The following is a 115,343-nucleotide window of genomic DNA, read 5'->3' as shown; positions in this document are numbered from 1 at the left end:
AGACCTACGCGATGACCGGCTGGCGTGCGGGCTTCGCGCTTGCGCCGAAGCCGATTATCGCGGCCATGGCCAAGCTGCAGAGCCAGACGACTTCCTCCGCCACGCACTTTATCCAGAAGGCGTCGATTGCCGCGCTCAGCGGTCCGCAGCAGTGCGTGGCGGAGATGCGCGCCGATTACCTGAAGCTGCGCGACGAGGTGCTGGCCGGGCTTCGCGGGATTCCGGGGATCACCTGTACCGTGCCCGAAGGCGCGTTTTATGTGTATCCGAATGTGAAGGCCTATCTCGGCCTGCCCGGTGCGGAGACGGCGATGGAACTCGCATCGCGGCTGTTGAGAGAAGGCCATGTGGTTACGGTGCCGGGCGAGGCCTTCGGCACCAGGGAGCATTTACGGCTCTCCTATGCGACCTCGCATGAGACGGTGGCGGAGGGCGTGGCGAGGATGAAGGCGTTTTTTGAGGGGTTGAGACGTAAAGGGTAGTGGCTAACCCACCCATGACCGACTGCGTGTCATGGGTGGGGCACCCGGAATACGGTTGTGGCGGATATGTATCCGTCACCGTGACAGATTGGAATTACCTGAAGTACCAGGAGGAGTAACGATGTCGTTGGAGCTGCTGCAGAAGGAATACGAGGCGCTTCGCGCCAAGGCAATCAAGCTGGACCTGACGCGCGGTAAGCCGGCGCCGGAGCAGCTGGAGCTTTCGAACGAGTTGCTGGCGCTGCCGGGCACGGGCGATTTCACTGCCGAAGGCGCGACCGATGTTCGCAACTACGGCGGACTGCAGGGCCTTGCCGAGGCGCGGAAGCTGCTCAGCTCGCTGCTGGGCGCGCCTGCCGAGCAGGTAGTGCTTGCGAATAACGCCAGCCTCTCGCTGATGCACGACACGATTATCTTCTCGCTGGTCAAGGGCAACGCCGACAGCGCGAAGCCCTGGGGCAAGGAAGAGGAGATCTCGCTCCTGTGCCCGGTTCCGGGCTATGACCGCCATTTCCGCATCTGCGAGGACTACGGCATCGAGATGATTCCGGTGGCGATGAACGCCGACGGTCCGGATATGGACGAAGTGGAGCGTCTTGTCGCTGCCGACGCGTCGATCCGCGGCATCTGGTGCGTGCCGAAGTACAGCAATCCGACCGGCGCTGTGTACTCGGATGCAGTGATCGAGCGCCTGGCCTCGATGAAGACCGCGGCGAAGGACTTCCGCATTTTCTGGGATAACGCCTACGGCGTGCATCACCTCACGGACGAGAAGATCGAGATTGCGAACATCCTCGAGCGTGCTGCTGCTCATGGCAACGCGAATCGCCCGTTTGTCTTCGCTTCGACCTCGAAGATCACCTTCTCGGGCGCGGGTATCGGCGGCTTTGCGGCGTCGAAGGAGAACGTGGCCTGGCTGCTGGCCCGGCTCACTCCGCGCACGATCGGTCCGGACAAGGTGAACCAGCTCCGTCATGTCCGCTTCCTCAAGGATGCGGCCGGCATCGCTGCGCTGATGGAGAAGCATCGCGCGCTGCTGGCTCCGAAGTTCGCGGCGGTCGAGGAGATTTTCGCGGCCGGCCTTACCGGCCTCAAGGACGTGAGCTGGACCAAGCCGAAGGGCGGTTATTTCACCAGCCTCGATGTGCCTGCGGGCTGCGCCAAGCGCGTGGTGAGCCTGGCCAAGGACGCAGGCGTGGTGCTGACGCCTGCCGGCGCAACGCATCCTTATGGCAAGGATGAGGCTGACCGCACTATCCGCATTGCGCCGTCGTTCCCCAAGCCCGAGGACGTGCGTGCTGCCGCAGAAGCCGTGGTGCTGTGCGTCAAGCTGGCGTGCGCGGAGAAGGAAGCCGGCGTGCTCGAGCCTGTGGGCGCCAAGGCGTAGTTTCTTCCGATCAAAACAGGAAGGGCCGGCAGCGATGCCGGCCTTTTCTCGTTTGTCCGGTGCCAGCGGAAGCGTGGGGATGGTAGAGTGGTGGGCGAATTTCGATCGCTCTTCTTACGGGATGGGAAGATGGCTTCTTCGTTGCGGAAGTTGGCGGGTGTGTTGCTGGCCAGCATGGTGGTGATGGGCTCGGCGGTGCTGGTGACCGGCTGTGAGACGGGCCGGACCAATAAGCGGACCTTTGGTGAGGTCAAGGACACAACAACCACCGGGAAGCAGGATCCCGCGTTGACGGCCAGCGGCGATGGACAGCCTCCGGTGCCGGGCTCGCCGACTGCAGCCGGACCTGACGGCAAGCAACCCTATGACGATGCCGACGCACGGGCCGGTATGGGCTCCGAAGAAGGCAAAGCAGCACCTCCCGCAGCGCAGAAGAAAGACACCTTCCAGCGCCAATAGGGACTGGCCGTCCAGGCATCCGCTCGCTTTGCTCGCCTTTGTCGCTGGCGCGGGCCTTGACGGTCCTCCCGTTGGTCGGGATCGATCGTCAAAGCCGGGTGCCCACGTCTCGATTCCGAGGCATAGGTGGACACAGATAGAGCAAGTTTTTGTTTTTGCAGCTAGAGCTGCAGGCTGCGATCCTGCACGTGTTCACGAATAAAGCTGACGATCGCATCGAGCGGAGTGCCGGGGCCGAAGATGCCGGCGACGCCCTGGGCTCGCAGCGACTCCGTATCCTGCGCCGGGATAGTTCCGCCAAGCAGGACGAGGATGTCTTCCGCGTGAGCCTCGCGCAGCAGCGCCATGATGCGCGGCACGATGACATTGTGCGCTCCGGAGAGGATGCTCAGGCCGATGCAGTCCACGTCTTCTTCGACGGCTGCGCGCACGATGTTCTCCGGTGTTTGCCGCAGTCCGGTATAGATCACCTCCATGCCGGCGTCGCGCAGCGCATGGGCGATAATCTTCGCGCCCCGGTCATGGCCATCGAGCCCTGGTTTGGCGACAAGCACGCGGATAGGTGTGGTGCGGAGTATCATAAGCGCGACCGGCGAGCATAGCACAACGGGATAAGGGAGCTGAAGACTGCGTATGGAGGCCCGAAAAGATCATGGTGCTTATCAGCGTGACGCGGCTGCGGATTCGGTCTCCGCGGTTTCTTCCTTCTTTCGCCGTGTACACGCTGCGTTCGCTGCTGCAGGCGCGCAAGGCCGGCGGGTTTGTAGCGGGAGCGCTGCTGCCGGATCGCGAGCGGACCTTCTGGACGATGACGCTGTGGCAGAGCGAAGAGGCGATGCGCACGTTTATGAGCTCCGGCGCGCATCGGCAGGCGATGCCAAAGCTCATGCACTGGTGCGATGAGGCCGCTGTCGTACGCTGGCAGCAGGCAGAGGCCGCGCTGCCGGGCTGGGGTGAGGCAGATCGCCGCCTGCGCGCGGAGGGACGGGCGTCCAAGGTGCTGCACCCGAGCGCGGATCATGAGGATTTGAGCTACCGCGCTCCGAGTGCGAGAGGCGTTGTGCGAATCCGGCCCGCATAAGGCAGCAGATTCGCGGAGGCTGTTCCTCGGTTGTATCCACATATAGCTGGTCTGAAACTAAAGAACTTATCCATATCGTTGTCATCCCGACCAGAGCGCAGCGAAGTGGAGGGACCTGCGGTTTGCGCCTGTCCGGGCAGAAACCCGCAGGTTTCTCCACTCCGCAGGACCACAAAACGGTCCTGCTCCGGTCGAAATGACAGCCTTTTACTATCGCTCTATGTGGATACGGCCTAGCGCAGAGATTTGAGTTTGTCTTCGAGCTTCGGCAGCCAATCCTGCTGGCCTTCCGGCTCCATGGTGTGAGCGATGGTGATGGCTTTGCCGTAGGCAGCACGGGCTGCCGCGGTATTGCCGGCGGCTGCTTCGGCATCGCCCAGAGCGAGATTCGGGGTAAAGTCATCCGGCGCGAGCTGGACAGCGGTCTGTGCTTCGGTGACGGCCTCGTCCGAGTGCTTCGCGGCGAGCGCGTCCTGCGACTTCTGCACGTGCTCGGTCGCCGCGGCGAGAGGCACGGCATAGGTGCCGTTGTAGACGAGGACGCCGTCCTGGATGAGGGCATCGGGCTGAATGGCCTCAAACGACCGGTAGGGGCTGAGGACCTTCGTGCCGAATTCGAAGCCGGTCCAGTCTCCGGCGCTGATAAAGACAGGGCCGTGGATCACCGGTGGAACGGTGTACTGTACGGGCACGCTGAGGGAGTCGAAGGTGGGCAGCGGACGGCAGGGGATGCCGTAGGATCGGAAATCGACGAAGGGCTGAACGAAGTAGGCGAACCAGCAGTCGGTGATGTGGTGCTGGTCGGTGTATTGCTTTACGGCCAGGAGCTGCTGGCCCCAGTCGGTGTTGGAATCGTTGAGGTAGAGGTGCGTCTTCGCTGGTCCGCCCCAGAACTCGTTGGCGTAGGCGATGTCATCGGGGTAGGCGCGCAGGGATGAGGCGATATGGAGCGCGGCGAGCGCGAGGATCACGCCGGTCCAGATGCGGCTCTGGCGGGTGAGCGTCAGTGTGGCTCCGGCGAGGAAGATGGAGAGGAAGACCCAGACGGGCAGGATGTGTCTTGCCCCGATGTTGAGGCTCGATGTCATGGCGATGAGGAAATAAAAGGCTGGAGGCAGCAGCAGGAAGAGCGTTTCGAGCGGCCGGCGCAGGCGGCCGCTGCACCAGGCGTACAGCGCGAGGATGAAAAGCCCGAGGAAGCCGAGCGTGGACTTGATGACGAAGACAGCCGGGAAATAGAACCAGACGCCGTGTTCATAAACCTTGCCGAAGACGAAGCTTTGCATGCCGTTGGCCATGGCGCGCACGTCGGTGAGGCCGTAGAGCCAGGACTCAGGCAGCAGATGCAGGCGGGCGAAGAGCAGGATGCCGTGGGCTTCGAGCGGGTGGAGCGGGTGTGTGTAGTCGGCGAGCGACGGTGAGAGCGCCAGTGGAGCGGGCCGGGCAGCATAGCGGAATCCATAGAAGGCCCAGAGCACGGTGCAGGCGAGCACGGTGATGACGGCCAGCGCGAGAGCAAGCTGTGTGGGGCCGGGCAGCGTTGCTTCTTCTGTCGCAGTACGGCGGGTGCGTCGCAGGATGAGCACTCCAACAAGCAGCAGCACGAGGATGGGGGCGAGCAGCACGGCGGAGTGCTTGCTGGCGAGAGCAAGGCCGGCGGCAAGAGCCGTAACGGCAAGCCGCGCCGCGGTGGGCCGTTTTACATAGCGATAGAGCGCATAAACGGTGGCCAGGAAGAAGCAGGAGACAGCGGTGTCGGTGGTGACGTAGGCGCCATGCGCGACGATGCTGGGCTCGAAGACGAGCAGCGTAAGAGCAAGCAGCCCTGCGTTGGTGCCGAACATCTCCTGCGCGGCGAAGAACACGAGCAGCGCCATGAGCAGGGGAAAGACCATGGCCGCCATGCGCACGCGGAAGACGAGCGTGTTGACGGGATACCGTGGCCCATTGCCGAAGAGGAAATCGCGGCCGCTCAGGTACGATTCGAGTTTGAAGAAGCGGCCTTGCAGCGTGGGCACGCGCAGCGGCAAAGGCAGCAGCGGTACCGTCGCTACCAGTTTTACCAGTGGCGGATGCTCGGGGTTGAGGCCGAAATCAGCGGTTTTCCACGACATGTAGCCGGCGAAGATGTGGTCGTCCTCATCCCAGGTGAGGGACTGGCCACGGACGGCGTGGATCATTTGTGCGGCGAAGGCGGCAATGAGAAAAACAACGCAGGCTGCGGTGCGCAGTCGAGCAACGGGCATGAAGGGATGGTATCGCGAGCGAGTGAGTGGTTGCGCTATCGGAGGAGATCGTACCCACCCAAGCGGAGCTTGGATGGGGCACCCGGGATGTGCCAGTGCAGACAAGCTGCAGCGCCTACTCGCGCCCAGCGGGAGCGGAGGCCGAAGGCGAACCGCGCTGCGCGTAGCAGCTAGCGGTCGCGGGCGACGACGAAGTCCGGCACCCAGAGCAGCGCCCGCTTGTAGTCGGAGTCGGGCAGGAAGCTGAGGGCGTTGCGGGCGGTTTCCGCGTATTCGAGCGCGATGTTCATCGCATACTCGATGGAGCCGTGGTTCTTGAGAATGCCCAGGATCTGGGCGTGGGTGACGCGGTGGAAGTCGCGGTCTTCGAGGACGGTGCGGATGGCCTGGCGGTCTTCCTCGGAGCCGTGTTCGAGCGCATGGATGACGGCGAGCGTCGCTTTGCCTTCGCGCAGGTCGCTGGCGACGGGCTTGCCGAGCACTTCTTCCGAGGCGGTCAGGTCGAGCACGTCATCGACGATCTGGAAGGCCATGCCCAGCGCGCGGCCATACTCGCCCATGTGGTCTTCTGTCTCGGACGGCGTTGCGGAGGAGCTGTGGCCATTGGTATGAGACTTCGGAATCCCGGCCAGCACCGCGCCCAGGCGCATCGAAACCTCAAAAAGACAGGCTGTTTTGCGGTAAATAAGCGTGTTGTAGTCGCTTTCGGCGATACAGAAGCCGAGCTTCTCCATCTGCAGCAGTTCACCTTCGACCATTTGCTGCGTGAGGCCGATGAGCAGGTCGAGGATGCGGAAATTACGCTCCTCGAGGGCTACGCGGAAGGCCTGCATATAGAGCCAGTCGCCGGCCAGCACGCATTTGCCGTTGCCCCAGGTGGTATTGGCCGAGGGGCGTCCGCGGCGGGTGTCGGCCGCGTCGATGATGTCGTCGTGCACCAGCGTGGCGGTGTGGACCATCTCGACGACAGCGCCGAGGCGGATCATGCCATGGCCGGAGTAATTCTGAGCGCGGGCCGAGAGCAGCAGCAGCGAGGGGCGAAGGCGCTTGCCGCCGCCCTCGCGCAGATAGCTGGAGATTTCCGTGATTGCAGCGACGGAGGAGACGGCGTAAGCCCCGAATTCGCGCTCGATGGCGCGAAGGTCGTCATGCAGCAGGTCGAAAACTTCTTTTGCCGTTGCTATGGCCAGTGTACTCACTCGGGCTGTTACTCGCTGTCTTTCCGGTCGCCTGGAAAAGGTGAATATGGGAACTAATTGGAACGGAAGTTCGTGAATTGCAGATCGATGCCGAAGTCCTTACCCCTGAGCAGAGCGATCACTTCCTGTAGAGTATCGCGATCCTTGCCGGTGATGCGGACGGTATCGCCCTGGATAGTGGCCTGGACCTTCTTCTTCGAGTCCTTGATGACGCGGACGATCTCCTTGGCCTTTTCCGAGGGAACGCCCTGCTGGAGCGTAACCTTCTGGCGGACGCTGGACCCGGTTGCCGGCTCGAGCTTGCCGTACTCAAGATTCTTGAGCGGGATGCCGCGCTTGACCATCTTCTGGGAAAGGATTTCCTTGACGGCCTCGAGCTTGTACTCGTTCTCGCTGGCCAGCTGGATGTGCTTATCCTCGTCCTCGAGCTTGATCTCGGACTTCGAATCTTTCAGATCGAAGCGGGCACGGACTTCCTTCACCGCCTGATCGATTGCATTGCGAACTTCCTGCACATCGACCTTGGAGACGATGTCAAAGGAATTGTCTGCTGCCATAATGCTGCTCCGTCTCTTTTCAGAGTATCTGTTCGTTTCTTAATAGATTATCCGCTCTGTTTCTCAATCGGCTATCCAGCCTGCGGGGGAAATCCGGTTTCATCCCTGCTTAAAGGGGCATTTCCGGGTCTGTTGCAGTGCGGAACAGGCGGTGAAAGTTTTCCGTGGTGCGGAAAGCGGCTTCTTCTGGAGAGATGCCTCGCACCTGGCCAAGGGTGCGTGCCACTTCGGCCACCCAGGCCGGTTCGTTGCGTTTGCCCCGGTTGGGGATGGGCGCGAGGAAAGGCGCATCGGTCTCGATGAGCATGCGCTCGAGGGGCAGCGCGGCCATGGCATCGCGGATCGGCTGCGCCTTGGGATAGGTCGAATTGCCCGCAAACGAGACCAGGAAGCCAAAATCGATGGCCTGTTTCGCGTGATGGATCTCGCCGGTGAAGCAGTGCAGGATGCCGCCGAGGCCTGTTGGACGCCATTCCGCCTCGAGCTGGGCCAGGGTGTCATCCCAGGCATTCGTTGAGCCGTCGGACGGCCGGCAGTGGATGATGATCGGCTTTTTATGGGCGGCCGCGATCTCCATCTGGCGGGAAAAGCCCGCCATCTGTACCTCGCGCGGCGCGTTCTCGGGGTGATAGTAGTCCAGGCCGATCTCGCCGCAGGCGATGACCTCGGGCTCCTGGAGCAGGCTATCCAGCTTGGCGCAGGCCGCCTCGTCGAGCAGCTGGACCTCCTGCGGGTGTACCCCGGCCGAAGCGTAGATCTTCGGTACATTCGGTACGCCAGCGTACTGGCGGGCGATGTCGAGGGCTTGGTGCATGGTCTCCGGCCCATCGCCGATGCCGATGGAGAGGATGGCCTGCACGCCAGCCTCGTAGGAGCGGCCGAGGAGCGCATCGCGGTCCTCGGCATAGCGCGGGCTGTCGAGATGGGCGTGGGAATCGATCATGCGGTTCGTCCAATCAGCGGTAAATTTCGCGGCGATTGCCGATGGCAAGTACGAGAATCAGGATCCGCTTGTCCTGAATGTCGCAGAGAATGCGGTAGTCGCCGACACGATACTTCCAGAAATCTCCGAGTTTCAAGCCTTTCAGAGCTTCGCCCAGGTTGCGTGGGTCATCGAGCGGGGCGAGGCGCGTCTCAAGGAATTTGAGAATGCGGCGCGCCACCTGCCGGTCAAGCCGGTCCAGATCCTTCATGGCGGACTCGGAGAGCTCAATCCTCCAGCTCATAGCGTTTCATGATTGTGGCCAGTGAAACTGTTTTGTCGCGTCCTTCCTGTACTGCGAGGAGGCGCTCTTCCGCGAGATAGAGGTCTTCAAGCTGGTCGAGGTGGGCGAGGATGGCTTCGCGGGCGTAGAAGGTCTTGGTGCGCCCGGTGCGCTTCGCCAGTTTTTCGAGGCGCTCTTCCAGTTCTTCCGGTAATCGGATCGCAAGCATGGGGAGCCTCCGCTATACAAGTATAGCGGAGGCGGGTTTCTGGCTACTTGAGCCGTGCGCCGATCTCGATATCTTCGAGGAAGGCGGCGAGCGCAGGCTTGCCGCCTTCGAGCGAGGCGGCGACGACCATGCCGTTCGATTCGAAGCCGCGCAGCTTGCGCGGGGCCAGGTTGGCTACGATGACCACCTTCCGGCCCACCAGGGACTCGGGCGCGTAGGTCTCGGCCAGCCCAGCCAGAATCTGGCGCTGCTCGTAGCCGAGATCGACCTCGAGGCGGAGCAGCTTGTCGGCCTTGGGCACACGCTCGGCAACCTTGATCTGGGCGACGCGCAGGTCGACCTTGATGAAGTCGTCGATGGTGATTTCGGGGCTGCGCTCGGGGTAAGCCGGGCCGGGCTCAGCAGCCGGAGCAGCCTCGCCACCGCCAATATTGTTCTCGACGAAGGTTTCGAGCGCGGCTGCGGCGGACGAAATCGAGGTCGATTCGGCTGCGGCGGTGGCGAGGCCTTCGAGAGCGGACTTCAGACGCGAGGGATGCTCGGTGGGGACTTCGGTTGCGGGTGTGGCTGGCGGCGTCGCGGCGCCCGCGGCCTGATTGTTGTTCTCTTCTTCGATCTGCTTCATACGTTCGACAGCGTCCTTTTCTGCGCGGGGGAAGACCGGGCCCAGATTGCCGAGCTTCGTGCCCGGTTTCAGCCCTCCCCAGGTAAGGTTTTTCAAATCGGCGGTGCGGATGTCGCCCAGGCCGAGCTGCGCCCAGACCTTGGCGGCGGCGTCAGGGATGACCGGGTAGACAAGTGCGGTGAGGATGCGGATGGCCTCGGCGGCGGTCGAGAGCACGGTCGCACGGAGCGCCTGCTGCTGCTCTTCGCTCACGCCTTCGGGCTTTTTCCATGGAGCGGAGGCGGTGAGATAGCCGTCGACCTGCGCCACCAGCGACCAGAGCTGTGCGAGCGCGGCGGAAAACTCGTATCTGTCAAAGAAGGTCGCGAATTCGGCGATGGTCTTCGTGGCGGCCTGCTCGAGCGTGGTCCGGCGCTGATCGGCAGTCTCGTCGATGGCGACCGGCGTGGGCACTACGCCGTCGAAATACTTGCCGATCATGGCCAGCGTGCGGCTTACGAGGTTTCCGTAGCCGTTGGCCAGGTCCGAATTGTAGCGCTGTACCAGCGCGTCGAAGGAGAAGTTGCCGTCCTGCCCGAAGACGATCTCGCGCAGCAGGAAGTAGCGCAGGGCGTCGGCCCCGAGGACTTCGAGGATGGTCTCGGCACGGACGATGTTGCCGCGCGACTTCGACATTTTGCTCTCTTCGAAGAGCAGCCAGCCATGGCCGACGATGGACTTGGGCAGCGGCAGGCCGGCGGCCATCAGGAAGGCCGGCCAGTAGACGCAGTGGAAGCGCGTAATCTCCTTGCCGACAATGTGCAGATCGGCAGGCCAGTACTTGTCGAATTTGCTGGTATCGTCGGAGCCCCAGCCGAGCGCGGTGATGTAGTTGGCGAGGGCGTCCATCCAGACGTAGATGACGTGCTTTTCGTCCCCGGGCACCGGGATACCCCAGGTGAAGCTGGTGCGGCTGACGGAAAGGTCTTTCAGGCCAGCCTTGACGAAGGACATGACCTCGTTGCGGCGTGTGGCGGGCTGGATAAACTCCGCCTGCGACTCGTAGAGCTCGAGGAGCGGCCGCTCGAAGGCCGACAACTTAAAGAAGTAGTTTTCTTCGGAGACGGTCTCGGTGATTCGTCCGCAATCCGGGCAGGGCGCGCCGGGCGGCACGTCGACGAAGGCCTCGTCGGAGACGCAGTACTGGCCGGTGTAAGTGTCCTTATAGATGAAACCCTTGTCGCGGAGCAGGGCGAAGAGCTTTTGGACGGCACGGGTGTGGCGCGGCTCGGTGGTGCGGATGTAATCGTCGTAAGTGAGCCCCATGCGGTCCCACAGGGCCCGGAACTGCGCCGAAACCTGGTCGGTGAACTGCTGCGGGCTCAGCCCGGCCTTCTCGGCCGAGCGCTCGATCTTCTGGCCATGCTCATCGGTGCCGGTGAGGAACCAGGTATCGAAGCCGAGGGCGCGCTTGCGGCGCGCGATGGCGTCGGCGACGACCGTGGTGTAGGTGGTGCCGATGTGCGGGCGCGCATTGACGTAGTAGATCGGCGTAGTGAGATAGAACTTGTTCGACATGGGCAGAAGGGGACTCTCATAAACGTACGTTTGTGAGAGTCCGATTCTTCAGGTTAAAGGAGCGGCGGGGCTTAGTCGAGGTCGGCGGCTACTTCGGCGACGGTGATGCTGACGCTGGTGCCTGGGATGGTGAGCACCGGCGAGGCCTGCCAGTCCTGCATGGTGGGGCCGAGGCACTGGTAGCCGGTCTGCGTCTTCGGATCGATGATCCAGACGGCGCGAACTCCCATGGCGAGGTATTCGCCAACTTTCTCTTCCATGCGGTGGAAGCGGTCTTCGGGCGAGAGAATTTCGACGCAGAGCAGCGGCGGATGGGTGATGATCTGCTCGTCCGGGGCGCTGCGGCTGGTGAGCATGACGTCTGGAATGCGATAGCGCGTGGCGGAGACCTGAAGCCTCAGTTCAGCGTAGACACGGATATGAGCGGAGAGCCGGAACGCGCGTAAAAGCGCGATGAGTGCGACCTGCCACGCAGAATGATCTTTCTCTCCCAAGTTGCGCTCCACAATCTCCCCGTCCACGAACTCGCGGTCCGGGCTCCAGGTTTCGTGCAGGTAATGCTCGAGGGGAGAGATGGCTGTGCTCATGGGAAACTCCGCAAAAGCTGCCTACAGTCTACCTCCGTTTGCCTTTGAGGATGCCTTGTTGCTGGAGCCCGGCGATAACCCCGGTAATGTCCGCTGATAAACTTGAAGGGCAGAAATCTATCTTTTGAAAGCCCCTTCCGGGCTGGTGAATCGCGTGTACTTAAAGCAGCAGAAAGCCTTGTCCGACCGCCTGAAGGCGGTCCTCTCCGACCTTTACCAGATCCAGCTCGACGCGGTTGTCATCGAGCAGCCGCCGGAGATTGCCTTTGGTGAGTTCGCCACGCCGCTGGCCTTCGAGCTGGCGCGCAAGCTGCGCAAAGCTCCGAAGAAGATCGCCGAGGAGATCGTTGCGGCGATCGGTGCGGTGCCCGGCTTTGCCGGCTTCGAGGTTGCGGGCGCGGGCTACATCAACGCGCGGATCGAGCGCGGCGCGATGGCGAAGGACGTGGCCGCGACGGGCGAGGTGACGCTGGGGCAGACAGGCATCCACTCGCTCGTCGAGCACACCAGCATCAACCCGAATAAGGCTGCCCATGTCGGCCATCTGCGCAATGCCATCCTGGGCGACACCTTCGTGCGCCTGCTGCGTGCCGCCGGACAGAAGGTCGATGTGCAGAACTACATCGATAACACCGGCGTCCAGGTTGCGGACATTGTCGTCGGCCTGACGCAGCTCGAAAAACTGTCGCTTGGTGAGGTCGAAGCACTGATGACGCGCCTCGCCGCCGAAGGCACGCGCATCGATTATTACTGCTGGGATCTCTACGCCCGTGTTTCGCAATGGTACGAGGCGGATGAGGCCGAGAAAGCTACGCGCAGGAAGATCCGCCTCGATACGCTGCACCTGATCGAGCACGGTAGCAATGAGACCGCGGAGATTGCCGACCGCATCTCGACGGCCGTGCTGCGGCGGCATCTCGAGACTATGCTGCGGCTCGATATTGAGTACGATCTCCTGCCTCGTGAGAGCGAGATCCTGCATCTGCACTTCTGGGATCTGGCCTTCGAGCAGCTCAAGCAGAAGGGTGTGCTCTACTTCGAGACCGAGGGAAAGAACAAGGGCTGCTGGGTGATGCGGCGTCCGGGTGTGGTTATCGCGAATGTGCCGGCTGAAGAGACGCGAAGCGAGTCGCCCGTGCGGCCAGCACCCGATGAGGACGCGAAGGTGATCGTGCGCTCGAACGGCACGGTGACCTATGTGGGCAAGGACATTGCCTACCACTTGTGGAAGTTCGGCCTTCTGGGCCGTGACTTCGCCTACAACCGCTTCTTCTCTTACCCCGATCACGAGTGCTGGATCTCGGCCGAAACTGGCGAGGAGGAGCATCCGCACTTCGGCGGAGCGCAGGCCATCTATAACGTCATCGATTCGCGGCAGGCCGACCCCCAGGCTAACGTCATCGAGGCGCTGCGCGGTATGGGCTACACCGAACAGGCGGCGCGCTACACACACTTCTCCTACGAGATGGTCGCGCTTACGCCGCGCTGCGCCATGGATCTCGGCTACACCGTTTCCGAGGAAGATCAGGCGCGGCCGTATATCGAGGTCTCCGGCCGCAAGGGCTTCGGCGTGAAGGCCGATGACCTGATCGACAAGCTCATTGCGGCGACGCTGGCCGAGGTGGTCGAGCGTCACCCTGAGCTGGGCGCGGCCGAGCAGCAGCAGACGGCCGCGGCGATTGCCGTCGGCGCGCTGCGCTACTTCATGCTGAAGTACACGCGCAACACGGTCATCGCCTTCGATTTCAAGGATGCGCTGAGCTTCGAGGGCGAGACAGGTCCGTACCTCCAGTACGCCGTTGTTCGTACGCGGAGCATCTTCCGCAAGGCGGAGACGACGCCCGCCGCGGCGCTGGCTGCGCTCTCGGGCATCGACGTTACTCCATATCTGGCGGGCGACGAGGACGTGAGCATCTGGCAGGTATGGCTGCGCGCGGCCAAGACTTCGCTGCTGCTTGAGCAGTGCATCGCGACGGCCGAGCCGGCGTATCTTGCCAAGCATGCCTTCCAGCTGGCGCAGGAGTTCAGCAGCTTCTACAAGAAGAACCATATCCTCACCGAGGCCGATCCGGCCCGTAAGGCGCTGCTGCTGGCGACGGCTGCCGTGGCGCAGCGCGAACTGATCCGCGCTCTTGGCTGGCTTGGGATCGACGCTCCCGAGGTCATGTAACCGGTAAACGGCGCATTGGGTGGAGGCGTGCCTCCATCCAATGGGTGATGTGCGCCTACGACGCAAGAACGTACTGTGACTCCGCTGTTTCACTTTGCTTTTCGGAGCCCGCCAGTTTGCGCAATAAGCACGTTTATTTCTCACTTGCTTTTCTGATTTCCCTCTTTCCCCTTCGTCCGCTTCACGCCCAGGAAAACTTCTTCGAGCGCTGGCAGCAGCGTGCCTCGCATGAGCAGTCGCAGCAGCCGAACTGGGGCGTCCCGCTGAATCAGCCTTATCCGATGCTGATCCAGGTCTTTCGTGCGGACTTCACGCGGCAGATCACGCCGACGCACACCGATACATGGATATTCGGCAATGCCAAGGGGTTGAACCTGATTCCGGGACTGCACAGCGAATTCGATTTCTACTACCCGTCTTATTACGAGCACAACGTGAAGACGGCAAAAGATGGCTTCGGAGACGTGCAGTTCGTCTACAAGTACCGCATCCTGACCGGCAATGAGCAGCACGGCAACTACATGCTCAGCGCGCTGCTGGGAGCCTCGATTCCGACCGGTAGCTACAGCAACGGCAGCACCGATGCGGCGATTCTGCCGACCATCGCCGGCGGCAAGGGCTTCGGGAAGTTCGACGTGATCTCGACGGTGGGCGGAAATCTGCCAACGGCAGACGGGGAAAAGCTCGGCCGCACTCTGGGCTGGAATACCACTGCGCAATATCGGCTGGCGAAGTATTTCATCCCCGAGCTCGAATCGAACGCTACCTGGTATTACGCGGGCAAGAATGACGGCAAGATGCAGAACTTTCTTGAGCCGGGATTAACAGTGGGGAAGATCAAGATCCATCCGGATGATCCGAAAAGCCGTCCGGGGTTCTCGCTCGGCGCAGGCATCCAGATTGCGACCTCGGAATACCATGCTTACAACCATGCGCTGGTCTTTACCGGACGCTTTCTTTTTTAATTTTCTCGACCGATGAACCGAAATGGCACCTATGCGCAAAGCGATATTTGCGTGTAGGTGCTTTATGGCAGCGCATTCCTCACTTTCCGAGCTATGGACGCATTACCCTAGATCGTATCGGCGTGCCACAAAGGTGCTAGATTCGTACCCATAAAGGCACGTTACCTTAGAGGCATCCTTAGGGGCCGATCATGGGACATGCTGCTTTCTTCACAGGAGTTTACGACTACCGCCTGGTCGTCGCTTCAGTCGTCATTGCACTTCTTGCCGCGTATGCGGCGTTGGACCTGGCTGGCCGGGTAACCGTCTCGTCGGGGCTCACACGGATGGCGTGGCTCAGCGGCGGAGCATTCGCGCTTGGCTTTGGTATCTGGTCCATGCACTACGTGGGCATGGAAGCCTACCGGCTTCCGTTCGAAGTCATGTACGACTGGCCGACGGTGCTGCTCTCCATTCTGGCGGCGATCCTGGCCTCTGCCGTGGCACTCTTCGTAGTCAGCCGTAAGAAGATGACTCTACTGACGGCCGGAGTGGGCAGTCTATTCATGGGCGGCGGTATCGCGAGCATGCACTACATCGGCATGGCCGCGATGCGGATGCCGGCGATGCACCACTACAACCTGCGGATTGTGACTCTCTCCGTGGTGCTGGCCGTGGTGATCTCTTTTGCTGCGCTGTGGATGACCTTTTCCAATCGTGAAGAAAAGACCTCGTTTAGCGCGAAGAAGCTTTCTTCGGCCGTGGTGATGGGGTTGGCCATCCCGGTGATGCACTACGTGGGCATGGCCGCGGTGACATTCACGCTGATGCCGCTTGATCCACGGAGCCTGCAGCATGCGGTTGGGATCTCCTCTCTGGGGCTGCTGGGCATCGGCCTGGTAACGGTCTTCGTGCTGAGCTTCGTCTATGTGTCCGCGATGGTGGACCGGAAGCTGGCGCTGCAGACTGTTGAGTTGGAGTTGATGGCGCAGCGTCACCGCCTGGATCTGGAAGTGGAGCGGGCACAGCTCGCGGAGAAGAGCAACAAGGCAAAGAGCGAGTTTCTGGCCAACATGAGCCACGAGATCCGCACCCCGCTGAACGGCATCATCGGCATGACGGATCTGGCTTTGGAAACGGAGCTGACCCGGGAGCAGCGCGACTATCTGCAGACGGTGAAGCTCTCGGCCGATGCGCTGCTGAACGTGATCAACGACATCCTGGACTTCTCGAAGATCGATGCCGGAAAAGTGGAGCTTGAGTCCATCGACTTCGATCTCTACGAATGCATCGAAGGCGCACTCAAGACGGTCGCGCTGCGCGCGGATGAAAAGGGGCTGGAGCTGCTGTGCGATGTGAGCTCGGAGGTGCCGGCGTGGGTAACGGGCGATCCGGGGCGGTTGCGGCAGGTGATCCTGAACCTGATTGGCAACGCGGTGAAGTTTACGGACGAGGGAGAAGTCGCACTGCGGGTGCGGCTGGAGTCGCACGAAGACCAGGAGGTGCAGCTGCAGTTTACGGTCGCCGATACCGGCATCGGGATTCCGCAGCATAAGCTCGAGGCGATCTTCGAATCCTTCAGTCAGGCGGATACCTCGACCACCCGCGAATACGGCGGGACCGGGCTTGGGCTCACGATTTCGCGCCGCCTGGTGGATATGATGGGCGGCCGGATCTGGGTGGAAAGTGAGCCGGGGAAGGGGTCGAGCTTCCATTTTACGGCGACGCTCAGCCGTGCCCCGGAGCGCGCCGCCGCGGTTTTGCCGGCTGCGGCGCATCCTTCGGTGCTGGTCGGAATCAAGGTGCTGCTGGTAGACGACAACCGTACCAACCGGCGCATTCTGGAAGGACTGGTGGCGCGCTGGGGCATGATCTCCGCCGCTGCTTCCGGCGGCCAGCAGGCTCTGGATATGTTTGCCGCGGCCAAAGCGGAGAACGAGCCATTCCAGATGGTGCTGACAGACATGCACATGCCGAGGATGGATGGTTTCGATTTTGTGGAGCGGCTGAAAGAGCTCTCCGGGCATGCATCCTCGACGATCATGATGCTGACCTCGGGAGGGCAGCGCGGTGACGCGCAGCGTTGCGAGGACCTGGGGATTGCCGCATACCTGCTGAAGCCGGTTCGGCAATCGGAACTGCGGGAAGCCATTGTCAATGTGCTGATGGCCAGCAGAGCAGCGGAGCCTGCGCCGCTGATTACGCGTTACAGCTTGCGTGAACAGGCTAGTGGAGGAACAACGTTGAAGATTCTGCTTGCGGAAGACAACCTGGTGAACCAGAAGTTGGCCACGCGAATGCTGGAGAAGCGGAATCATTCCGTGACCGTGGTGGGCAATGGGCGCGAGGCGCTCATTGCGCTCGAGCGGGAGCCGTTCGACCTGGTGCTGATGGATATGCAGATGCCGGAGATGGATGGATTCGAGGCCACGATCGCCCTGCGTGAGCGGGAGACGCAGACCGGCGTGCATCAGCCGGTGGTGGCCATGACGGCGTTGGCCATGGCGGGTGACCGGGAGCGGTGCATGCAGGCGGGTATGGACGGATATCTTTCCAAGCCCATTCGCCCGGATGAACTGGACGCTGTGCTCGAGCAGTACCTGGCGGAAAAGGTGCAGGCGCGGGAGGAGATTGCTCCTATCGTCGAGAGCCAGGACTCAGTGGATGTGCAGCAATTGCTTGACCGGATTGATGATGACCGGGCGCTGCTGGCCGACCTGAATGAAATTTTCCGGAATGACTATCCCAAGCAGCTGAAGCAGCTCCAGATCGCGCTCCAGGAAAAGAATGCGGTCGAGATACAGCGGGTGGGTCACATGCTGAAGGGTGCGCTCTCCAATCTTTCTGCGACGCGTGCTACGGAGCTCGCAGCGAAGCTGGAGGAAGCAGGGGGTGCCTCGCAGCTGGCGGGGACTCAGGCCGTTCTGGACGAGCTTGTGGCAGAATTAGCCAACGTACAACGAGTTCTGGATACACTTTGTCCGGAAAACGCAAAATGAAGATACTTCTGGCCGAAGACGAACCGATCAGCCGGATGCTGATGCAACGGACCTTGCAGCAGTTCGGTTACGACGTGGTGCTTGCCGAGGATGGCCGCAAAGCCGCCGAGATTCTCTCCTCGGAGGATGGACCGCGGCTGGCACTGGTGGACTGGATGATGCCGGAGCTGGATGGTCCGGAGCTCTGCCGCGAGGTGCGGCAGAGACAGAATGAGCGGTCGTATGTGTACATCATCATGCTGACTTCGCGGCAGAACAGCGAAGATGTGGTGGCCGGACTGGAGTCCGGTGCGGACGACTATCTGGTAAAGCCATGCGCTCCTGCCGAGCTGCAGGCCCGGCTGCGGACCGGCATGCGCATCCTCGAGCTTGAAGGCAAGCTGGTGAAGGCGCATGAGGAGATGGAATACAAGGCCACGCACGATTCCCTGACCGGCCTCAATAACCGTGCGGCGATCCTCGATTTTGCGCACAAGTCGCTGCAGCGTGGCGCGCACCAGGCGAAGCCGACTCTGCTGGTGCTGTGCGATGTGGACCACTTCAAGCATCTGAATGATACCTACGGACACCCGGCCGGGGATGCAGTGCTCGAGGAGGTTGCCCGGCGTCTGGGCACCGCTGTCCGCGGTGGAGATGCCGTGGGCCGGTACGGCGGCGAAGAGTTTCTCATCGTGATCCCAGGCTGTGACCGCGCTGCGGTAGAGCGGCGCTGCGAGGACATCCGGAAGGCGGTCGCCTGCGTGCCGGTGGTTGCGGCGGGCGGCGAGCTCTCCGTGACCATGAGCGTGGGCGCGGCAATCTACGAAGGCAAGGATGACAGCGCGCTGGAGCCGCTGCTGATGCAGGCAGATGCCGCGCTCTATCGCGCCAAGGCCCAGGGGCGGAACTGTATCGTGGTGGCAGACCTGATGGCGGCGCTGTAGAGCCTGTTATGAGCTTTCCCGCGGCGGACGCTGGGAGCCAATTTTTACGAGGTCGAGGAGCGAGTTGCGACGGATATCGGGCCATATCCTAGCAGCGAGCGACGAAGAGGTCGGGAAAATTGGCCCCAGCCCTCCAGGTTGCGGGGAAAATCGGCCCATACTTCGTTGTCGGCCTCGCCTTGGAATCGCCAATGTCTTCGTCCTCCGCCTCGTCTGGGCCGATTTTCCCCAGTAACGCCGCTCGCGCGAAAGTTCATAACAGGCTCTTGCATTTTGCAGGCTCCAGGAGCAGGTTACATGTGCGAACCACTCATGAGATCTGGGCCTTTGCAGGCAGGATCGGGCGACTGCGCCGCGGAATGGATACGGTAGCCGTTCGAGACCTGCTGGAGCTGCACGAAATAGGTGGGACCGGGGTGGTCCTTCTGCTTGCCTGAGGGGTCGTAGATGGTGCTTGTGACTTCAGCCTGAAAATGCGTGGTTGAGTCTGTGCAGGCGCGGACGGCTCCCACTTCCGCCAGGGGAATATGAGCGCCTTCGGGGCGGCCTTCCCAGGTAAAATCCTGAAACATCTTCCAGGTAAGAGAGCCGGGCACGTCGTCGGCGAATCCGGCGGCTTCGCTGCGCGGCATCTCCAGCCATTCCTCGACGCTGTCGTGCGCATTCATGGCAATCGGCTCAATCCGGTGGATGGCGTCATTCTGGAAGGCATAACGCATGACACCTTTCCGGAAAATGCGGTCGCCAGCCTCACTCACGCTGGTCCGTACCTCGAAGCCGTCAGCGGTGAGTTTAAGCGTGAGCGGGGGATCGAGATCCAGGCGCCGGTATCCGTGGTCGCCATGCCAGAGAGGCGTGTTCGCAGGGGATGCGCCGAGCTCAAATACGTCCATATGAAAAGAGCTCATCGTGGAAGTGCACCACGGCGTTCCGTGCAGCACCAGCAGCAGCGGATGGCCGTTGCGCTGCGGATGAAGCAGCTGGACCGCGTAGGTATCTCCGAAGGCGCCGCTGATCTCGTTGTATGGCTTGCTCTGCCAGAGCAGAATGCGCTGCCAGTGTCCCGACTCGTTGCGGTAGGCGAGCAGAACCGTATCGTCGCCGCAGGCAATATCGAAGGATTCCTGCACTAGAAACAGAGAGGGTTCGGGCTGAGTGACAGAAAGCTGAAGTTCGCCGCCGTATTGCCCTGCCGTGGGAGCAGAGGAAGCATTGCCGTCTGCCGATTTGCTATCGGTGTCTGTGGGCTTGCCGACAGCGGGCGAAGGCATGGCGGCGGCAAGTCTCTGCTGCGCTGCTTCGGCTGTCGACTGCGGCGGCAATTGCGTGATGACTGCATCGGTCTGGGCTGCCAGAGCGGTCTTGAATGCGCTGATTGCGGATTGGAGCGCAGGCGATACCGAGGTATCCATGTCTCCGGCCTTGACCTGCAGGAGCTTCTGCTGAGCGACCGTGACTGGCTGTTGCTGCGCAGAGGCGATGCCGGGAGCAAACGATGCGAGCAGAAGTCCTGCAAGGGAGAAGATACGCAGACGGCCGACAGACATGAGTGCATCTTGATGGCGTGGGAGCGGAATTGCAAATCCGGCCGCACCGGATTGGGCAGGTAAAGATCGGGCAGACAATGGGCGCTCCCGCGGGAGCGCCCATGCCGGATTGCGACCAGCGGGAGCGGGGCCGAAGGCGATTCGCCCTGCGCGAAGCAGCCGAAGGCGAAAGGCCTGGACGGCCACTCCTTACTGCAGCGGCTGGCCGCCGGCGGTCAGCTGGTTGAGCTGCTGCAGGTCATACTGCTTCACTCCATCGGGCAGCGGCGCATAGTTGAGCGTGCCGGAGACGGACTGGCCGTCGCCGATGATGTACTGGATGAAGCTCTTGAGTGCTGCGCGCTTGTCCTTATCCGTACCATCCTTGGGGATGATGAGGAAGGTGAGCGTCGAGATCGGATACGCATCACCGGCGTGAGCAGGCGGGTTCACGATGGGCGTGCGCGGGTCCTTCGAGAGCGCATCGGTGAAGGCGTTAATAGCCGAGGTGGTTGACTGCGCGGTGGGAGCAATGTAGTTGCCGGCCTGGTTCTTGATCTTCGCCACGGGCAGGTTGTTTTGCTGCGCGTAGGTCAGCTCCACGTAGCCGATGGCGCCGGGCGACTGACGGAGCTGGCCGGTGACGCCTTCGCTGCCCTTGCCGCCGAGACCGACCGGCCAGCTGACGCTGTTGCCCTTGCCGACCTTCGTCTGCCAGTCCTGGCTGATGGCCGAGAGGTAGGTGGTGAAGGCGTTGGTGGTGCCGCTGCCGTCTGCGCGGTGGACGACCGCGATGTTCTGCTTGGGCAGCGTTACGCCAGGGTTATCGGCGGTGATGCGCGGGTCCTGCCAGGTCTTGATGGTGCCCAGGAAGATGCCGGCCAGAGACTCGGGGGAGAGCTGCAGCGGCTGGGTGAGGCCGGGGAGGTTATAGGTGATGCAGACCGGTCCGGCCGACTCAGGGATCTGAATGACCGGCTGCATCGCGGCCAGCGCGCTGTCAGTGAGTGGAGCATCGGAGGCGCCGAAGTCGACCGTTCCCGCCTTGACCTGCTGCACGCCTGCGCCCGATCCGATGGACTGGTAGTTGATCTGGATATTGGGATGGCTCTGGGAGAATTCCTGGACCCAGCGGGTCATGACCGGGTTGACGAAGGTGCTGCCGGCACCGTTGAGGGCGACTGTATTCGACTTGCAGGCGGTAAGAGCCATTGCGCCCAGCGTGAGAAGGGCCAGAGCTACAGGTTTGCGAGACATTTTTCCTCCGGGGAACCAGGTAGTAGGAACAGGAGAGCCGTTCCGGAAAGTTTCCTATGTATTTTGCCTGCATGCGCGGAAAGACCGGAAGCGCACATACAGAAAGGCCCCTGATTTTGGCAGGACGACCCTATAAGCAGGTTGGCAGGGAAAGATGAAAGCCGTGTGAATCCGGGGGACTGGCCGTCCGGGCGATTGCCTTCGGCCTCTGCTCCCGCTGGTCGCAATCCGGATATATGCGGTGAAACGAATCTCCCCTTACGGCTTACTTCGTCGGGGGCCCCTACGCAAAGCTTGGGGGCACCCTTATCCTCCATTCGGCAAGAAAGGGCAAAGCCGCGTGCCGGCTTACTTCGCGTAGGTGCGAACCCACTCCGTGATGGTGCGCACGCCGATGCCGCTGGGGCCGCGGGCGATGAAGCTCTTATCGGCATCGAGCCAGGCGAGGCCCGCGATGTCGAGGTGAACCCATGGCGTGTCGCCGACGAACTCCTTGAGGAACATGGCGGCGGTGATGGCTCCACCGTAGCGGGTCTTGCCGGTGTTCTGGATATCGGCGATGGGCGATTGGATTTGCTCGCGGTATTCGTCTTCGACCGGCAGGCGCCAGAACTTCTCGCCCGAGATGTTCGCCGCTTCGGTGAAGTGCTCGAAGGTCTCTTCATCGTTCGAGAAGGCGCCGGCATTCACCTGTCCGAGCGCCACGGCGACTGCGCCGGTCAGGGTGGCGGCATCGATAAGGTGCGTCGCCCCCAACTCGCGGGCGTAGTGCAGACCGTCGGCGAGCACCAGCCGGCCTTCAGCATCGGTGTTGATGATTTCAATCGATTTGCCGGACATGGCGATCTGGATGTCGCCCGGTTTCTGGGCCTTGCCGTCGGGCATGTTCTCTGTTGCGCAGACCACGGAGAGGACGCGGACATTTGGCTTGAGCAGGGCGATGGCGCGCATGGCGCCGATCATCGCCGCGCCGCCGGCCATGTCGTACTTCATCTTCTCCATGCCCTCGCCGGGCTTGAGCGAGATGCCGCCGCTATCGAAGGTAATGCCCTTGCCGACGAGGCCGATGACGGGGCCGTCGGCAGGTGCATGCTCTGGCTCGTACTTCATCACGATCAGCACCGGCGGCTCCTCGGAGCCGAGCGTTACGCTGAGGAAAGAGCCCATCTTGAGCTCGCGCAGCTTTTCCGCCCCGTAGACCTCGCACTGGATACCGACTTCCTTCGCCATCTCCGCGGCCTTCTGGCCGAGGATGGTCGGCGTCATGCGGTTGCCGGGCTCGTTGATGAGGGTGCGGGCGAAGTTTTGCGACTCGGCGACGGCAATGCCTTCAACGAGCGCGGCCTCGAGAGCAGCCTTTCCGGATGATGCAGGCGCGAGAACGGTGACGGCATCGAGGCTGCGGTCCTTGCGGTCAGTGCGATAGGTGTCGGAGTCGAAGTCGCCCACAATGGCGCCTTCTGCGATCACCCGCGCGGCTGCGGCTGCGTCAAAATCCTCCGGCACGGCGATGGCGAGGGCCTTGATCCCGCGCGGCTTGGCAAAACGGACTGCCGTACCGGCGGCCCGGCGCAGGTCATGGAGCGTGGCCTTACCGGTCTTGCCCAGACCAATGACCAGCAGGCGCGCGGCGGCGAGGCCTTCCGGCGCATGCAGCAGCAGCGTTTCGTTCATCTCGGCGCGGAATTCGCCGGTGGAGAGGACGAACGCGGCGGCCTTTTGCAGAGCGGGCTCGGACGAAAGCACGGCGAGATCGGCCTTGGCGTCCTTATCCTTGCTGGTGTTGCGATCGACGGCAAAAACGGCGAGCAGCGGGGTGGAGGCAGCGGTGGCGGGCGAGAGAAGGAGGTCTGTTTTCATGCGGCAACCTGACAGACCATCTTACAGCCCTGCTACGCGCAGGGCGGGTCGCCTTCGGCTGCTTCGCGCAGGGCGAATCGCCTTCGGCCTCCGCTCTCGTTGGTCGCGGGACTGGCCGTCCAGGCCTTTCGCCTTCGGCACCCGCTCCCTTTGGTCGCGGCGCTAACCGCGCGGCCTTCTGCCTTCGGCGCCCGCTCCCTTTGGTCGCGATCTGAATGTTTGTGGCGGATAACAGGAAGCTTGGTTGGGAAGGCACGAACCCATCTCATCGGAAGCGAGACGTGTAGCCCCAGGCCGCTTATATACTGAATCGAAAATCGAAGCATCCCCTCAAGATTTCTGCTTCCTATTTCTGCATCCTGGAAGGTTCCCATTGTCCCTGTCTGTCCGTGTGCTTGCTCTCGGCCTGGGTTGTGTCGTCCCGTTTGCCGCGTGTTCTTCCGCCTTTGCCGCTGATGTCACAGCGAAACAGCAGGAGCTTGCGCAGGGCCTCGATGCCATCTTCAACAAGCACGCTTACGGTGCGAAGAACGTGCAGCTGGCATGGCTGAACGGCGGCGACGAGTACACTATTCTCGAGCCTGCCGCCGATGGCAAAGGTGTCGATATCGTCGCCTACGATACCGCCTCCGGCAAGCGCCGTGTGCTGGTGGCTGCGGCCAAACTCGTGCCGTCCGGTCAGTCTGCTCCGCTCGCCATCGAGGACTACGCCTGGTCGGCCGACAAACAGAAGCTGCTGATCTTCACCAACTCGAAGAAGGTGTGGCGGGCGAACACGCGTGGTGATTACTGGGTCTATGGGGTGAACACAGGCAAGCTGACGAAGCTGGGCGGCGATGTGCCCGAGTCAACGCTGATGTTCGCGACCTTCTCGCCGGACAGCACACGTGTGGCGTGGGTGCGCGAGAACAATCTCTACGTGGAAGAGCTGGCGACGGGAAAAATCACGCAGCTTACGACGGATGGCTCGAAAGACATCATCAACGGCACCTCGGACTGGGTATCGGAGGAAGAGCTGAAGCTCCGCAACTGCTTCCGCTGGAGTCCGGACAGCAAGGCCATTGCCTACTGGCAGTTCGATCAGTCGGGCGTGGGCGAATACACGCTCATCAACGACACCGCAGCCGAGTATCCGCAGCTGATGCAGTACAAGTATCCGCAGCCGGGCACGACAAATTCGGCGGTGCGCGCGGGGGTAGTTTCGGCCGATGGCGGCTCGACGACCTGGGTGAAGCTCGACGGCGACCCGCGCAATCATTACATCGCACAGATGGAGTGGGCAGGGAACTCGAGCCAGGTGATGATCGAGTATCTGAACCGCCTGCAGAACGACGCGAAGATTCTGCTCGCGGAAGCGAAGAGCGGCGAGGTCAAGCCCTTTTTTGAAGACACCGACAAGGCCTGGGTGGACGACTCGCCGCTGGACCCAATCGGAGACCAGACCGGCGAAGGAGAGACGCACCCCGCGGACCTGTTATGGCTGAGCGAGCGCGACGGCTGGCGTCATGCCTATCGCGTGGACCGGGCAACCGGAAAGGCGAGGCTGGTGACGCCTTTCGAAGGCGATCTGATGTCGAATGAGTCGATCCAGGCTGGATCGAACACGTTCTATTTCACCGCCTCGCCGGGCGACTCCACGCGGCTCTATCTCTATCGCTCGAAGCTCGATGGGACGGGCGCTCCGGAGCGTGTGACGCCTGCTGAAGACAAGGGCACGAACCTCTACGACATCGCGCCGAACGGCAAGTGGGCTGTGCATCGCTACAGCCGCTTCAATCACCCCATGCGTGTCGAGATCGTGAGCCTGCCGGACCACAAGCTGGTGCGGACGCTGGTCGATAACGAGGAGCTGGCGAAGAAGGTCGAGCCGCTGATCGGTGAAGAGGATGGGAAGAATCCCGATACCGAGTTCTTCCAGGTGAAGGTGGCGAACGGCGTCACGCTCGATGGCTACATGATCCGGCCGCCGGACTTCGATCCGAAGAAGAAGTACCCCGTGTTGGTGAATGTCTATGGTGAGCCGGCCGGCGCGCTGGTGCGCGATGCCTGGGGAGGAAACAACCGGCTCTTTCATGAGCTGATTGCGCGGCAGGGATACCTGGTGATGAGCTTCGATAACCAAGGGACGCCGGCGCTCAAAGGCCGCGAGTGGCGGCGCTGCATTTACGGCGCGGTGGGCGTGCTTTCCTCGGCGCAGCAGACGCAGGCCATCACGGAGTTGGCCCGCGAGCGCAGCTACATCGATACCTCGCGCATGGCGATCTGGGGCTGGAGCGGCGGCGGTTCGAATACCTTGAACGTCATGTTCCGCTATCCGGGTGTGTTTTCTACCGGCATTGCCGTGGCTCCAGTTGCCGACGAGTCGCACTACGATTCGATCTACCAGGAGCGCTACATGGGCCTGCCGGACGAAAACAAGCAGGGGTACCATGACGGCTCACCGATCAATTTTGCTGCTGGACTCCAGGGCAATCTCCTCGTTATCCATGGCTCGGGCGATGACAATGTGCACTTTCAGGGCACGGAGCTACTGATCAATAAATTGGTGGCGATGGGCAAGCCCTTTGACTTCATGGATTATCCGAATCGGACCCACTCCATCAGTGAAGGACCGGGGACATCCTTCCATATCTACAGTCTGATTGCGCGGTATCTCGAGACGCACGTGCCGGCCGGTGGCCGGTAAATCCTCCTGCAGACGGAAAAGGCCCCGCCAACTGGCGGGGCCTTTCTGCATTGGGAGAGGATGCGAAAAATTTACCGTCCGCGCTTGCCCTGGCTATGGGCGATGGCGGCACGGGCTTCGCGGTCGGCTTCGCGACGGCGCTCGGTTTCGCGCTTATCCCAGTCCTGTTTGCCTTTTGCTACTGCGAGTTCGCACTTCACTTTGCCATTACGAAAATAAATACGCGTAGGGATGAGCGTATGGCCCTTGATCTGCGTCTGTCCGCTCAGTTTGCGAATTTGTTCCCGATGAAGGAGCAGCTTGCGGGTGCGGAGTGACTCATGGTTGAGGCTGTTGCCGTGAGAATAGGGGCCGATATGAGCATTCAGGAGAAATGCTTCTCCATCCTTAATGATTCCATAGGAATCTTTGAGGTTGGCCTTGCCCTCGCGGATCGACTTGACCTCGGTCCCCCGCAACGCTACCCCGGCCTCGAACTTCTCGAGGAGGAAGTAGTTGAAGCTCGCCGAGCGGTTCACGGAGGCATCGCGGTCTCCGGCCGCGACCGGATCACGAGGCTTCGGCTTGCGGGGCGTCTGAATGTTGGAGTGTGTAGCTTGCCGGGGCATGGAGAAAGGTCCGAATTTTCATGCTAGCATGCGGTCGCGGCGCCGGAAGGGTCAGGAGGCGCGATGCTATACTCAACCTGCGCCGGGCGATGAGACGCGGAGGGAGCTTTGCCGGATCGAGGCAGAGGCCGGAGATCGGGAGCCGTCCGCTCGTCGGAGGAAGCGTTTCGACGCCGGTATTCTGTTCCATGCCCGCCTGGAGTTTCATGAATCAACGGATAGCGAAGTGGACTCTGGCTGCAGGGTTCGTGCTGGTGCTCGTGTTTTCGAGCGCGGCGGCCCATGCGCAGTCGGCTGGCAAGCTGTACAAGCAGGGACAGGTTGCCGAAGAGAAGGACGACATCGAGGGCGCCTTCAACGACTACCTCGCCGCCTTCCAGAAAGACCCCAAAGACGAGCGCTACAAGCTCTCCTATGAACGGCTGAAGGTGCCGGTAGGTTCCCTGCATGTCAAGCGAGGTGAGGCGCTGCGGGCGCAGGGGGATACGACGGGCGCGGTGACCGAATTTCTGCGCGCGCTGCAGATCGACTCGAGCAATGAGCTGGCGCAGCAGGATCTTGAGGCAGTGCGGGAAAAGGTAAATAACATCCCAGGGCTGCCGGAGACACCCAAGGCGCGCGCCGAAGGCACAGAGCTGCATGACCTCGGCGGACCCATTCGTCTCAAGCCGCTCTCCTCCGAGCCTCTCACGCTGCATTCGGTCGAAGACAGCAAGATCATCTACCAGACCATCGGCAAGCTGGCCGGCATCAACATCCTCTTCGATCCCGACTACGTTTCGAAGCGGGTTCAGGTCGATATTGCCAACGTTAATCTTTACGACGCCCTGCGCATCGTCGGGATCAGCACCAACACCTTCTGGCGTCCGATCACCGACAACACGATCTTTGTTGCGGCGAACACATCGAGCAAGCGTGCCGAGCTCGAGGAAGAGGCGATCCAGACCTTCTACCTGACGAACGTCACGCAGCAGAACGATTTCAATGACGTGCAGACGGCGCTGCGCAACATCTTTCAGCAGGGCCAGAACGGCGCCAAGCTCTTCGGTGTCGCCAGCCAGAATGCGATCGTGATGCGCGGTACCCCGGACGAGCTGCTGCTGGCGCAGAAGCTCATCGACGATCTCGACCGGGCCAAGCCGGAAGTGGTGGTGGACGTGGCTGTGCTCGAAGTGAGCCGGAACTACGAGAAGACCATCGGTATCCAGCTGCCGCAGACAGCGAGCGTCTCCTTCCAGGCCTCGAACTACAACAGCACGGACACGAGCACCAGCTCGACGACCACCACGACGACCTCGTCCACCAGCTCCAGCGACGGACTGACGCTCAACAGCCTGGCTCACCTGAACGGAACGAATTTTGCGGTGACCATCGGTTCGGCGACCGCCAACCTGCTGCTGACCGACAGCCATACGCGCATCCTGCAGAACCCGCGCATCCGCGCCTCGGATGGGCAGGAAGCTTCGCTCAAGATCGGTGAAAAGCTGCCGGTGGCGACCGGTTCGTATCAGACCGGCGCGGCGACGGCCATCGTCAGCTCGCTGGTGAACACGCAGTTCCAGTACCTCGACATCGGCGTGAACATCACGGTGAAGCCGACGGTGCACTATGACCGCGACGTCTCGATGAAGATCAAGATCGAGGTCTCCTCGCAGAACGGTACGGAGAACCTGGGCGGCGTCAACGAGCCGATCATCACCCAGCGTACGGCCGAGCAGACGGTTCGCCTCAAGGAAGGCGAGGCGAATATCCTGGGCGGCATCCTGCAGAAGCAGACCAGCACCTCGCTGAGCGGCTACCCCGGCCTCGCGCAGCTGCCGATCCTGAAATACATTTTCGGCAGCAATGACAAGACCATCCAGGACGATGAGATCGTCTTCCTGCTGATTCCGCACGTGGTTCGCGCCACCATGCTCGATCAGGACAACCTGCGCGAGGTCGACTCGGGCACCTCGAAGTCCTTTGAGCTGCGGCATGTCAACAATGACGGCGCGGCTCCTGCAGCAGCTCCGGCCCCTGTTTCCGGGCAGCCCGCCCCCGGCCAGAAGTTCGGAACGGTGACGACTCCAGCCGGCGCGCCGGCGACGGCCGCCGCTGCTGCGGAGCAGGCTATTGCCGGCATGCAGCAGGAGGCAACCGCAGCGCCTCCGGCACAACCTGTCAAGCTGGGGCTCACCCCGGAGATACAACCGCAGAAAATAGGATCGACGTTCCAGGTGGCCGTGACGCTCGCGGGAGGGACCGACGTCTTTTCTGTACCGATGCAATTGCAATACGACCAGACCAAGCTGAACCTCATCAATGTGGACCTGGCCGATCCGGCGCGGGGGATGAATTTCCTCGGGCAGGATGGGCAGGCTGTGGCTCTCGTGCACCGGGACGACGGCGCCGGCAATGTGGCGATTTCAGCCTCGCGTCCGCCGGGAACCAAGGGGGTTTCGGGCTCGGGTACGGTCTTTGTGCTGACCTTCCAGGCCAAGGCCGCGGGGGATGCGCCGATCGTGGTTACCCGTCCTCTGGTGCGGAACAGCGCGCAGCAGGCGATGCCGGCAACAGGTGCGCGAGCCCTGGTGCAGGTGCAGCCATAGCTGTCTGGCAGATGATGGCGGAAACAGCAACAACGCGTGGGCCGCGCCGGCCGGGAACGGCCGGCGCGGCTTCGGCAACGGGGACGATGCGAAGGAACGCGGAAGCCGGACTCACGCTCGTGGAATTGATCGTGACGGTTGCCATCCTCGCGATCCTCGCCTCCGCGGCTATCCCGGTGACGCGGTTTGAAGTAAAGCGGCAGAAGGAACGCGAGCTGCGCCACGATCTGTGGGAGATGCGGGACGCGATCGACCACTACAAGGATGCGGCCGATAAGAACGCCTTTCAGACGAAGGTGGACAGTCAGGGATATCCGCCGGATCTGCAGACGCTGGTCGATGGTGTGGATGTGCAGGGAAAAAAAGTGCGCTTTCTGCGCCGCATCCCCGTCGATCCAATGACGGGCAATACGGAATGGGGCATCCGCTCCATGCAGGATGACCCGGATGCCGACTCATGGGGCGGACAGAATGTCTTCGACGTCTATTCCAAGTCGGATGGCACAGCTCTGGACGGAACGAAATACAAGGACTGGTAGAGAGTAACCAGCGGGACCGGACGATTGGACGTGATGAAGCGGAGCTACAAATCGAGGCTGCAGCGGGGCTCGGGCGAGAAGGGGTTCACGCTGGTGGAGTTGATGGTCGTCATGCTGATCATCGGCGTGCTGGCGGCCATTGCCATTCCCAGCTTTATTGCCTCGATCCGGGCAGCCAAAGAGGCCACCCTTAAGGAAGACCTGAACGTGATGCGGAACGCCATCGACGCCTACACCATGGATAAGGCGAAGGCTCCGCAATCCCTGGACGACCTGGTCCAGGGCGGCTATCTCAAGTCCATTCCGAAAGACCCGATGACCCACTCGACCGAGAGCTGGGTGACCTCGTCAGACGACAGCCTGGAGAGCATCGACCAGAGCGAGCCGGGCATCAATGACGTGCATAGCGGCTCGGACGAGACCGGCACCGACGGCCAGCCCTATTCGAGCTGGTGACCGGTTGCGTTAGTGACGTGCCCCGGTGCCTCCGGGACGCCTCATTTCAAAAAAGTTAATCGGTAAAAGCGACGACCTCTATACATAAAAACGCAGATTGTCTAAAGTTATCTGCATGTTCGGTCGGGCCATAACAATTTCTTATCCGGCGATCGAAGAAGTATATGACCGGTATGCTGCGCTGCAGATGCTGTCACCGGGACTGAGTGGATCGCTTCTGCTTCATACCTACCTGGATGCCGAGGGCGTGGCTTTGACGGTGGCGGCCAATGTGGCCGGCCTCGCCTCTCTGTGCATCGAACCAGAACCGCAACTGGCCAAACAGGCCATGCGGACCGGGGTGTGCGAGTTCGTCGTTAACGACGCCGATGAGGCGCTGCAAATCCTGAAACAGGAGCTGCGCAAGGCGCATCCGGTTGCGGTGACCCTGCTGGGTGAGCCGGAATTCGTGCTGGCCGAGCTGATCGAGCGCGGGCTGCAGCCGGAAATCATGCATCTCGCCGCCGATGGGCAGGAAATGGCCGAGGCCAGGACCTTTCTGGCGCGCGGCGCCTGCCGTTTGCCGGAACCGGTTTCCACAGACGGTTGGGTGGCCGTGCACTGGAGCGTGGCGCGTGAACCGCAGCGCTGGCTGCCACTGGCGGATATCCTGGCTTCCGGCGCAGTGGATGCCGAGGACCCCAGCGGGGCATGGCGCCGCCGCTGGATCGAGTGCTCGCCGCGGTTCCTGGGGCGGCATTACGCGGCACAGCGCTTTGCGCGTATGCGGCCGGCCGAGGCTGATGCCTTCTTTGCCGCAATCCAGCGTGATGTCGAGGCCGGAGAGATCCAGGTCGCAGTGTCGGTGGTGCGGGACGGGCAGGAAGAGCTGGTTCTGTCGTAGCGAGTGAGATGCGCTTTGCGCGTCCAGCAGTCGGGGTAAAGCGGCAAGTCGCCAGGCGCAAAACGGCCAGCAGGAGGGAGCACCCCTGTTGGCCGTTTTATCTCTCACCATTCATGCGGCTAACCGCTTTAGCACTCATGGCTTACTCCGCCATTTCCTCGGCTGCGGCGGCCTGGATCGTCGCCCACAAATCCTTGAGGCCCGCTCCGGTCTTCGATGAGACCATCAGGATGTCATCCACGTTTAGCCCCTGGCACAGCTCGGCCTTGGCTTTGGCGCGTCCGTTACCGGAGAGCCGGTCAGCCTTGGTGGCGACAACCACTAGGCGGCGGTTGGCATTGGCCAGGAACTCGATCAGCTGCATGTCGCTCTCCTGCGGCGGGATGTTGCTGTCCACCAGGCAGAGGCAGAGCGCAAGCTGAGGCCGGTCGGTCAGGTAGGGCTCGATGAACTTCGGCCATTCCGAAGAAATGGATTTCGAAATCTTGGCGTAACCATAGCCGGGCAGATCGGCGAAGAGCAGCTTCGGCGCGGCCTTCTGCGGTCCGTCGTGGATGGCGAAGAAGTTGATGGACCGGGTACGTCCCGGCGTCGAAGAAACCTTGGCCTGCTTCGAGCCGAGCAGCGCATTCAAAAGGCTCGATTTGCCAACGTTCGAGCGGCCGAGAAAGGCAATCTCCGGAATCTCCGGTTTGGGGAATTGCGCCGGCGCGAACGCCGAGAGAAGAAATTTCGGAAAGACCTGCATGTATATCCTGGGCCTGACAGCGGCATAGGAGCTGGCAGGCGTAATCGCCAGTATACCGGGCAGGTGTTCTGCATCGGCCTCAGCGTCCGGCTGGAGTCCCTGCCGTCTCTGCAGGCTGGACTGGGCCAACCGCCGCTCGCACCACCGTCGCGATGCTGCCGTCGGTGCCGGGAAAGAGATTGACCCAGGTGACCTTCCCCGCCGGATCGATGACCACGGCGGCTGGGATGGCGTCGATGGCGAAGGCGCGGATCTGCCGGTCGGGGACGAGCAGCAGTGGAATCGTCGGCGGCAGTGACCCGGCAAAGAGCTGGAGCGTCTGCAGGACAGAGGGGACCGGATCATCGCTGCCATCCATTGAGGCGTAGGAGGTGACGCCGAGAAGCTGCACGGGCTTCTCCGGCTTGGCCTTCTCCAGCGCCTGGGAAAGCTTGACCAGCGAGTCATGCGATTGCGGCGCGGCGAGAGAAACGGCGACGAGGATGGTCGTGTGTCCTGCGAAGCGCCGGATGGCCGGTGGCGGAGCTGGAGGCATGGTCTTGGTTACCAGGACGCCGCGCAGCTCGGATAGCGGCGAGGGTTTGCCTGCGAGCATGTATCTCTGGAAGGCTGCCTCGATGCCCGGCTCGCTGGCCGATTGCATGATCGTGGGCGCCATGGTCAGTGTCTTGAGCTGCTCGACGAGGTCGGCGGCCTCTTTGGTCTTGCCCGTTGTGCGCAGGTTGTCGGCACAGCGCAGGCCGTCGCGAACGAGTGTGGCCGCATCGACGGTGCTGTCCGCCGTCTTAAGCGTGCCACCGTCCGTAAGGGCCTTGAGAATGAAGGGCAATTGCATCGCATTCAGGCGGGTGATGAGATCGAGTCCGCCGCCGGGAATCGGAACGGTGCGGTAGTCCTTATCTCCGGCCAGCTTGACCCGCATGGTGCCTTCCACCTGGGTTGCAGCGTAGTCGATCACCTGGTCGATAGCCCAATGGATATCCGCGTCATAGGGAAAGTCGCTCGTAAGGGAGTCGAGTTGGCTCTCGGCTGCGGTCAGCGACTGCATATGGACGAAGATTCGTGTCAGCAGCAGCCGGGCGTCCTTGATGTCGGCAGCCTTCGGGGTGTTGAGGTAATCGACCAGCACGTCCTGCGCAGGGCCGAAGTCCTGCCCGAAGACGCACAGCCTGCCCATCGCCAGCAGGTCCTCACCCTCGAACTTTGTGGACTTCAGGGCTTCGCACTCCTTCATCGCCCGGGTTGCACCAAGGCCCAATGCCCATTCATCCGCATCCGTCAGGTCATTCGGGGCCGAGCGTGCGTCGACGAAGGGCTGCATCGCGTAACGATAAGCCTCTACCGGCGGCAGGTTAGGCACATCGCCCCCGGTGTCTTTCGCATCGGCCGGCGGAGTCGCCTGTGGAGGGTTTTGGGCCAGGCCCGGGGCGGCACACAACACGGAGAGCAGGAAAAAGGCTGCAAGGCGCGGCATGGCGCCCAATATAGCACGTCTCCTAATTTGTTAGGAGATGGATTTTCTTATTCCGCTCCATGGATTTTCATTTACCGGGCGCACGCCTGCCGGGAAAGTGCTCTGGCTCACGCATTTCTCCTGATACTGTGGTGGCGCGAGTGGGCGCGCCATGCGGTTTCTCTTGAGAGAGACGGCGTTTGCGAGTTCGTACCGCTCAGAAGTTTTGGGAGAAATGCTCTATGGGAACAAGAGACGCGCGCGTGGATGCTTATATTGCCAAGGCCTCACCTTTTGCGCAGCCGATTCTCAACGAACTGCGTGACCGGGTGCACGAGGGCTGCCCGGAGGCCACGGAAACCATCAAGTGGGGCATGCCGTTCTTCGAATATCACGGCCTGCTGGCGAATATGTCGGCCTTCAAGGCGCACTGCGCCTTTGGCTTCTGGAAGGGCGGCAGCATGATGAAGGCCGAGGGTGCTGAGGCTTCGGATGAGGCGATGGGCCAGTTCGGCCGCATCACGCAGCTCAAAGAACTGCCCGCACGAAAGAGCTTTGTCGCGCTGGTGAAGAAGGCGGCCAGGAGGAACCTCGATCTTGCGTCAGGCGCGATCGAAAAGCCTGTGCAGAAGCGTGTGCCAAAGCCGGAGCTTCCGGTGCCGGATTTTTTTGCCGCTGCGCTCAAGAAGAACAAAAAGGCCGCGGAGCAATTTACCGCTATGCCACCCAGCCATCGCCGCGAATATATCGAATGGCTGACCGACGCGAAGACCGAGGCCACGCGTGAGAAGCGGTTGGCGACGGCGCTCGAGTGGATCGCCGAAGGCAAGGGACGGAACTGGAAGTATGAGAAGCGGTGAGAGTTGGTAGGATCGCGAAGAGCGTGCAAGAGTTGCGCTCGGAGAACAAAGACGTGCGAAAAGGCTTTACCAGAAGACCACAGGAGAGCGAGCCGGCGGCGCAGGGCAAGAACTACATCACGCCTGGGGGACTGCAGCGCCTGAAAGAGGAGCACTGGTTTCTGCTCACCAAGGATCGCCCGGCCGTGGCGGAGGTGGTGGCGTGGGCTGCCAGCAACGGCGATCGCAGCGAGAATGCCGACTACCAGTATGCCAAGCGGCGGCTGCGTCAGATCGATGGACGGATTCGCTTTCTCTCGAAGCGGATCGAAGCCGCGGAAGTGGTGGACCCGGAAGCTCCGCGCACAGGCCTGCGGGCGACGAAGGTATTCTTCGGCGCGACGGTGCTCTATGCCAATGCCGCGGGCGTGGAGCGAGAGGTGAGCATCGTCGGCACGGACGAGGTCGATCTCGATCGCAACCATATCAGCTGGGTTTCGCCTCTGGGGCGCGCGCTGATGCGGTCGAGCGAGGGAGACAGCGTGGTGCTCGAAGCGCCAGGCGGCAAGGAACAGCTAACGGTGTTCAAAGTGCGCTATGAGCGCATTGATGTAGAGCCGTTCCGCGAGCCGATTGGTTCTTACTCAGCTGCGAAGCAGTCTTAGGGTGGCATCGGCCTGAGCCTGATGCCAGCGGCATAATTCTTGCCGACTCGCCCTCCTGTGCAGAGTATCAATCGCGCAGGTGCCTGAGTCAGAGATCAGGAAACAGAAATCAAGAATCGCAAACATGACACTTGACATTGGCTCGACGATCCACAACCATATGGTTGTGGATAAGTTGGGTACAACATTTGCGGCTTTGTCTGATCCAACCCGGCGGGCAATGATCGAGCGGCTCTCCCATGGGCCAGCCTCTGTGCATGGATTGACGGAACCGTTTGCCCTCTCGCAGCAGATGATTTCAAAACATATTGCCTACCTGGTGCGGGCGCGGATTGTGATCAAGACGAAGAGTGGACGAGAGAGTATTTGCACGCTTAGGCCAGAGGCAATTAAGACAGTAAGCGACTGGGCGATGAGCTATCGCCGATTCTGGGAAGAGAGCTTCGACAAACTGGAAGTGGTTGTCAATCAAATGAAGAAAGAGGAGGGGTGAGATGACAGAAAACACGGTTAGTGAAATTGAGCGGATGGTCATTACAAGAGTTTTTGATGCCCCACGCGAGTTGGTTTGGAAGGCGTGGACAGACCCGAAGTACATCATGCAGTGGTGGGGACCGAAGGGCTTTACTGCGCCGGTTTGTCAGATGGATTTTCGCGTTGGAGGAAAGCTTCTCTGCTGCATGAGGGCGCCGGATGGGCAGGAGTTCTGGAATGCGGTCGAATACCACGAGATTGTTCTGCACGAGAAGATCGTTTCCCTGATGTACTTCTCGGACTCGAAGGGAAACAAGATCGACCCTTCGGAATTAGGAATCGAACATGAGGCTGTAGACGGTGCGTACGATGTGACCCTCTTTGAGGATCTCGGGAACGGTCAGACGAAACTCACCTTCATTGGAAATGAGCCCATGGAGAGCGCGAAAAATAGCGGTCAAATGGAGGGCTGGATCCAGATACTCGATAAAATTGCCGCCGTTGTTGCGGAGCTTGTACACGCGAAATAGGAAGTTGACGTTTTGACCTTGGTCATGCGCGGGATACAGCTGAGGCTGGCGGCGAAGGCTTGGTTAGAACAGGCTTCTCGCCGCTTGGCCGAATAGGCGTATCTCCGGATAAGTGACCTTTTCTCAACTGTTGACTTCAAACCAATGCGCTCATTGAGGGTTCGCTCAAGCGCCGCAAAAGAAATCAGTGCTGACAAACGCTGTTATCGTCACTGCCGAAAAGCCGACTTTGCGTTACTAATCCGGTCTCAATGAATCCATCTCTCAATGTCCCACTCAATAATTCCTTTGGTCTAGCCAGCACCGCAAAAGAAGAATGTTTACGTTACAGACGAAGAGCCTCTGAAAGCAGCGATCATGTGACCGGACCTTCCTTTAAGGTTGAGCTGATCGGTTCGGCCTGCGAAATAGAGGCGATTTAGCTCCTCATCGTCCACATCTTGGATCGACTCAAAGGCGCCAAGCACGTCCTTGACTTCGTAGGGACTGAAAAACAACCGAAATGGTTCGCCGATACTTTCGACACGGCTAGCAAGCTCATCTCGAGCATCGATCTCGTCGGCCGGAAGCATGTCGCGTGGCACAGCGTAGTCAAAGATCACGCCACTTTTCCCTGGAAAGTCAGCAATGTACTTGAGCGTCTCTCCGAAGGCATCGGCCGTCAGATACATAACTACCCCGAGCATCGCGAAGACTGTCGGCACATTGGCGTCAAGCCCCGCCTCCTCTAGCCGTTCGGAGAGCTTCTGCGTTTCGAAGTCTACTGCCACAAAGTGGAGAGACTCCGGGATCACTACTCCACTCGCTTCAGCCAACTCTTTCTTCCATGACTGCGTTGCTGGATGGTCAACCTCGTACACCTCGAGCCGTGGGTGCGGATTCCTGAATCCGAAGGTGTCGAGACCGGCCCCCAAGAGGACATACTGGCGAACACCATCTCCCACTGCCCGTGCCAAGTGATCTTCAGCGAAGCGGCTGCGTGCTACCAACCATGCTCGCATCATCCGGGATGATTCCTCATACAAATCTTCTTCGGAGTCCGCCAGGACTTTCGTGTATCTGTTCCCGAGCAGCGGCACGGCGATGGGGTCGTTTAACACCAGTGGGCTTGCGTCGTAGACCTGATGAGTCGCCCGTCGCAACGCTACACCGAGTGCGGTACGAGATGCCTGGCCCTTGTGCAAACTGCGCTTATCGGGAACTTGCCGTCTTGGTAGCTGCTTCAAAAGGAGATCAATCTGGCCCAGATGATGAGACTCGTGTTCGCACACATGAAACCATTTGCAGAGGTTATTGGTAGGTCCCCAACTCCATGACGGGTCAATCGCCATGAGCCAATCGTCGTCTCGCTTACTCAATTCCTTCAAGGTGTGTTCCCGCGCCTCAGATAGATGAGTCAGGTAGTACTGCAGATCAAAACCCTTGTAGCGGACTCGCGCTGTGTGACCAAGGTTGATTGCCACACCCCACTTTTTGCGAGCTTCATAGGAAAACCGGCCCCACGGAACACCGTCGAAGGTGTTTAAGCCGTAGTAAACGTCGGCAGCGGCTAGATGCATCAACAAAGCACCGATCGAGTTCGCGTCAGGATGGGGCAACCAATCGAGTTCCTCAACCGAGCGACCTTTCAAGCGCGAGAGGACCACTGCTCGCATCCAGTTGAGCTGCGACACAAGGAAACCAATCTGGGTACTGTACCCGTTGCGGGGTCCAAACACAGAGAGGGGTTCTCCCGACGGGTCCTGCTGGGTAAAAATGCTCATGACTCATTGTCGCGTACTGGCGCATTTTTACGATGCGCTCTTCACGTACGTAGGCCGTCCTGAAAGGATTAGTATTGCGAAACGCGGTTCTCGTCACCAACATGGGCCGTTGTAACTGATGAACCGACTTGTCGTTGCTTTTGCAACTAAGGTGCTGCGACCCGCTGCCAGTGGATTTCTATGCATATCTACCCGCTCTGAAAGAGCTCCAGCTGTGGTCGCCGTCGACATTCTCCTTGAGCTGCTCAGCAGAGCTCCGATCGTCAATCCAATTTAGAACATGCAGCCCTGGACGGTGTTTCCGTTGAAGTTACCATCCGCGCCCACGGTGTAGGTCTCGACCAAGGCAAGGTTCTCGATCAGGGCAGCCGTGCTCTTCTCTGCTGTGCCTTGCTCCCGCGTGTCGCATCTTGCCACATCGCTTCAGGCATTAGAAAAGGCCGTCAAGATAGGCTCATTCTTCAGATAGGCTCCACCACCTCTATGTTCATCGCCGACCCAGCGCCAACACTTTTGCCGTCTTTTGTAAGCTGTCGGGTCTTATCGTTCCAGACCAGCTCCGTGATCTGGCTTTTGCCCTTCTCATAGCCATAGGTGGTGCCGTCATCGTCGTAAAGAGTAAAGCTGGTGTCTGCACCCGGGAAGACCAGAAGCTTCGTCACTGTCTGCTTTTGCTGCGTGCTCAGAATCTCTGAACCGAGCGGGACGATGGAGCCTGCGCGCACGAAGAGCGGCAGCGTGTCGATGGGAGCGTTGACCATAATGGTCTGGCCACCAACGTAGCGTTTGTGCGTCCAGTAGTCGTACCAGTCGGTGCCAGCTGGCAAGTAAACGGGTCGCACAGTCTGCCCCTGCTCCAGAACGGGCGCGACAAGGAATGCCGGGCCGTACATGTACTCGTCCGTAATGTCACGCACCAGAGGGTCGCCGCCGAAGTCCATAAAGAGTGCGCGCATGTAGGGCGCGCCATTCTGATAAGTCCGATAGGCGCAAGCGTAGGTATAGGGCAGCAGCGCGTAGCGCAGACGCAGGTACTTCGACAGAATCGCTTCCGCCTGAGGTCCATAGGACCAGACCTCGTTGTGCTCCCGTTCGCCGTGGGCGCGGAGGACGGGCTGAAAGGTGCCCCACTCAAACCAGCGCGTGAACAGTTCGGGATAGTCCGAATAGCGGCCGATGTTGTCGCGGGCCGGTGTGGGGTCGATCAGCGGTGTTTTCGCCGGCGTGTAGTCCGGCGGAAAGCTCGGCGAGAAGAAGCCGGCGATATCCGTGCTCCAGTACGGCATGCCGGACGCGGTGAAGTTGAGGCCGGCGGGTACGGACCGCTTCAACATATCCCAGCTCGCCACGATGTCGCTCGACCAGAAAAGCGTGCCGTTGCTCTGCGCGCCTAGGTACGAGGCGCGCGCCAGTGAAAAGACGCGGCGGCTATCACCGTAGTCGTGCCGGAAGCCGTCGTAGATCGCCGCTGTATGCAGCAGCGGGTAGACGTCATAGAAGCGCGGCCCGGTGCCGATGTGGAAGAGGTCGTTCGCAGGATCTACGTCCGGCTCCGTCTCGTCGAGCCAGATGTAGTCGAAGTGATCCGGCTTGATATACCGGTCGCGGATTTTGTTCCAGAACCAGCGGGCGGCTTCCGGATTCGTGGAGTCGATGTTGGGGCCGACGGCCTGAGAGTAGTTGCCGCGGTCCGGCGTGCCGTCCGGACGGCTGATGAGCCAGCCCTTCGCCTTCAGCATGTCGTAGAACTGCGTGCCCTCGGAGTAGTGCGGCCAGACGCTGAGCATAGTGGTGAATCCCATGCTGTGCAGCTGGTCATTCATGGCCCCGGGGTTGGGCCAGCGCTTCGGATCGAGGTCCATTTCGCCCTGACGGGTCATGTTCAGAAAATCCACCACAAGCACATCGGCAGGGAGATGGCGGTCGCGGTAGCCTTTGGCAACATCCAGCAACTGATCCTGCGTGGCATAGATGGCCTTGCTCTGCACATAGCCATACGCACCCTTGGGCAACAGGTGCGTGATGCCGCTGATCTGCCGGAAGCCCGCGTAAATATCGTCCGTGGTTTTGCCGGAGATGACAAAGAAGGAGATCTGGTCGGCGACATCGGAGGACCAGGAGTTCACATTGTTGATGCCGAGGCTGATATGGGTTTTGGATGGGTTATCCCAGACCAGGCCGTAGCCACGGCTGGAGATCATGAACGGAACACAAACCTCCTCGCCGCCCGGCTTGCCGTAATCGTGCCAGCAATCGATGCGGTGGTCGCGGAGGTCGAGAAAGCCTCCCTGATGCTGGCCCAGGCCGTAGTAGTGTTCGTCATCCGGCGAATCGAAAAGGACGGAGATGTGGTACAGCTCGGGCTTGGGGATGTTTTTCGCGGCGGCGTTTGCTATGGCCGCGGCATCGGTGTTGTTGGGCTCGATCTGCCAACGGCGCATGGTCAGCAGCGGCTTACCCCCTTCTCTTGTAATCACGATGCTGTCATCGTGGTTGACGAACCGGGGGTCCACCGGGCCTCGCTTTCCCGGCGGGAAGAAGATGTCGCGCAGACTCATATTCAGCTTGTCGAGCGGGATACCCTTCGGCGAGCGATCGCCGTTCTGGTCGCGCACTACGTGCACAGTCATGCGGCCAGACTGGTACATTTTCCCGCCTTGCACTTCCTGCTCCGACCAGCCGATGCGGCTGGGCTTGCCGATGAGGCCGTAGCCGGTGGACGGCGCTTCACCTGTACCGGGCACGCGAATGAGCACATGCACGATGTTCGGCGCATAGGGTTCGATGATGATGTTGCCTTCCTGGTCCGCGGGCGGCACGGCAGTCTGCGCCACGCTTGAGCCGGATAGACACATGAAGGCGAGGAGAAGCAGCAGCACCTGCCGAGAGGGCTGTCCCTCGCTGAAAAAGAGGCGCATTTTGTTCAGAATCTCCGTTCCCACGGGAATCATTTTCCTAGAAGGGTACCGTCTTGGCCAAGAAGTTCCCGTAAAAGCGCGTGCGATGCGCCTGATATGCGCTTGTCCAGTCAAGATGGGGCTAGATCTTGTCAGTGTAGATGGAGCGCATCAGTAGGTTTTGAATCTGTTCCTGTCTGCCGAAGGGGCCGTGGGTTGATGGCGGCGGCGGTGATGGCATCCAGACCGATCTCGCCTTAAGGATGCTCTGCGCTTGCGGGGGTTGCCAGTCAGCAATAACGATCCTTAGCAGTAGTTATGTGTGTGGCTGCCTTGATCAGACGGAAGACCTCTTGCAGAGAAGCGGCACAAAGATTGTGCTCGAACATTCGACCATCCCACCATTTGGGCCTCTTCTCTTCGAGGTAATTTATTCGAAGACCCTGGAGGTAGTTTCGTCAGGGTGATCGGGTTTGACAACGCTGCAGAGTAACGGTGAAAACTCGGACTAGGGAGTCTTGTTGCCGGATGCCGAACAACAAGTACCGCGAAACGCAGATGGCGTCACTTGAAGTCAAGTGACGCCATCTGCGTTTATGCGAGCTGCTTCTCAGACTTACTTCTTGCTTGTATCCAGTGTCCCGATCAGGTCGGTGACTTTCTCGATGTGGTGCCGGGTGCACCAGTGTTCGAGGCCGTGAGCGATGCGTTCCGAGGCGCGCGGGTCGGCATAGGTTGCTGTGCCCACCTGTACGGCGGTCGCTCCGGCAATCAGAAACTCGACTGCATCCTCTGCTGAGACGATGCCGCCGAGGCCGATGACTGGAATCTTGACGGACTTCGCCGCTTCCCACACCATGCGCAGCGCGATGGGCTTGATGGCCGGTCCCGAGAGCCCCGCGGTTACATTGGCGATGCGCGGCCTGCGGGTATCGATATCGATGGCCAGAGAGACGAAGGTATTCACCAGAGAAACTGCGTCGGCACCGGACTCTTCCGCACAGCGAGCCATCTGGGAGATGGATGTCACGTTGGGCGAGAGCTTAATGAGGATGGGGCGTTTGGCCACCTGCTTCACGCGCCAGACGAGATCACTGAGCGCTCCGGGATCGGTGCCGAAGACCATGCCGCCGTGGTCGGTGTTTGGGCAGGACGCGTTGATCTCATAGGCGGCGATGCCCTCGGCATCGTTGAGCTTCTGGATGACCTCGACGTAATCGCGGGCGGTGCCGCCGAAGACGTTCACGATGACCGCGCAGCGCGGGTAGTTGCGCATCGGCGGCAGCTTCTGCTCGAGATAGGCGTCGACGCCGACATTCTGCAGGCCGATGGCGTTCATCATGCCGCTGGCGGTCTCAATGATGCGGGGCGCGGCATTGCCGGCCATCGGCTCGCGGGAGATGCCCTTGGTGACAAAGCCGCCGATCTTCTCGAGGTTGACGATCTCTTCGAACTCGACGCCGTAGCCAAAGGTGCCACTGGCGGCGAGAACGGGGTTCGCCAGCTCAATGCCGGCGAACTGGATGCGCATGTCGGTCTTCAACGCTTGCTGATCCTCACTGGTTCTGCGCGGCCGCCGCCGGTTTTGCTTCGGCTGAAGACTTGTCTGCCGCGGCGTGTATGCGGTGCACAGCACGCGTGCGTACCGGCACAGGCTTCGGATAGGTTACTGCCGAAACCGGCTTCAGAGCCTGAGTCAGGATATGCCCTACCGACGCCGAAGGCTGGTTGACGCCCAGCAGCGAGGCCAGCGTGGCAGCGAGATCGACCGGTTCCACGCGGCCGTGGTACATGCCCGGCGCGAACGGCGCGCCATAGAAATCGAGCGGCACGTGGCGGTCATAGGAGTAGGGGGTGAAGTGGTTGGTGCCCCCGGGAGCCATCTGCGCCATCTGGAAAGCATCGGCGACGACCATTACATACCAGCCGCCGTTGGGCGTGTAGCTGTGCGCGATCAGCTCCCCGAAGGGCGTCGGTGGAAGCTGGCCGCCGGCCATCTGCAGGCGGGTAAAGCTGCGGAAGAGCGCCGGGGTGGGCGGCAGCTTGGAGGTGGCCGGAGCCTTCAGCTCCTGCGGCTTGGTCAGGTCTGCGAAGGCCTGCGGCAGCGCCTTCTGCACCGCATCCTCAGCCTCCTGCTCGTTGATGCCCGCGCGGTCGAAGGCAGCCGGGTTCAGCACGAGGTAGGGGAGAGATTGATGATCGAGCAGGTACTGGATCTTTTCGCCCGGCGAGAACTTGAGGTTCAGGGCGTCATTCAGATCGGCAACCAGCTTCTGTACGTTGATGGTGGCTGCATCCAGGCCGAAGTTGGCAGCTACGGCAGGTACCGGCGCAATGCCGTGATCGGCGGTAAGGGCAATCCACACGTTGCCGAGTCCGCCGTCGACATTCTTATCCAGCCAGCTGAAGAAGCTATCCAGATCGGTGTCGACCGCATCGACCATGGCGCGCTGGTCGGGAGAATCGGGGCCGACACGGTGGCCGAGAATGTCGGTCGAGGAGATGCTCAAGGTCAGCACATCGGTCGTGTCGTGCTTGCCCAGGTCCGCGCCGGTGATCAGCGCTTTGGCGAAGTCGAGCTCATAGCTCACGGCCGCAGGCGTGGCGCCGACGGTGTTGTAGAAGTTCCCACCCTGCGGCGCATTCGCTTCCTGACGGGCCTGGTCGATGCGTCCGCTGTCGTCGAAGGTCTGCGCCCACTCCGGCAGCTGCGCCATGTAGTAGGTCGAGGTGATGAAACGGCCCGAGGCCTGGTCGATCCAGAAGGCGCCGTTGGCGGCAGCGCCCGCGGGCAGAATCGCAGCACGGTCCTTCAGAGAAACGCCATAGACACTCGAGCTGCCGAGCGTGTCGAGGCGCAGCTCGTCTCCGAAGGTCGAGGCACGGAGATTGCGCGGTGAAGAGCCCGGAGTGGTCTTCTCGCCCGAGGGCACGCCGACCAGCGCATAGCGTTCGTCTTCGACCGACGTGACCGGATGATCCTTGCTGCGGGCCAGATCCCACCACTCGTTGCCGCCAATGCCGTGACCGTCCGTGTAGGCTCCGGTGCCGATCGTCGAGTGGCCAGGGGCTGTCTCGGTATTGGCATAACCGTAGTAGCAGTCGAGGAAGTTCGCGCCGTGGTCGAGGAAGAGCTTGAAACCACGGCCCTTGAAGTCATCGCGGTAGCGCTCGAGATAGTCGGCGCGGAACTGATCGAGCACGACCAGAACGACGAGCTTCGGGTGTGCGTTGTAGGCGCTCGGCGTCTCTGCGGCCGGACGGCTATCGGCGACGCTGGCTGTCGCAAGGGGCGCGGAGGTAAAGGAGAGCGCGGCGGAAACGAGCACGGCGAAGAAGCGCTTGGTAGGAGCCATACCCCATCAGTATCGCAAGGATGGATCGTGGGAGTCTAAAGGCAGAAGCCACATAGGCGGATCTCGAGAACGGTCCCGCGGCGACTCTGGCACCGTATATGCGCTGCCTGGCCTGGCGATGGAGGAATGTCGCTGGGTGCGCAGGAATGCTGCCGGAGGTGACGGTTACCGTGAAACGGCGGAAGAATTCACGGCACATTCGCAAAGCCGGAATCGTTATCTGCCTTGATCTTCAGGTCTTTTTAAGGTTCAGGATTCATGGCTGGGATGGTGCTGGTGCAAAGGAGTACGGTCTCTCGAGGTACGGACTGCGTTGCTGGTTCCATGCTGGCTGACCTGTTCTGGACCAATCCGGCAATCTCATCCGGTCTCTGGCGGGAAAATTGCTTGAAATCCGGGGGAAAAGGACTACCCTGATAGAAACCTGTTCACAGGTTGGCGCCTGCGAACAGGGTTAGAGTCGGGTTACAAACGGAACTCGTGCCACAGATTGGCCACGAGCTTCGCTACAACCCACACAGTCCTGGCCCAGATGACGATCTGAGTGGGGACTCGGTTCGGAGACGATGCTTTCTTCATCGTCAACCTCCGTAGTTGAGCAAGGCCCGGTGATTCGACACCGGGCCTTGCGTTTTTAGGCCGACAATTCGGCCCAGCAATGGAATAGCAGTCCGCCGAGCCGTCTCCCATCGAAAACCGGGTTGCCCACGTTACCGATGGGTCAGGTAATCTGAAGCGTATGCTCGATCTGTCCTTTGTGCGCTCCAGCCTGGAGCTGGTAGAGAAGAAACTGCGCGACCGCGGTCAGGACCCCGCCGCGCTGCTGGGCGATTTCCGCAAAAATGATGAGAACAGGCGGAAGCGCGTCACCGAAATTGAACTGCTTCGTGCCGAAAAGAAGAAAGTTTCCGAGGAAGTCGGGCGTCTCAAGCGGAGTGGCGAGGACGCATCGATTTTGATGGAGCAGAGTCGCGTGCTAGCAGACAAAATCAACAAGCTTGAGTTTGTGCTGACGGAGTTTGATCGGGTTATCTTCCCGATGCTTATGCAGATTCCGAATTTGCCGGCCGATGACGTGCCAGTGGGCAAGAGCGAGCACGATAATGTCGAAGTGAAGAAGTGGGGTACGCCTCGCACATTCGACTTCACGCCGAAACCGCACTGGGAGATTGGCGAAGAGCTAGGCATTCTCGATCTCGAGCGCGGAGCAAAGCTCTCCGGTGCCAGATTTGCGGTCTACTGGGGTGCGGGTGCGCGGCTCGAACGGGCGCTGGCCAGTTTCATGGTCGATATCCACACCCGAGAGCATGGCTATACCGAGGTGCTACCGCCCTTCATAGTCAATGGGGCAAGTTTATTCGGCACCGGGCAACTGCCAAAATTCGCGGAGGATCTGTTCCGCTGCGCAGACCCCGATCATGTCGCGCAAGAGGAATCGGAGGAAAGGGAGAAAGAGTTTGGGGACGTAGATCAGAATCGATATCTCCGGGCTCTGTTTAATGATCACTGGCTGATCCCGACCGCCGAAGTGCCGCTGACCAACCTCTTCCGCGATGAGACGCTCGAAGACGCGCAGCTGCCATTGTCGCTGACCGCTTATACGCCATGTTTCCGTTCCGAGGCCGGCTCTTACGGCAAGGATGTGCGCGGCATCATTCGCCAGCACCAGTTCCAGAAGGTGGAGATGGTGAAGTTCTCCCGCCCCGAGGAGAGCATGGACGAGCTTGAGAAGCTCACCCGCAACGCCGAAACCATCCTCGAGCGCCTGGGGTTGCCCTACCGCCGCGTGCTGCTCTGCACCGGCGATATGGGCTTCGGCTCTGCCAAGACCTTCGATCTCGAAGTATGGCTCCCGGGCCAGCAGGCGTACCGTGAGATCTCCTCCTGCTCGAACTGCGGCGATTTTCAGGCGCGGCGCGCGGGTATCCGTTATCGCGCCAAGGGGCAGAACAAGGCGCAGTTTCTGCATACGTTGAACGGCAGCGGACTGGCCGTGGGACGCACCTGGCTGGCGATCCTCGAAAACTACCAGCAGGCCGATGGTTCGGTGACCGTGCCCGAGGCGCTGGTACCCTATATGGGTGGGGAGACGGTGATCCGTCCCCGTGCCGGCGCATCGCTGTCCGCGGTGGTTGCCGGCAAGGAGAAGTAAGAAAAATGGGCAAGCTATTGCGGAGCTACCTCTTCTGGACCTACGAACGGGGCAGCTTCCACTATGACGTGATGGTTACGCTGATCCTGGCGTTCATTTTCGTGACCCCGCACTTCTATAACTTCGGAGACCATCCGCAGTCGGAGAAACTGGCCAAGGGCAGCGTGCTGGTGAAGCCTGCCGGAGCAGGGAACTATATCTTCGATATCCCGGCGGCTTCTGTGCATACGGATGGCGGCCCGCTCGATGCCCAGCTCGCCGCGCAGATCGAGTCGGTCTCCGGCTCCGTGACCATGGACCGCTATCAGACCATCACCGAGCCGCAGGGCAAGGTCACCGGCTACCGGGTGTGGGCGCACCGGTAAAGCAGCTTTGAGCGAAAAGCCGGAGGTTGGAAGCTAAACGCTGCCTTTTCCGCATCCAACTGGTCTAAGTGGGTGGATTCAGGGCGGGATTTATTCAGTAAGACAGGTTTGATCTCTCTATGACAAAGCGATCGAAATGGCTGGGCGCCGCGGTTTCGCTGGGCGCCATTCTTTTGGCGGGCGCACCGGGCATCGCGCACGCACAGAACGCGGATCTTCAGAAGGTATTGAGCCAGATGGATGCTGCCGCGGCAAAGTTCCAGAGCGCTCAGGCTGAAGTCTCTGCTGACCAGTACACAGCGGTTGTGGACAGCCACGATATGCAAACCGGCACGATCGCCTTCCGGCGCGCGGGCAAGGCCACCGAGATGGTGATGCACATCAAGACTGACAATGGCCAGCCGTCACTGAAGGATGTTCTCTACAAGGGGAGCGAAATCGACTTCTACCAGCCCGCGCTCAAACAGGAGACGATCCTTGCTGCTTCTGCCGAGTATGAGAAGTACCTCTCCCTCGGCTTCGGGGGCAGCGGCAAGGAGCTGGCTGCGGACTGGAACATCAAATATCTGGGCACAGAGACCATCGATGGCGTCGAGACAGCGAAGCTGGATCTGACGTCGAAGAGCGGACCCAACCAGAATTTTTCGCATATCACGATCTGGGTCGACAGCGCACGCAGTGTCTCTCTGCGCCAGCAGGTCTTCCAGCCTGGCGGCGACTATCGGCTGGCGAATTACTCCAACATCAAGCTGAACGGGGTACCGGAGAGCGCTTTTACGCTGAAGCTTCCGGCAGACGTGCAGAAGGTGCGCCACTAATCTCGTCTTCGTTCTTCCGCGGTGCGAGTGCGATGGCCGCCAGGATAAAGAGCATGGGGAAGCACTCGAGCGTGTAGCGGTCCTCGGGTGCTTCAATGGTGCCCAGCAGCAGCGAGCGCAGCAGAAAAAATGCCAGCATTGCTCCCGAAAGTAGCGGCCAGCGGCGGAATCCCCACAGCGCCAGCAGAATATACAGCAGGTTCAGCCCCGCGTAGGCGGCGGCAAATTCCGTTTCGGCGTGATGCCGGTTGTACTCCCACCAGCGCAACTCGATCCACAGCATCTCTGTGCGCGGACGCAGCCACATGTCGGCGACACGCGCCAGCGGGAGTCCTACGCCATATTTCAGCGGGTGTTCCCGCAGGCGCTCCGCGGCCAGCGCTGCAAAGCGCGCATCGATCTCGGGCGTGATCGTTGTTGTCCGGTTATAGTCCTCGAGCAGCGCCTTCGTCTCGTCATATTGCGTGGGCGTATCGAAGGCGCGGCTGGGCAGCGTTTCCAGCTCAATGCGGTCGCTGTCCGCATTCCAGTAGACCTCCCAGGTGCAGGCCAGATCGACGCAGACGGTCTTGGTCCAGCGGTTGAAGCCGGGCAGCGTGTCTTCGCCGGGATCGGTCGCGTAGCGCGGGGCCAGCGGCTGGAAGACGTGAAAGGTGTGCCAGTTGCGGATGGCCCACGGTACGAAGGGCAGCGTGGAGAGCACCGCGGCGGCCAGCGCGTAACGCAGCATCGGCTTGAGGCCCCAGCGCTTGCGCCCGTACCAGAGCATTGCCGGGCAGAGCGCGACGGCGATGAGCGCGCCGTCGGGGCGCAGCAGCGCCGCATAGCTCCAGGCCAGCGATTGCAGCAGTGTCCATGGCCATGAAGGCTTCTCGAGAAAACGTACCAGCGCGTAGAGCGCGACGGTGATCGAGAAGAGCTCAAGCGTTTCGGTGAGCGGAGCAGCCGCGTAGTTGGCGGTGAAGGGGCAGAGTGCCGCGAGCCATAGCGCCCACCAGCCGGCCTTTTCATTCCACAGCCGGCGGGCGACGGCGGCGATCAGCACGCAGGTGCCGAGATCGATCGCTGTCTGCGCATACATCACCGCGTGATAATGCTCTATGCCGAAGAGCCGGAAGCAGAGCATCAGAAACAATGGGTAGCCGGGCAGGCGGATGAGCGTGGGACGCAGTGCGCCGCTGGTGGTCGAGCCGTAGATGCCGTGCAGCATCCAGTTTTTGGCGATCGAGCCGTAGACCAGCGGATCGCCCTGCACATCGGGATAGGCGTGGATGAACCAGAGACGCAGGGCCGCGCCGCAAGCGAGGGCGATGAGGCTGGGTATAAGGTGTAGGGTGTAGGGTGTAGCGGGTTTCGTGGCTTGTCCGCTTTGTGCTTTCTGCGTGAGTCGGTTCATCTACCTGCTCGTGTCTGTGCCCTATTTCTCTATACCCTATCCCCTACACCCTATACCCTGCTTTCTGTAGAGTAAGTAAAGGTCTCACGACCATCCATGAAACAAGTTTTCTACGATCCTCAGTTGAAGCGTTGGCGGCGACTCCGGCGAGTGCTGGATGTCACCGGTGTGGTGTCGACCATTGTGCTGGTGCTTTTTTTCATCAGCGTGGTGAGGCAGCAGCGGCTGCCCGATCTCTTGCTGCCCACGCAGAAGCGCAATTACAAAGCGCTGAAGCAGCAGCGTGTCGGCGACCAGCTGCGCAGAAATGCTGCGCGATCGACGCGGCGTAAAACCGAGAAGCCGGCGTCCGAAATTCCTTTGAATGGGGATGAAGGACTGCGCGCGGCGTTTTATGAGAACGATGACGCCAGCTACTCGTCCCTGAAGGCGCACTTCCGCCAGATCGACATCCTGTTTCCAGACTGGCTGCATGTGACGAAGGACAACGGCGACCTGATGGCGGCGACGCCGCTCTTCCCCGTCTCGATCTACAACGTGGTCGACAAGAACGGCGTGGTACACGGGGTAGACCCGGAAGACAAGGTGCATCGCCTGCTGACGGTGACGAAAGACGACATGGAAGTCTTTCCGATGCTGAACGATTACAACCCCCTCACCGGCAACTGGGACGGGGATCTGGTCGGGCGCATCCTGGAGAGCCCTGCAGCACGCGAAAATCTGCATCTCCAAATCGATAAATTCCTGTCTGCGAATCCTGGCTATCACGGCATCTGTCTCGATCTCGAGCAACTTCCGGAAGACGATCGGAAGCTCTTCGCCCAGTGGGTTGCCGAACTCTACAGCGACCTGCATGCCAAGAACCTGCGCCTCTATGTGGACGCGCAGATCGGTATCCCGGATGCGGTCCTGAAGGCGATGGGCGCCAATACGGACGGCGTGATCCTGATGAATTACGACCAGCACGAAGATCAGAGCGAGCCTGGTCCCGTGGCTTCGCAGGACTGGTTCGAAAGCAATCTGCAGCACGCGCTCAAGCTGATCCCGAAGAATAAGCTGATCTCCGGTTTGGGCAATTACGGATATGACTGGGAAGTGACGCTGCCGGAGAAGCCGAAGAAAGGCCAGAAGCCAGCCGCACCGAAGGTCATCAATACCGATGATCTGACCGTGCAGGAGGCATGGCAGCGCGCAGCCGATGCGGACGCAGATGTGCATCTCGAAGGCGATGAGCTCAATCCGCATTTTGTCTACGACGACGAGGATGCGCACACGCGGCACCAGGTGTGGTTCCTGGACTCTGTGACCGCACTCAACGAGATGCGCGCCTCTCGGCAGATGGGCATCAAGACCTTTGCGCTGTGGCGGCTGGGTGAGGAAGACGGGTCGATGTGGTCCATCTGGGACCACCCCATGGCGAAAGGCGCGCCGCAGCAGCTCGAAAATGTTCCTCCCGGCAATGACGTAGATGCCGAGGGCGAGGGCGATATTCTGCGCATCGTGGCGCGGCCGGAGAGCGGCAGCCGCACGGTGAGCATGGATGCGGACAACTTCACGGTCACCGATGAGGAGATGACCAAGCTGCCGCGCTCTTACGTGACGCAGCAGTATGGCTATAAGCCGAAGGAAGTGGCGCTCAGCTTCGACGACGGTCCCGATCCGGTATGGACGCCAAGGATTCTCGACATCCTGAAGAAGTACGACGTGAAGGCGACCTTTATGGTCATCGGCGAGCAGGCGCAGGACTATCCTGGGTTGTTGAAACGCTATGTCCGCGAAGGCCATGAGATCGGCAATCACACCTTCACACATCCGGACATCAGCGAAATCTCCGAGTTTCAACTGCGTTCGGAGCTGAATCTGACCGAGCGCCTCTTCGCCGCGGAACTTGGCCTGCAGCCGCTCTACTTCCGTCCTCCATACTCCATTGACCAGGAGCCGCAGACCAACGATCAGGCCGCGCCAGCGGACAAGATCCAGTCCATGGGATACACCATCATCGGCAACAAGATCGATACCGACGACTGGAACGAGCACCCGCGCAAGTCACCGCAGGAGATCACCAACAACGTCCTGGCGATGCTGGACGATATGAAGACCGCCTCGTGGAAGAAAGGCAGCATCATCCTGATGCACGACGGCGGCGGTGATCGCTCGGCGACTGTTGCGGCTCTGCCGCTGCTGATTACCACGCTGCGGGCCCATGGCTACACGTTTGTGAATGTCTCCGACCTGATGGGCAAGACGACGGCCGAGGTGATGCCGCCGATCTCGCCGAAGATGAAGTGGCAGGCACGCATCGACTGGCTGGCATTCCTGGTCTTCGGCTTCTTCCGCCACTTCGTCGTGGACGTCTTCTTTATCGGCGACGTGCTGATGAGCGCTCGCCTGATTCTCGTCGGTGTCTTCGCGATCATCGATCGCCTGCGCCGTCGCAAGGTGCCCCCGGGCGAGTTTGCACCGCGCATCGCCGTGCTGATTCCGGCCTACAACGAGGAAACGGTGATCGCACGGACTATCGCCTCGGTGCTGAACTCGGATTACACGAACATCCGCGTCATGGTCATTGACGATGGCTCGACGGACAAAACGTTCACCGTTGCGCAGGAGGCCTATCCGGAAGAGATTGCCTCGGGCAAGCTGACCGTCATTACCAAGCCGAATGCGGGCAAGGCCGAGGCATTGAATTTCGGCCTTGAGCAAACCGAGGAAGAGATTTACGTCGGCATCGATGCCGATACGGTGATTGCGCCGGATGCGATCTCGAAGCTGGTGCGCTACTTTGCCGATCCGAAGATCGGCGCGGTTGCGGGTAACGCGAAGGTCGGCAACCGCGTGAACCTGTGGACACGGTGGCAGGCGCTCGAGTACATCACCAGCCAGAACTTCGAGCGGCGCGCGCTCGATCTCTTCAACATCGTGACGGTGGTGCCGGGCGCTATCGGCGCATGGCGGACTGAAGCGGTGAAAAAGGGCGGCAAGTATCCCATCAACACCGTGGCCGAGGATGCCGACCTTACCATGAACCTGCTCGAGCAGGGCTACAAGGTGATCTATGAGGACCGCGCGCTGGCCTTCACCGAGGCGCCGGTCAACGTGAAGGGGCTGATGCGTCAGCGATTCCGCTGGTCCTTCGGAACCCTGCAGGCGGTCTTCAAGCACAAGCACGCCTTCCGCACCAATCCGGCGATGGGCCTGTTCGCGCTGCCGAATATCGTCATCTTTCAGATTCTGCTGCCGCTGGTCTCGCCGTTCATCGATCTGATGTTCGTCGCGGGCATCATCCACTACTTTGTCGACAAGCACTTCCATCCGGAGGCGGCGAGCGCGGCGAGCTTCGAGAAGCTGCTCACCTACTTCCTTGCCTTCCTGATGATCGACTTTGTGACTTCGGCGGTGGCCTTCTCGCTCGAGCGGCGGCATCCGGCCAATAAGGGCGATGGCTGGCTGCTCTTCCACATCTGGCTGCAGCGCTTTACCTACCGCCAGGTCTTCTCGGTGGTGCTCTTTAAGACCATCAAGCGGGCCATCGATGGGCGGCCGTTCAACTGGGACAAGATCGAGCGCACGGCAAAGATGTCGCGGCAGACGGAAGAGCTGACGGCGCGGAGCTAAGGGGTTTCATCGATCGCTACTGGCCGGGATGCACACCTGTGTCCCGGCCGGTTTGTTTCTGAGGTTGATCGGGGATCATGCTGCGCGAGATGGTCTGACGGCTGCGAATGTGTCTGATATGTGACGGGTTGTTGACCAGCAGAATAAAGTTGTGGACAAAGCCAAGGGGATCGCTAACAACAAGTTGTAGGCATAGAGCCCTTTTGCTAGTGTGGCTATAGTCCCGCCAACCAATAAAGATGAAGCCACGCCGCTGCGCAGTCTGTTCCCGAATGGCTTCCGTTGGCGTCCATTTTTCCTCGTTGTTGTGAAGACAAAAGAACTTAAAGGGATACGAATGCTGACTCGTGTGCGGCAGGCGGCGGTGTGTGTCATGTGCTGCGTGGGGATCGTGTCGTGGTGCCAGGGGCAGATAGAGACGGGTACAGGCTCGTCGTCGAGGGTGAGCCTGGCCGGCGCCATGGATACCGATCCGGGGAGCGGCTCCGGTGGCAGTCCTGGGGGCGGAGTCGTGCGGGATATCCGGCCGGCTCCGGCGGCGATCGTGACCTATGGCCCGTTAGCGCGCATTGCGGTGGGCGGATACGTGTCGCCGCTGGGTGGAGCGGCCGGCATCGCCGCCGAGGTAACGCGCTCGACGAATCTACGCCTGGGGTGGAACTTCTTTAATTACAACCTGAGCGGCACGGATTCTGGTGCAACCTACGATGCGCATCTGCACTTTCGGTCGCTGCAGGCGAGCCTTGACTGGTTTCCGTTCCGCGGACACAGCTTCCACGTCAGCCCTGGCATCCTCTTCAACAATCAGAACCGGGCGACGGCGGTGGGCGGCGTGCCGGGTGGAGACTCCTTTACGCTGAACGGCACAAGCTATTACGGCAGCTACGCCGATCCCGTGGTGGGGGATGGCGCGGTGCACTTCAAGGAAACGGCGCCGATGTTCACCTTCGGCTGGGGAAACTGGGTTTCGCGCAAGGAGCGCCGGCACATCACCTTCCCGTTTGAGATGGGGTTTGTCTACCAGGGGACCGGTTCGGTGAGCTTGCACCTGCAGGGCTCAGTCTGCGAACAGGATCACGATGTGAACTGCAGCGTGATTGCCACCGATCCGGAGGTACAGGCGAACATCCAGGGGCAGATTCGCAAGCTGGACAAGGATCTGGAGTGGATCCGGTTTTATCCGATCCTCTCCAGTGGTGTGGCCTTGCGATTCTGAAGGATAGAGCGATTTAGGAAAGAGCGGTGCGGCGCTGGCCGGGCCGCTTCTTTTTGGGCGCTGGACCCTGTCTCGCTGGAGTCGGGGTTTCTCGGCTACACTAGCACGTTATGGCTATCGTCGATTCACCTACCATCATCCACCTCCGTGCCCCCCAGGGCGTCTTCAAGAACGAGCCGTTTGTCGATTTCTCAAAGCATGAAAACGCGCACGCCATGCGCGAGGCACTGACCCAGGTCGGCGATCTGCTGGGACACGAATACGAGCTGGTCATCGGTGGGGAACGACTGAAGACCAGGGACAAGATCGAGTCGATCAACCCGGCGAAGCCCTCGCAGGTGGTCGGCGTGCACCAGAAGGCCGGGGCTGAGCACGTGGAGAAGGCCATGCAGGCGGCGCTCACGGCGTTCGAGAGCTGGAAGAAGACGACGGTCGAAGAGCGCAGCTCGCTGCTGCTGAATGCGGCCGCGATCATTCGCGACCGCAAGTTCGAGTTCTGCGCGTGGCTGACCTATGAAATCGGCAAGAACTGGGCCGAGGCGGATGCCGACGTGGCCGAGACAATCGACTTCCTCGAGTTCTACGCGCGCGAAGCGCTGCGGCTGGACCAGGCGACAACGCCGATCCCGTACCCAGGTGAGAAGAACGAGCTCCGGTACATTCCGCTGGGTGTCGGCGCGGTGATTCCGCCGTGGAACTTCCCCTTTGCGATCATGGCGGGCATGACGGCGGCGGCCATTGTGAGCGGCAATACGGTGATCCTGAAGCCCTCGAGCGATACGCCGACCATTGCTGCGCGCTTTGTGGATGTGCTCGAAGAGGCAGGCATGCCGGGCGGCGTGGTGAACTTCTGCCCTGGTTCGGGCGCGACCTTCGGCAATGCCATCGTGGAGCATCCGAAGACCCGTTTCATCGCCTTCACCGGCTCAAAGGAAGTGGGCCTCGACATTCACGAGAAAGCAGCCAAGACGCAGAAGGGCCAGATCTGGATCAAGCGCACCATCCTCGAGATGGGCGGCAAGGATTCGATCATTGTGAGCGATGATGCGGATATCGACGCGGCAGTCGATGGTGTGGTCGCCTCGGCCTTCGGCTTCAGCGGCCAGAAGTGCTCGGCCTGCTCGCGCGCCATCATCGAGGAGCCTCTGTACGAGGTCTTCGTCGAAAAGGTTCGGGACCGCGTGGCGAAACTGACCATCGGCGATCCGGTGAAGAACCCGAATATGGGCCCGGTGGCGAATGCTGCGGCAATGAAGTCGATTCAGGAATACATCGAGATCGGTAAGAGCGAAGGCCGGCTGATTGCCGGCGGCAATGCCGTAAAGACAGAGGATGGCGGGTACTTCCTCGAGCCAACGGTGATTGCCGATGTGGCACCGATGGCGCGGATCTCGCAGGAAGAGATTTTTGGGCCGGTGCTGGCGCTGATCCGGGCGAAGAATTATGACGACGCGCTCGAGATTGCCAACAACACGGAGTTCGGTCTGACCGGCGCGGTCTACTCGGCCGACGCGCAGAAGCTGAACCGGGCGCGGGCTGAATATCACGTCGGCAACCTGTACTTCAATCGGAAGTGCACGGGCGCGATGGTCGGTGCGCATCCCTTCGGCGGCTTCAATATGTCGGGGACGGACTCGAAGGCTGGCGGCCCGGATTACCTCTACCTGTTCACGCAGGCGAAGTCGATTGCCGAGCGGCTTTCGTAATTCTTAACGATCGGACAGGCAATGCCGGAGGCTTCCATGCTTCCGGCATTCGTGTTTGTGCGCAAATTGTCAGGAAGCGAGCGGTATCTTGCGGTAATACATTCCTGGTAGAAGCGGGAAAAGGAATGCGGGAAGATATCTATCCTGTCTAAGCGGAAGATAGACGGAAGACGCGCAGGTTCTAAGTGGTTTGCTCGAAGCGCTTGCGGGGAGGGATGCAAGGCGCTGAGTCTGGAGCCGGTACATCTGGAGCCGGGATATCTGAAATAGGAATATCCAGGAACGGGGAATTCCGGAATATGCCTGTCGGGTGGAAGAGTCTCCGAGGTTAGTTGGCCTGCATCATGATGTCACCGGCCGCGGCAGCAGCTTCGGCCAGGATGCGGTGATGGATGGTAAAGAGGGCCAGCTCCAGCCGGTCGGAGACGCCGGTCTTGTCGTAGATGCTGCGAAGGTAGTTCTTGATGACCTGCTCGGTGGTGGTCAGGCGCATCGCGATTTCCTTATTCTTGCAGCCCTGTACGATGAGGGCGACGATCTTCATTTCCTTGGGCGTGAGACGGTCGCGGACCCGGGCGCCGACGAGATCTTCCTCGTGAGGCGCGAGGCCGGGAACGGTTCCCTGGATGCCATGCTCCCCGCGATTGACGCGGCGAACGCACTCAATGAGCGCGGGGCCGCTGACACAGCGGTGGAGCGCGCCATTGGCTCCGGCAGCGATGAAGGGCTGGGTGGATTCGGTGTTCTCGACGATAGCGATGACCCGGCTGTCGTGCGCGTGGACACGCTCCATGAAAAGCGGCAGGTTGAGCTTGAGGGTGCTTGCAAACAGGAATACTGCGCCACGGAAAGTCTCTACAGTCTGGTACAGGCGCTCTGCATCGCCGCATTGAGCAATGATGCGGAAGTCGTCCTCCATCGCGAGAATCTTGGCAGTTCCTGCACGGAAAATAGCCTGGTTGTCGGCAAGAATCACTTTATTCATGGGAAGTCGTCCGTTCGGGGTAATGGAACCGGGCAGTGCGCAAGGCGCACGGCTCTTCTTGATCGATGCCAGCCTGATGCCGTGGCTGAGCTGGTTATCGACCGTCCTCGTGCGTGGGTAACCGGTGTCTCTTAAGTGGACACCTGAGTACCCTTACTAACTCCGGAATATTTCCGGAGTGGGCACGCATAGGAAAAAGTTAAAGCATGGTTAGTAAATGGAGGTTACCTGACACAAGTGTGGTAATCACCAAAAAACTTTTGCCTGGATGAATACGATGTGACCGCTGTCATGCAATACGTCCCATTTTGGGACAATAAAAGAGGCGGAATACACTAGAGAACAGATATGAGCAAGCCGGTCATACTCGCGGTTGATGATGATGCCAGTGTTCTGGAAGCGGTGGTGCAGGATCTGCGGCGGAAGTACGGAGCGGAATACAGGATTCTCCGCGCAGGATCAGGCCAGGCGGCGCTGGATACCTGCGCGCAGCTGAAGCAGCGCGGGGATTCGGTAGCGCTGGTCCTCTCCGATCAGCGGATGCCGGGAATGTCTGGTGTGGAGCTGCTGGAACGGGTGCAGCACGTTTATCCCGAAGCCAAGCGGGCGCTGTTGACGGCGTATGCCGACACCGAGGCGGCGATCCGGGCGATCAATACGGCGAGGATCAGCTACTACCTGACCAAGCCGTGGGACCCGCCGGAAGAGCATCTGTATCCAGTGCTGGACGATTTGCTGGAGGCCTGGAGCCAGGGGTATAAGCCACCCTTCGAGGGGCTGCGGGTGATCGGGCCGCGCTGGTCGGTGCGGGACTTCGAGGTGCGGGACTTTCTCTCGCGCAACCAGGTGCCGTACGTGTGGTTGGACCCCGAGCGCGACGCCGAGGCGGTGGAACTGCTGCAGCGGTACGGGCTCGAAGACAAGAAGCTGCCCGCCTTGGTCTTTGCCGACGGCAAGACGCTGGTACAGCCGACGCAGACGGAGCTGGCCGAGCGGATCGGGTTGCGTACGCACGCGGAGAAGGACTTCTACGACCTGGTGGTGGTGGGAGCTGGTCCGGCGGGCCTGGCTGCGGCAGTGTATGGCGCGTCGGAGGGCTTACGGACGCTGGTGGTTGAGCCCGAGGCTCCGGGCGGACAGGCCGGATCGAGCTCCCGGATCGAAAATTACCTGGGTTTCCCCTCCGGATTGAGCGGAGCGGACCTGGCGCGGCGGGCCTATGCCCAGGCTTCGCGCTTCGGTGCGGAGTTCCTGACCCAGAGAGTGTGTGGAATCCGGGCAGACCATCACTATCGTCTGGCCTGCATGGCGGATGGCCGCGAAGTCTCGAGCCATGTCTGCCTGATCGCTACCGGCGTGCACTATCGGCGCCTGGATGTGCCTGGTGTGGAACGGCTTACAGGGCTCGGCGTATATTATGGCGCAGCCCTGGTCGAGGCCAGATCCTGTCGTGACGAAGAGGTTTTCGTCGTCGGCGGGGCGAATTCTGCCGGTCAGGCGGCGATGCATTTTGCGAAATATGCCCGGCAGGTAACGATGCTGGTGCGGGGCGACTCGCTCGAAAAGAGCATGTCGAAATATTTAATCAATCAGATTGCTGACACATCCAATATTCGGGTCGAGACGCACTCGGGAGTCGAGGAGGCGTTCGGAGAGGGGCGGCTGGAGTCGCTTCGCATCCGCGGACCTGAGGGAGAACGGACTGTGCCGGCAACGGCATTGTTCATCTTCATCGGGGCTGCACCGGCAACGGATTGGCTGCCGGAGCAGGTAATGCGGGATCCGAATGGCTTCATTCTTTCCGGTCCCGATCTGCAGGTCGAAGGGAAATATCCCTCGATCTGGAAGGAAAAGCGGTCACCGTATCTGCTGGAGACGAGCGTTCCGGGCGTGTTTGTCGCCGGGGACGTTCGGCACGGATCGGTGAAGCGGGCGGCCTCGGCGGTGGGTGAGGGGTCGATTGCCGTGCAGTTCATCCACCAGTACCTGTCGCACTTTTAGCGAGGTTCGGCAGCGGAGCGAGGAAGGATTTGCCGGTTTTCAGCCGGAGCAAGGCAAGAAGTACCGGATTTTGCGCGTGAGATGTGGAGTTCGATGAGCGGCTGGGAGCCTGAAAGCTCTTAAGGCTGACGTGGACAGGACGACAGCAGACGATGGAAGCAGCACACACAAAGCTGAGCAGCAGGATGATACCGGCGGTGGATCTTCTCGCAGAGTTGCGAGAGGTTCCGATTTTTTCGCAACTCAAGGTCGAGGATGCCAGTTGTCTGGGCGACGTGGACCTGATCGAGACTCCCAAGGGAGTGGTACTGGTTGAGTCCGGAGAAGCGGAACTCTCATTCTGGGTGCTGCTATCCGGCGCGTTGAAGATGACGAAGCCGGAATCCGACGGTACGAGCACGCTGATGGCGACCTTCTCGGCCGGCGATGCGTTTGGCGAAGTGCCGATTCTGACTGGCGCAACCACGACGGCGGTGAAGATCAAGGCGATTGCGGACGGCCGCGTGGTGCGGATCGGGGAGGCAGGCTTCTGGCGGCTGATCGGAACCTGTCCCGTGGTGCGCGCCGGGGTTCTGGAACATGTAGGCCGGCGGATAGGCGCCTACCAGGTGATGACGCGGCACCGGGAAAAGCTGGTGACGCTGGGCACCCTGGCGGCCGGATTGATGCATGAGTTAAACAATCCGGGTACGGCTGCCCGGCGGGCGGCTTCACAGCTGCGCGAGAACCTGACGCGGCTGCAGGAGATCAGCCTGCGATTCTCGCAGAGAGAGCTTACGCTCGAGCAGAAGCGGTGCATGGCGCAGTTGCAGACCGAGGCGTTGCGCGACCGCAAGCCCGAGCCGATGAGCTCGCTCGAGCAGGCCGATGCCGAGCAGGAGCTGGCCGAGTGGCTGGAAGAGTCTGGCGTCGAAAATGCCTGGAAGCTGGCTCCGACGCTGGTGCAGGTGGGCTGGGAATGCAATGACATCACCTGCGCGCAGTATGCGTTCCCGCGCGAAATTCTCTCCGATGCGCTGAACTGGCTGGAATCGCTGATTTCGAGCATGCAACTGGTGGGGACCATCGAAGAATCGGTGGCCCGGGTGACCGATCTGGTGGTCGCGGTGAAGAAGTATGCCTATGCCGACAAGAACCGGGCCGGCGAAATCGACGTGCATGACAGCATCCAGAGCACGCTGACGATTCTGGCGCACAAGTTCCGGCACAAGCAGCTGACGGTGGAGAAATCGTTTGCCAGTGGCAAGCCGATGCTGCATACCACCGGCACGGGATTGAACCAGGTATGGACCAATATCCTGGACAATGCGATCGATGCTTCGCCGGAAGGCGGAAAGGTGAGCATCCGGACCTGGCAGGATGAACATTTCCTGTATGTGGGCATCGCGGATCAAGGGCAGGGTATTCCCGAGGAGTTGCGGGACCATATCTTCGAGCCGTTTTTTACCACCAAGCCGGTGGGCGTGGGAACAGGGCTGGGGCTCGATATCGCGCACCGCATCGTCCTCGGGCAGTTCCATGGCAATATCCACTTCGAGTCGCAGCGGGGAAAGACAGAGTTTGTGGTGCAGCTGCCGCTGGAAGCTCCGACAGAGTGCGTGCCGGCCAGTCCCGGGCTTGAGGCGGGCATCTCCTGAGAGAGAAAAGAACGGTATAAGGAAGAAACGCTCTGCCCGATGGCAGGGCGTTTTTCTTTGCAGACATGGACATTCGATCCCGGCTCGATGGGGTGTCGTCGCTAAGGGCATGCCGATGTCCGCCGATAGAACAATCAGCGCCGCCCGGAGGATGCCATCGAAGGGGTTCCACGATCGGTGAGCGCGTATGCGCTGAGGAGATCCCTGGACACATGTTCGCCATCATTGGAATCGTGGTGGTATTTGGAGCCGTGGTTGCAGGCTTCCTGATGGAAAAAGGCCAGCTGGCGGTGCTGATGCAGCCCGCAGAGCTGATCATCATCGGCGGAGCTGCGCTCGGCACGCTGCTGATCGCCAACCCCATGCACACGATCAAGGGGATTCTATCCGGGCTGCTGGGCACGCTCAAGGGATCGCATTACAGCAAAGACCGTTACATCGAGACACTGAAGATGATGTTCGAGCTGCTGAACAAGGTGCGGCGCTCGGGCATGCTGTCGATCGAGGCGGATGTGGAGAAGCCGGAGGAGAGCGAAATCTTCAAGGCTTATCCGCATTTTGTGGGGGATTTGCACTCACGGGATTTTGTCTGCGACACGCTGCGCATGGCGGTGACCGGCGGCGTCGAGGCCTTCGACATGGACCAGATGATGGACCTGGACATGGAAGTGCAGCACCGCTGCGCGCACCAGCCGATCTCGGCGCTGACGACGGTGGCCGACGCGTTGCCGGGGCTGGGCATCGTGGCTGCGGTGCTGGGCGTGGTGATTACCATGGGCGCGCTGGGCGGGCCTCCGGAGGCGATCGGGCACAAGGTGGCGGCGGCGCTGGTGGGGACCTTCCTCGGCATCCTGCTCTGTTACGGCGTGGTGGGGCCGCTGGGTACGAACATGGGAAAAGCCTCTGAGGAGCACCACGCGTACCTCTATGTGCTGCGGGTGCTGATGATCGCCTTCATCAAGGGGAGCGCGCCGATCCAGGCGATCGAGATTGCACGCCGCGCGATTCCAACTTATGTGCGGCCGAGCTTCCAGGAGGTGGAAGCAGCATGCTCCGGCAGGCAGGCGGGCGGTGAGGGAGCCGCAGCCGCGTGAGCAGAAAAACGATCATCATCATCAAGAAGGTCAAGCGGCATGGCGAGCACCATGGCGGAGCTTGGAAGGTGGCTTATGCCGACTTCGTGACAGCGATGATGTCGCTGTTCATCGTGCTCTGGCTGATGAACACCAGCGCGCATGTGCGCAAGGCCGTGGCCGGATATTTCAACGATCCGCTGGGCCGGTACCACGACAACGGCAGCGACAAGGCAGGGGAGGACGCAAATCCTCCAGCTCCGGAAGACGCGGCGAAGCAGAAGATCGAGCAGCTTAAGCAGCAGCTCCAGAAGTCGATTACCAGCTCGCTGGATCTGAACCCGCTGCAGAAGCAGATCCAGATGCAGATTACGCCGGAGGGGCTGAGGATCGAGCTGCTGGAGTCGCGCAATGGCACGTTTTTCGACTCCGGCAGTGCGGAGTTGAACGCCAACGGCAAAGAGGTGCTGGCCATGCTGGCAAAGCAGCTCGGAGCGGTACCGAATCAGATTTCGATCGAAGGACACACCGATTCGCAGCCGTATGCGGGAAAGTCCGATTACACGAACTGGGAGCTTTCGGCGGACCGGGCGAATGCAGCGCGACGGCTGATGCAGGAGTCGGGTCTCAAGGGAAACCAGGTGTCGCAAGTGCGAGGCTATGCGGATCAACGTCTGCGCGTGCCTGCGGACCCGCTCGATCCTTCGAACCGGCGCATCTCAGTGATCGTGCAGTATCTTTCTGGCTCGAACTCGGCATCCTCGCTGCTACAGGGCTTGAAACTGCCGCAGGGAATGAGCGCCTCGCCGATTGCGAACGGGGGAAACACCGATGCCTATCCGGCGAATGCGGCGGCTCCTGCCGGCGCGTCTACTCCAGCTCCGGCTGCTCCGGCCCCGGCTGTTCCGGCAAAGAGCTCTCCGGCGACTCCGGCCCAGCCGCAGGGAAAAAAAGGACTGGTGGGCGGACTGCTCTCCAAGATTCATCACTGAGATTCACTGCGAAGAGCCTGTCAGCAATGTGACCGGACGATATCATGGCCAGATCGCGTGGTTTGAAAGCAGCCGCGCGGGAGGCTCATAGCATGCGTTGGTATCGAGTGCGGGTTTGGCTCTGGGTTCTGGCCATTTTTTCAGGAATAACCGCTGCAGGCAGCACCGCGATGCATGCGCAGACGCAGGCGGACAGCGCGGCGACGGCCTTTCGCCGGGCGCAGGAATTGAAAAGCGGCATCAACCTCTCGAACTGGTTCGCCAGCGGCGATCTTTCGCCGCAGCACCTGACGACAGCGGTGAGCGAAGCGGACCTTGCGGCTATTCATGCGATGGGTTTCGATTCGGTGCGGATCGGTGTCGATCCTTCTTTGATCGAGCGGCATGGTGATCTGCAACCCGCAAATCCGGCGGCGCTGGCTACGTTGCACAAGGCTGTGGATGAGGCACTGGCTGCACATCTCGCGGTGACTCTGTGCATCTTTCCCTCGGATGACTACAAGCATCAGCTGAGCAGCGAGTGGGGCGTAGGGGAGCTGACGGAGACGTGGCGGATTCTTGCTGCGAGCTTCGCGCAAACCGATGCCGATCACGTGTTCTACGAACTGATCAACGAGCCGGAGGTGCAGGACCCTTATCGCTGGATGGGGATTGAGGCGCGGCTGGTGGAGGCTGTGCGCAGTGTCGATGCGCAGCATACGATGATTGCCGCAGGCGCGAGCTACAGCGGTCTCGGTGACCTGCTGGCGACTGAGCCGGTGCACGATGCGAATGTGATTTACACCTTCCACTTTTATGAGCCGTATCCCTTCACGCATCAGGGTGCGACGTGGGGCTCGGCAGAGTGGCCGTTCTACAGAAGCATTCCATACCCGGCTACGCCGCAGCAGATCACGGAGCAGATGAAGGCGGTACCGTCGGATCTTGCGCGGTACTATCTATATCTCTATGCGGCAGGGGGATGGAATGCGGAGACGATTGCCGGGCGCATTGCTTTTGCAGCAGCATGGGGCAAGGAGTGCGGCGTGCCGGTGATCGCGAATGAGTTCGGTGTCTATCGCGATACGGCCGATGCCGCTTCGCGGATGCGCTGGCTGCACGACGTGCGAACGGCTTTCGAGTCGAACGGCATCGGGTGGACGATGTGGGACTATGCGGGAAACTTCGGCGTGGCGCGGCGCTCGGGCGGGAAGATTGAGCCGGATGCGGCAGTGCTTGAGGCTCTGGGGCTGAAGTAGCAGCGATACCGGGCGCATGCGCCAGCTTCGTGTACTTATCGGGCTCTAAGTTTGTTGTCCATGGTTTGTTGCTTCATGGTTCGTTGTTTCGCGGCAGGGATCCATATCCTTGAGAGTGGTTGTGCGTTTGTGGAAGCACGTTGAGGACATTGCATGCAGAAGAACCTGTTGCCCATTGAAGCAGTCGCCAGGAAGCTTGATCTGACCGAAGACCTTTACGAGAAGCGCAGTCCGGTGACGGCGAAGCTCAGCCTGGCTCTTCTCCGTCCGGAGCTGTGGAAGGATGCGCGCTTTCGCCGCAATGGAAAGCTGATCCTGGTGACGGCCACCACGCCGACGCTCTTTGGCGAAGGCAAGACGGTGACCTCGATTGGGCTGGTGCAGGGGATTGAGAAGATCGGCAAGCGCGCTGTGCTGGCATCCCGTGAGCCCTCTCTGGGACCGGTCTTCGGCATGAAGGGTGGCGCGGCCGGTGGCGGGCGTTCTCAGGTGGAGCCTGCGGAGAAGATCAACTTGCACTTCCACGGCGACTTTCACGCGATCAGCTCGGCGCATAACCTGCTGGCCGCGCTCATCGATTCGCATATGTTCCACGGCAACGAGCTTGATCTCGATCCCGAAGGCATTACCTGGCCGCGCACGCTGGATATGAACGATCGCGCGCTGCGCCGGATCACGGTAAGCGTGACCGCTGCGGACAAAAAGCAGCGCGATGGCAGCAATCGCCCGAGCGGCTTCCTGATCACGGCTGCTTCGGAGATCATGGCCATTCTCGCGCTGGCGTCCGACCGACAAGATCTGCGTGCGCGTCTGGCGCGGATTGTGATTGGGCAGGATCGCAAGGGAAACCCGGTACGTGCGGCCGACCTGAACGCGACCGGGCCGATGATGGCGCTGCTGCACGAGGCTCTGATGCCGAATCTCGCTCAGACCACCGAAGGTACGCCCGCGATGGTGCACTGCGGACCCTTCGCCAATATTGCGCATGGCACCAGCTCGGTTGTCTCGCAGAAGATGGGCATGCAGATGGCGGACTACGTGGTGAACGAGACCGGATTCGCTTCGGACCTGGGCTTTGAGAAGTACATGGACCTGGTGAGCCCGCTGTCTGGTATCAAGCCCTCGGCCGCTGTGCTGGTGACGACGGTGCAGAGCGTGAAGCAGCAGGGCGAGGGCGATCTCGAGCGCGGGGCAGCGAACCTCGAGAAGCACATCTCCATCGTGCGCGGCTTCGGATTGCCGGTGGTGGTTGCGATCAACCGTTTCCCGAATGATACCGAAGAAGAACTGAACATGTTACGCAAATTCTGCGAGGCTCGTGGCGCGGAGTTTGCGCTTTCGGAGGCCTATGCGAAGGGCGGCGAAGGCGCGGTGGCGCTGGCACAGAAGGTCGTCGAGGTGATCGAGGCGAATCCAGAGGTGCAGTTGACAACGACGTATGCGCTCGGCGATTCCATCGTGGAGAAGATCACGAAGGTCGCGCAGAAAATCTATGGTGCGGATGCGGTGGAGTTGAGCGATCGCGCGAAGGAGAACCTCGAGCGCTTTACGCGTTGGGACTTTGGTGAGCTGCCGATCTGCATTGCCAAGACGCAGTACTCGCTCAGCGATGACCCCAGGCGCCTGGGTGCGCCGGCAGGGTGGACGCTTCACGTCACGGATATTGCGCTCTCAGCGGGCGCGGGGTTTCTGGTCGTGATCTCCGGCTCGATGATGCTGATGCCTGGGCTGCCGAAGGTCTCCCGCGCGCTGGGCATCGATGTCGACGAGCACGGCGAGATCATTGGAATGTCGTAAGTGCAGGACGATGAAAACATGTTGTTACTGCGCTGACCAAACATACATATAACTCGATAAGAGGAGCTCTCTGCTCCTTCGCAGAAGCGTGCCTTCTCCAGGTGACGCATCGGTAAATCTCATTGCAGAAACTTCATGCCGGGGATACCATCCCGCGTGGCATTTTATCGGTGTAGTTCCTGGCGGGAGCGGGAATGCCTATGGCCGCAGTGCAGCGTCCGGTAAAGGTGATTGCCACGGCTCTACGGGATTTGTATGCGTATGCCACATTCCATTCGGAGAGCGGAGCCTATCACTTCCGTGGTGTGTATCCCACCTATCAGGCCGCTCATGCATCGATTCCAGAGAGCGCGAAAAAGAGTTTTGATGATCCGAGTGTGGCGGAGTATTTTGCCAATACTCACCTCGTCTTCAATCCAAGCGACTATCCGGTGCTGTTCTGGTTGAACCAGCTGATGCATCGCGATCAGACACTGTTCGACTTCGGCGGTGGAATCGGGCAGTCCTTTTACGTCTATCAGGAACATTTTCTTTCCATCCCGGATTGCTTCCGCTGGATCGTCTGCGATGTCCATGCATTGGCGGAACGGGGCAGATTGCTGGCACGTCAGCGTGGTGAGAGCCGAATTGAATTTACTGAGGATGTCGCCCTGTGTTCAGGGGTGGATCTCTTTCTCACCTGTGGAACCCTGCAGTATCTTGAGGCTGACCTGGGGATGATCCTTTCCCGGATCGAGCAACCCCCCAGGCACGTGCTCGTCAATCGCGTTCCTGTCTATGAAGGGGAGCCATATTTCACGGTTCAGCATTCGACACATTCGTATTCGCCCTACAAGGTCTTCAATCGTGACTTATTTCTTGAGCAGATGAAGCAGGCCGGGTATGAAAAGGTCGAGCAGTGGTATCTTCACCGGTCGATGAGCATACCGTTTCATCCGGACAAGAGCGTGCCTTTTTACCACGGCTTTTACTTTCGCCGGAAAGACTGAGAACCGCTGCAAGACGAGGAATCCACGCGGTTCTTCGTCTTGCTGATTCAATGCCAGTCTTCTAAATAAAGCGCGCGAAGCGCGCCCGGCGCTGCTCCCACTCCTCGGTTGGGAAAAGCCGTGGGCCCACCTCGATGAGTCGCGGCATCATGTTGAAGACCGCGCCCGGTCCCCATGGTTTGCCGCTGCGGGTGCGGAAGCCTTTTTCGTTCAAGTCGCTGGCGACGCTTGAGAGGGGGAAATCCTGCACCAGCAGTTCCATCATGAGCGTGAGGGCCTGGTTTTCGGTGGAGTCAACCTCGAGGCGCTGGCAGTCGTCGGAGATGCGCAGTCCATAGGGGATGTCCTCGGCGAAGGCGCCTTCGGTGGGGCGCTCGTGATCGGGGAGCTCGCGGCGCCACTCGAGAGAGACGAGCTGCCAGCCGGCGGCTGCGCGCTGCTGCATGATTTCGGGACTGAAGGGGCCGGAGATGACGTCACGGATGCGTTCAAAGTGCGGCATGGAGACCTCCTGAGAGATACGACGGCTGCCTACAGAGCAATTCAGGCTCCATGTGAGAGATGCACCTTGGTTTGTCTAAGGCTTTGCCAGATCAGGAGATAGTTTCAGGAGCGTCGAGGCCGTGGTGAGCGGCGGGTGTTCGCTTACGGGTAGAGGTGTTCGGGAAGGGACAGAAAAGCAGGGAGCAGGGTGTCGGGGATGGGGTATAGAAAAGCTCTTTGCTCTTTCGGGTTTGTGCTTTCCCACGTCTCAAAATCGAGATGTGGGGCACCCGGTTGTTTTCCGGAGTCATGAGAAGTGGCCCACCCAGGCAAAAGAGGCCTGGGTGGGCCACCGTCGAACTATACCCTGTTCCCTGTGCCCTCGCACTTCCCCTACTCGCTCTGCTTCTTTGTGACCGGCCTTGGACCGGGGCCATCTGCAGTCATCCTGATCGGCTCGATGTTGCCGTTGGCGTCGAAGTGCATCTCGTCGATGGCGAGGACGCGCTGGGCGATATCGGTGGTGCCGAGTGGATGGCGATGGTAGACGATGTACCAGTCATCGGTGCCGGGGATGTGCAGGACCGAGTGATGGCCGGGGCCGAAGGCGATCTTCGGATCGGTGGAGAGAATCTTGCCGACGCGCTCGAAGGGCCCGGTGGGGCTGGTGCTCTTCGCATAGGCCACACCATAGGAAGAGTCACCCCAATCGCCTTCCGACCACATGAAGTAGTAAACGCCCTTGCGCTTGATGACGAAGGGGCCCTCGGTGTAGTCCTTCGGGGTGATTTCCTTGTACATCGAGCCATCCTTCATGGCGATGACGTGGGTGAGATCGGGTGAGAGCTGGACGACGTTACAGTGTCCCTGGCCGCCGTAATAGAGGTAGATGCTCCCGTCGTCGTCCTTCATGATGAAGGGATCGATGGGCTGGGCCCCGTTGTGAAACTCGCCGATCAGCGGATGGCCGAGGGCATCGACGAACGGGCCGGCGGGGTTATCGGCCACGGCCACCCCGATGCCGCCCTGGAAGGTGTCGTTCTTCTGGATGTCGTTGGCGGCGAAGATGAGGTAGTAGCCGCCGTTGATGTGGATGGCGGTGGGCGCCCACATGGCATAGGCGGCCCAGGCTACATCCTTCACGTCGAGCACGTAGGGATGCTTCGTCCAGTGCACCAGGTCTGGCGATGAGAGCGCGTCGAAGCTGGTATGCAGCAGATAGACCGGGTGGATGACGTGGCCTTCACGCAGCCTGGTCTGGTCGGGGCTAAAGCTCTCGTGGTGGCTGGGATCCGGTTTTGGATCGGAGGTGGTGGGGTAGATCCAGTACTGGCCGTCGAAGATGTGGATCTCCGGATCGGCGTAATAGCCCTGCTTTTCAAGGTTGGCAGAGGCCTGGGACCAGGCAGTGGCGGCGAAGGCGAGCAGGGCGAGGGACGAGAGTCCCTGTCGCAGTGTGGTTCGGAGTACGGATCGATACACGGAAGTTCCTGCCAGTGGAGATTTAGGGAAACGATACCATCCCCGGGATTGGCTCCATTGTAGGAGATATGGCTGTGCGTGTGCCTTTCCTGGGAACGGATGCTGTTTCTGAATGCGGGGTGCGCTCGCCAGCCGAGGCGTGAAGCTGGTAGGATCGTCCGTTTTCTCGAATGGAGGATGCATGGGGTCGATAGCAGAAGCGCAGACAGAGGTGAACACCTATCCGTTCACGCTGACGGAGGAGCAGGAGCAGCTGCGGGAGGCGATTCGCAAGTTCGCTGCGAAGGAGATTGCGCCGAATGTTGCCCGGTGGGACGAGGCAAGCGAGTTCCCAACGGATGTAGTGCGGCAACTGGGCGAGATGGGGCTGCTCGGAATCATTTTTCCGGCGGAATACGGAGGCAGCGGCCTCGGGTACGTGGAGTATGTGCTGGCGATCGAGGAACTGTCGGCGGTAGACGGTTCGATCGGGATCATCGTCGCAGCTCATACCTCGCTGTGTTCGAACCATATTTTCCTTGCCGGGAATGAAGAGCAGAGGCGGAAGTACATTCCGAAGCTGGCCAGCGGCGAGTGGCTGGGCTCCTGGGCGCTGACCGAGCCGGGCTCGGGCTCCGACGCCTCGGCTGCGCGGACGACGGCGACGAAGGTGGACGGCGGCTGGCGGCTGAATGGCACGAAGACCTTCATCACCAACGGCGGCCATGCGGACGTGGTGGTGGTGATCGCGGTGACGGATCGCGAGAAGGGCACGCATGGGCTCTCGGCCTTCGTGGTCGAGCGGGGTACACCGGGCTTTCGTGCCGGGAAGAAGGAGAACAAGCTCGGTCTGCGGGCGAGTGACACTTCGGAACTGATCTTCGAGGACTGCGTGGTGCCGGAGGAGAACCTGGTCGGCAAGCTGGGTGAGGGTTTCATCGACGCGATGCGTATTCTCGACGGTGGGAGAATCTCGATTGCGGCGCTGTCCTTAGGGATCGCGCGCGGTGCCCTCGATGCCTCGCTGCACTATGTGAAGGAGCGGCGGCAGTTCGGCAAGGCGATCGCGGAGTTTCAGGGCATCCAGTGGAAGCTGGCGGATATGGCGACGGAGCTTGACGCGGCGCGGCTGCTGACTCAGAGGGCCGGAGTGCTGAAGGATGCGGGCAGGAAGGTAACCCGAGAGTCGAGCATGGCGAAGCTGTACGCGAGCGAGGTTGCGGTGCGCATCTGCGACGAGGCAGTGCAGTTGCACGGCGGTTACGGCTTCCTCAAGGATTTCCCGGCCGAGAAGTTTTATCGCGATGTGAAGCTCTGCACTATCGGCGAAGGGACCAGCGAAATCCAGCGCATGGTGATTGCGCGGGAGATATTGAAGGTGTCACCTTCGCGCGGGTGAGCGCTCTCGCATTGCGGCGCGTCTGAGAGATGAATCGGCGGTGACTCTTGTGGCATGGGAGCTGCGATGAGCGGGTTTCTCCGGGATCTTCGGATCGTATTGCGTCAACTGGGCCGCGCGCCTCTCTTTGCTCTTGCGGCGGTTATCACGCTGGGTCTGGGCATCGGAGCGAACACGGCGATCTTCAGCACGCTCGATGCGCTGTTGCTGCGCATGCTGCCGGTGCGCGATGCGGGTCACGTGTATACCGTCACGCTGGAGCACGGCGGGACGCAGCCTCCGAATACCTCGGGCACCGGCTTTGGCAATACCTCGTTTGCTTTCCCGGTCTTTGAGCGTCTTCGCGAGCGGACCGACGTCTTCGATGCACTGATTGCGCATGTGCCACTGGGTGGAGGTAAGGTGGCGGTGCGCGTGGGCGATACGCCTGATGAGCGCGCGGGCGAAGAGGTGAGCGGCAATTATTTTTCCGGCCTGGGCGCTCCGATGGAGTCGGGCCGCGGATTGACGGACGACGAGGAGCGCACGCACGCGCAGGTCGCCGTGATCAGCGACCGCTTCTGGCAGGAAGCCTTTGGCGGTGCACCGGACGTGATCGGTAGAACGCTGTTTGTCAAAGGCGTGCCGCTGACTGTCGTAGGCGTAACCGCGCCTGCGTTTCATGGTGTGAGCTATCTGGGCGGCGTGGATTTCTGGATTCCTCTGCAGACGAGGCCAGAACTGGCGGCGTGGGGTGACACGAAGGAGTCGCTCTATGGTTCGCCGAAGTGGTGGGCGGTGCCGATGGTGGCGCGTTTGCGTGCGGGCATGACGCCGGTTGCGGCTGTTCATGCGCTGCAAGCGAGCTTCTGGCAGGCATCGGAAGAGAGCGCAGGTAAGCTGGATCGCGCGAAGTGGCCAGCCACGCTTGGTTTTACTGCAGTGCGCGGCGTACTGGGCGCGGAGGGCCGGTATGGGCCGGCGCTGCGGATTATGATGACGCTGGTCGCGCTGGTGCTGCTGATCGCATGCACGAATGTGGCGCTGCTGATTACAGCCCGCAATCACGCCCGGAGGCGCGAGTTTGCGGTGCGGCTGGCGCTGGGCGCGAATTCGCAACAGTTACTGCGACAATTTCTGATCGAAAGCGTGCTGCTGGTAGGAGCCGGGTCGCTGCTGGGGTGGGCTCTGGCCATGATGGTCACGCACGCTCTGGCGGTATGGGCACACATTGAGACCGGGCTCGCACCGGATAGCGCCGTGCTGGGTGTGACGCTGCTTGTGGCCACCGTAACAGCGCTGGTCTTTGGACTGGTGCCGCTGCGCGGCATGCTGCGGCTGGACCTCGACGACGAGTTGAAGGCCGGACGGCAGATGAGCGGCGTGAGCCGCGCGCAGACCTTTGCCGGCAACGCGGCGATGGCGGTGCAGGTTGCGCTGTGCTTTACGCTGCTGACGGCATCGGCGCTGGCGGTGCGCAGCCTGCTGCACTTTGAAGAGCGGGACCTGGGCATGGATGCGCAGCGGGTGCTGGTCTTCGATGTGACGCCGCAGCAGGTGACGACGGATACACAGGCCCTGGGTTTCTATACGCGGCTCATGCAGCGGCTGGAGGGGGTGCCGGGTGTAGAGTCCGCCTCGCTGGTGCGCTTTCGTCCTGGATCGTCGTGGCTGATGAGCGGTGGTATCCATCTGGATGGGGTGCTGCTGCATGAGGCTTCAGGCGCGAAGGCGGGTATTTCCGCGAACGACGTAGGCCCGGGCTATTTCAGCACGATGGGCATCGGTCTCTTGCAAGGACGCAGCATCGAGGAAGGCGACCGTGACGGCGCGCCGCTGGTGGCCGTGGTCAACGAAGAGTTTGCACAGCGCTATCTGAAAAATGGCGCACTCGGGCATCGGATCGATCAGGATCCGGGCTACCTCATCGTTGGCGTAGTGAAGGACAGTAAGTACAAGAACGTCACAGAGAATACGCGGCCCACCGTGTACTACTCCCTGGCGCAGCGCGGGATGATGGGGCAGGTGACGGTGGCGGTGCGCGCCGGTGGCAACCCCATGGCGTTGCTGCCGGATGTCAGCCGGGCAGTGCGGGAGATCGATCCTTCGATACCGCTGCAGAAGCCGATGACGGAGGAGACGCAGTTTGCCGAGTCGTATCTTGTGCCGCGGCTCTTTTCACGACTGGCTGTGGGTTTTGGCCTGCTGGCGGCGGTGTTAGTGGCGACGGGGCTCTATGGCACGCTGGCCTATCGCGTGCAGCGGCGGCGTGCGGAGATCGGCGTGCGCATGGCGCTCGGCGCGGAGCGAGGCCGCATCGTGGTGATGGTGCTGGGTGAGAGTTTGCGCATGGCGGGTGGAGGGCTTCTATTGGGAGCTCCACTGTGCGTGATGATTGCGCATCTGTTGCGCTCGCAGCTTTATCAGCTGGACCCGCTCGATCCTTTCAGCCTCAGCGTGGCGCTGTGCCTGACCGTGCTGGTGGCAGTCCTCGCGGCTCTGGTTCCGGCGCGCCGGGCGGCGTCTCTGGACCCGATGGAGGCACTGCGCGTCGAGTGAGGCGGCCCCGCAGCGGTATGATCGTCGGCGGATGAGAGACGACGAGGAACAGGCAGCTCGGAGGCTGGCGGAGCGGGTTCTGGAAGGGGATACGCGCGCGCTGGCGCGCGCGATTTCGCTGGTCGAGAATGATGCGGCGGGAGCGCGGATGCTGCTCTCCGCCTGTTTTGCCTCCAGTTCTGCTTCTGGCCGTCAGAGTCTTCGTGTGGGGATTACGGGTGCTCCAGGCGCGGGAAAGAGCACGCTGGTCGATGGGCTGGCGCGGGCGTGGCGTGAGGCCGGTGCGCGGGTGGGGGTGCTGGCGGTCGATCCCACCAGTCCTTTCACGGGCGGTGCGGTGCTGGGCGACCGGATACGCATGTCAGGAGCGGGTTCGACTTCTGAAACAGCGCTGGCCGGTGGCATCTTCTTTCGCAGCATGGCGACGCGTGGCGCGCTTGGGGGACTGGCACGCGCTGCTGCGGATGCGGCACTGCTGATGGAGGCCGGTGGCCGGGAGGTGGTACTGATCGAGACTGTCGGTGTGGGGCAGGACGAGGTCGATGTTGCGCGGCTGGCGGATGTGACCGTGGTGGTGCTGGTGCCGGGGATGGGCGATGACGTGCAGAGCCTGAAGGCCGGGCTTATGGAGATTGCCGACCTATTCGTGATTAACAAAGCGGACCACGAGGGCGCAGACCGGCTCGAAGGGGAGATTCGCAGCGTGCAATCGTTGCCAGGCAGCAGGCACATTGCTGTCCCGATATTGCGGACGGTAGCGACGGAGGGCACTGGTGTAACGGAACTGCGAGCTGCGATCGAGAGTCTGCGGAATCAGACCATGCAACGTGGGCGGATTGCGGAACGTCGCGCCGCCTTCTGGCGTTTGCGATTTGAAGGGATGCTGCTCGCAGCGTTGCGTGCGCGGCTGGCGTCGCAGGGGCTCGATGACGCGGCACTGGCCCGCCATGCGGAGAGGATTGCGGCAGGCGCGGAAGATCCGTATCGATTGACGGAGGAGCTGGTGCGGCGGGCGCTTGGCCCTGACGTCGGGTGATGATCCGCTTTGCGCCAACCTGCGAGAATGGAGGAGTGATGAGTGGATTGCAGAGCCTGGAAACACGCATCGATCACCTGGGCATTGCGGTAATCAGTCTCGAAGCTGCCTGTGGGCTCTATGAGTCGCTCGGGCTGCGTGTGGAGCACGAGGAGACGGTGGCGCAGGAGCGGGTGCGGGTGGCGATGATTCCGACCGCGACGGGGCGGATCGAGCTGCTGGAGCCGACCGAAGAAGATTCGCCAGTTGGACGATTCCTGAAAAAGCGCGGTGAAGGTTTGCATCATGTGGCGCTGCAGGTAGAGGACATTGAGGCAGCGCTGGCCGCGCTCAAAACACGCGGCGCAAGGCTGGTCTCGGACCGTGTGCAGCGTGGCGCGGGCGGTCACCTGTATTTCTTCGTGCATCCGGAGAGCGCGGGCGGTGTGCTGCTCGAAATCTGCCAGGATTCAAAACAGAATGGGAAGTGGAAGGAGGAGACGGTTCATGCTGTTGGGGATTGACAGCTGCGGTGGCGTGGGGTCGGTAGCGTTGGCTGCCTGGGAGGGGGGCGAAGCGCGGCTGCTGCAAATGCGTGAACTGGCGGGGAAGACGTTTGCCTCTGATCTGATCCCGGTGGTGCGGGAGTTGCTGGCTGAGCAGGGCGCCGTTGTGGGGGATGTGCAGGCGATTGTGGTGGTGCGCGGGCCAGGGAGCTTTACCGGGGAGCGCATTGGGCTGAGTACGGCGAAGGGGCTGGCTGAGGCGTTGGATGTGCCGGTGGTGGCGTTATCGCGGCTGGCATTGCTGGCGCGAAAAGGTGGGACGGCGGCAGCCGCGCTCGATGCGGGACGGCGGGAGATGTATTGGGGTGATTTTTCTGGCCCTGGCAGGCAGGAGGAGGCTGAACGCCTGCTGGCGGTGAGCGATGCCCCGGCTGCCGGGCAGGTTGCGGTCTGCGAGGATGCGCTGGCTGAGCTGCCGGGAGCGGTGCGGGTAACGGCTCCGACGGCATGGGATGCGATCGAGGCATCGCTCGCCCGCTTGCAGGCGGACGATTATGAGGACGTGGCCTCGCTCGACGCGAACTACGTGCGGCGGTCGGATGCCGAGCTGTTCGGAAAGCCGGTGCGGGCAGGGTTGGAGCATCCTCCGGCCGGAGCCTGATTGCCTGCGCATGAGCGAACGGATAACAATGACGCTGCGTGCCTTACGGATAGAAGACTTGAGGGCGGCGATGGCGCTTGCCGCGGAGGCGCCGGAGGCTCCGCACTGGAGTGTGCCGGTGTGGCACAGGGTGCTGGAGCGCTCGGAAACGATTGTCCTGGGAGCTTTTGTCGCGCATGCACTGGCCGGGTTTGCCGTGGCGTCCGTAACCCTGGATACGGTGGAGCTGGAAGCGATTGCTGTGGCAGAAAAGCATCGGCGGCAGGGGCTGGGGGCGGCGCTCTTCGAGGCGGTGCTGGAGGCGGCGCGGGCGCGTGGCGCAGTGCGGCTGGAGCTCGAAGTGCGGGCGGGGAATGCGGCAGCCATCGGGCTATACCGGCGGGCTGGGCTGGCGGATGAGGGCGTGCGGCGGGCGTACTATCGCGATCCGGAAGAGGATGCATTACTGATGGGCAGAAATCTTGCTCATGTCTCGGACAAGAGCGAAAAAACTCCGGATTAACCGTTGCCGACAGACCTCCTCAGTGCTAGGTTGTACGTCTGAAAGAGAAGGAGGTATCTTCCATGGAGCTGGAAGCGAATCGCTTGCCGGAGAGTGAGGAGATCCTGAAACTCGAGCAGGAACATCGTCACTACTCCGAGCAGCTTGAAGCACTCACCCAGAAGTCCTACCTTTCCGAAGAAGAGCAACTTGAGGAAACTCGCCTGAAGAAGCTCAAACTGCGAGCCAAAGACGCCCTGACTGCCCGACGAAACGGTCACTCCCACGCCTACGCTGTCTAGATCTGCTGGATCGAAAGACCGCAGATCCGCTGTCCTGTCTGCAGAGGCAGGCAGAGAAGATTTTCTGTGCCTGTAAGCACCTGATTGTGCAGGTTCGGGCTGGACAGTCCTCTTTGCCTGCTGAGGCGAGCGGGTGTTTTGTGTCTTCACGAAGAACCCTGCCTGGTAGCTACAGGTGGGAACTCCGGCACTGAAGAGGCGATGAACCTATAATGAACGGGAGGTTCTGCGCCTTTTTTCTGACAACCCATGGTTCGTGACGGATATTTTTACGGAATCGCGCTGTTTGCGGTGGCCGTGCTGCTTTATGTGCTGACGCACAGTCTGCTGTTGCCGGTAGTTCCGGTGCTGCTTGCCTTTTTCTTTCTCTGGTTCTTCCGCGATCCGGAGCGGACGATTCCGCAGGAACCGGGACTGGTGGTTTCACCGGCGGACGGCAAGGTAACCTCGGTACTGCGCGTGACTACGCCGGAAGGCGAGTCGCTGAAGATGAGCATCTTCCTGAACGTGTTTAATGTGCACGTGAATCGCTCGCCGGTGACCGGAGTGCTGGAAGACGTTCGTTATCAAAAGGGTCTGTATCTGAACGCGATGAACCCGGAATCCGCGGAGAAGAACGAGCAGAACATGGCCGTGGTGCGCGCGGATGAGGGCTACACCGTGGCCTTCAAGCAGATTGCCGGCCTGCTGGCGCGACGGATTGTCTTCCATCCGGCGGTGGGAGCGCGGTTAAAGCGCGGCGAGCGCGTGGGGCTGATCAAGTTCGGTTCGCGCGTGGATGTCATCCTGCCCGGCAATGCCGAGATCCTGGTCAAGGTAGGGGACCACGTGAGTGGCGGTTCGACCGTGCTGGCGCGGATGCCACAGCGCAATCCCAAGGCCGAGCAGGACGAGCAGCTGGTGGAGTCGCTGGCTTGAAGCCTGTGGCGAAGGCAGGCCGTCGCCGCCGCGGGATGTACATCCTGCCGTCGATGTTTACGGCGGGCAATATCGCCGCCGGATATTACGCCATCATGCAGAGCCTGCAGGGCTCGGTGCGTGAGCCGCATCACTTCGACTACGCGGCGTTGGCCATCGGTTTTGCGATCCCGTTCGACGCGCTCGATGGGCGCATCGCACGCATGACGAATACGACCAGCGATTTCGGCAAAGAGCTGGATTCGCTGGCCGACGTGATCACTTTCGGCGTGGCGCCGAGCATCCTGGCCTTCAGCTGGGGTGTTCACATGCTGCCGGCGGCTCTTGATCCGGCGCTTCGGGAGAAGCTGGTTCAGATCGGCGGCTTCCTCTGCTTCGTCTTCCTGCTGTGTGGGGCGAGCCGTCTGGCGCGCTTCAACATCAGTCACGATCCGGTGCCGAAGAATCCGGGACGGCCGGGACGGAAGTATTTTGTTGGCATGCCGATTCCGGCAGCGGCAGGCGTGGTGGCTGCGGTGGTGCATGCCTTCGCAGGGCGTCCGGTCTTCAATCAGTGGATTGCCGTGGTATGGCTGGCACTGGTGGGGCTGCTCGGGTTCCTGATGGTGAGCACCTGGCGCTTCTGGAGCGGTAAGGAGATTAATCTTTCCAGCCGCCATCCTTTCCAGCTCATCATCCTGATCGGGCTGGTGATCTACCTGCTCGTCTTCTTCTCGCGGATCGTGTTGCCGATCATGGCCCTGATCTATATGTTCTCGGGTATCGTGGCACGGATCGCCTATTCGAGGCAGCGTCACCGGAAGACCGCGCAAGCGGAGACGCTGAGCTCCTCCTCTACCTCTTCCACGGGAACCCCCGCATGACAGAGAGATACAGAATTGCAATTGTTGGAGCCGCCTCGCTGCGCGGCAAGGAATTGAACGAAGCGCTGTCGGAGTCTTCTTTCGGCGCCGCAGAGTTTTCGCTGATGGATGATGAGGCGCAGCTGGGACAGCTGGAGTCGGTGGGGGATGAGGTTACGTTCATCCAGCGGATCGAACCGGATGCCTTCACGCGTGAGGACTTCGTCTTCTTCGCCGGCGAGGAAGAGACGACACGCAACCATTGGAAGCAGGCGCTGACGAGCGGCGCGAGCATTCTGGATTTGACCTATGTGCTTGAGAAGGAGCCGGGTGTGCTGGTTCGCTCTCCGTGGGTGCGCGAGGCGCTGGGTGAGGCTGCCAGCGAGTCGCTTCCCGGCGAGCCTGACTTGACCACACCGGCGATTGTGCCGGCGCATCCGGTAGCGGTGGCGCTGGCGCTGATCTTTGCACGGCTTACGGATGTGGCCACGGTGAAGTCGGCTTCGGCAACGGTGCTTGAGCCAGCATCCGAATACGGGCGCGCGGCCATGGACGAGCTGCACCAGCAGACGGTGGGCCTATTGAGCTTCCAAAGCCTGCCTAAGCAGTCTTACGATGCGCAGGCCGCATTCAATCTGCTTCCGGTGCTGGGCGAAGCGGCGAAGATCAACCTGGGTGAGAGTGAGGCGCGCATCCGGCGTCACTATGCGCTGCTTGCCGGGCATGTTCTGCCGAAGGTGGCCATTCAGCTGCTGCATGCGCCGGTCTTCCACGGACATAGCTTTTCGCTGGCCCTGGAGCTGGAGCAGGCGGTGCCGGTCGAGCATCTTGAAGCGGCGCTGGGCTCCGAGCATATGGATGTGGTGCTGGGCGACACTGAGCCGCCGAGCAATCTGAGCAGCGCGGGGCAGGGCGATGTGATGGTGCGGGTGCGTCCGGCTGAGGGCGGCGATCAGGCCACGACGCGGTTCTGGATCTGGGCGGCGCTCGATAATCTCAAGTTCGGTTCGCTGAATGCCGTAGCGTGTGCGCAGGATCTGCGCCGGCTGCGTCCCAAGGGGAAGGTGCAGTAAGGCCTTCAGGAAAGGTAAAAGGCAGCGGTCCTAAGATAAATTCAGGGCCGCTGCCTTTTGTATCTGTAACCGTTACAGATGTTTACTTCGACTCGGGCACGAAGAGCTTGAGCCGGACATGCCAGGTCGTGGAAGCGCCGGGCTTGAGAGTGGCCATGCCGGTATCCATGCCCTTCCATTCCTTGCCCCACGGGTCGCCGAAGTTGTACTGCTCTTCGATGGCGGCGAATTCCTTGGTCGGCGGCGCATAGACCTGGACGGTCTTGATCTCGGGCGAGAGGCCGAGGACGTCGATGCCGTACTTGGCCGCCGGGTCGATGAGCTTCACATCGACGGCGCCGTCGGTGCGCTGGAGCTTCGACCAATTGTCGTCGAGGAAGATGTCGTTGAGCGGCTTGCCGTCAGGAGTGGTGAAGTCATACTTCGTGCCCTTGACGGGGATCAGCTTGCCGGTGGGGAAGACGTCGTCGTAGTTGTTGACCTCGGCGGTCTGCTCGCCGGGTACGTGCAGGCGGGCCTGGGTGCGGTCACCGCTCGGGATGTTGAAGTAGGGGTGCCATCCGATGGCAATCGGCTCGGGCTGGTCGCCGACGTTCTTCGCGGTGATGGTGGCGTCGACGGCGTCGCCGGTGAGGGCGATGGTGAAGTTGAGATCGGTCTTCGAGAGCCAGTGGCCGCCGAAGTCGCCGGCGTGGATGGTGCCGGTGATGGTCTGGCCATCGGGAGTGTCCACGGTCTTCACGTCATCGGTCTTCACGTTCATGATGAGGCCGTGCATCGCATGGGGCTCGGCGCCGGGGTTCTTGCCCTTCCAGTTGGCGGGCAGTGTGAGCGTCTTGCCCTGCCAGGCTGTGGTGATAGTCGAGCCATCGGCGGAGAGCTTGCCGCGGATGCGGTTCGGATAGGGGACCAGGAAGGCTCCGCCAAAGGAGAAGCTGGCGTTGCCGTCGAGGTCGGCCGGAGTGGTGCCGAACTTTGCGTTCGCATCCGCCAGCGAGGGCGAGGCGAAGACTTCAATGGTGCCCTTGCCGGGGACATTGGCTGTGATCTGGAAGAGATTCATGCCTCGACCGGGCAGGATGGTCGCGGTGAGGAACTCGGGCTTCGCGCCGTTCGAGGTAGGCGCGCGATGCAACGTGACCACATCTTCGCCGTTGATCTGTTGCGGAGCCGCGGCAGGCGCCGGCTGCGGCGTGGAAGCAGACTCTGTGGGCGCAGGAGCGGACTTGCATCCGCCAAGAGTGAACAGGGCTGCGGCCGCGATAGGAAGAATGTGCTGCGGGCGAAGAGACATGCGGATCGAACCTCGACAGGGTGTTGGTGAAGGTACTGCGTGGCGATTGCAGGCAGGCGCGGGGAAACGTTTTATTGCGCGTAGCCAGATAGAAATCGAAAGCGACCTCATTCTACGACGAATGAGGGAGAGTTGGCCGGTTTGCTTACGCGTGTGATTCTAGAATCACAGCGATGGCAAATAAAAGCACCGGCAAATGCGTGGAAGCGGGCGCAGCACTCGACGTGTTGAATGCGAAGGTCGTGGCATGTACGCGCTGCCCGCGGCTGCGCACCTATGATCTGGAGATCGCAGCGAAGAAGCGGAGGGCGTATCTCGACCAGGAGTACTGGGGGCTGCCCGTGCCTTCCTTCGGTGATCCGTGCGCGCGGGTGCTGATCGTGGGCCTTGCGCCGGGCGCGCATGGATCGAATCGCACCGGAAGGCCGTTCACGGGAGATGGCTCGGGGGACTTTCTTTACCCGGTGTTGTATGAGGCAGGATTCGCTTCGCAGCCCAAGGCAACGGGGCGCGATGACGGCATGAAGCTGCGCGGGCTATGGATCACTTCCGTCGGGCGCTGCGCGCCGCCCGATAACAAGCCGCTTCCACAGGAGCTTGCCCATTGCGCGCCGTATCTCGATGAAGAAATGGCTGCACTGTCGCGCATGCGCGTGATCGTATGCCTGGGCAAGATCGGTTTTGACGGCGTGGTGCAGCACCTGCAGCGCACCGGCGAGATTGCGCGGCGTGGAGAACTGAAGTTCGGCCATGGCGTGGAGTACAAACTTCCCAGCGGACGTTTCCTGATGGCCAGCTATCACCCTTCGTTGCAGAACACGAATACGGGCAAGCTGACGGCGCCGATGTTCCTGGCTATCTTCCGCCGGGCGAGAGAGTTAGCGGGACTGAGCTGATTTCTGTGCAAATCGGTGTTTTTGCCGCGGGCATCTTGTTGCGGCAAGTGCCGCATCCTTGAAGCAGAGCATAAAAAGAACGGAGGGTGGCACGATGACGATTCTGCTTGTGATCCTGATTCTGTTATTGATCGGCGCATTTCCGTCCTGGCCTTACAGCCGCGGCTGGGGCTACTACCCAAGCAGCGGGCTGGGACTGATCGTGCTGATACTGGTGATCCTGCTGCTGTTGCACGTGGTGTAGCACACACGCATCCAGAGAGAGCCCATGGGCCTGTCGTTCGTGGGCTCTTCTCGTAGAAGTTTTTTGGCCAGACCTGCAGATAAAAGAGAATAAGCGCCAGCCTTGCCGCTCCTGCTCTAAGATGTTGCGCATGCAGATCGGGCGCGCGTTGCAGGGTAAAAATAGCTCTACTCAAACGTTTCTCTTTGCTTTGGTGCCGTTGCTCCTGCTGCTTCTTGCAGCGCAGCTGATTGGAGTCGCGCGGCTGTACTCTGCCAACTGGGATGAGGCGCATCATTTGTATGACGGCTATCTGAGCCTGACGCGGGGTGACTACCGGCTCAACGCAGAGGTGCCTCCGCTGGTGAAGATGACGGCGGCTTTGCCGCTGCTGCATCTGCATCCGGTGTTGCCGGGCAGTGAGGGCAGCGCGCACACCGACAATGCATTTCTCGGCGGCCGCACGTTTGTTTTCAGCAATGGCGGAGACCGGCTGTTGTTTCCAGCCCGCATGGCATGCATGTTCTTCAGTCTGCTGACTGCGCTTGTGCTCTATGCCTTTGGACGCCACGTTTTCGGAGAGCTGGCTGCGGTCTGTGCATTGTTTCTGTTTGTCTTCGATCCCAATGTTCTCGCTCATGGCGCGTTGATCTCAACGGACATGGGCAGTGCATGTTTTATCCTCGCCACGATCTATGCGTTCTATCGCTACCGCGAGAAGCCAGGATGGCAATGGCTCTTGCTCGCAGGACTGATGTCCGGTTTCGCGATGGCAGCGAAGTTTACCGGCATCTTTATCGCTCCCATGCTGGTGCTGATCGCCGTGATCGAGGCTCTTCGCGAGCGAAGCCTGCCTGTTTTTGGAAAGCTCATGGCGAGCTGTGCAGGTATTCTGCTGTGTGCGTGGGGAGTAATCTGGGCCTTCTACCGTTTTCGCTATGCTCCGGCTCCAATGGGGCTTGAGTTTTCTCCTCCGCTCGCTCCCTATCTCGCATCGCTGCCGCATCCATCCGATGGAACGATGCTTGCCCTGGTCGCGCGCTTTCACCTGCTGCCCGAGGCGTACCTCTGGGGGCTGGCGAATACCAAGCACACGGAGTGGGAGTACACCGCCTATTTTCTCGGCCGGGTTTATCGGCACGGTCCGTGGGAGTATTTCCCTCTGGCCTTTCTCATCAAGTCCACGCTGCCGTTGCTGACGTTGTTGCTGCTTGCTTTGATGGCGTGGCGTGATGCCGCACGCAGATACAGTCAGGCGCTTGTCTTTTTGCTGGTGCCGGTGTGCGTGTATTTTGCGGTGATCACCACTTCGCACTTCGACATCGGCGCAAGGCACATGATGCCGATGTATCCCTTCCTCTACCTCATTGCAGGAGCTGCTGCGGCCATGCTGTTGCGGCGCGGGCATGGATGGGCAGTACTTGCTGCCGTGCTGCTGGTGTGGCAGGTAGTAACCGTGATGCGCGTGGCTCCCGCGTATATGGCTTATGGCAATGAAGCGTGGGGTGGCCCGCTTGCCGTACGGCGCTATCTGAGCGATTCGAATGTCGACTGGGGGCAGCAGCTCAAAACCGTAAAGCAATACCTCGACCGGAATCACATCACGAACTGCTGGTTTGCCTATTTCCCGGATGGCGCAGTGCAGCCGCAGGATTATGGAGTCGAGTGCAAGCGGCTGCCGACGCCGAGCGCGCTCTGGTGGCTCAGCCTGCCGATGGAGGTGCCTCCGAAGATCGATGGCACGGTGTTGATCAGTGAGAGCGATCTCGATGGCGTGGAGTCGGGCGATGGTGCGCTCAATCCTTACGATGCATTCCGCACGCTCCACCCTGTGGCAATCCTGCAGGATGGCGTATACGTCTACCGAGGCAGCTTTGCCGTACCGCTCGCTTCAGCGTGGGTGGATGTTCATCACGCGGATCTGCTCGCGCATAGCGGGCAGCCTGGAGAGGCCCTGCGGCTTGCCCGGCAGGCTGAAGCCCTGGCCCCGGATTCTCCGCGCGTGCAGCTCGAGCTGGCCGATGTGCTGGCCATGCAGCAGCAATGGCAGAAGGCTTCGCATCACTACCAGCTTGCGCAGCAGGAGCTCGCGAAACAGCGGCCGGATCTGCAGGGAGAAGAGCTTGGGTCCGCAATCGAAGCCGGGCTGAAGGCTGCTGCTGCGCATCCGTGATTGCGATTGCAGGGAGTTGTCCGGCGCATGCTTTGTGCAGGTCAGCTTGCTGCGATAAGCTCGGCGGGGCTTGGATTGAATTGTGTGCAGAGCGCGAAGGTCTCTTCGAGGTAGTCCATGAGTGCGCGGACGCGCGCGGGAGCGCGGCGGCCGGCAGGACGCAGGGCAGAGATGGGCACGGTGCGCTCGTAGCTGCTCAGCAGGCGCAGGACGGTGCCTTCGCGCAGCTCTGCGGCAAAGAGCCACGCCGGTGCCTGCGCAATGCCGAGGTGCTCGAGGACGCCCATACGCAGCTGCTCGAAGTCCGCAGTGCGGAAAACTCCGGAGGGGAGAAAGCGCTGCTGTGTGGCGTCAGTACCGAATTCCCATGGCTGTATGGCTCCGCCTTCGACGCGGGGGATCGCGGGCAGGGAGCGGAGGTCTTCCATCGTTTTAGGCAGTCTGTGACGCATGACAAATTGCGGTGTGGCGACGAGGACGATCCGGGTCTGCGCGAAGCGGCGGGCGACGAGATCGGAGTCGGGGAGATGGCCGGAATGGACAGCGAGATCGAAGCCGTCTTCGATGAGCGTGGACAGACCGTCTGAACAGCCGAACTCGAGGACGATTTCAGGATATCGCTCGAAAAAGGCCGCAAGCTTGGTGAGGAGGTGCAGGCGGGCAAAGGAGGCTTGCACAGAGACGCGGATGAGGCCGTGCGGCGCGGTCTGGCCGCGGCCGATGCGTGAGGTCGTGCTCTCGAATTCGTCGAGAATGCGCTGCGCGGTCTGGTAGAACTCGCGACCTGCTTCTGTAAGCGCGATGGAACGCGTATTGCGGTGAAGCAGCTCGGTGCCGAGCTCGGTTTCGAGCGCAGAAATTTGTTTGCTGACGGCAGGCTGACCGATACCGCGTTCGCGGGCGACCGAGGAAAAACTGCCGGAATCCACGACGCGAACGAAGATCTCCATGGCTGCAAACCGGTCCATCTGCTCTCTCCTTGCGGCCGGGGCGGTCCGCTCTCAATCTGTGGATATGCCTGAGGGCATTGTACCGATGAGGTAAAAACAAACCCCTGCCGTTGTTTTTATTCCAGATACGAATAAGTTGTATTCCCGCTATGGCATGATCGCCAGACCGAGAATTCCATCTGATCTCTAGCTGTGAGGTTCCAGCCAAGAGAGATGCGGCACTAAAACCTCGGCAATCACAAAGGGAAAGAGGAAAGATGATGGCAAAGCTCAAGGACAAGGTGGCGTTGGTGACGGGTGCTTCGCGCGGCATTGGCGCGGCGATTGCAAAACGGCTGGCCGCCGATGGCGCGGACGTGGTGATTACCTATGCCCGCGATGCCGCTGCTGCCGATTCCGTGGTGAAGGCGATTGAGGCTGCCGGGCGCAAGGCTCTGGCAATAAAAGCCGATGCGGCGGATGCGGCGGCGGTGATGGCCGCGGTCGAGCAGGCTGCGAAGGCCTTCGGGCACATTGACATCCTGGTCAACAACGCCGGAACGGCGATACCCAAACCGTTTGTGGAGACGACGCTCGAGGAGATCGACCAGGTCTTCGGCATCAACGTGCGGGGCGTGCTGGTGGCCACACAGACAGCGCTGAAGCATATGCCGGACGGTGGGCGGATCATCACCATCGGTTCTTGCGTGGGCGAGCGCGTATTGACGCCGGGACTCACCGCCTACTCGGCAACGAAAGGCGCGGTGAAGATGTTCACACAGGGGCTGGCGCGCGAGGTGGGTGCGCGCAAAATCACGGTGAATAATGTACAGCCGGGACCGATCGACACCGACCTGAATCCGGCAGCCGGCGACTGGGCTGAACCGCAGCTGGCCGTTACGGCATTGAAGCGCTATGGACACGTGGACGAGGTTGCGGCACTGGTGGCTTTTGTTGCCAGCCCCGAGTCCAGCTACATTACCGGCGCGAATCTGACCGTGGACGGCGGCACGAATGCATAATCCCCGTGCGTGATGCACGGAGTGTGACGCATAGAGCGGCTTCTCTGCGGAGACGGTAGAGAAGCCGTAAGCGCAGTACAAAGCGGTTTCGAGAAGAAAGGTGAATACTGTGGGCAATCTTGAGAAAAAAACGGCATTGGTGACAGGCGCTTCACGCGGGATTGGGCGGGCGACGGCGCTGGCTCTGGCGGCAGAGGGTGCGCGGGTGCTGGTTCACTATGGGCGCTCTGCGGAGGAGGCCGAAGCTGTTGTGGCGGCGATCCGTGGCAACGGTGGTGAGGCAGAGGCTCTGGGAGCGGATCTGGCGAGCGCGGATGGCGCGAAGTCGCTGGCTGAGCGGGTTCGCGCGATTGTGGGCGAACGCCTGGATGTGCTGGTGCTGAATGCCGGCGTGAGCAAAGCAGCTCGTCTCGAGGACTACACGACGGCGGATCTCGAGACTCTGTATGCAACAAACGTGCGCGGGCCATTCTTCCTGATGCAGCAGCTGGTGCCGCTGCTGGACGAGGGCTCGAGTGTGATCGTGGTGACCTCTGTTGTGGCGCGGACGGTCATAGGGAAGCCTGTGGTTGAGAATCCGTCGATCATGGCCTATGCCTCGACCAAGGGCGCGCTGGAGACGCTGGTAAAAAACTGGGCGGCGATGTTGGGCCCGCGCGGCGTGCGTGTGAACTCGGTTGCGCCGGGAATCATCGATACGGATATGTCGAACTTTACGAAGACCGAGGCTGGACGGGAAACGGCTCTGTCTTTGCAGGCGCTGAAGCGGATCGGCAAGCCGGAGGATGTGGCCGACGTAGTCGCCTTCCTGGCCTCGGACAAGGCAAGGTGGATCACCGGCGCGAGCATTCCGGCGGATGGCGGATCCAAGCTGTAAGGGAGTCAGAAGACTGTGAAGCGATTGGAGCGGGAGACCGGGATCGAACCGGCGACATTCAGCTTGGGAAGCTGACGTTCTGCCACTGAACTACTCCCGCTCTTCGTTTTATATAAAATAGCTTAGGTGAATGCCCAAGATGCTTCTAAGGCACAAAAGGAAGCAGCAATACAGTTTCCGTATAGTTTACCGCGATTGGAGTGCGTGTAAAGCAATGGGAAATGTATAGCAACGCCGTATCCACAAAATACCATACTCAGTTGAAAGTTCGCATAAAGGTGTTTTCGTCACCAGTATCGCCCCGGATGCCATGCACTGTCTTGGGTTGCAGACTGTCTCCTGCGCGATGCTCTTCGGATGCCTCCGGATGGTTAGCGCTCGACGCTCATCTCGCCGTGCTCTGCGAGAAAAACACGCTTGCCATGTGAGTCGAGCACACGTTGAGCTAATTCTGAGACCGAGACATGCGAAACTTGGTCGACGTTCGCATACTCCATTCGGGAAGCAAACGGCTCACATATTCGCAAATGGATAAAGTTGGCTTGGCTGGTCGTAATCTGGAGCGGAGTCTGCGTATTGCTATATCCTTAACGGAAATTCTGGTTCGTTCACCGTAGTTCGACGCCGAGTTGTACACACGGCACAAAGCAATTCTCTTTGCTATCTGAGTGTTTACCTGTATTCGAATGACATGATTGAAATGCCATGAATACTGTACGATGCAGCTTGTCCAAGGGAACTAGGCGTATGATTGCCGGGAAGATAACCCTATAAGTTCTTAATATTATTAAGTTCTTAATGCTACAATCGCCGTACCCTAAAGATCAGAGGGCAATTATGGCAAGAGGGATTGTCGTACAGAACCAGGAAATTACTGCTCAAAGAAAGCGCATCCCATCGCTCGATGGTCTACGTGCGATTTCAATCATTTTGGTCATCTTTGATCATTTCTTCATGGGGCATGAGTCTGGAACGCATCGCTCGTTCGCTGTTAAGTTGCTCTATGCGACGCTCGGAAATGGAGAGTTTGGTGTAGAGGTATTCTTTGTAATCAGCGGATTCCTGATTACTTATCTTCTTCTCCGGGAACGAGAAAAAAACGGGTGCATTAGCCTCAAGGATTTCTATATTCGGAGATTCTTCCGGATTTTTCCTGCTTACTATACGCTGATTGCCGTGGTCGCGATCCTGTCAGCTCTAGGCATTTTTAACGCGACTAGGCGGGACCTGATTCACGCTGCCACTTACACCTGGATTTATAACTTCCATGATTGGAATTGGTATCTGGCGCATTCATGGTCACTTGGGGTAGAGGAGCAGTTTTATCTGTTTTGGCCGGCGGTGGTAGCGTTTATGAGTCTGCGTTACGCACGGCGGGTAGCCTTCGCAATGCTTCTACTGGTGCCCGCGGCACGTGCTTTATTCCCTATGCCGGGATCGCACCTGTTCCATCATATTTGTTATTTCTTGTTTGCTGGACGCTTTGATGTATTGATGTGTGGATGCCTTGCTGCTCTCTATTGGAGGTCGGAGAGGCTTCAGGGATGGTTACGGAGCCGCTATGCTGGTGCAATCTGTGTGCTGGCTCTGGTCATTGCATTCTGTGTCTCCTCCGCAAAGCCGTTCATCGCTGACGGTCTTGCTTTTCGCACCTGCAGGGATAGCATTGTCGGAATCGCAGTTATGGCTTTGCTGCTGTATGTCATATCAAATCCAAAATCGATCGCCGGAAAAGCTTTGAATTTCACCCCGCTTGCGTGGGTGGGTACTATCTCCTACAGCCTTTACTTGTGGCAGCAGCTGTTTCTCACGCCAGATTCGACTTTCCTCGTCCAGAGAGCCCCGTTCAATATACCGCTGGCATTTCTTGCTGCAGTATTGTCCTTTAATTTGATTGAGCGTCCCATGGTTCGACTCCGCGAACGTATGTTTGCTGAAGAGGCGAAGTCAGAAGCAACAGCACCGGAACCTCTTACAGTTTAGAAGTCCCGGTGCTCCGCTATCTCATGCTCGGTTGAAAGGAGTATGAGTTGCGGTGGTATTCAGCGTGATGTGTCCAGCCGGATTTCACGATGTTTCAGGCTAGCGAAGAGCTGGCATATCGCAGCGAACTCTGAGCTTAAATCGATGCAGGATGCGGTGGTAGTGAGGCGGGAGGCAAGTCGATGCATAGATCGATGCCAAGCGCTCAAGTGGCTCCGACCATCACGATGTGCCTAGGTAGAAGCCAGGAACATATCCACCAGTCTCTCGAACGAGCGTGCCTCGAGGCGTGCGACCTTTCTGCGGAAGTCCTGATTGAGGCTCTCCTGCGCGAACTTTCGGATCGCCCGGAATAACGCTGCATTGGCTCGATAGCTGATCAGCAGCGAATGCACCATTTGTTCCGCGAGGACGGGAAGAGGAATCTGCCCGATCGCATCCGTGGGGCTGATGCCATTTTCACTTGCGCTTGTTGGCATTGTCCTGAAGGCCAGCGTCGCGGCTACGTTTCTCAGCGCCGGATTGATCGTGCTCCTGGTCACGGCTCTGGCGGGATCGCATCGCACTGTCCGCATGCTGGATTAGCCTCTTGCGTCTTGAGGAGTATCGGGAAGTATGATGTCCTGGTTGACATATTTGCTTTTTATTCGCCTATACTGTTCTCATCTTGTAGGCGCAGACGCGCCGTATGTGGTTCCGGGTCGTCTGCAATGGGACGGAAGCGTGCCGGTATCATGAAGGGGAGCGCAGGCGCATGCCTGCGGCGAAGGAGGATGTACGTTGGCTGAGTTACCGCTGGTTCCGATAACCCTGGAAGGCTCGAGTGTGTTGCACCAGATGTTCCGTTTCGACTGGAGCGGCTGGCGGAAGCTGAGCGCGGGAGAGCGTGCCGAGATCGGCGCGGAATTCGCAGCGCTGCTGTCGAGCTGGGAGCAGGGTGCGAGTGAAGGGCATCCGAATCAGTCGGCGATCTTCTCGCAGCTGGGGCACAAAGGCGACCTGATGCTGATGCACTTCCGCGATTCGTTCGCGGATTTGAATCGGGCGGAGCTGGCGCTGGCGCAGACGCGGCTGTTTGCCTATCTGCAGCCGGCACATTCTTATCTTTCCGTGGTCGAGCTGGGGCTGTATGAGTCGTCGGCGAAGACCTATGCGGCGCTGGCCGAGCAGGGGTTTGAGCCGGGGACACCGGAGTGGGCTGCTCAGGTGAAAGAACAGGCGGCGCGGCAGGGCGGAGCGATGGCTCCCCGGCTGTTTCCGGCGATTCCGCCGGCGCAGTATGTGTGCTTTTATCCGATGGACCGCAAGCGCAGCGAGACGGTGAACTGGTACACGGAGTCAATGGACGATCGCCGGCGCATGATGCACGAGCACGGCATGATCGGGCGGCGTTATGCGGATGTAGTGCGGCAGATCATTACAGGCTCCATCGGTTTCGATGACTGGGAATGGGGCGTGGATCTTTTTGCCGATGATCCGGTGGTCTTCAAAAAGCTGATCTACGAGATGCGTTTCGATAAGGTGAGCGCGGAGTATGCGCTCTTCGGGCAGTTCTTTGTCGGCGTGCGGCTGCATGCGGCGAAGCTGGGTACGTGGCTCGAAGGGACGCTCGAGTAACGGAGTTCGGTAGCAGCCGTTTTTCGCAGGTTCGCAGGAAAGTTTTAACAGGTGAGGAGTTCGGCAGCGACAGCGCGCAGAAGATTCAGGACGCGCTCTTCGCTGAAGCTTTCGGGGTCGAAGAGACGGTTGATGGCGAGCCCATCGATGGCAGCGGAGACGCGAGCCGTCTCGCGGCGCTTCTCAAGGCCGGTCTTATGTTCGAATTCTCCGAGGTACTCGCTCATCTCGCCCTCGCTGAAGCGGGCGCAGATGGCGTGATGGATATTGGCAAGGCGCTTCTTTTTCCGCGGATGGCGGATGGCGTACATTTTGAATTCCAGCATGAGCAGGACGCGCTGCTCATCACAGATGACCTTGTATAAATGCTGAGCTAAGGCTTCACGCTTTTCTTCGATAGACTGAGCGCGGCTGAGATTGCGCAGAAATTCCTTCTTATAGCGGTTGAAGTCGTCTTCGATAATGGCGATGAAGACATCTTCCTTATCGCGGAAGTTGGCGTAGAACGCGCCGCGGGTTTTGCCGGCAAGGGCAGCGATATCCTCAAGCCGAGCCTGCGCGAAACCATCACGGGCGAAGACCCGGCGGGCCGCGTTGATCAGGTGCTGGTGAGTCTGAATCGCCCGCTCCTGTTTTTTGACAGGTGTTGCGGAAGTCGTGTCAGTAGCAGTGGCGGGGTGTTTCGCGGGCCGCGGCATGGTCTTTCAGCTCCGTTTTTACTCACATTTCGCACGAATGCAGAGAATTCTCTGCATCGCAGGGCCAGTTTGTGAATCTCTTCTAACGATACATCCATGTATGTTTTATTCGACAAAAAAGCAAGGAGACCAGCCATGTCGCCAGTAATGCCCCGTGAGGTTATGAGAGGGGATCGGGATTTTCTGTACCGGAGCCTTGTGCTGGGAGCCTGCGCGGCTTCGCTGCTTGGGCTGGCCGGATGCCAGTCGAAGGGCGCAGCAGCGCCGGCGATGGGACCGGTGCCGGTGACCGTGACCGAGGCGCAGCAGCAGGACGTGAACCTGAAAGGCGAGTGGGTCGGTACGCTGGACGGCTACACCAACGCGCAGATTCAGCCGCAGGTGACCGGTTACCTGATCAGCCAGGACTACAAGGAAGGCTCGGTGGTCTCGAAGGGGCAGATTCTGTTCCATATCGATCCACGGCCCTTCCAGGCTTCGGTCGATCAGGCAGCGGCGCAGGTGGACCAGGCCAAGGGGCAGCTGGCACAGTCGCTGGCCGCGCGTGAGCTGGCGCAAATCAACGTAAACCGCGACACGCCGCTGGCCGCCGCCAAGGCGATTGCGCAGAGCCAGCTCGATACCGAAAACCAGACCCTGTTGCAGGACGATGCGTCGGTCGCCGCGTCAAAGGCTTCGATTGAAGCTGCGCAGGCCTCACTGCAGACGGCGAAGATCAATCTGGGCTTCACTCAGGTGCGCTCGCTCATCACCGGCATCGCCGGCGCTGCGACAACGCAGGTGGGCAACCTGGTGAGCACGCAGTCGACACTGACCTCGGTCTCGACACTCGATCCCATCAAGGTCTTCTTCTCGATCAGCGATAGCGAGTATCTCGGGCTGGTGGAGCGGGCGAAGCAGAAGGGCACGGACCTGCTGGATTCGAAGATGCCGCTGACCCTTACGCTGGCCAACGGCCAGAAGTACGACCACCCGGGCAAGATCGTCTTTGTCGATCGCCAGATGAATCAGCAGACTGGCGCGATCCGCATTGCGGCGGCCTTCCCGAATCCGGGCAATGTCCTGCGTCCGGGGCAATTCGGCCGTGTCTCGGCTGAGACCGAAGTACAGCACGATGTGCTGCTCGTGCCGCAGCTTGCAGTGCAGGAGCTCCAGGGCATCGAGCAGGTGTACACAGTCAGCCCGCAGGGCACGGTACACGTGGTGAACGTGACGCTCGGACCGCAGTATGGCAATAACTGGATCGTGACGGGCGGTCTCACGCCGGGAACGAAGATCATTCTGGACAACCTGCAGAAGCTGAAGGAAGGCGTGCCGGTCAGTCCTCACCAGGGAGAGCCGCCGGCTGTGACATCGATGACGGGCTCGCAGGGAGCCGGGAGATAGTTCATGTCGAAATTTTTTATTCGCCGGCCGATTGTGGCCATCGTCATTGCGATTCTCACGGTGATTATTGGAGCCGTGTCGCTGGCGACGCTTCCGACGGCGCAGTATCCGGATATTGTGCCGCCGGAGATCATGGTGCAGTCGACGTATCCGGGTGCGGATGCGAAGACGTTGGAACAGGCAGTATCGACGCCGATCGAGCAGCAGATGAACGGCGTGGACAACATGCTGTACATGTACTCGGTCAACGCGAACAACGGTCAGTCGACCGTGTACGTGGACTTCGACGTAAAGACGAATCCTGATATCGATCAGGTTCTGTCGCAGCTCCGCGTATCGCAGATTCAGGGCGAAATCCCTTCGGTGGTGACGCAGGCCGGTATCACGGTGCAGAAGTCGTTGACTTCGCCGCTGATGCTGGTGAACCTCAGCGCTCCGGATAATCGCTACAGCGCGGATTTCCTGACGAATTACGCGATCATCAACCTGCAGGACGAACTCACGCGTGTTCCGGGTGTCTCACGCATCCAGGTCTTTGGAGGTCAGTACGCACTGCGCGTGTGGGTCAAGCCGGATCAGCTGGCCAAGCTGGGTGTGACGGCGACGGATGTCATCAACGCACTGCAGACACAGAACAATGTGTACCCCGCCGGTCAGATCGGTGGCGAGCCGGTGCCGAACGGCCAGCAGTTTACCTACACGGTACGCACACAAGGCCGACTGGTAACGCCGGAGGAGTTCGGCAACATCGTCATTCGTGCGAATGCAGATGGTTCTGTGCTGCATCTGCGCGACGTGGCGCGTGTCGAGCTGGGCACGCAGGTCTATAACCTGACGGCGCGCTACAACAAGGCTCCTTCCGGTGTCCTCGCGGTGTATCAGCTGCCGGGCGCGAATGCCGTGCAGACGGCAATCGGCGTACGCAAGAAGCTGGCGGAGCTGTCTACGACCTTCCCGGCGGGTATGCGTTACGACGTGCCGCTGGATACGACGCTGGCCGTTACCGCCGGTATCCACGAAATTGTGATCACATTGTTCCTCGCTCTGGGACTTGTGATCCTGGTGGTGTTCGTCTTCCTGCAAGGCTGGCGCGCTACGCTCATTCCGCTGATGGCGGTGCCGGTATCGCTGATCGGCACATTCATCATCTTCCCCTTCCTCGGTTTTTCGATTAACACGCTATCGCTGTTCGGATTAGTGCTGGCGATCGGTCTCGTCGTCGACGACGCGATCATCGTGGTGGAAGCGGTCGAGCACCATATCGACGAGGGCATGACGCCGAAGGATGCGAGCATCAAGGCAATGGAGGAGGTGGGTGGCCCAGTCGTGGCCATCGCGCTGATCCTTGCCGCAGTGTTCATCCCAACGGCGGCTATCCCGGGTATCACCGGCCGGCTTTATCAGCAGTTCGCGATCACCATCGCGATCTCGGTGTTGATCTCAGCCTTCAATGCTCTGACGCTGAGCCCGGCGCTCTCTGCGCTGCTGCTCAAGCCGAAGGACAAGGAACGTAAGCCGGGACCGCTCAAGCACTTCTTCGACTGGTTTAACCGCTTCTTCGGCCGCACGACGGATCGCTTCGTGCACACCTCCGGTGTGCTGATTCACAAGTCCGGCTTTGCCATGCTGGCGCTGGCCATCATTGCTGTGGTGGCTGTATTCATGGGTGGCAAGCTTCCTTCCGGCTTCATCCCGCAGGAAGATCAGGGCTACCTCTTTGTCATGACGCAGCTGCCTGACGCTTCGTCCTTGCAGAGAACGGATGCCACCGGCCTCCAGGTCAGCGATGCACTGCTGAGCACTCCGGGCATTGCAGGCGTCGTGCAGGTTAACGGCTTCAGCCTGTTGACACAGACACAGAGCACAAACGCCGGCTTCTTCTTCGTCTCGCTCAAGCCGTGGGACACGCGAAAGTCAAAGGAAGAGCAGCTGGCGACGATTCAGGCAACGATTCAACGGAAGTTGATGGGCATTGGCAGCGGTCTCGCTTTCTCCTTCCCGCCTCCAGCGATTCCGGGTATCGGTACCTCGGGTGGCGTCACGATGATTCTGCAGGATCGCTCGGGTAACGATGACCCGATGTTCCTGACGAAGAACTTGTATGCGTTCCTTGGCGCTGTTTCGAAGCGTCCGGAGATCGCGGCGGCGATGCCGTCGTACCTGCCGGCCGTGCCGCAGCTCTATGCCGACGTAGATCGTGAAAAGGCAATGGAGCAGCAGGTCGACCTCGGCAACATCTACACCACGATGCAGACCTTCATGGGCGGCTATCTGGTGAACTACTTCAACCGCTTCGGCCGCCAGTGGCAGACCTATGTGGAAGCCGAAGGCAATACCCGTACGAACATCGACAATATCGGTCAGTTTTACGTGCCGAGTGCGAACGGCAGCCAGGTGCCGCTGAGCGCGCTGGTGCACGTGAAGAAGATCACCGGACCGGAGTTTATCCTGCGCTTCAACGAGTACGAAGCGGCGCAGCTGAACATCACCGGCGCTCCGGGTTACAGCTCGGGACAGGTGCGAGCGGCGCTGGAAGAGGTCTTCAAGCAGACGATGCCGCCGGGCATGGGTTATGCCTACCAGGGCATGAGCTTCCAGGAGCAGCAGGCTGCTCAGGGCGTGCCGGCGTGGGCGGTCTTCGGACTCTCCCTGTTGTTCGTCTTCCTGATCCTGGCTGCGCTGTACGAGAGCTGGACGCTGCCCTTCAGCGTACTGCTCAGCACCCCGGTCGCAATCTTAGGCGCGTATCTCGCGCTGACGATGCGCTCGTTCGAGAATGACATTTTCGCTACGATCGGTCTGGTCATGCTAATCGGTCTCTCGGCGAAGAATGCCATCCTGATCGTCGAGTTCGCGGTGGTGAAGTATCGCGCAGGCCAGAGCATTGCGCAGTCGGCGCTGGAAGCCGCGAGGCTGAGGTTCCGTCCGATTGTGATGACGGCGTTTGCGTTCATCTTCGGCTGCTTGCCGCTGTGGACGGCGACAGGCTCGGGCGCAGGTTCGCGGCGCATCCTGGGCACGGTGGTGATCGGCGGTATGACGATTGCGACGATCTTCGGAATTGTGATGATTCCAGTGACCTTCGCCGTGGTCGAGTTCCTGTCGCACCGCTTCAGCAAGCATGGCGGAAAGAACACCACGATGGATTCGACGCATCCGCCGGAGTTTCCGCACGGAGACCCCAGCAACGGACCGAAGGTCGAAGGAGGCCACGCGTGAGAACGAAAAGCCAGGCGATGGTAAGTGCAGGTGCCGCGGCGCTGCTGAGCGTGTGGCTGGCAGGCTGCATGGTGGGTCCGAACTACAAGCGACCGCAGGTGGCTCCGCCGCCTGCGTATCGCGGGGCGGACAACGCGGTGACAGATGCCGCGCAGACGGCGTCGGTCGGAGACCAGAACTGGGCAACGGTGTTTCAGGAGCCGGAGCTGCAGGATCTGATTCGGACGGCGCTCAAGAATAACTACGATGTGCAGATCGCAGCCAAGCGGGTGCTCGAGCAGCAGGCGCAGGTGAAGATCACGCGGGCGGCAGAGTTTCCGACGCTCTCCGGCGGAGGCACGGGCCTGGGAGCAGAGCTGCCGAATTCGCTCGGCAACCAAGTCGGCTCCAACCCGCTTGCCGATGGCAGCTTCAGCTTCTCGGCGGCATGGACTCCGGATTTCTGGGGACAGTATCGCCGGGCAACGGAAGGCGCACGCGCCACGCTGTTGCAACAGGTGTGGGCGCAGCGCGCTGTGCGCATGTCTGTCGTGCAGCAGGTGGCAACCGCCTACTTCACCATCCGTGCACTGGACCGGCAGCTGGAGATCTCGCAGGAGACGGTCAAGATTCGTCAGCAGTCCGTGGATCTGACCAAGCGGCTCACTGACGGCGGCTCTTCTCCGCTCTCTGATCTGCGGCAGGCCGAGGAGTCGCTGTATACCGCGACCTCCGAGATTCCGCAGCTCGAGCAGCAGATCCAGGAAGAGGAGAATGCTCTGCGGCTGCTGCTTGGGCAGGACCCCGGCACGGTGGCCCATACCGATCCGCATGCGCTCGATCCAGTGCCGCAGGCTCTGCCGACGGGCATTCCTTCACAGCTGCTGGAGCGGCGTCCGGACATCCTCGAAGCGGAAGAGCAGCTCATCAATGCCAATGCGCAGATCGGCGTGGCCAAGGCACAGTTCTTCCCTCAGCTCTCCATCAGCGCTTCGGCTGGCCTGGGTGGCGACGAATGGTCGAATCTCTTCGATCCAGGCGGCCATACGGTATACGGTATCGGTTCTCTGACGCAGGCAATCTTCGAAGGCGGCAAGCTGAAGGGGCAGCTGAATCTTGCCAAGGCGCAGAAGGAAGAGATGGTGCTGAACTATCAGAAGACCATCAAGGGCGCCTTCCGCGATGTCTCGAACGCACTGATTACCGTGAACAAAACGCGCGCGACGCGTGAGCAGCAGGAGAGGCTGGTGGCATCGGCTGAAGACGCTTCGCGCCTGGCGCGGATGCGTTATCAGGGCGGAGCGACCAGCTACCTGGAAGTGCTGACCACCGATGCGACGCTCTACTCCGCACAGCTGAATCTGGTGACGGCGCAGCAGAATGAGGCGTTGTCTCTGGTAACCCTCTATGACGCGCTCGGCGGAGGCTGGCAGGAGTAATATCTGCAAAAAATACGGCCGCTCCGGCATTTGCCGGGGCGGCCTTCTCTTTTTTCAGAGGCGGATACGAAAGAATGAAAAAGAGATGAGATGGGAAGGGAAGCGCAGCACGGATGTGCGGACGATATAAGCGGAAGTCGGATAAGCAGCGGATTGCGGAGATGTTTGCGGTAGATGCGGGTATAGAGGAGAGCGAGTTCGAGGCAGGAGAAGACCTGCGGCCGCAATCAATGCAGCCCGTGGTCTTTACCGATGAGCGCGGTGCGCGGCGCATGGAGGTGATGCGCTGGGGATTGGCAATGCCGGACCGGCTGTTGATCAACGCGCGGGCAGAGGGCATCGCCGGTTCGCGTTTCTGGGGCGAGTCCTTTGCCTATGGGCGTGCGATCGTGCCGGGGGATGCGGTCTTCGAGTGGCAGAGCGTGGCAGGTGGGGAAGGCGATCCTGCGCCGCGCGGACGAAAGCGGCCGAAGTATGAGATCACGCTGAAGGGGCAGGAGCCGTTCGGCATGGCAGCGGTGTGGCGGCTCTGGAAGAACCCGAAGACCGCGCAGATGGAGCGGAGCTTCGCGATCCTGACCGGTGAGCCGAATGAGACTGTGGCAAGGATTCACGACCGCATGACGACATTTCTCGAGCCTCGGGACTATGACGAGTACCTGGCCACATCGCAGCGTTCACCGGTTCACTTGTTAAGGATTCTTCCAGCGGAGCGAATGCAGATGAGGCTTGTGGAGGAGATGCCGGTCGCGGTTCTGGAGAACCAGATGAACCTGTTTTAGCAAGCAGATGTGAAGAAAGAAAAAGCGGCGTTCTCGATGAGGAGAACGCCGCTTTGTTTTAACGCAGAGTCACGGTGAGATTCGTTCCGGTATCAGGGATCTCAGTCGAGACGACGCCGTCATGCTGCTGGAGCGCGGCATGGCCGGATGCGAGTTCGACTGTCTTCTGATGCGGCTGCCAGCCGTAGACCTCAACGTGAAAGGATTTCCACCAGGGCTGGTAGCTGCCTTCGTGTGCGGTCTCGCGCAGCGTCAGTGAGCCGTCGGCATTCACTGAACAGGTGAAACGTTCGCGCAGATACGCGCCCTGCCGGTACGCGAAGCTATGCCCATCGTCGGTGTAGACCTCTCCCTGGCAGGATTGCCCGGTGGCGAAGTCGGGATAGACGCGCAACGTGAGCGGTCCCTGAGGCGTGACATCGGTGCTCTGAGTGACCGGCGCCATGGGCAGGATGCTGCCGCCGCGTACATAGGCATTCAGGGTGTCGAGCCTGGGTGTGAGCATCAGCGGCTTCTGTGCAAGTAGGTCATCGCGCTTTTCAAGATCAAGGCCCGAAGCCTGGCCGCGGCGGTCGATGCGCTCGCCGGTCCAGAAGTCATACCAGGTGCCGGGTGGCAGGTGGACTTCGTAGGGCGCAACCTCTTCCGGCGACGGGTTGGGCACGATCAGCAGCTCCGAGCCAAGCAGGAACTCGCTTCCGGCATCAAGGTCGAAGGGATGGCCATCGCTGGTGGCGTTGGGGAATTCGAGGAAGAGCGGCCGGTCGATGGGCAGGCCGGTGCGCGAGGTCTCTTCCGCCACGGAGTAGAGATAGGGCATCAGCCGGTAGCGGGTCTCGATGTAGCGCTTGCGGATCGCTTCCTGCTCCGGGCAGTCGACCCAAGGCTCGTGGTCGCGTGTGCCTTTGGCGGCATGATCGCGATCGATGGGCTGGAAGGCGGCAAGCTCGAGCCACTTGGTGAGCAACTCCGGCGACGGCGAGCCGGCGAAGCCGCCTACATCGGCGCCCGAGAAGGCAAAGCCGCTCAGGCCGAGGTTGAGGATCTGCGGGACGGTCTGGCGCAGATGATTCCAGGTGGAGGAGTTGTCTCCGGTCCAGGTGGCGGCATAGCGCTGGCCGCCGGCATAGCTGGCGCGGGTCAGCACGAAGGGGCGCTCATCGGGACGCAGCGCAAGCAGGCCATCGTAGGTAGCGCGGGAGTTCTCCATGCCGTAGACGTTGTGAATCTCGAGGTGATTCGCGGTGCGCGGCGTGAAGCCGGGCTCGTCGATGCGATGCTGCACGTCATCGGGCATGGTCTTCGTCGGATAGCGGAACACCGCAGGCTCATTCATGTCGTTCCAGAAGCCGGCTACGCCGTCAGCGACGAACTGCTTATAGAGCGTGCCCCACCACTGGCGGCTCTTCTGGCGAGTGAAGTCGGGAAAGACGGATGGACCGGGCCAGACCGGACCGACATAGTTCGAGCCATCCGGATTTTTTACAAACTCATCGCCGGCCACGCCGCTGTCATAGGGGGCATAGCCCTGGTTGGGGAGATCGGCAATGTGCAGGTCGGTGATGACGACGAGGTGGAAGTGATCGTCGCTGAGCTTCTTCACCATGGCCGGAAAGTTGGGGAAGGCCTCGGTGTTGACGGTGAAGGGACGATTCTTCACCTGGTAATCGATGTCGAGATAGAGCGCATCGGCGGGGATATGGTCGGCGCGAAGCCTGTCCGCGACCTGCATCAGGCGCGTCTCGGTCTCATAGCTGTAACGCGACTGCTGGAAGCCGAGCGCCCAGAGCGGCGGCAGCGGCGTGGGGCCGGTGAGCCAGGCGTAGTCCTCGACCACCTGCTTCGGCGCGGGGCCATACATCAGGTAATAGTCGATGGGACCGTTGGGTGCGCCGAAGGAGTAGGTGTCCGGCATCTCATGGCCGAAATCGAAATACGTGCGCCAGGTGTTGTCGAAGAGCACGCCGAGAGCACGGCCCTCGTGAAATTCGAGGAAGAAGGGAATGCTCTTGTAGATGGGGTCGGTCGATTCCTGCCAGCCGAAGCTGTCGGTGTTCCACATGACATAGCTTTGCCCGGCGCGGTCGAGCGGGCCGGGCTTATCGCCGAGGCCGAAGAAGTGGTCATCCAGCGCCTTCTCTTTGGAGATGCGAAAACGGGTGCCATCCCAGCGGACAGGTTCGGAGTCCTGCTGGAGGATGTGCCCCTCGAGATCGCTCACCGTGATGCGGAGATCGGGAGTGACCGATACGCGCAGGCTCTGCGTTTCGAAGCCATCGGGCTGCGGCGTGACGGCGACCTGTGCGGTGCGGGATGGGGTGAGCACGGCCCAGGATGCATCTTCGGGGAGCGGAGCATCGTGGGACTCGCGCACGCGAAGGATGTCGTCGCGGAGAGCGACGATGCGCAGCGTCGTGCCGTTGGCAGAGAATTCGATCCCGTTGGAAAGAGCGTGCGACTGGATCTGGGATTGGGCGCAGGCCAGCGACGCGGAGAGAAGCAGGCAGGACAGCAGGGTTCGAGGGCGCAGCATGCCGAGAAGAAGAACGCTGCGGAGGAGATGGCCGCAATGCACTGGCGCTCCTGACTCGGTCAAAAGATTATCACGTGATATCTGTCGAAAAATCAGTAATTTGAGCGATGATCTGGGCGCGTGCGGGGCCAGGGGTCAGTGCGCTTCGAGGTCGAGCGAATAGAGATCGCCGGCCGAGAAGCGGACACGGACAAGCGGCGAATTATCCGGGGTGAGGCCGCAGAAATAGTAGTCGGCGGGATGCGCTGCCTGCAGGCCAACGAGGTTCGTCACCCGCTCCATGTGCCCATCCGGAACGCTGACGCGGTAGACCGGCTGCCCCTCGGCCATGAAGGCGTGGATGTAGACGGCATGGCTGTCCGTGGACCAGGCTGGATCGGCGACCGAGGAATTTGCGAGCGTGGTCCAGGTGCGGGTGAGGGTGTCGTAGAGCATCAGCTTCTGCTGATCGAGGGTGATGGCAGAGATGTAGCGGCCATCGGGAGACCAGCGCGGGCTGAATAGACCATCGGAATGCGGGATGGTCATGGTCTTATTCGTAGCAAGATCGACGATTTCCAGGCTGCGGGGGGCATTTTCGCGGCCCATCAGATCGTCGACGCGGCCAAAGACCAGGGATTTGCCGTCGGCAGACCATGAGGGATCGGCCGCATTGCGGTTCTCGTGGAGTAGCGGAACAAGGCTGCCTCCATCCGAGCTGAGAATGTAGATATTCCAGGGCTGGCGAGGTTCGGCAGCCATCGCGGCCAGATGCTGACCATCCGGGGACCAGGTAGCCAGGAAGACATGAAGGGAATTTGGGGTGAGCTGGATGCGCTCGGAGCCGTCGGCACGGGCACGCCAGAGCCGGTCATGGGAGTCTGTCCAGGCCACCCATTGGTGGTCACGCGAGAAAGCCAGGCGTATGGCGCCGGAAAGGAAGTCCGGTTCCGGAAACAGGGCATTGCGATGCGTGTCAAAGGCAAAAAGCTGGGAGCGTGAGTCGGTGCCGAGAAAGTAGATGCGTCCGCCCGAGCGATCGGCAACGGGGCCACCAAAGCCGAGCGGTCCTGCGGTGATCCGGTAGGGGCGTTCGAGGGAAGCGCCGTCGAGACGCCAGAGATCGGAGCCGGCGTCGGAGATGGCCTGGAATACGAAATATTTGCCGTCCGCGGTCCATGTGCCGCAGCAGGGATTCGCCGCTATCTTCCAGGAATCAAGCAGTTTACGTGGTTGATGGCTGCCCGTTGCGAGCTGCCAGAGCGAGGTCGCGTGGCTGACAGGATCGACGACGGTAAAGCGCAGGAGGCTGCCATCTGGCGACCAGCGCATCCAGAAGGCGCGTCCGGAGGAAAGCGTTGTGAATGGTGAAACGGCACCATCCTGCAGGCGGACGGTCATCAGCTGGCTGCCGGTGGCATAGAGGATGCTCTTGCCGTCGGGCATCCAGGTGGCATCGTGCGCCAGCACATTCGAGACCCGGAAGGCCGAGCCACCGCCGACAGGAACGATCCAGAGCGGCTCTTCCGCCTCTGTGGAGAGATGCCCTTTGACGAGAAGTTCGGTGTGGTCGGGGGAGATATCGCCGAGTGAGGCGGTAAGAACCTGTTGCGGGACGCGGAGCGGCTGAGCGTCACCGCCTCCGACGGGAATACGGGCGAGAACACCCTGGCCGCTGCTGACGACCGAGGTGTAAATCTGTACGCCGTCCGTGACAGAGGCGGGCGGAATCTCGATGGTCGAGCCGGTGGGAACAATCGTGCCGGAGTCCGTGAGCTGGATGATGCGGGGCAGAGGCGAGGGCGTATTCCGCGTTCCCCAGGCAAAGCCGAGAAAGATGCCGAGAGCGGCTGCCAGGCCAATTCCTATATATAGGTTGCGCGCAGGAATGGCGGACAGGCGCCGTGATGGCGTTCCGTGCGACTCTGCCGGAGCAGGCGACGGTGCAGGCGCTGGATGCTCGGCAGGCGCAATCAGAATCGCAGGCTCGGAGAGCATTTCCGAGGTGCCGGGAGATTCGGATGACTGCGAGTTGGCCGGAGCAGCTTCAAGCCAGGTCACCGGGGCAATGAATCTGTATCCGCGGCGGGCAAGCGTCTCGATAAAGCGAGGGTTGGAGGCGGAGTCGCCGAGAGCGTCACGGATGCGGTTGACAGCGGTAGCGAGCGAGTGCTCGAACTCGACGTTTGTGTCCTGTCCCCAGATGCGTTCCTGCAGCTCTTCCTTGGAGATGACCTCGCCGGGATGCTCCAGCAGCATGGCAAGAACTTTGAAGGGCTGGCTCTGGAGTTTGATCCGGCGTCCGGCCTTCCATATCTCACCTGTCTTCAAATCGGCCTCAAAAAGACCGAAGCTGACGCGGGATGTCCGGACTACAAGCATAAGAGCAACACAGATTTTAACCCACCCGTCCGGAATTCCAGCCTGGAGTGGGAGCTTCAGAAGCGGGAATAAATTGCCTCAGGGGAGGGAAATTTCTATCCAAAGGCTGGATAAGGTAGTTGATGTTGCAATTTATCTCACACAAAATAAAGACCTTTGTGCGTGATGCCGGAGGGACAAACAAAAGACTTATGGTGCATTGCGGGGACTTATGCGGGGGGAGTGTAGTGGGCGACGTTTGGCGGATATAAGGTCTTCCGCCAGCATTTGGAGGCAATCGAAACACTATGTTCCATCCATTCAAGACAGGGCGGGCCGGTCATCGCCGGACCATCGCCTTCATTCTCGGGCTGGTGCTGGCAATGCCGTTATGCAGCCGGCTCGAGGCGCAGACGGATACCGGGCGCATCCAGGGCTCGGTTTTGGACAACACAGGCGCGGCGATTCCCGGTGCCGCAGTGACGCTGACCGACACGGACACTGGCATCTCGACCAAGGTCGTTTCGGACGCGGCAGGCAATTTCACCTTCAACGCGATTGTTCGCGGCCACTACAAGGCTGACGTGCAGGCCCAGGGCTTCCAATCCCAGGAGCAGAGCTTCGAGATCCAGGTCTCGCAGGTGGAGGCGCTCAACTTCAAGCTCAACCCCGGTGAGGTGACCACGACGGTGACGGTGACCGACGCGGCTTCATTGATCGACACGACCACTTCCTCGACGGGCGAAGTCGTGCAGGGACGGCAGATCACCGAGCTGCCTCTGAACGGCCGCAACTTTACCCAGCTGGCGGTTCTGGTGCCGGGTGTGACGCGCGGCGCGTATGGCTCCGATGCGGCAGGCGCCAACGGTAATTCCGAGACCTGGCGTAACAGCGATACCGGTTCGGCTGCTCTTTCGGTAAACGGCACACGTGCCCAGGCCAACAACTTCGAGCTCGACGGCCTGGACAACAATGATGCTCTGGTGAACACCATCATTTTCTTCCCGCCGGTCGAGGCGACGGAAGAGTTCCGCGTTAACACCTCCATGGCTCCGGCCGAGTTCGGCCGCGCCGGCGGCGCGATCGTGCAGAGCTCGATCAAGTCGGGCACCAATGAGTATCACGGCTCGGCCTTCTTCTTTGATCGCGACAAGATCTTCGACGCCAGCCCCAACTACTTCAGCCCGACAACTGCGGCTCCGTCGTTCCACCGCGCGCAGTACGGCGGAACCTTCGGATTCCCCATCCTGAAGGATAAGCTCTTCGGGTTTGTGGACTACCAGGGGTCCCGCTCCAAGGCTCCTGAAGGCGAGACCTTCGAGACCGTGCCGACGGCTCTGATGCGTACTGGCGACTTCTCGGAACTGCTCTCGAGCGGCAGCACCATTACGACCACGGTTCCCTACAATCCCGTCACTAATTGCAGTACCACTGCCGGGGCCAAGGGCACGATCTACGATCCTCTTACCTGCGCAGCCTTCGCAAACAATGCGATTCCGACTTCGCGCATGACGCAGGCCGGCTACAACTACCTGAACGCCTTCCCGCTGCCGAACAACGGCGCGGCGCAGGGCAACAACACGCTGCAGAACAACTACGTCGCCTTCCCGACCGAAGTGCAGCAGTTCGACGACTTCGATGCACGCCTGGACTATAAGGCGACCTCGAGGGACAGCTTCTTCGGCCGTTACAGCTATGGCCAGGACACGCAGATCAAGTCTAGCGCGCTGCCGAATCTGCCTGCTGGTTACGGATCGGGTACGAACCCGGTGCATCCGCGCGGCGAGGCCTTTGGCTGGACGCACGTCTTCACCCCTAACCTCGTGAATGAGTTCCGCTACGGTTACATTCACGACGTCTACGGCTATGTTCCCCCGGACTTCAACGAAGACGTTTCGGCGAAGCTCGGCATCACCAATGCCAATCGCAATGCGAACCTGGGCGGCGGTGCGGCGATCAACGGCGGCTACCTCACCTACACCGGTGATGGCGGCCTCTATACGATTCCGCAGTGGAGCAACCAGTTCGTGGACGAAGTCTCGTGGACCCATGGAGCGCACACCATCAAGTTCGGCGCGAGCATTGAGAAGCGTGCGGTGCAGGCCTGCTGCGGTACGGACTCAAAAGGCTACTTCGATTACAGCGATGCGCACTTCACCGGCTTCTCGATGACCGATATGCTTGCCGGATTTGTCGATGACTACAGCATCGGTGTGGCCGACAACTACTTCACGACGAAGAACTGGGAGACCGGCTACTTCGTGCAGGACGACTGGAAGGCTACACGCCGCCTCACGCTGAACCTGGGCGGACGTTATGACCTCTACACCTTCCCCTACGAAAGCAACAATTACTACTCCAACTTCAATCTTGAGACACTGACGCTGCAGCAGGCCGGTACCGATGGTCTCTCGCGCAGCATCGTGCACACCGACAAGAGCAACTTCGCTCCACGTATTGGCTTTGCCTACGACGTCTTCGGCAACGGCAAGACGGCGTTGCGTGGCGGTTACGGCATCTTCTACTTCCTCGATCGCGGCGGCTTCTCGAACCAGCTCTTCGACAACCCGGACTATATGGGCGCGGCGAGCTATTCGGATCTGACTTCGCAGGGAGGCTATCGCAACAACTTCGCCGGACAGGCGCCTGCCAACAACAACAACAACCAGGCAGTCGATACGACGCTGCCGCTGCCGGTCTTCGGTGAGGCAGTGGATCGCAACGATCCGGTGAACGCTTCGCTGCTCTCGGTGGATACACACCTGCCGACCTCGATGATCCAGGAGTGGAACCTGCAGCTGCAGCAGCAGCTCACGCCGCACTCTTCGCTGACCATCGCATACGTGGGTACGAATGCGCAGCATCTGCGTTCGTGGTTCAACCTGAACAGCCAGGTTCTCGACGAGCCTTCGGGCACATACCTCTATCCGCAGTTCAGCTCGATTACCCGCGGGCTGGCCAACGGCCGTTCGAACTACAGCGGCCTGCAGGTCTTCCTCAACAGTGCGATGTCGCATGGCATTCAGTACACGGCTGCTTACACCTGGTCGCATACGTTGGATGACTCGAACGGCGCTTTTAGCACCGGTACGGCCAGCGCAGGCACGCGTATCTTCATCCTGCCGACTGGCCCGGATTTCAAGGCGAACTACGGCAACTCGGACCAGGATCAGCGCCAGGTCTTCACCTTCAGCGCGTTGGCGGAGCTGCCCTTTGGCCGCGGACGGGCATTCGGTGCAAACATGAACCCCATCCTCGACAAGGTTGTCGGTGGATGGCAGCTGAACGCTATTGCCACGATGCAGACGGGTTCGCCGTTCGATATTTCTACGAGCGAATACTTCTACGAGGCGGCCGATGGTTCGACTTCACTGCCGAGCGCAAGCGTGAGCAACCGCGCGAACCTGGTGAAGCCGATTCGCTACACGAAGAGCCTGCATCAGTGGTTCGACACAACCTCGTTCGAGCACCCCGCGGTGCTGGACGCGAACGGTCAGGCGAGCACCTTCGTCGCCCCGGGCACGCTGGGCCGCAACCAGATGTTCGGTCCGGCGTATCGGGATCTCGATGTGTCGCTCTTCAAGAACTTCCCGATCGCTCCGCGCGTGATGGGCGAGTTCCGCGCAGAGGCCTACAACGTGACCAATACGCCGGCCTTCACCAACCCGAACGGAAGCCTCGACAGCTGCACCGGCACGGCTGCTGCTGTCTGCGAAGGTGCGACGTCGGGATCGGATACCGGCTCATTCGGACAGATCAACGGCACGCGGACGCACTCTGAGCGTCAGCTGCAGCTGGCCTTCCGTCTGCAGTTCTAACCTGACGACCAGCCGGCGCCGCTGCGGAATCAACTCCGCAGCGGCGTCATGCTGTCTCTATGCGAAGGCATACGCATGCCGGATTGCTGAAAATCCAGGAAAGATAACTGGAAGGATGCGGGGAAACTGGTGAAATACGGAAACATGGCTGTTCTTTCGGCGCTGTTGAGCTGCGCCATGGCGTTCGCGCAGAGCGGCGCGCCGGTGATGAGCAAAATCGATCCACCGAACTGGTGGACGGATATGCCGGCCCCGATGTTGTTGGTGAAGGGCGAGAACCTCGAGGGCGCACGGTTCACGTTCTCGGTGAAGAATCTGAAAATTGCGAAGACAACCATCTCAGAGAACGGGCACTGGGCCGAGCTGTGGCTTGCGGCTGATCCCGATAAGCCGAAGCAGATGACAATCACGGCGGAGACTGCGAAGGGACGCGCAACATTGCCGTTTGTCTTCGAGCCACGTCGCGCGGTAAGCGAGGGGTTTGCAGGCTTCTCCTCGCGCGATGTGATGTACCTGATCATGACCGACCGCTTCGCGGATGGGAACGAGGAGAATGACGGGCCGGGTGCGCAGTCAAGCGCAACGAGCGCCGAGGCACAAGCCGAGCGTGAGAAGCCGCGCGGATGGCATGGCGGCGATCTGCGCGGAGTCATCGATCATCTCGACTACCTGCAGGCCCTGGGCATCACGACAGTGTGGGTTACGCCGGTCTACCAGAATCATGAGCCGGATAGCTATCACGGCTATGGCGCGACGGATATGTATGCCGTCGACGAGCACTATGGCACGCTGGAAGACTATCGCGCGCTCGCAGATGCACTGCACAAGCGCGGCATGAAATTTGTACTCGACACGGTGCCAAATCATGTTGGCCCGGCGATCGATTGGGTGAGCGATCCTCCGGAGCCGGACTGGTTTCACGGTACCAAGGCCGAGCATCGTGTGGCGCAGGGCGACTTTGCTCCGCTGGTCGATCCGCATGCGCCGTGGCGTGATCGCCGCGATGTGACGGAAGGATGGTTCGCCAACACGCTGCCGGATCTGAACCAGGAGAATCCTGCTGTCGAGAAGTACCTTATCCAGAATGCGATCTGGTGGACGGAGGAAGCGGGACTCGATGGACTGCGTCTGGATACATTCCCTTACGTTGGCAGGCCATTCTGGCAGGCCTTTCACGCTCAGCTGCATGCGCTCTATCCGAACCTGACGACGGTAGGTGAGGTCTTCAATGGCGATCCCACGATCACGTCGGCCTTTGCCGGTGGCGTGACGCGGGCAGGAGTGGATACGGGGCTTTACACGCCGTTCGATTTTCCGATGCACTTTGCGCTGGTGAAGGTGTTTGCGCAGGGAGCTCCGATGACAGCGATTGCGGATGTGCTGCGCAAGGATGCGCTTTACCCGCATCCAGAGCGTCTGGTGCCGTTCCTCGGCAATCACGACACCGCACGTTTTCTAACGGAAGCTCACGGCGACCATGCGGCCGAACGGTTAGGGATGGCAGTGTTGCTGACCACACGCGGCATGCCGCAGATCTACTCCGGCGATGAGATCGCGATGAGCGGCGGGGACGATCCCGATAACCGGCACGATTTTCCAGGAGGCTTTCCGGGAATGAAGCAGGATGCCTTCAACGAGAGCAACCGGAATGCGGAGCAGCAGTCCATGTATGCCTGGACCAATCAGCTGCTGGCGCTGCGTGCAAAGTCTGCGGCGCTGAATCAGGGGGAGGAGCAGGTGCTCTACGTTTCCGACGATGCGCTGATCTATCTGCGTACCTCGGGTGAGGAGCGTGTGCTGGTGGCCGTTCATCGCGGCGCAGAAGATGTGACGCTGCACGTGAAGACAGAGATGACGGATGCAGAAGGACGGAGCTCAGCGGAGATTCTGTTTGGCGAGGGCACGGCTACTGCTGAGGCTGAAGGGCTGGCAGTGCATCTGCCGGCGAACTCGGTACTGGTGGCCAGCTTGACTCATTGATCTTTGCGGTGCGCGCGATGGGCGCGCACCGACTCACGACGGTCCGCGGTCTCTGCCGCGGGCCGTTCTTTTTTTGAGCCACTGTCGTCTGCGTCAGGAGAATGGCGTCTATCAAGCAGTCCCACTGCAAGAAGCATGTTGCGATTGCCGGTTGTCATCTGCTGGATTGTGCAGATGACTTCCTGTATAAATGGGACTGAAATAGTCGTATATCTGAAAGCCGTCAGGAAATCATGCCGAGAAAGAGAAGAATCACTGCGATTCTAGCGGGGTCGCTTGTATTGGGGTATGCGGGAAGCAACTGGGCGCAGGGGCCTGGGAATCAGCCGCGCCTGGTGTTGCAGGCGCTGGATACGGATCATGACGGGCAACTGTCGGCAGCGGAGATCAAGGCCGCTCCGCAGAGCCTGCTGACGCTCGACCGCAATCGCGATGGGCAGCTGACTTCGGATGAGCTCTCGCCGCGTCCGGAAAATGCAGGCGCAAGTCCGGATGAGCTGGTACAGCGGCTGATGGCTTTCGATAAAAATGGCGATGGCGTGCTCACGCCGGATGAGCTTCCCGCGCGGATGCAGAGTCTCTTCGAGCGTGGCGACACGAATCACGACGGCAAGCTGACGCCGGAGGAGATTCGCACCATGGCTGAGCGTCAGGGAATGCCCGCGGGTGCGAATGGCGGCGAGCATGGTGGCGGTGGCCGGATGCAGATGGATCCGCTGCTGGCGGCGCTCGATACCGATCACGATGGCGTGATTTCGGCGCAGGAGATCGCGGTGTCGAGCACCTCTCTGCTGGTGCTCGATAAGAATGGCGACGGCGTGATCGAGGCTGAGGAAATGCGCGTCCGGCAGCAGTCTCCTGAGCAGCGTGTGGAGCACATCCTCGGCGAGTTCGATACCAACAGGGACGGCAAGCTGAGCAAGGCCGAGTGTCCTGACCGGATGCAACAGCAGTTCGAGAAGATGGACACCAACGGCGACGGCTTTCTCGATAAGGATGAGTTGCTGGCTTATTTCAAGACCATGAGTGACGGGCCGCGCGGCGGACGCGCAGGCGGCGATCACGGACCAGGTGAGCAGAAGGAGCAGAACCAGTAATGGACGCTAAGAACTGGAAACTGCTGCGGCGGGCCGCAGCATGCCTGCCGCTGGCGATGGTGGCGACGCAGACGAATGTATGGGCGGACTCGGCGGCAACGCATGGCGAGCGCGAGGCGGGCACATGGACCTTTCATCATGAGCATGTGCTGGGCACGTCTCTTGAGATCAAGGTAAAGGCGACGAGCCTGCCCGAAGCGCAACATGCGGAAGCAGCGGTGTTGACGGAGTATGACCGGCAGGGGCGCATCCTGAGCGCGTGGCGCGCAGACAGTGAGTTCTCGCGTTGGGAGAAGACGCACTTCGAAGCCGTGCCGGTGTCGCAGGAGCTGTTCGATGTGTTGGCTGGATTCGATCGCTGGCGCGAAGCAACAAATGGAGCGCTCGATCCTTCGACGGAGGCTGCGGCGAAGCTGTGGCGGCAGGCCGCAGCCGAAGGGCGCACGCCGAGCGCGGCCGAGCTGCGCGAAACGGTCGAAGCCATGCAACAGCCGCACTGGCAGCTCGATGTGTCTCACCGCACGGCTGCTCGAATCACAGCCGTGCCGCTGGCGTTGGCCTCGTTTGCGAAGAGCTATGTGAGTGAACAGGCGGCCGAGGCAGCGCTGCATGCCGGTGCATCCGGTGTCATGCTGAATGCGGGCGGAGATGTGGTGGTGCGCGGCGCGATGCGGCAGGTGGTCGATGTCACCGATCCGCGGGCTGCAGCAGAGAATGATCTTGCGCTCGATCGTGTGGCAGTCGAGAACCGCGTGGTTGCGACCTCGGGCTCATACCGCAGGGGCGTGGTGCAGGCCGCGATGGCAGTCGAAGGCCAGTCGCATATCCTCGATCCACGCACGGCGCGGCCGGCCGGACATGTGCTCTCTTCGACCGTGATTGCGAAGGATGCGGAGACAGCAGGCGCATTGGCGACAGCTTTTTCCGTGATGAGCCCTGAGGAAAGCGCTCGGCTGGCGGAGCGTACGCCGGGTGTGGATTACCTGATCGTGACGGCGGATGGCCGCGAGTTGCGCAGTGCAGGATGGAATGCGTATCAGGTTCCGGGTACGACCGGCGGTCTGCGGGCAGCGTATGTGCCGGCAGCATTCGCCGTGCCGCACGCGGCTGGTGCGGGGTTGTGGAACCCGGCCTTTGAGCTGATGCTGAGCCTCGAGTTACCGCGCATCGACGACGCACGCTATCGGCGCCCTTATGTTGCCGTGTGGATCGAAGATGCGGATCACTATCCGGTGCGGACACTGGCGCTATGGACGCAGAATCCGCGCTGGCTGCCGGAGTTGAAGCAGTGGTATCGCGACGATCAGCTGCGCAACCTGAGCGAGGGTACGGATATCTCGAAGACTGTCTCATCGGCGACGCGTCCGCCGGGGCATTACACGCTGAAATGGGATGGCAAGGATAACGACGGCAAGCCGGTGAAGGCGGGTAAGTATACGGTCGTGATCGAGGCCTCGCGCGAGCACGGCGGTTACCAGATCGAGCATAAGGAGCTGGACTTTACCGGACAGCCGGCACAGGCTGCGCTGCAGGGTGGTCAGGAGCTGGGGACGATCACGCTTGACTACCGTAAACAGTAAGCCCCACGCGCGGTTGCGGCGAACTGTAGCCGTAACCGCGCGCTGGCTCCATATCTATCTGAGCATGTTAAGTTTTGCCGTGATTCTGTTCTTCGCGGCAACCGGGCTTACGCTGAATCATCCGGACTGGTTCGCAGGTCACGCAAAGACCGTGGAGACGCATGGTATAGCGGATAAGGCCATGCTGCACACCGCTGGAAGCGAAGGTGCGGACCGGCTGGGACTGGTCGAGATGCTGCGTGCACGTGAGCATGTGCACGGCGCGGTGAGCGATTTCCGCGTAGACGATACACAGGTTTCAATTTCATTCCGTGCGCCGGGCTATACGGCGGATGCCTTCATCGACCGCGATACAGGGAAATATGACCTGACGGTGGTGCAGGATGGCTTTGTCGCGGTGATCAACGACCTGCACAAGGGGCGCGATGCGGGTAAGGCGTGGAGCGCGGTGATCGATGTGTCAGCCGTGCTGCTGGTGCTGGTGTCGCTTACCGGGCTGGTGCTGATCTGGTTTGTGTATAAGCGGAGAACGTCAGGTCTGATCCTTGCCGGATTCGCGGCTATCGCAGTACTGATGCTTTGGAAGCTCTTCGTTCCTTAGCTGTTCCGCGTTGGATCTGTTTTATGCGTTTTATTGTTACAAATAGAGCTGCTACGCCTTAAAAGGCGAAGCGCGCACCGAGTTCCAGTCTTCTGGCGGCCTCTGCGGCTACCGGTTGCCCGACTGCATCGGAAGAGACCACGGTGTTCACAGCAGTTACGTTGGTGTGGTTGAGAACATTCGCTCCTCGTGCATTAAGGGTCAGGGTAAGTGGACGATCCTTGCTCGAGCTGAGGTGAAATGCCCGGCTCAGGTTTGAGTACATGTGCACGATGGTGGGCATGGTTCCCAGGTTGCGGGGAACATTGCCGTTGACGGCGTTTGCTGTCATGAGGCCGAAGGGCGTGCTGTAGACACCGTTGCCTGCGGTAGATGCATAGGATGGCCGATCGTTGAATGTGCCGTCGCCATTGTCGTCTGTGCCCGTAGTGATGTTGTACGGCGTATTGAAATGCCAATAGATCTGACTGGAGAGCTCGATGCGAAACGGGAATTTGAAGTCGTCTTCGAGCAGAGCTCCGCTCGATTGCCAGTCAGGCCTTCCGACTTCTCCGCGGTCGCTATAGCTGGACTGCGGCGTGTCGCTGTCTCCACGAAAATCGACATTCCAATAGCCGAGGCTCAAGGTCCAGTGCGCGTTGGCTTTTTGCTCGATGCCTGCCCAGAAGGCGCCGCCGCGTGTGTGCGCGGTGTTTTGATATTCGAAGATGTTGAGATTCGGAGCGCCGGGACGCGGCGCGAGGAGAGCTGCGGTTGGGTCCGGAGCAACACCACTGCTGCTGGCTACGATTGGCGCATTGATGTTGACAGTGCGGTGATCGTCCCATGCCGAGTACCACGAGTACCAGACAGAAGGATGCCAGTGGTGCGGCAGGTCGACTTCTACCCCAGCAGCGAACTCTGCGATCGGTATCTGAAGCATGGCGTGCGAGAACTGCCAGCGATTTGCGACGGCGATGGAGCTACTTGTCGGCGTCAGTGGACGGTCGAAGTCTGGAGAATAGACCGTGGTCTGCTTTTGTCGTTCTCCGTCGAGGCGGTAAGCCTCTGCGGCGTAGGTGGTGTCGAAGGGCAGATTGAAGATACCGGCACGCAGATGCGTGCTCCAGTGAGAGGCGCGATCGGGTGACCACGCGAGGCCGAGCCTCGGGCCGAAATTTGCGGATGTTGCAGGCGTTGTCTGGAGTGCATATCGCAGCCCGGCAGTTACCGTGAGGCGCGGTAGCAGCTTGATGGTGTCTTCACCATAAAGCGCGAGTTGCCATTGTGCATACGGAACGAGCGGGGTTCCGTTGGTGACGGCGTAGGTCGTAGGTGTTCCTCCGGCGAGGCCGAGCAGCGCGCGGCGATATTGCTCGAGGGGCGTGATGGTTGTGGTGGTGTCTGTAGGCTGATTGCTCGAGTCGAGCACGGGGGCGCTACCGCCGCCGAAAGTAAAGGCGCCGTTGAAGGTATCGGGATCATAGTCGTGTAAGAAAATGCCGAGCGCCTGTGCGCCGAACTTCAAGGTATGCTTGCCCAGTGTGGCCATTACATCGTCATCGATCTCAAGATCCCGCTCGCGATTATTGAGATTCTGGCTCGTCGCGCCGCCGCCGGTGAAATAGCCTGAGACCTGCAGAGAGGGTTCGGTGGAATTGGGGAGTTGTTCCGTCCGTTTCCATGTATATCCGATGTGTGTTTCATGCAGCAGGTTCGCGCTGAGGGTCTGTGTATTGGTAAAGCGAAGATCGTATTCGGCGATGCGGCTCGAATAACCAGCTTCCGGCAGGATGAGGCCGCCGACACCCTGGTTCCCAAGGCTGTTGACGCGTGCAGCGTAGCTGAGCGAGGCGATATCGTTTGGTGTGACCTGCAGATCTCCACGCGCGGAGGCGATCCAGAGCTCTTGAGGAGCATTCACCGTGTCATGCTCTGCGGCCTGATTGCCATTTGCATCGAGGATGACTGCATTCACGACATTGAACTCGTTGATGTCGCGTTTTTCGAGCGCCAGCGCGAATCCGCTCTTTTGCGCTACAACTGGCCCGCTGAGTTCAAAGCCGTAGCGGCGTTTGCCTGCCGGTGTCGAGGTGACGGCAAATGGGTCGTTGGCATTAAAGCTTGCATCGCTGTCGTTGAAGAAGAGCGCGCCGTGGTACTTATCCGATCCCGGCTTGGTCGTGATCTCGATCCGTCCGCCATCCATGTCGGGTTTGGGGTACTCGGGCGATATCGGGTCGGGATTGATGCGGATCGATGCGATGGCGCTTTTAGGCGGCATCGTACTGCCGTTCTGAAAGCCATCGACGACGACAGTTGCCGAGGTGGTAGAGCCGCCGCCCGCAGAGGCGAGTAACTGCAACTCTTGCAGAAGATCATCAGGATCGTCGGGGAGCTGCTGCACTTCACTGGCGCTGAGCGTCGTCGTGGAAGCGCCGGAGCTGGTGTCGAGCGTCTGCGTATCGGCGCGCACCTGCACACTCGCGCTTACGGTGGCGATGGCGAGTTGCAGGTTGATATGTGCCGTACCGTTTGAGGTTCGGTTGATGGCTGCCGTTGCGGGAGCGAAACCGCTGGCCTGCGCTGTGATGGTGCTTGCACCGGCTGCCACGCAGGGAAGTACATATTGGCCGCCGCCATCTGTGGTAGTCACGGGCTGACGGCCATCCACGGCGACGTGTGCTCCGGGGATCGCGGCGCCAGTTGCGTCGGTGACGGTTCCTTCTATGCGCACGCCATTGCTGCAGGTGGGCCGCATCGGGTTTGTTTGGCTGATGCCGGGTGTTGCCGGAAACAGCGCGATGACGAGGGAACAGGCAAGGAGAGATGTCGATAGGCTTCGGCTCACGGTGTCGTGCTCCTCTCTGAGCAATACTTTCCCCGATTCCGCATGTATCTGAGAGTGGATTGCAGGCAACCGCCGGATTCCTGCAGGCAGAGAGAATGCGCATGCGGATAATATGCGTATTCCTGAAGCTGAAGGTGTGACGCTGTCTTATACGCGACTGGCGGCCAGAAGGTTCTGCCAGCCCGCTTTGCTCATCCGCAGGCGCTGTCCGCTGGTGAGGCAGACCCATCCTTCATTGCGGCCACCGTGCAGAATTTCACGTACATGAGCGATGTTGACGATCGTAGAGCGATGCACGCGCACAAACTGTTTGGGATCGAGCGTTTCGGAGAGTTGCTTCATGGTTTCTCGCAGCATTAATGTGCGTGTGCCGACATGCAGACAGGAGTAGTAGTCCGCGGCCTCAATCCATTCGATCTCCTGCACCTGGATGACAGCATCGCGTTTCCCGTCGGGAATGACGAGGCGCGTGGGGTAATCCTGTTTCGCAGTCGTGCCATCGCGGAGAGCCTGGAGAGCCATTTGCAGCTCTTCGTGTGTGAGCAGAGCGGCCTGCGATGCGACCCTGTTCTTAACGCGGGCGAGTGTGGATTTGAGCCGTCCAGGCTCGATTGGCTTGGTGAGATAGTCGAGAGCGTGGACCTCAAACGCCTGCAGCGCATAGTGATGATGCGCGGTCACGAAGATAGTGCAGGGCATCTGTGCCGGTCCAGTCTGCGCAATGGCTTCGAAGCCGTTGCCGCCCGGCATTTCAATGTCCAGGAAAAGCACATCGAAGCGGTCTTCTTTGAGTGCGGTCACAACCTCCCGGCCGTTGCGGCATTCTCCGGCAACAACAAAATCATGGTCACCTGCGAGCAGCAGGCGGAGCCGTTCCCGGGCTAATGCTTCGTCATCGGCGATCAGCGCCTTTAGCTTCACTCACGCACGCTCATAAGGGATAAGAATTGCAACCTCGTAACCACCTGCTTCTACGGGATTCGCCCGCATCTGGTAAGAGTCGCTATAGAAGTGTGCGAGGCGTTCGCGGGTGTTCGAGAGGCCGATGCCGTTTCCGGCCTGTGACTGACTTTTCTTTCCCGATCCGCCATCTCGTATCTGCAGAGAGAGCAGTGTCCCTTCGCGGCGCGCGGAGGCTTCGATAAAACCATGTTCTTCGCAGTGCGCAATGCCGTGCCGTATGGCGTTTTCGACGATGGGCTGCAGGAGAAAACAGGGAACGAGTCCGTCGAGGACACCTGGCTCGACTTTGATCTCGATGCGCAGCCGGTCTGCGAATCGCACCTGCTCGATGGCCAGGTAGCTTTCGAGAATTTCCAGCTCCTGCGAGAGAGGAACTTTCTCGGGGGTGGTGCGCTTCAGCGTCTGTTTGAGGATGGTATTCAGATGCGAGAGCATCTCTGTCGCCTCATTTTGCCGTCCGAGCTCGACCAGGGTGGTGATGGCATTCAGTGTGTTGAAGAGAAAGTGCGGTTCAAGCTGCATCTGCAGGGCTCGCAGATGCGCAGCGGAGAGCTGCTTCTCGAGCTCGAGCGCCCGGATGGCTTCATGTTGCGAACGATCTTGATACTGGATCACCCCGACGAGGCCCAAAACAAAGCCGTATACCAGGATTTCAATACCGAAGCGATTGAGATTGACCAGGCTATGCCATGCGCGATGCGGAGAGAGCCCCGCATACCAGCCCAGGCCGGTAAAGCCCAGGCTCCAGAGAGTGTTGAGGTGCAGCCAGCCGAGCGCAGAAGCGGCAACGGCGTGCGATGCGATGGAGGCAGGTGTGAGACCAGAAAGAAGAGAGCGCCGTTCTCCGGCTTTCCAGAGAATGCAGGCGATCACGCCCCACCAGCCCCAGAGCACAACCGCATAAAGCAGCGAGGAGGGATGCGTGATGGAGGAGCACTCGGTGGCAGTGATGCACACGAGAATGGTTACGGCCGACCAGATGATCGCGAAGGGATGCGGGCGCAGGCGGCGAGCCGGAGCCAGATCTGCGGATGCGGTGATCTCCTGTGGATGCGGGTTCTGTAGACGCTGCGGGAGTATAGCCTCAGTGCTCATGCTGTCTCCTCTTCTGAACCGGTGTGCGGGCACTAGGAAACCATCGCTGTGTCTCCGGTCTCAATGCTTAGTAAGGTAGTCTATCTCCGGTCCTGTGTTATAGGTTTGCAGCGAAGCTTGTCCTTTGCGCAGGGAACAGTTCAGCGTGTGGAAGGGATGCCTCGTGGGGCGACGCTCCGTCGGATTACAACGCAACCGCAGGTGCTGCATAAGGATGGAAGATAATCCAGAGAGGCTGCGCCTGTCGGGCACAGGCACTCTGAATCATGTGGGAGAGGCATTGTTCATGAAGTGGAAAGTCTTTGCTGCCGTGGTTGTGTTCGCTCTTGGTATTTCGTCTGTGTATGCCCAGCAGCGCAGGATGGAAGACGTAGTGGATCTCCGCTGTGATTCGCTGACCTCGCCGCTCGGGGATGACAACCCGCATCCTGCCTTCTCCTGGAAGCTGAAGGATACGCGCATAGGGGCAGCTCAGAGCGCTTATCGCGTGTTGGTGGCATCGACTCCGGCGTCGCTGGCGAAGAACGTTGGCGATGTGTGGGACAGCGGCAG

90 protein-coding genes and 1 tRNA gene (2 of these 91 only partly in view) are annotated in these 115,343 nt (G+C 60.6%); 57 read left to right on the top strand and 34 right to left on the bottom strand.

All coding sequences use genetic code 11. The annotated features are described in order from the left end of the window. From ESZ00_RS02825 to ESZ00_RS02815, 3 genes are all read left to right on the top strand, one after another. Positions 1 to 482, top strand: partial view of a pyridoxal phosphate-dependent aminotransferase gene (locus tag ESZ00_RS02825; RefSeq protein ID WP_129206672.1) — the 3' end only. The gene continues 730 nt to the left of window position 1, outside the view; 482 of the gene's 1,212 nt are visible here — the last part of the coding sequence; its start codon lies off the left edge, out of view; it ends in the stop codon at positions 480 to 482. A 121-nt stretch (positions 483 to 603) separates the two neighbouring features. Beyond that, positions 604 to 1,869 (top strand): aspartate aminotransferase type Ic, encoded by a 1,266-nt coding sequence (locus ESZ00_RS02820; protein WP_129206671.1) that lies wholly within the window; start codon positions 604 to 606, stop codon positions 1,867 to 1,869. Between the two features lie 129 nt (positions 1,870 to 1,998). Continuing rightward, a complete protein-coding gene (locus ESZ00_RS02815) occupies positions 1,999 to 2,328 on the top strand; it encodes a hypothetical protein (RefSeq protein WP_129206670.1) in 330 nt (109 codons plus the stop codon). Positions 2,329 to 2,489: 161 nt separating this feature from the next. On the opposite strand, the gene ESZ00_RS02810 is transcribed toward ESZ00_RS02815, so the two are convergent. Further along, on the bottom strand, positions 2,490 to 2,909 hold the full coding sequence (locus ESZ00_RS02810; protein WP_129206669.1) for a cobalamin B12-binding domain-containing protein: 420 nt from the start codon (positions 2,907 to 2,909) through the stop codon (positions 2,490 to 2,492). Positions 2,910 to 2,980: 71 nt separating this feature from the next. Here ESZ00_RS02810 and ESZ00_RS02805 point away from each other — a divergent pair, with 71 nt between their 5' ends. Next, positions 2,981 to 3,409, top strand: a complete 429-nt coding sequence (locus tag ESZ00_RS02805) for a DUF3291 domain-containing protein (RefSeq protein WP_129206668.1) — start codon at positions 2,981 to 2,983, stop codon at positions 3,407 to 3,409. Between the two features lie 233 nt (positions 3,410 to 3,642). On the opposite strand, the gene ESZ00_RS02800 is transcribed toward ESZ00_RS02805, so the two are convergent. The 8 genes from ESZ00_RS02800 to ESZ00_RS02765 form a co-directional block, all read right to left on the bottom strand. Further along, positions 3,643 to 5,655: a glycosyltransferase family 39 protein gene (locus ESZ00_RS02800; RefSeq protein ID WP_129206667.1), complete on the bottom strand. Its 2,013-nt coding sequence runs from the start codon at positions 5,653 to 5,655 to the stop codon at positions 3,643 to 3,645. A gap of 170 nt (positions 5,656 to 5,825) precedes the next feature. After that, the gene (locus ESZ00_RS02795) at positions 5,826 to 6,854 is read right to left on the bottom strand and encodes a polyprenyl synthetase family protein (protein WP_129206666.1); all 1,029 of its coding nucleotides are present in this window, start codon (positions 6,852 to 6,854) and stop codon (positions 5,826 to 5,828) included. Positions 6,855 to 6,907: 53 nt separating this feature from the next. Next, positions 6,908 to 7,411, bottom strand: a complete 504-nt coding sequence (locus ESZ00_RS02790; protein WP_129206665.1) for a YajQ family cyclic di-GMP-binding protein — start codon at positions 7,409 to 7,411, stop codon at positions 6,908 to 6,910. 109 nt (positions 7,412 to 7,520) lie between these two features. Beyond that, positions 7,521 to 8,354: a TatD family hydrolase gene (locus ESZ00_RS02785; RefSeq protein ID WP_129206664.1), complete on the bottom strand. Its 834-nt coding sequence runs from the start codon at positions 8,352 to 8,354 to the stop codon at positions 7,521 to 7,523. 13 nt (positions 8,355 to 8,367) lie between these two features. Then, positions 8,368 to 8,637, bottom strand: coding sequence for a type II toxin-antitoxin system RelE family toxin (locus ESZ00_RS02780; RefSeq protein ID WP_129206663.1), 270 nt, complete (start codon positions 8,635 to 8,637; stop codon positions 8,368 to 8,370). Further along, positions 8,621 to 8,845: a type II toxin-antitoxin system RelB family antitoxin gene (gene relB, locus ESZ00_RS02775; RefSeq protein ID WP_129206662.1), complete on the bottom strand. Its 225-nt coding sequence runs from the start codon at positions 8,843 to 8,845 to the stop codon at positions 8,621 to 8,623. Before relB ends, ESZ00_RS02780 begins: the two co-directional genes overlap by 17 nt. Positions 8,846 to 8,888: 43 nt before the next feature. Continuing rightward, positions 8,889 to 11,027: a methionine--tRNA ligase gene (gene metG, locus ESZ00_RS02770; protein ID WP_129206661.1), complete on the bottom strand. Its 2,139-nt coding sequence runs from the start codon at positions 11,025 to 11,027 to the stop codon at positions 8,889 to 8,891. Positions 11,028 to 11,098: 71 nt separating this feature from the next. Further along, a complete protein-coding gene (locus ESZ00_RS02765; protein WP_129206660.1) occupies positions 11,099 to 11,614 on the bottom strand; it encodes a Uma2 family endonuclease in 516 nt (171 codons plus the stop codon). Between the two features lie 154 nt (positions 11,615 to 11,768). Between ESZ00_RS02765 and ESZ00_RS02760 the strand changes: the two genes are divergently transcribed. From ESZ00_RS02760 to ESZ00_RS02745, 4 genes are all read left to right on the top strand, one after another. Next, a complete protein-coding gene (locus ESZ00_RS02760; RefSeq protein WP_129207888.1) occupies positions 11,769 to 13,784 on the top strand; it encodes an arginine--tRNA ligase in 2,016 nt (671 codons plus the stop codon). Between the two features lie 116 nt (positions 13,785 to 13,900). Then, a complete protein-coding gene (locus ESZ00_RS02755) occupies positions 13,901 to 14,749 on the top strand; it encodes a transporter (RefSeq protein WP_164981318.1) in 849 nt (282 codons plus the stop codon). 191 nt (positions 14,750 to 14,940) lie between these two features. Then, positions 14,941 to 17,727: a response regulator gene (locus ESZ00_RS02750; RefSeq protein ID WP_129206658.1), complete on the top strand. Its 2,787-nt coding sequence runs from the start codon at positions 14,941 to 14,943 to the stop codon at positions 17,725 to 17,727. Next, complete coding sequence (locus ESZ00_RS02745; RefSeq protein ID WP_129206657.1) at positions 17,724 to 18,650, top strand: GGDEF domain-containing protein; 927 nt, start codon at positions 17,724 to 17,726, stop codon at positions 18,648 to 18,650. Before ESZ00_RS02750 ends, ESZ00_RS02745 begins: the two co-directional genes overlap by 4 nt. Positions 18,651 to 18,943: 293 nt before the next feature. On the opposite strand, the gene ESZ00_RS02740 is transcribed toward ESZ00_RS02745, so the two are convergent. From ESZ00_RS02740 to ESZ00_RS02730, 3 genes are all read right to left on the bottom strand, one after another. Continuing rightward, complete coding sequence (locus tag ESZ00_RS02740; RefSeq protein ID WP_129206656.1) at positions 18,944 to 20,197, bottom strand: hypothetical protein; 1,254 nt, start codon at positions 20,195 to 20,197, stop codon at positions 18,944 to 18,946. Positions 20,198 to 20,386: 189 nt separating this feature from the next. Continuing rightward, positions 20,387 to 21,433, bottom strand: a complete 1,047-nt coding sequence (gene pstS, locus ESZ00_RS02735; RefSeq protein WP_129206655.1) for a phosphate ABC transporter substrate-binding protein PstS — start codon at positions 21,431 to 21,433, stop codon at positions 20,387 to 20,389. 348 nt (positions 21,434 to 21,781) lie between these two features. Beyond that, on the bottom strand, positions 21,782 to 23,293 hold the full coding sequence (locus ESZ00_RS02730) for a leucyl aminopeptidase (RefSeq protein ID WP_129206654.1): 1,512 nt from the start codon (positions 23,291 to 23,293) through the stop codon (positions 21,782 to 21,784). A gap of 373 nt (positions 23,294 to 23,666) precedes the next feature. Here ESZ00_RS02730 and ESZ00_RS02725 point away from each other — a divergent pair, with 373 nt between their 5' ends. Continuing rightward, positions 23,667 to 25,979, top strand: a complete 2,313-nt coding sequence (locus ESZ00_RS02725) for a S9 family peptidase (protein ID WP_164981317.1) — start codon at positions 23,667 to 23,669, stop codon at positions 25,977 to 25,979. Positions 25,980 to 26,050: 71 nt separating this feature from the next. Here ESZ00_RS02725 and smpB read toward each other — a convergent pair whose 3' ends face one another. After that, a complete protein-coding gene (gene smpB / locus ESZ00_RS02720; protein WP_129206652.1) occupies positions 26,051 to 26,587 on the bottom strand; it encodes an SsrA-binding protein SmpB in 537 nt (178 codons plus the stop codon). A gap of 206 nt (positions 26,588 to 26,793) precedes the next feature. Here smpB and ESZ00_RS02715 point away from each other — a divergent pair, with 206 nt between their 5' ends. The 4 genes from ESZ00_RS02715 to ESZ00_RS02700 all read left to right on the top strand — a co-directional run bounded on the left by ESZ00_RS02715 (position 26,794) and on the right by ESZ00_RS02700 (position 31,053). Continuing rightward, positions 26,794 to 29,175, top strand: coding sequence for a cohesin domain-containing protein (locus ESZ00_RS02715; RefSeq protein WP_129206651.1), 2,382 nt, complete (start codon positions 26,794 to 26,796; stop codon positions 29,173 to 29,175). Between the two features lie 86 nt (positions 29,176 to 29,261). Beyond that, positions 29,262 to 29,714 carry a type II secretion system protein gene (locus tag ESZ00_RS02710; protein WP_129206650.1) on the top strand — a complete coding sequence of 151 codons (453 nt, stop codon included), beginning with the start codon at positions 29,262 to 29,264 and terminating at the stop codon, positions 29,712 to 29,714. A gap of 33 nt (positions 29,715 to 29,747) precedes the next feature. Continuing rightward, on the top strand, positions 29,748 to 30,170 hold the full coding sequence (locus tag ESZ00_RS02705) for a type II secretion system protein (protein ID WP_129207887.1): 423 nt from the start codon (positions 29,748 to 29,750) through the stop codon (positions 30,168 to 30,170). A 97-nt stretch (positions 30,171 to 30,267) separates the two neighbouring features. After that, on the top strand, positions 30,268 to 31,053 hold the full coding sequence (locus ESZ00_RS02700) for a hypothetical protein (protein ID WP_164981316.1): 786 nt from the start codon (positions 30,268 to 30,270) through the stop codon (positions 31,051 to 31,053). A gap of 142 nt (positions 31,054 to 31,195) precedes the next feature. On the opposite strand, the gene yihA is transcribed toward ESZ00_RS02700, so the two are convergent. Together yihA and ESZ00_RS02690 are read right to left on the bottom strand one after the other, a co-directional pair. Beyond that, positions 31,196 to 31,801 (bottom strand): ribosome biogenesis GTP-binding protein YihA/YsxC, encoded by a 606-nt coding sequence (gene yihA / locus ESZ00_RS02695; RefSeq protein WP_129206648.1) that lies wholly within the window; start codon positions 31,799 to 31,801, stop codon positions 31,196 to 31,198. 79 nt (positions 31,802 to 31,880) lie between these two features. Beyond that, positions 31,881 to 33,284, bottom strand: coding sequence for a hypothetical protein (locus ESZ00_RS02690; protein WP_129206647.1), 1,404 nt, complete (start codon positions 33,282 to 33,284; stop codon positions 31,881 to 31,883). 212 nt (positions 33,285 to 33,496) lie between these two features. Between ESZ00_RS02690 and ESZ00_RS02685 the strand changes: the two genes are divergently transcribed. The 4 genes from ESZ00_RS02685 (at position 33,497) to ESZ00_RS02670 (ending at position 35,762) form a co-directional block, all read left to right on the top strand. Continuing rightward, positions 33,497 to 34,114 (top strand): YdeI/OmpD-associated family protein, encoded by a 618-nt coding sequence (locus ESZ00_RS02685; RefSeq protein WP_129206646.1) that lies wholly within the window; start codon positions 33,497 to 33,499, stop codon positions 34,112 to 34,114. After that, positions 34,111 to 34,758 carry a transcription elongation factor GreB gene (gene greB / locus ESZ00_RS02680; RefSeq protein WP_240034493.1) on the top strand — a complete coding sequence of 216 codons (648 nt, stop codon included), beginning with the start codon at positions 34,111 to 34,113 and terminating at the stop codon, positions 34,756 to 34,758. Before ESZ00_RS02685 ends, greB begins: the two co-directional genes overlap by 4 nt. Positions 34,759 to 34,882: 124 nt before the next feature. Next, positions 34,883 to 35,251 (top strand): ArsR/SmtB family transcription factor, encoded by a 369-nt coding sequence (locus ESZ00_RS02675; RefSeq protein WP_229740911.1) that lies wholly within the window; start codon positions 34,883 to 34,885, stop codon positions 35,249 to 35,251. A gap of 1 nt (position 35,252) precedes the next feature. Continuing rightward, positions 35,253 to 35,762, top strand: a complete 510-nt coding sequence (locus tag ESZ00_RS02670; RefSeq protein ID WP_129206645.1) for an SRPBCC family protein — start codon at positions 35,253 to 35,255, stop codon at positions 35,760 to 35,762. Positions 35,763 to 36,082: 320 nt separating this feature from the next. On the opposite strand, the gene ESZ00_RS20240 is transcribed toward ESZ00_RS02670, so the two are convergent. The 5 genes from ESZ00_RS20240 to ESZ00_RS02645 form a co-directional block, all read right to left on the bottom strand. Beyond that, positions 36,083 to 37,525 carry an SAM-dependent methyltransferase gene (locus tag ESZ00_RS20240; RefSeq protein WP_229740910.1) on the bottom strand — a complete coding sequence of 481 codons (1,443 nt, stop codon included), beginning with the start codon at positions 37,523 to 37,525 and terminating at the stop codon, positions 36,083 to 36,085. 273 nt (positions 37,526 to 37,798) lie between these two features. Further along, positions 37,799 to 37,942, bottom strand: a complete 144-nt coding sequence (locus tag ESZ00_RS19985) for a hypothetical protein (protein WP_164981315.1) — start codon at positions 37,940 to 37,942, stop codon at positions 37,799 to 37,801. 44 nt (positions 37,943 to 37,986) lie between these two features. Next, positions 37,987 to 40,443, bottom strand: coding sequence for a glycoside hydrolase family 31 protein (locus ESZ00_RS02655; protein ID WP_129207883.1), 2,457 nt, complete (start codon positions 40,441 to 40,443; stop codon positions 37,987 to 37,989). A 595-nt stretch (positions 40,444 to 41,038) separates the two neighbouring features. After that, positions 41,039 to 41,953, bottom strand: coding sequence for a dihydroorotate dehydrogenase (locus tag ESZ00_RS02650; protein WP_129207882.1), 915 nt, complete (start codon positions 41,951 to 41,953; stop codon positions 41,039 to 41,041). A gap of 25 nt (positions 41,954 to 41,978) precedes the next feature. Next, complete coding sequence (locus tag ESZ00_RS02645; RefSeq protein WP_129206644.1) at positions 41,979 to 43,778, bottom strand: alkaline phosphatase family protein; 1,800 nt, start codon at positions 43,776 to 43,778, stop codon at positions 41,979 to 41,981. 739 nt (positions 43,779 to 44,517) lie between these two features. On the opposite strand from ESZ00_RS02645, the gene serS reads away from it, so the two are divergent. The 3 genes from serS to ESZ00_RS02630 all read left to right on the top strand — a co-directional run bounded on the left by serS (position 44,518) and on the right by ESZ00_RS02630 (position 47,113). After that, a complete protein-coding gene (gene serS / locus ESZ00_RS02640) occupies positions 44,518 to 45,930 on the top strand; it encodes a serine--tRNA ligase (RefSeq protein WP_129206643.1) in 1,413 nt (470 codons plus the stop codon). A gap of 5 nt (positions 45,931 to 45,935) precedes the next feature. Then, the gene (locus tag ESZ00_RS02635; protein WP_129206642.1) at positions 45,936 to 46,295 is read left to right on the top strand and encodes a hypothetical protein; all 360 of its coding nucleotides are present in this window, start codon (positions 45,936 to 45,938) and stop codon (positions 46,293 to 46,295) included. A gap of 119 nt (positions 46,296 to 46,414) precedes the next feature. After that, positions 46,415 to 47,113 (top strand): LolA family protein, encoded by a 699-nt coding sequence (locus tag ESZ00_RS02630; protein WP_129206641.1) that lies wholly within the window; start codon positions 46,415 to 46,417, stop codon positions 47,111 to 47,113. Here the strand turns inward: ESZ00_RS02630 and ESZ00_RS02625 are convergent. Further along, entirely contained in the window at positions 47,070 to 48,509 is a 1,440-nt protein-coding gene (locus ESZ00_RS02625; RefSeq protein WP_129206640.1) for an ArnT family glycosyltransferase, read from the bottom strand. The two genes, ESZ00_RS02630 and ESZ00_RS02625, sit on opposite strands and share 44 nt — an antisense overlap. Before the next feature lie 96 nt (positions 48,510 to 48,605). On the opposite strand from ESZ00_RS02625, the gene ESZ00_RS02620 reads away from it, so the two are divergent. From ESZ00_RS02620 to pruA, 3 genes are all read left to right on the top strand, one after another. Further along, on the top strand, positions 48,606 to 52,124 hold the full coding sequence (locus tag ESZ00_RS02620) for a trifunctional glycoside hydrolase family 18/polysaccharide deacetylase/glycosyltransferase family 2 protein (protein ID WP_129206639.1): 3,519 nt from the start codon (positions 48,606 to 48,608) through the stop codon (positions 52,122 to 52,124). Positions 52,125 to 52,461: 337 nt separating this feature from the next. Beyond that, on the top strand, positions 52,462 to 53,340 hold the full coding sequence (locus ESZ00_RS02615) for a hypothetical protein (protein WP_129206638.1): 879 nt from the start codon (positions 52,462 to 52,464) through the stop codon (positions 53,338 to 53,340). Positions 53,341 to 53,450: 110 nt separating this feature from the next. Next, on the top strand, positions 53,451 to 55,046 hold the full coding sequence (pruA, locus tag ESZ00_RS02610; protein ID WP_129206637.1) for an L-glutamate gamma-semialdehyde dehydrogenase: 1,596 nt from the start codon (positions 53,451 to 53,453) through the stop codon (positions 55,044 to 55,046). Positions 55,047 to 55,374: 328 nt separating this feature from the next. Here pruA and ESZ00_RS02605 read toward each other — a convergent pair whose 3' ends face one another. Further along, positions 55,375 to 56,031, bottom strand: a complete 657-nt coding sequence (locus ESZ00_RS02605; RefSeq protein WP_129206636.1) for a response regulator transcription factor — start codon at positions 56,029 to 56,031, stop codon at positions 55,375 to 55,377. 348 nt (positions 56,032 to 56,379) lie between these two features. Between ESZ00_RS02605 and ESZ00_RS02600 the strand changes: the two genes are divergently transcribed. The 7 genes from ESZ00_RS02600 (at position 56,380) to ESZ00_RS02570 (ending at position 65,758) form a co-directional block, all read left to right on the top strand. Continuing rightward, on the top strand, positions 56,380 to 58,032 hold the full coding sequence (locus tag ESZ00_RS02600; RefSeq protein ID WP_129206635.1) for an NAD(P)/FAD-dependent oxidoreductase: 1,653 nt from the start codon (positions 56,380 to 56,382) through the stop codon (positions 58,030 to 58,032). Between the two features lie 197 nt (positions 58,033 to 58,229). Continuing rightward, positions 58,230 to 59,669 (top strand): ATP-binding protein, encoded by a 1,440-nt coding sequence (locus ESZ00_RS02595; RefSeq protein WP_229740908.1) that lies wholly within the window; start codon positions 58,230 to 58,232, stop codon positions 59,667 to 59,669. 212 nt (positions 59,670 to 59,881) lie between these two features. Beyond that, a complete protein-coding gene (gene motA, locus ESZ00_RS02590) occupies positions 59,882 to 60,763 on the top strand; it encodes a flagellar motor stator protein MotA (protein WP_129206633.1) in 882 nt (293 codons plus the stop codon). Continuing rightward, entirely contained in the window at positions 60,760 to 61,734 is a 975-nt protein-coding gene (locus ESZ00_RS02585) for a flagellar motor protein MotB (protein WP_129206632.1), read from the top strand. Before motA ends, ESZ00_RS02585 begins: the two co-directional genes overlap by 4 nt. Positions 61,735 to 61,904: 170 nt before the next feature. Beyond that, the gene (locus ESZ00_RS02580) at positions 61,905 to 62,972 is read left to right on the top strand and encodes a glycoside hydrolase family 5 protein (protein ID WP_164981314.1); all 1,068 of its coding nucleotides are present in this window, start codon (positions 61,905 to 61,907) and stop codon (positions 62,970 to 62,972) included. Between the two features lie 153 nt (positions 62,973 to 63,125). Then, the gene (locus tag ESZ00_RS02575) at positions 63,126 to 64,769 is read left to right on the top strand and encodes a formate--tetrahydrofolate ligase (protein ID WP_129206630.1); all 1,644 of its coding nucleotides are present in this window, start codon (positions 63,126 to 63,128) and stop codon (positions 64,767 to 64,769) included. Positions 64,770 to 64,969: 200 nt separating this feature from the next. Further along, positions 64,970 to 65,758, top strand: coding sequence for a methyltransferase, TIGR04325 family (locus ESZ00_RS02570; protein WP_164981313.1), 789 nt, complete (start codon positions 64,970 to 64,972; stop codon positions 65,756 to 65,758). A 61-nt stretch (positions 65,759 to 65,819) separates the two neighbouring features. Here the strand turns inward: ESZ00_RS02570 and ESZ00_RS02565 are convergent, their stop codons facing one another. Then, complete coding sequence (locus ESZ00_RS02565; protein WP_129206628.1) at positions 65,820 to 66,260, bottom strand: recombinase family protein; 441 nt, start codon at positions 66,258 to 66,260, stop codon at positions 65,820 to 65,822. A gap of 374 nt (positions 66,261 to 66,634) precedes the next feature. After that, positions 66,635 to 67,723 (bottom strand): glycoside hydrolase family 43 protein, encoded by a 1,089-nt coding sequence (locus tag ESZ00_RS02560; protein ID WP_229740906.1) that lies wholly within the window; start codon positions 67,721 to 67,723, stop codon positions 66,635 to 66,637. A gap of 181 nt (positions 67,724 to 67,904) precedes the next feature. Between ESZ00_RS02560 and ESZ00_RS02555 the strand changes: the two genes are divergently transcribed. The 10 genes from ESZ00_RS02555 to ESZ00_RS02510 all read left to right on the top strand — a co-directional run bounded on the left by ESZ00_RS02555 (position 67,905) and on the right by ESZ00_RS02510 (position 77,437). Continuing rightward, positions 67,905 to 69,101 (top strand): acyl-CoA dehydrogenase, encoded by a 1,197-nt coding sequence (locus tag ESZ00_RS02555; protein WP_129206626.1) that lies wholly within the window; start codon positions 67,905 to 67,907, stop codon positions 69,099 to 69,101. Between the two features lie 66 nt (positions 69,102 to 69,167). Then, positions 69,168 to 71,639, top strand: coding sequence for an ABC transporter permease (locus tag ESZ00_RS02550; RefSeq protein WP_164981312.1), 2,472 nt, complete (start codon positions 69,168 to 69,170; stop codon positions 71,637 to 71,639). 31 nt (positions 71,640 to 71,670) lie between these two features. Further along, positions 71,671 to 72,675 (top strand): methylmalonyl Co-A mutase-associated GTPase MeaB, encoded by a 1,005-nt coding sequence (gene meaB / locus ESZ00_RS02545; RefSeq protein ID WP_129206624.1) that lies wholly within the window; start codon positions 71,671 to 71,673, stop codon positions 72,673 to 72,675. Between the two features lie 38 nt (positions 72,676 to 72,713). After that, positions 72,714 to 73,178 (top strand): methylmalonyl-CoA epimerase, encoded by a 465-nt coding sequence (mce, locus tag ESZ00_RS02540; protein WP_129206623.1) that lies wholly within the window; start codon positions 72,714 to 72,716, stop codon positions 73,176 to 73,178. Further along, the gene (tsaB, locus tag ESZ00_RS02535; RefSeq protein WP_164981311.1) at positions 73,162 to 73,821 is read left to right on the top strand and encodes a tRNA (adenosine(37)-N6)-threonylcarbamoyltransferase complex dimerization subunit type 1 TsaB; all 660 of its coding nucleotides are present in this window, start codon (positions 73,162 to 73,164) and stop codon (positions 73,819 to 73,821) included. Before mce ends, tsaB begins: the two co-directional genes overlap by 17 nt. Before the next feature lie 10 nt (positions 73,822 to 73,831). Next, a complete protein-coding gene (rimI, locus tag ESZ00_RS02530; RefSeq protein WP_204520144.1) occupies positions 73,832 to 74,323 on the top strand; it encodes a ribosomal protein S18-alanine N-acetyltransferase in 492 nt (163 codons plus the stop codon). Positions 74,324 to 74,385: 62 nt separating this feature from the next. After that, the gene (locus ESZ00_RS02525) at positions 74,386 to 74,604 is read left to right on the top strand and encodes a DUF465 domain-containing protein (protein WP_129206621.1); all 219 of its coding nucleotides are present in this window, start codon (positions 74,386 to 74,388) and stop codon (positions 74,602 to 74,604) included. Between the two features lie 249 nt (positions 74,605 to 74,853). Further along, positions 74,854 to 75,522: a phosphatidylserine decarboxylase family protein gene (locus ESZ00_RS02520; protein WP_129206620.1), complete on the top strand. Its 669-nt coding sequence runs from the start codon at positions 74,854 to 74,856 to the stop codon at positions 75,520 to 75,522. A gap of 35 nt (positions 75,523 to 75,557) precedes the next feature. Beyond that, the gene (pssA, locus tag ESZ00_RS02515) at positions 75,558 to 76,385 is read left to right on the top strand and encodes a CDP-diacylglycerol--serine O-phosphatidyltransferase (protein ID WP_129207880.1); all 828 of its coding nucleotides are present in this window, start codon (positions 75,558 to 75,560) and stop codon (positions 76,383 to 76,385) included. After that, positions 76,382 to 77,437 carry an Asd/ArgC dimerization domain-containing protein gene (locus tag ESZ00_RS02510; protein ID WP_129206619.1) on the top strand — a complete coding sequence of 352 codons (1,056 nt, stop codon included), beginning with the start codon at positions 76,382 to 76,384 and terminating at the stop codon, positions 77,435 to 77,437. The genes pssA and ESZ00_RS02510 overlap by 4 nt, the downstream gene beginning before the upstream one ends. A gap of 82 nt (positions 77,438 to 77,519) precedes the next feature. On the opposite strand, the gene ESZ00_RS02505 is transcribed toward ESZ00_RS02510, so the two are convergent. After that, entirely contained in the window at positions 77,520 to 78,731 is a 1,212-nt protein-coding gene (locus ESZ00_RS02505; protein ID WP_129206618.1) for an aldose 1-epimerase, read from the bottom strand. Between the two features lie 173 nt (positions 78,732 to 78,904). On the opposite strand from ESZ00_RS02505, the gene ESZ00_RS02500 reads away from it, so the two are divergent. The 3 genes from ESZ00_RS02500 (at position 78,905) to ESZ00_RS02490 (ending at position 82,023) form a co-directional block, all read left to right on the top strand. Continuing rightward, positions 78,905 to 79,627, top strand: a complete 723-nt coding sequence (locus ESZ00_RS02500; protein ID WP_129206617.1) for a uracil-DNA glycosylase — start codon at positions 78,905 to 78,907, stop codon at positions 79,625 to 79,627. A 94-nt stretch (positions 79,628 to 79,721) separates the two neighbouring features. Beyond that, on the top strand, positions 79,722 to 79,871 hold the full coding sequence (locus ESZ00_RS02495; RefSeq protein WP_129206616.1) for a DUF3309 domain-containing protein: 150 nt from the start codon (positions 79,722 to 79,724) through the stop codon (positions 79,869 to 79,871). Between the two features lie 193 nt (positions 79,872 to 80,064). Next, positions 80,065 to 82,023 carry a glycosyltransferase family 39 protein gene (locus ESZ00_RS02490; protein WP_229741080.1) on the top strand — a complete coding sequence of 653 codons (1,959 nt, stop codon included), beginning with the start codon at positions 80,065 to 80,067 and terminating at the stop codon, positions 82,021 to 82,023. A gap of 41 nt (positions 82,024 to 82,064) precedes the next feature. On the opposite strand, the gene ESZ00_RS02485 is transcribed toward ESZ00_RS02490, so the two are convergent. Beyond that, complete coding sequence (locus tag ESZ00_RS02485; RefSeq protein WP_129206614.1) at positions 82,065 to 82,991, bottom strand: LysR family transcriptional regulator; 927 nt, start codon at positions 82,989 to 82,991, stop codon at positions 82,065 to 82,067. A 242-nt stretch (positions 82,992 to 83,233) separates the two neighbouring features. Between ESZ00_RS02485 and ESZ00_RS02480 the strand changes: the two genes are divergently transcribed. Beyond that, positions 83,234 to 83,974 carry an SDR family NAD(P)-dependent oxidoreductase gene (locus tag ESZ00_RS02480; RefSeq protein WP_129207879.1) on the top strand — a complete coding sequence of 247 codons (741 nt, stop codon included), beginning with the start codon at positions 83,234 to 83,236 and terminating at the stop codon, positions 83,972 to 83,974. 100 nt (positions 83,975 to 84,074) lie between these two features. Continuing rightward, on the top strand, positions 84,075 to 84,851 hold the full coding sequence (locus tag ESZ00_RS02475) for an SDR family NAD(P)-dependent oxidoreductase (protein WP_229740905.1): 777 nt from the start codon (positions 84,075 to 84,077) through the stop codon (positions 84,849 to 84,851). Positions 84,852 to 84,876: 25 nt separating this feature from the next. Here the strand turns inward: ESZ00_RS02475 and ESZ00_RS02470 are convergent. Next, a tRNA-Gly gene (locus ESZ00_RS02470) sits at positions 84,877 to 84,951 on the bottom strand. 737 nt (positions 84,952 to 85,688) lie between these two features. Between ESZ00_RS02470 and ESZ00_RS02465 the strand changes: the two genes are divergently transcribed. Next, positions 85,689 to 86,834 (top strand): acyltransferase family protein, encoded by a 1,146-nt coding sequence (locus tag ESZ00_RS02465; RefSeq protein WP_164981310.1) that lies wholly within the window; start codon positions 85,689 to 85,691, stop codon positions 86,832 to 86,834. A gap of 233 nt (positions 86,835 to 87,067) precedes the next feature. On the opposite strand, the gene ESZ00_RS02460 is transcribed toward ESZ00_RS02465, so the two are convergent. Beyond that, positions 87,068 to 87,376, bottom strand: a complete 309-nt coding sequence (locus ESZ00_RS02460; protein WP_129206612.1) for a hypothetical protein — start codon at positions 87,374 to 87,376, stop codon at positions 87,068 to 87,070. 238 nt (positions 87,377 to 87,614) lie between these two features. Here ESZ00_RS02460 and hemQ point away from each other — a divergent pair, with 238 nt between their 5' ends. Further along, the gene (gene hemQ / locus ESZ00_RS02455) at positions 87,615 to 88,451 is read left to right on the top strand and encodes a hydrogen peroxide-dependent heme synthase (RefSeq protein WP_129206611.1); all 837 of its coding nucleotides are present in this window, start codon (positions 87,615 to 87,617) and stop codon (positions 88,449 to 88,451) included. 44 nt (positions 88,452 to 88,495) lie between these two features. Here the strand turns inward: hemQ and ESZ00_RS02450 are convergent, their stop codons facing one another. Then, positions 88,496 to 89,149, bottom strand: a complete 654-nt coding sequence (locus ESZ00_RS02450) for a TetR family transcriptional regulator (protein WP_129206610.1) — start codon at positions 89,147 to 89,149, stop codon at positions 88,496 to 88,498. A 135-nt stretch (positions 89,150 to 89,284) separates the two neighbouring features. Here ESZ00_RS02450 and ESZ00_RS02445 point away from each other — a divergent pair, with 135 nt between their 5' ends. From ESZ00_RS02445 to ESZ00_RS02430, 4 genes are all read left to right on the top strand, one after another. Continuing rightward, complete coding sequence (locus ESZ00_RS02445; protein WP_229740904.1) at positions 89,285 to 90,535, top strand: efflux RND transporter periplasmic adaptor subunit; 1,251 nt, start codon at positions 89,285 to 89,287, stop codon at positions 90,533 to 90,535. A 3-nt stretch (positions 90,536 to 90,538) separates the two neighbouring features. Continuing rightward, positions 90,539 to 93,754 carry an efflux RND transporter permease subunit gene (locus ESZ00_RS02440; RefSeq protein ID WP_129206609.1) on the top strand — a complete coding sequence of 1,072 codons (3,216 nt, stop codon included), beginning with the start codon at positions 90,539 to 90,541 and terminating at the stop codon, positions 93,752 to 93,754. Further along, entirely contained in the window at positions 93,751 to 95,172 is a 1,422-nt protein-coding gene (locus tag ESZ00_RS02435; RefSeq protein WP_229740903.1) for an efflux transporter outer membrane subunit, read from the top strand. The genes ESZ00_RS02440 and ESZ00_RS02435 overlap by 4 nt, the downstream gene beginning before the upstream one ends. 113 nt (positions 95,173 to 95,285) lie before the next feature. Continuing rightward, entirely contained in the window at positions 95,286 to 95,954 is a 669-nt protein-coding gene (locus ESZ00_RS02430; RefSeq protein WP_129206608.1) for an SOS response-associated peptidase, read from the top strand. Positions 95,955 to 96,012: 58 nt separating this feature from the next. Here ESZ00_RS02430 and ESZ00_RS02425 read toward each other — a convergent pair whose 3' ends face one another. Next, the gene (locus ESZ00_RS02425; RefSeq protein WP_338055706.1) at positions 96,013 to 98,550 is read right to left on the bottom strand and encodes a glycoside hydrolase family 31 protein; all 2,538 of its coding nucleotides are present in this window, start codon (positions 98,548 to 98,550) and stop codon (positions 96,013 to 96,015) included. Between the two features lie 72 nt (positions 98,551 to 98,622). Then, positions 98,623 to 100,797 (bottom strand): winged helix-turn-helix domain-containing protein, encoded by a 2,175-nt coding sequence (locus ESZ00_RS02420; RefSeq protein ID WP_240034492.1) that lies wholly within the window; start codon positions 100,795 to 100,797, stop codon positions 98,623 to 98,625. A 338-nt stretch (positions 100,798 to 101,135) separates the two neighbouring features. Between ESZ00_RS02420 and ESZ00_RS02415 the strand changes: the two genes are divergently transcribed. The 5 genes from ESZ00_RS02415 (at position 101,136) to ESZ00_RS02395 (ending at position 109,903) form a co-directional block, all read left to right on the top strand. Further along, positions 101,136 to 104,645 carry a TonB-dependent receptor gene (locus ESZ00_RS02415; protein WP_129206605.1) on the top strand — a complete coding sequence of 1,170 codons (3,510 nt, stop codon included), beginning with the start codon at positions 101,136 to 101,138 and terminating at the stop codon, positions 104,643 to 104,645. Positions 104,646 to 104,789: 144 nt separating this feature from the next. Beyond that, on the top strand, positions 104,790 to 106,625 hold the full coding sequence (locus ESZ00_RS02410) for an alpha-amylase family glycosyl hydrolase (RefSeq protein ID WP_129206604.1): 1,836 nt from the start codon (positions 104,790 to 104,792) through the stop codon (positions 106,623 to 106,625). Between the two features lie 233 nt (positions 106,626 to 106,858). Continuing rightward, positions 106,859 to 107,722, top strand: a complete 864-nt coding sequence (locus tag ESZ00_RS02405; protein WP_129206603.1) for an EF-hand domain-containing protein — start codon at positions 106,859 to 106,861, stop codon at positions 107,720 to 107,722. Next, entirely contained in the window at positions 107,722 to 109,302 is a 1,581-nt protein-coding gene (locus ESZ00_RS02400) for a DUF2271 domain-containing protein (protein WP_229740901.1), read from the top strand. Before ESZ00_RS02405 ends, ESZ00_RS02400 begins: the two co-directional genes overlap by 1 nt. After that, positions 109,283 to 109,903, top strand: a complete 621-nt coding sequence (locus tag ESZ00_RS02395; protein WP_229740900.1) for a PepSY-associated TM helix domain-containing protein — start codon at positions 109,283 to 109,285, stop codon at positions 109,901 to 109,903. The genes ESZ00_RS02400 and ESZ00_RS02395 overlap by 20 nt, the downstream gene beginning before the upstream one ends. A gap of 58 nt (positions 109,904 to 109,961) precedes the next feature. Here ESZ00_RS02395 and ESZ00_RS02390 read toward each other — a convergent pair whose 3' ends face one another. The 3 genes from ESZ00_RS02390 to ESZ00_RS02380 form a co-directional block, all read right to left on the bottom strand. Continuing rightward, positions 109,962 to 112,619 carry a TonB-dependent receptor gene (locus tag ESZ00_RS02390; RefSeq protein ID WP_229740899.1) on the bottom strand — a complete coding sequence of 886 codons (2,658 nt, stop codon included), beginning with the start codon at positions 112,617 to 112,619 and terminating at the stop codon, positions 109,962 to 109,964. 261 nt (positions 112,620 to 112,880) lie between these two features. Continuing rightward, positions 112,881 to 113,654: a LytR/AlgR family response regulator transcription factor gene (locus tag ESZ00_RS02385; protein WP_129206601.1), complete on the bottom strand. Its 774-nt coding sequence runs from the start codon at positions 113,652 to 113,654 to the stop codon at positions 112,881 to 112,883. Continuing rightward, positions 113,655 to 114,791 carry a sensor histidine kinase gene (locus ESZ00_RS02380; RefSeq protein ID WP_129206600.1) on the bottom strand — a complete coding sequence of 379 codons (1,137 nt, stop codon included), beginning with the start codon at positions 114,789 to 114,791 and terminating at the stop codon, positions 113,655 to 113,657. It abuts the gene before it with no gap. Between the two features lie 286 nt (positions 114,792 to 115,077). Between ESZ00_RS02380 and ESZ00_RS02375 the strand changes: the two genes are divergently transcribed. After that, a protein-coding gene (locus tag ESZ00_RS02375) for an alpha-L-rhamnosidase (protein WP_164981309.1) crosses the window boundary here: on the top strand, positions 115,078 to 115,343 show its 5' portion. Its footprint extends 3,022 nt past the window's final position; the window shows 266 of its 3,288 coding nt (coding positions 1–266); it begins with the start codon at positions 115,078 to 115,080; its stop codon lies beyond the right edge, outside the window.

This window comes from Silvibacterium dinghuense (assembly GCF_004123295.1).
Taxonomy (GTDB): Bacteria; Acidobacteriota; Terriglobia; order Terriglobales; family Acidobacteriaceae; genus Silvibacterium; species Silvibacterium dinghuense.
Note: the sequence above shows the minus strand (reverse complement) of the source record. Positions and strands in the feature narration are given on the sequence as shown.

Bases quoted from the DNA above. Each gene is read 5' to 3' on its own strand.
- ESZ00_RS02800 (WP_129206667.1), bottom strand. From the start codon at position 5,655: ATGCCCGTTGCTCGACTGCGCACCGCAGCCTGCGTTGTTTTTCTCATT.
- pssA (WP_129207880.1), top strand. From the start codon at position 75,558: ATGTACATCCTGCCGTCGATGTTTACGGCGGGCAATATCGCCGCCGGA.
- ESZ00_RS02415 (WP_129206605.1), top strand. From the start codon at position 101,136: ATGTTCCATCCATTCAAGACAGGGCGGGCCGGTCATCGCCGGACCATC.
- ESZ00_RS02615 (WP_129206638.1), top strand. From the start codon at position 52,462: ATGCTGACTCGTGTGCGGCAGGCGGCGGTGTGTGTCATGTGCTGCGTG.
- ESZ00_RS02785 (WP_129206664.1), bottom strand. From the start codon at position 8,354: ATGATCGATTCCCACGCCCATCTCGACAGCCCGCGCTATGCCGAGGAC.
- ESZ00_RS02780 (WP_129206663.1), bottom strand. From the start codon at position 8,637: ATGAGCTGGAGGATTGAGCTCTCCGAGTCCGCCATGAAGGATCTGGAC.
- ESZ00_RS02570 (WP_164981313.1), top strand. From the start codon at position 64,970: ATGGCCGCAGTGCAGCGTCCGGTAAAGGTGATTGCCACGGCTCTACGG.
- ESZ00_RS02480 (WP_129207879.1), top strand. From the start codon at position 83,234: ATGGCAAAGCTCAAGGACAAGGTGGCGTTGGTGACGGGTGCTTCGCGC.
- ESZ00_RS02715 (WP_129206651.1), top strand. From the start codon at position 26,794: ATGAATCAACGGATAGCGAAGTGGACTCTGGCTGCAGGGTTCGTGCTG.
- ESZ00_RS02575 (WP_129206630.1), top strand. From the start codon at position 63,126: ATGCAGAAGAACCTGTTGCCCATTGAAGCAGTCGCCAGGAAGCTTGAT.
- ESZ00_RS02445 (WP_229740904.1), top strand. From the start codon at position 89,285: ATGTCGCCAGTAATGCCCCGTGAGGTTATGAGAGGGGATCGGGATTTT.
- ESZ00_RS02465 (WP_164981310.1), top strand. From the start codon at position 85,689: ATGGCAAGAGGGATTGTCGTACAGAACCAGGAAATTACTGCTCAAAGA.
- motA (WP_129206633.1), top strand. From the start codon at position 59,882: ATGTTCGCCATCATTGGAATCGTGGTGGTATTTGGAGCCGTGGTTGCA.
- meaB (WP_129206624.1), top strand. From the start codon at position 71,671: ATGAGAGACGACGAGGAACAGGCAGCTCGGAGGCTGGCGGAGCGGGTT.
- ESZ00_RS02580 (WP_164981314.1), top strand. From the start codon at position 61,905: ATGCATGCGCAGACGCAGGCGGACAGCGCGGCGACGGCCTTTCGCCGG.
- ESZ00_RS02765 (WP_129206660.1), bottom strand. From the start codon at position 11,614: ATGAGCACAGCCATCTCTCCCCTCGAGCATTACCTGCACGAAACCTGG.
- ESZ00_RS02500 (WP_129206617.1), top strand. From the start codon at position 78,905: ATGGCAAATAAAAGCACCGGCAAATGCGTGGAAGCGGGCGCAGCACTC.
- tsaB (WP_164981311.1), top strand. From the start codon at position 73,162: ATGCTGTTGGGGATTGACAGCTGCGGTGGCGTGGGGTCGGTAGCGTTG.
- ESZ00_RS02495 (WP_129206616.1), top strand. From the start codon at position 79,722: ATGACGATTCTGCTTGTGATCCTGATTCTGTTATTGATCGGCGCATTT.
- ESZ00_RS02810 (WP_129206669.1), bottom strand. From the start codon at position 2,909: ATGATACTCCGCACCACACCTATCCGCGTGCTTGTCGCCAAACCAGGG.
- ESZ00_RS02440 (WP_129206609.1), top strand. From the start codon at position 90,539: ATGTCGAAATTTTTTATTCGCCGGCCGATTGTGGCCATCGTCATTGCG.
- pruA (WP_129206637.1), top strand. From the start codon at position 53,451: ATGGCTATCGTCGATTCACCTACCATCATCCACCTCCGTGCCCCCCAG.
- ESZ00_RS02410 (WP_129206604.1), top strand. From the start codon at position 104,790: ATGGCTGTTCTTTCGGCGCTGTTGAGCTGCGCCATGGCGTTCGCGCAG.
- ESZ00_RS20240 (WP_229740910.1), bottom strand. From the start codon at position 37,525: ATGAGCATTTTTACCCAGCAGGACCCGTCGGGAGAACCCCTCTCTGTG.
- ESZ00_RS02820 (WP_129206671.1), top strand. From the start codon at position 604: ATGTCGTTGGAGCTGCTGCAGAAGGAATACGAGGCGCTTCGCGCCAAG.
- ESZ00_RS02520 (WP_129206620.1), top strand. From the start codon at position 74,854: ATGGTTCGTGACGGATATTTTTACGGAATCGCGCTGTTTGCGGTGGCC.
- ESZ00_RS02710 (WP_129206650.1), top strand. From the start codon at position 29,262: ATGCGAAGGAACGCGGAAGCCGGACTCACGCTCGTGGAATTGATCGTG.
- ESZ00_RS02670 (WP_129206645.1), top strand. From the start codon at position 35,253: ATGACAGAAAACACGGTTAGTGAAATTGAGCGGATGGTCATTACAAGA.
- ESZ00_RS02675 (WP_229740911.1), top strand. From the start codon at position 34,883: ATGACACTTGACATTGGCTCGACGATCCACAACCATATGGTTGTGGAT.
- ESZ00_RS02630 (WP_129206641.1), top strand. From the start codon at position 46,415: ATGACAAAGCGATCGAAATGGCTGGGCGCCGCGGTTTCGCTGGGCGCC.
- ESZ00_RS02730 (WP_129206654.1), bottom strand. From the start codon at position 23,293: ATGAAAACAGACCTCCTTCTCTCGCCCGCCACCGCTGCCTCCACCCCG.
- yihA (WP_129206648.1), bottom strand. From the start codon at position 31,801: ATGCAGGTCTTTCCGAAATTTCTTCTCTCGGCGTTCGCGCCGGCGCAA.
- ESZ00_RS02685 (WP_129206646.1), top strand. From the start codon at position 33,497: ATGGGAACAAGAGACGCGCGCGTGGATGCTTATATTGCCAAGGCCTCA.
- ESZ00_RS02745 (WP_129206657.1), top strand. From the start codon at position 17,724: ATGAAGATACTTCTGGCCGAAGACGAACCGATCAGCCGGATGCTGATG.
- rimI (WP_204520144.1), top strand. From the start codon at position 73,832: ATGAGCGAACGGATAACAATGACGCTGCGTGCCTTACGGATAGAAGAC.
- ESZ00_RS02485 (WP_129206614.1), bottom strand. From the start codon at position 82,991: ATGGACCGGTTTGCAGCCATGGAGATCTTCGTTCGCGTCGTGGATTCC.
- ESZ00_RS02645 (WP_129206644.1), bottom strand. From the start codon at position 43,778: ATGGCTCCTACCAAGCGCTTCTTCGCCGTGCTCGTTTCCGCCGCGCTC.
- ESZ00_RS02805 (WP_129206668.1), top strand. From the start codon at position 2,981: ATGGTGCTTATCAGCGTGACGCGGCTGCGGATTCGGTCTCCGCGGTTT.
- ESZ00_RS02620 (WP_129206639.1), top strand. From the start codon at position 48,606: ATGAAACAAGTTTTCTACGATCCTCAGTTGAAGCGTTGGCGGCGACTC.
- ESZ00_RS02605 (WP_129206636.1), bottom strand. From the start codon at position 56,031: ATGAATAAAGTGATTCTTGCCGACAACCAGGCTATTTTCCGTGCAGGA.
- ESZ00_RS02405 (WP_129206603.1), top strand. From the start codon at position 106,859: ATGCCGAGAAAGAGAAGAATCACTGCGATTCTAGCGGGGTCGCTTGTA.
- ESZ00_RS02430 (WP_129206608.1), top strand. From the start codon at position 95,286: ATGTGCGGACGATATAAGCGGAAGTCGGATAAGCAGCGGATTGCGGAG.
- pstS (WP_129206655.1), bottom strand. From the start codon at position 21,433: ATGTCTCGCAAACCTGTAGCTCTGGCCCTTCTCACGCTGGGCGCAATG.
- ESZ00_RS02525 (WP_129206621.1), top strand. From the start codon at position 74,386: ATGGAGCTGGAAGCGAATCGCTTGCCGGAGAGTGAGGAGATCCTGAAA.
- smpB (WP_129206652.1), bottom strand. From the start codon at position 26,587: ATGCCCCGGCAAGCTACACACTCCAACATTCAGACGCCCCGCAAGCCG.
- relB (WP_129206662.1), bottom strand. From the start codon at position 8,845: ATGCTTGCGATCCGATTACCGGAAGAACTGGAAGAGCGCCTCGAAAAA.
- ESZ00_RS02750 (WP_129206658.1), top strand. From the start codon at position 14,941: ATGGGACATGCTGCTTTCTTCACAGGAGTTTACGACTACCGCCTGGTC.
- metG (WP_129206661.1), bottom strand. From the start codon at position 11,027: ATGTCGAACAAGTTCTATCTCACTACGCCGATCTACTACGTCAATGCG.
- ESZ00_RS02450 (WP_129206610.1), bottom strand. From the start codon at position 89,149: ATGCCGCGGCCCGCGAAACACCCCGCCACTGCTACTGACACGACTTCC.
- ESZ00_RS02550 (WP_164981312.1), top strand. From the start codon at position 69,168: ATGAGCGGGTTTCTCCGGGATCTTCGGATCGTATTGCGTCAACTGGGC.
- mce (WP_129206623.1), top strand. From the start codon at position 72,714: ATGAGTGGATTGCAGAGCCTGGAAACACGCATCGATCACCTGGGCATT.
- ESZ00_RS02380 (WP_129206600.1), bottom strand. From the start codon at position 114,791: ATGAGCACTGAGGCTATACTCCCGCAGCGTCTACAGAACCCGCATCCA.
- ESZ00_RS02555 (WP_129206626.1), top strand. From the start codon at position 67,905: ATGGGGTCGATAGCAGAAGCGCAGACAGAGGTGAACACCTATCCGTTC.
- ESZ00_RS02400 (WP_229740901.1), top strand. From the start codon at position 107,722: ATGGACGCTAAGAACTGGAAACTGCTGCGGCGGGCCGCAGCATGCCTG.
- ESZ00_RS02600 (WP_129206635.1), top strand. From the start codon at position 56,380: ATGAGCAAGCCGGTCATACTCGCGGTTGATGATGATGCCAGTGTTCTG.
- ESZ00_RS02650 (WP_129207882.1), bottom strand. From the start codon at position 41,953: ATGCGCATCCAGTTCGCCGGCATTGAGCTGGCGAACCCCGTTCTCGCC.
- ESZ00_RS02635 (WP_129206642.1), top strand. From the start codon at position 45,936: ATGGGCAAGCTATTGCGGAGCTACCTCTTCTGGACCTACGAACGGGGC.
- ESZ00_RS02655 (WP_129207883.1), bottom strand. From the start codon at position 40,443: ATGCGCCTCTTTTTCAGCGAGGGACAGCCCTCTCGGCAGGTGCTGCTG.
- ESZ00_RS02510 (WP_129206619.1), top strand. From the start codon at position 76,382: ATGACAGAGAGATACAGAATTGCAATTGTTGGAGCCGCCTCGCTGCGC.
- serS (WP_129206643.1), top strand. From the start codon at position 44,518: ATGCTCGATCTGTCCTTTGTGCGCTCCAGCCTGGAGCTGGTAGAGAAG.
- ESZ00_RS02705 (WP_129207887.1), top strand. From the start codon at position 29,748: ATGAAGCGGAGCTACAAATCGAGGCTGCAGCGGGGCTCGGGCGAGAAG.
- ESZ00_RS02815 (WP_129206670.1), top strand. From the start codon at position 1,999: ATGGCTTCTTCGTTGCGGAAGTTGGCGGGTGTGTTGCTGGCCAGCATG.
- ESZ00_RS02790 (WP_129206665.1), bottom strand. From the start codon at position 7,411: ATGGCAGCAGACAATTCCTTTGACATCGTCTCCAAGGTCGATGTGCAG.
- ESZ00_RS02625 (WP_129206640.1), bottom strand. From the start codon at position 48,509: ATGAACCGACTCACGCAGAAAGCACAAAGCGGACAAGCCACGAAACCC.
- ESZ00_RS02740 (WP_129206656.1), bottom strand. From the start codon at position 20,197: ATGTCTGTCGGCCGTCTGCGTATCTTCTCCCTTGCAGGACTTCTGCTC.
- ESZ00_RS02505 (WP_129206618.1), bottom strand. From the start codon at position 78,731: ATGTCTCTTCGCCCGCAGCACATTCTTCCTATCGCGGCCGCAGCCCTG.
- ESZ00_RS02565 (WP_129206628.1), bottom strand. From the start codon at position 66,260: ATGCCGCACTTTGAACGCATCCGTGACGTCATCTCCGGCCCCTTCAGT.